This window comes from Actinomycetota bacterium (genome assembly GCA_019347675.1).
Classification (GTDB): Bacteria; Actinomycetota; Nitriliruptoria; order Nitriliruptorales; family JAHWKO01; genus JAHWKW01.
Genome location: JAHWKW010000004.1, coordinates 57,672 through 173,014 on the forward strand (window position 1 = coordinate 57,672; position 115,343 = coordinate 173,014).

The window sequence follows — 115,343 nt, forward strand, 5'->3', positions numbered from 1 at the left end:
GAGCCGTGGTCCACGCCCTGGCGCACGGAGCGCGTGATCTGCTGCTGGTCGGGTTCAGCATGGGCGGCACAGCGGTGCTGTCGTTCCTGCGGCGGTCGGCGCATGCGCAGGCGGTCAGCGGCGTCGTGCTCGAGGCGCCGGTGCTGCACTGGCCAGCGGTGCTGTGGCGCAGCGCGCAGCGTGCCGGCGTGCCGCGCCCGCTGCTGCCGGTCGTGGTACCCGCGACGATCGCGACCTTGAGGGTGCGGGCCGGGATCGACTGGAGCGACCTGGACCACGCCGGCCACGCTGGCGACCTGCGTCATCCCCTGCTGCTGGTGCACGGCGCCGCGGACGACCACGTCCCGGTGGGGGCGAGCGACGCCCTCGCGCGGCGACGCCCCGACCTGGTGCGCTACGTCCGCGTCCCCCACGCCGGCCACGTGCAGTGCTGGAACGTCGACACGGGAGGGGTGGAGGCCGAGCTCGCGGGGTTCGTCTCCGAGTTGTCCACCGGCCGACGTCGACGTGCCCGCCGCTGGCGGGTCAGAACGTGAGGACCCGGTCGTGGTCGGCGACCAGGCGCGCCACGTCCGGTGGGGACACCCAGGTGCCGTTGATCGCGGCGAGGTCGTCGTCGGTCACCGCACGGGCGACGCCGCACGCCTTTCAGACGTAGACGGGAACGTCGTGCTCGACGAGCTTGGCGAACAGGTCGCGCAGCGCCGGGACCGCGACACCCTGTAGCTCCTCGCGCGTCCCCGGCCGCGCGAGGTCGGTGGCGTCACCCGCGAGGACCACGGAGACCTGCTGGCCCTCCTCCAGCGATCCGTTGGCGGCCAGATGCAGCGGCACGGACGCCCCGGTGGGGTCGCCCACGCCACGGTTGACGATGTACAGCACGTTCACAGCTCATCCCTCCTGCAGTGCCTGCGCCAGCTCACCGGCCGCGTAGGTCAGGACCAGGTCCGCGCCGGCGCGGCGGATCCCCACGACCGCCTCGTGCATGGCCCGCGCCCCGTCGATCCAGCCGCGGTCGGCCGCGGCCTTGATCATCGCGTACTCACCGGACACGTGGTAGGCGGCGACCGGCAGGTCGTAGCGCCCGCGGACGTCCGCGACGACATCGAGGTAGGGCAGCGCGGGCTTGACCATCACCACGTCGGCGCCTTCGGCGACGTCGAGCGCGACCTCACGGCGAGCCTCTCGACGGTTGGCGGGCGGCTCCTGGTACGCGGAGCGGTCGCCGAACGCCGGGGCGCTCTCGGCGGCGTCGCGGAAGGGTCCGTAGAACGCTGACGCGAACTTCGCGGCGTACGCCACGATGCCCACACGGGCGTGCCCGGCCGCGTCGAGCCCGTCGCGGATCGCCGCGACCTGCCCGTCCATCATCCCCGACGGGGCGACGAGATCGGCGCCGGCATCGGCCTGGGTCACCGCCTGGCGGACGTACCCGGCGACCGCCGCGTCGTTGTCGACCTGCCCGTCGGCGGTGAGCGGGCCGCAGTGGCCGTGGTCGGTGTACTGGCACAGGCAGGTGTCGGCCCACAGCACGACCTCGTCGCCGAGGTCGTCGCGCAACGCCCGCAGCGCTGCGTGGACGGGCCCGTTGCGATCCCAGCCGCCGGAGCCTTGCGCATCCTTGGCGGCGGGGACACCGAACAGGATGAAGCTGGAGACACCCAACGCGTGCAGCCGTTTCGCCTCGGCCCTGACGCTGTCGCGGGAGTGCTGCACGACCCCGGGCATCGTGTCGACCTCGACGGGCTGGTCGATGCCGTCCTTGACGAACACCGGGGCGACCAGATCCGCCGGGTGCAGACGGGTTTCGGTGAAGGCCCGGCGCAGGCCCCGGGTACGACGCATCCGGCGCAGGCGGACCGCGGGGAAGCCGGGGGAGGTCATCGCCCCGAGTCTAACGACCCCGGAGGTGTCCTGGACCGACGAGCCGTCAGCTCACCGCGATCGTGACGAACGGACGGTCGTGGCCGCACGGATCAGCGCCTCGACCAGCCCGTCGATGTCGTGGCGATCGGCCTCCTCGGCGACCTCGATGCCGAGCTCGTGGCAGGTGGTCGACGTCACCGGCCCGATCGTGACGACGCGGGCGCGCCATGGCACGTCGCCTGCGAGCCGGACGAAGTTCCGCACGGTGGATGACGACGTGAACGCCAGCAGGTCGATGTCCGCCGCGGCGAGCCGGTCGGCCACCCCAGGCGTCAGACGTTCCGGCGGGGCGGTGGTGTACGCGTCGACCGTGACGGGCTCGTAACCCCGGGCGCTCAGCACCCGCGGGAGGGTGTCCGACGCGATGTCGGCGCGGGGCAGCAGCACCCGTCCGGTTCCGGCGGCGAAGGCCTCACCGAGCGCTTCGGTGGTCGACGTGTCGGGCACGAGATCGGGTTCGATGCCCAGCTGCTCGCGGAGCGCGGCGGCGGTGCCGGGTCCGACCGCGGCCACACGCACACCGGTCAGGACCCCGCGGCCCAGCCGTGCCTCCTCGATGACGGCGGCGACCGCGGCAACGCCGTTGGGTGAGGTGAAGCACACGGCGACGAAGCGTTGGGCACCCACCTGACGCAGCGCATCCAGCAGCGCGGTGCGGTCGCCTGGCCGGATCACGATCGTCGGGGCCTCCACCGGCTCACCACCCAACCCCCGGATCCGGGCCGACAGCTCACCGGCCTGCGCGGGTGCGCGCGTCACCAGGACCGACACGCCAGCCAGCGGTCCATCGCCGGTCATGGTCCGCCCATCGGCACACGGCGCCGGGCGGCTGCCAGCCGCGTCAGGACCGCATCACCGCCCCGGTCGCGCAACATGTCGGCCACGGCGGCGGCGAGCTCGTCGGCGGCGTCGCGCGCGGCGCGGTGGCTGGCGCGCAGCAGCGTCGTTCCCGTCGGATCGGCGAGCATGCCCAGCAGCTCCAGTCCGTCGGCGGTGAGCTCGGCATGCGCCCCGATCGGGGCGGTGCAGCCCCCGTCGAGTGCGGCCAGCAGAGCACGCTCCGCTCGGACGGCGAGCCGGGCGTCGTGGTCGTCGACGAGCGCCAGCGCGGCACGCGTGTCGGGGTCGTCGTCGCGACACTCGATCGCCAGCGCTCCCTGCGCCGGAGCGTGCAGACACTCGCCGTGCTCGAGCGCCACCGCCTGGACGTCGAGTTGGACCGGCCCGAGGCGACGCACGCCCGCGACGGCGACCACGACGGCGTCGAGGTCGCCGTCCGCGACGCGCCGCAGGCGCGTGTCGAGGTTGCCGCGGAGTGGCTGGACGATGACGTCTCGGCGGGCGCGCTGCACCTGTGCCTGCCGACGAGCGCTGGACGTCCCGACCGTGGCGCCGCGGCGGAGCGTTGACAGCCGCACCCCGCCCCGTGTGACCAGCAGGTCACGGGGGTCCTCACGTCGGGGCACCGCCGCGACCACCAGGCCGTGTGCGGTGGCGGTCGGCAGGTCCTTGTAGGAGTGCACCGCGCAATCGGCGTGTGCGTCGAGGACGGCCCGGCGGACCCCGTCGACGAACAGCCCCTTGGCGTCGAACGCCTCCACCGCCCGGTCGGGGTGCTCGTCGCCGGTGGTGGACAGGGCCACCAGCTCGGCGGGTCGGCCGGTGGCGGCGGCCAGCGCATCGGCGACCTGCTGCGCCTGGGCGCGGGCGAGGGCGCTGCGACGCGTCGCGATGCGCCACATCGGCGCGCTACTCGTCGAGGTCGAACAGCTCGCGCAACGCGATCGCGTAGTGCTCGGCACCGCCGCGATCAGCGAGCGCCTTCAAGCGGACGGTGGGATCGTGCAGCAACGTGTTGACGATGCCGTGGGTGAGCGCCTCCACGGCCTCACGCTGGCGCTCGTCGAGACCCGCGAGCCGGCTGGACAGCCGTCCGAGCTCGCCGTTGCGCACCTGCTCCGCCCGCTGGCGTAGCGCCCGGATGGTCGGTTCGATCCGCACAGCCTGGAGCCAGGCGCGGAAGCGGGCGGCCTCGTCGGAGACGATCGCGCTCGCTTCCAGGACGACGTCGCCGGTGACCGACCGGTCGGCCACCTCGCGGATCGTCTCCAGGTCGATCAGCGTCACCCCGGCCAGGTCACCGCAGAGCGGGTCGACGTTGCGTGGCATGGCCAGGTCGACGACGACCAGCGGGCGGTCACGGCCCTCGACCGCCGCGCCGACGAGGTCCGCGTCGAGCAGGTGCGCGGACGCACCGGTGCAGCACACGACGACGTCGGCCGCGGCGACCGCCTGGCGCAGGCCGCCATCGCCGACGACCTCGCCGCCGACGCGACGGGCGAGTCGGTCGGCGCGCTCGGCGGTGCGGTTGCGCACGAGGATGCAGCCCGCCCGGTCGCGGACGAGCCGTTCGGCGGTCAGCGACCCGATCGTCCCGGCACCGACCAGCAGGACCGTGCGGTCAGCGAGCGATCCTGCACAGTCGGCGGCCGCGTCGAGGCCGACGTCGACCAGCGACGACACGCCCTGGGTGATGTCGGTCTCGCCGCGGACCCGCCGCGACACGTACAGCGCCTGGTCGAACAAACGCTGCAGCACGCGTCGGGCCGCGCCCTCGTCCTTGGCGGCCTTGGCGGCCTCACGCACCTGGACGGCGATCTGCTGCTCGCCCACCACCAGTGAGTCCAGACCGGACGCGACCGCGAACAGGTGCTCGGCGGCCCGCTCGTCGTAGTGGCCGTAGTGGACGCCGTCGAGGTCGGTCATCGCCAGGTCGCCGCGGGCCGCGAGCCAGCTGAGCAGCTCCGCCAGGCCGTCGTGGAAGCGGCTGACGTGCGCGTACACCTCGACCCGGTTGCAGGTCGACAGCACGGTCGCTTCGACGACGTGCTCGAGGGCGGTCAGCGACCGCAGCGCCTTGGGGAGCTCGTCGGCTGGCACGGCGACACGCTCGAGCAGCCCGAAGTCGGTGCTGCGGTGGTTCATCCCGAGGACGAGGAGCGACACGGCATCCTTGACCGTCGCGGACGGGTCGCAGATCAGCCTACCGCGCCGCGGACGCGGGCTTGTCAGCCTGGCTGGCCGGCGCGGGGCGCGATGCAGAGGCCTGGCGGGCGCGCGGGTGTGCGGCGCTGCTGCTCGTGGTACGCGAGGATCTGCAGCTCGGTCGAGACGTCCACCTTCCGCACCCGCACCCCAGCGGGGACCTCGAGGCGGGTCGGGGCGAAGTTCAGGATCGAGGTGACGCCTGCGGCCGTGAGGCGGTCGGCGACCTCCTGGGCGTGCTCGCCGGGAACCGCGAGCACCGCGATGGCGACGCCCTGCCGGGCAACGATGAGCTCCAGGTCGTCGAGCGGTGCGACGCGGTGACCGGCGACCTCCCCGCCGACCTGTGCCGGGTCGGCATCGAACAGTGCGACGAACTCGAAGCCTCTTTCGGCGAACCCGCCGTAGCTGGCGAGCGCACGCCCGAGGTTGCCGACGCCCACGAGCACGACGGGCCAGTCCCGGTCGAGGCCGAGGACCTCTCCGATGTGGTCGAGGAGGTCACGGACCGGGTAGCCGACCCCGCGCGTGCCGTAGGTGCCCAGGAAGGACAGGTCCTTGCGGACCTGGGCGGACGTGACCCCGGCCGCCTGCGCCAACCCGTCGCTGGACACCGTCCGGGTGCCGGTGTCGGACAGCTCCAGGAGGATCGCCAGGTAGGTCGGCAGCCGGCTGACGGTCGCTTCGGGGACACGACGGTCGCCGTTCACGGTCGCTGCCGCCACCGGCTCGCCGCGAGCGCCGCCGCCCCCGCCGGTCCGCTGCCCTGGTGAGCGCTCACCGCGTCCGGTGTCACGCCCGTCGCCACTCGGCCCACCGGCCGCGGCGGGCGTGGCGGATGGCCTGGCGGACCACACCCGGCTCCAGGCGCCCCTCGGCCACCTCGCGGCCGTCGACCACCACGACGGGGACCCGGATGTCGTACCGGGCCTGCAGCTCAGGATCCTGGTCGATGTCGATCAGACGGACGATCGCGCCGCGGGCTTCCGCCGCGGCGCGATCCTCGGCCTCCTCGCACAACCGGCACCCCTCGCGGGTGTAGACCTCCACCGTGACGCGGCGGCGGCGCCTTCCCGATCCCAGCGTCAACGTCATCGCGTCGAACTCTCCACGGTCACGGCAGCTGCGCCTCGCCGGAGCGACTTCCGGTGACCGGCCGTGGCGGGGGGGCCGCCGCCGGCAGCGGGCGGGTGGTGCGGGCGAACCCCGCGTACATCACCGACACGCCGACCGCGAACGCCACGGCGTGACTCTCGGTGTCCCCCAGGAAAGCGAACGCGCCACCCGAGGCCGATACCAGCACCCCGAGCGCGATCAGCAGGTTCCCGACGACCAGGTGCGGGGTGCCCTGGCCACGTAGGCGCAGCGCGCTGGTGACGGACCCCACCACGACCAGGACCGCGCCGAGGGCGTTGCCGGCCACCGCGAAGCTGCGGACGCCGGCGGGGAACAGGTCGCTGCCCTCCGGGAGGCCGGTGGTGGGCACCGGACCGGCCAGAGCAGCCGCCAGGACGGCGAACCCGGCCACGGCGGTGAACGTCGCCACGATCGCGATCGATCCCGCGGGGGCGGCGTCGCGCCCGGCCGTCAGCAGCAGCAGGCCCCACAGCGCCGACACCACCACGCCCGTGGCGAACAACGTCGGCTCGGCGGCCACCACCAGTGGGACCACCATCACCACCGCGACGATCACGGCGGTGACCCCGAGGACCCGCAGGTTGACCCGGTCGCGGGCCGCGATCTGGACCGTGCCCACAGCCAGCCACGGCACGACGAGGACCCCACCGAACAGGTAGTAGACCCGGAACCATCCGCTGGACCATCCGGCTGCCTCGCCGTAGGCCAGGGCCGTGGCGGCCACGGCGAACATCGCGAGCGACAGCGCCCAGGTCAGCAACGCCGGGTTGGTCCGGCCTCGCGTGACGTAACGGCGCACCAGCGCCACGGCGAACAGCGCCGCGACCACCGCGGCGGCTGCGGACACCACAAAGCCCAGCTGCAGCGTCGCCTCCTTGCGGACCGGGGCGTGGAAAGGACCGTACCGCGTCGTGTGGCCGGCTCAGGGACGCTTCGAGGATCCGGGCCGCCGCCGAGCCAGGCGGCCGACCGTTCAGGCGTTGACGTGGCGCGACGCCGGCTCGCTGCGGAGCGCCGTGCGCCGGACCTTCCCGGTGGCGGTCTGCGGCAGCTGTGCCACGAACTCGACCGCCGCCGGGCACTTGAACCGGGCCAGGTGCTCCTGGGCCCATGCCACCACGTCGTCCTCGGTCAGCTCCGCCCCGGGTCGGCGCACCGCGTACGCCTTCACCGCCTCACCGGTGTACGGGTGGGCCACGCCGACCACCGCCGCGGCGAGGATGTCGGGGTGTCGGTGCAGGACGTCCTCGACCTCGCGCGGGTAGACGTTGAAGCCGGAGACGATGATCAGGTCCTTGAGGCGGTCGACGAGGCGCAGGTCACCGTCGGCGTCGAAGATGCCCACGTCGCCCGTGCGCAGCCACCCGTCGCCGGTGAGGGTCGCCGCCGTCTCGGCCGGGTCCTTCCAGTACCCGACGAAGACGTTGTCTCCGCGTACCCAGACCTCCCCGGGGTCGCCCGGCTCGACGTCGCGGCCGGCGTCGTCGACCAGGCGAAGCTCGACGCCGGGCAGCGGGGCGCCGACGCTCCCGGGTTTGGCGACCCCGCCCATGGCGGTGGTGGTCACCGCGGGTCCCGCCTCGGTCAACCCGTAGCCCTCCCAGATGGTGACCCCGACCTCGTCACGGAACCGCTCGAGCACGGGCGCGGGGAGCGGCGCCGCCCCCGAGACCGCCACCCGGACCGATGACCAGTCCGCCTCGCCCACCCGGGGAGTGTTCAGCCACGCGACGTACATGGGCGGGGCGCCGAGCACCACGGTGACGCCGTGACGGTCGATCAGGTCGAGGGTCGCAGAAGGGTCGAAGCGCTCGGTCAGCACGATCGTGGCCCCGATCCGCACTGCGCTGCCCAGCCCCACGTTGAGCGCGTAGATGTGGAACAGGGGGAGCACGGCCAGCACGACGTCGTCAGGCCGAACGGCGAGCGGGGTCGCCAGGACCTGGTCCTGGTTCGCCGCGAGGTTCCGCCGGGTCAGCATCGCACCCTTGGGCCGTCCCGTCGTCCCGCTGGTGTACACCAGCGCCGCGACGTCGTCGGGGCTGCGCTCGACCGGCGTGTACGGGTGCCCGGCGTTGACCAGGTCCCGCCACGTCGCGGTGCCCCGCGGCGCGCCGACGCTTCCTGCCACGACGACGTGGCGGAGGGCCGCGCCCGCGACGGCGCGGACGCGGTCGATCCCGCGCATCCCCGCCTCGCCGACGATCAGGGTGTGGGTGGCGCTGTCGGCCAGGATCGAGCCGACCTCCTCGCCGGTGAGCGCCGGGTTGAGGGGAACGACCGCCGCGCCGGCGCGGAGCGCACCGAGGAAGACCTCCACGAACGACGGCGTGTTGCCCAGCATGACCGCGACCCGGTCCGTGTGGCCGACCCCGAGCGACTGCAGGCCACCGGCGGCGTGGGTGACGAGACGGTCGAGTTCGCCGTAGGTCGTCGCCCGATCCTGCCAGCGCAGGGCCACCTGGTCCGGGCGCCGCTCCGCGGTCTCGCTCAGACGCGCCGCGAGATCGGGCCGGGGGTGGTGATCGCGCACGGCATGGAGGTCCCGGTCGGGGCGGGGCGAGCCTACCGACGACGGTGGTCACCCCGTCACGTTGGGTGTGGGTCCGCGGCCGTCCGCGCCGTCGGCCGGGCACGCCGCCGTTACGCTGGAGGCATGACCCCGACCATGCTGGCCTCGACGGGGCCGCTGTTCGCACGGCCTCTGGACTGGGCGATGGGGGTCATCCTCGAAGCCGGGTACGACGGCGTCGAGCTGATGGTCACCCAGGATCCCGCCACCCAGGAGCCCGACCGCGTGCTCGAGGTCGCGGCTCGGGAGGGCGCGCGGGTCCCGGTCGTCCACGGGCCGTTCCTGCTGCTGACCCGCCGCGTGTTCGGCGTCGACCCCACCGAGAAGGCCCGCCGCTCACTGGAGCTGGCCGCGGAGATCGACGCGGACCTGATGATCGTGCATCCGCCGTTGCGTTGGCAGACCGCCTTCCACGACTGGCTGGTGGAGGAGGCCGACGACGAGGCCGCCGAGCTCGGCACAGGGGTGGGCGTGGAGAACCTCTACCCCGTCCCGCTCCTCGGACGGCCGGTCCGCTTCCACCGCTACACCAAGCCAGAGCACTTGGAGGAGTTCCGTCACCTCGTCCTCGACACGAGCCACTTCGGGGTCACCGGCATCGACCTGGAGCGGGCATGGGAGCACCTGGGTCACGCGGCCGCGCACCTCCACGTGTCCGACAACCGCGGGCAGGGACGTGACAGCCACGCCCCGCTGGGACACGGCGTGCTCCCGATCGCGTCGTTCCTGACGGCCGCGCGCCGATCCGGGTACTCGGGACCGATCACGCTCGAGCTCGACTGCCGCCGCTACCTCGATGACCGTGCGGCGCTGGTCGGCTACCTGCAGCAGGAGCGCCAGAAATGCCTGGCTCTCCTGGACGGGGAGCCCCCCGAGGAGGTCCTGGGACGCCCCGACCGCCCGCCGCAGCCGGAGCACGAGGAAGGCGAGCCACCGACGGTCGCGGTCGTCCCACGCGACTGATGGGCCGGCGGCGCGCGACGCCACGGTTGGAGGTCGCCACCTGCTGTGCCGATACCACTCCTGGCTGCTTGAGTACGCCCCGGGGTGCCCGCCTGGGCGCCGGCAGGACTAGTCGCCGCGGGTACCCAAAACCGTCCGGTTGGAGGGCTTACAGGTTGCAGTCCGTGGCTTACTCTCCGTTGTCGTACGGTGTGCGGCCAGGGTACGGTGCCTGGCCGGAGCAGGAGAAGCGGTGCGGAACGGGACGGCGATCGCGCTGATCGCGCTGCTCGTGGTGATCGTCGCGGCGACCGTCGTTCAGCTGGTGATCAGCTCCTGACGCCGGTTCCGCGCCGGAAAACGTGGGGTGATGTGAAGCCGCTGGGAACGCTCGACCCGGAGGTGGTCGACCTCGTCAGCCGAGCCCAACAGGGCGACGGCGAGGCGTTCGCGCGACTGTACGACCGGTACGTCGACCAGATCTACGGGTTCCTGCTGCACAAGGTCCGCGATCGCCACCTCGCCGAGGATCTCACCTCCGACGTGTTCCTCCGCGCGCTGAAGGCCATCCCGCGCTTCCGTTGGCAGGGTGTGGACATCGGTGCGTGGCTCACCACGATCGCGCGGAACCGCGTCACCGATCACTTCAAATCGGCCCGGACGCGGCTGGTCCGTCCCGTCGACGAGGTCGGCGAGCGCCCCGGCAACAGGCCGGCAGACGACCCCGAGGCGGCGGCGATGGCCTCGGATCTGTCCACGCTGCTCGCCGCCGCCGTGGAGCTGTTGAAGGACGATCACCGCGAGGTGCTCTTCCTGCGCTTCACGCAGAACCTGTCGGTCTCGGAGACGGCACACGCGATGCAACGCTCCGACGGAGCGATCAAGGCCCTGCAGTACCGCGCGCTGCGGGCCCTGGCCGCGATCGTTCGCGAGGACCCTGCGTTCGTCGACGGAGTGCGTTGATCGTGCGTCACCACCACGGACCACACTCGTTGTCATGGAGGGCCTCGCACGAGGACCTCGATCCGACGCATCGCAACGGCGACCGGGAGGCTGCAGTGAGCGGCCACGAGCCAGCGGCCGTGGAGACGCTCGCCCACGCACTGGACCACGACGGCGGGGCGCCGCCCGACCTCGCCGAACTCCGCCGGCTCGCGACCGCGCTGCGTGACGTCCCCGTCGCGACACCCCGGCCGGAGTTCCGCCGCGCTCTGCGCTCGACGCTCGTCCGCGAGGCAGCCGCGCACGTCCCGGTCATCCGCACGCACGAACCGTTCGGCGCACGGCTGGGGCGGTGGCGCCGCTCCGTGGCCCTCGCGGTCGCCTCGGCGATGTCGGCGTTGACGATCGGGGGTGCGGGGCTCGCGGCGGCCGCCCAGCACGCCGGGCCCGACCAGGCGCTGTACCGGGTGAAGCTGTTCACCGAGTCCGTGCGGGTCGCGCTCGCAGACGGCCAGGTTCAGGCTGGTCAGCTGCACCTCACCTTCGCCGAGCGGCGCCTGGACGAGATCCGCGACGGCGCCCGCACGCTCGAGCCCGACACGCTCGTCGCCACCCTGGCGGCCATGGACGACGCCAGCCGCGCCGGTGCGGCGGCGCTTCTCGACGTCTACGACGGCAGCGGCGACAGCGCCGTGCTCCAGGCGGTCGTCGGCTTCACGGAGCGGCAGCGGACCAGGCTCACCGACGTGCTCGCGGAGCTCCCCGTCGAGGTGGTCCCGTTCGCGCGCGGCTCCCTGGAGGTGGTCCGGGGGATCGAGGTGGAGACCAGCGCGCTGGTGCTGAGCGGGTGCCTGCCGTGCACGGACGGTCCCGTCACGATGTTCGCGCCCGGCGAGGGCCCGCCCGTCCCCGCGGCCGGGTGCTGCACGCCGATGACGACCGGGACCGCTGGAGTCTCCGATGCCGGCGGCGCTGGGATCAAGGCCGTCGACGCGACGTCGTCGCCGAACACCACGGATCCCACGACGTCGGACCAGGGGCCGGACATGTCGGTGAGCGTCAGCGATCCGGCGCTGCCCGCGCAGGACCCGGCGCTGCCGTCCGACGACGACACGTCGCTCACGGACCAGCCGCCCGCGATCCCGGTCGCGCCGCCCTCCGTCCCGGTGGCGACCCCGAGCCCGCCGTTGGGCGTCCCGCAACTGCCGAGCGTCGATCACCTGCTGTTCGACTGAGTAGTGAGTCACGCGGGGCGGCGCCGCCGGGGCGGATGTGACGACCACGTTCGCGACGCCCGGGGCTGCGCCGGCTGCGCCGGGGATGTCCTCGCTGCCCGGCTGGCCGGGGTCGAGTGGCTCGGCAGCCAGACGTCACTCCACCGCCACGCACGGTGGCATGCGCTCACCGCACGCCGCGGGGTCTGCCGCGTGACCCTGCCCGCGATGCGTCGTTTCTCCGGCTGCGTTGGTCAGTGCAGGGACATGCCACAGGGGGCATGACTCCACCGACCGCCTGGCCGAGCTCCGGGAGGCCGGAGACACGCCACCGGGCGTCACACGAAGGAGCGATACGCATGCAGAAGGTCACGTGGCGCCGTGCCGCCACCACGATGGTCGCCGCAACCACGGCGATCGCACTCACTGCGCCCGGGGCTGGCGCGGCGGCCGTCGCACCGGGCGTCTTCTCCGGCTCCGCCGAAGCGCTGACGCTGGACCTGAGTATCACGGCCCCGTCGGCGCTGCTGGGCGCGCTCGGCGGTGGAGCCACCCTCGACACGCGGGTGTCGTCCACGATCTCACAGCTGAGCAACACCGTGGCGAACGCCACATCCACCCTGCTCAGGGGCACCCTGGGCAACGAGTCGATCAGTGACAGCAGCGGCAAGACCACCGACCGCAAGGTCCTCGCGGAGCAGAAGCTGGTGGGCGGAGTGGTGGACGTCGGCGTGGGGACGATGGAGTTCACCGCCGACGCCACCAACCAGGTGTCGAACGCCTACTCGGAGCTCGCCCACCTCAAGGTGTCGCTCGCGCCGCTGTTCGACGCCAGCTCGCCGGTCCCCGCCGAGGTCAAAGAAGACCTCCAGGGCGCCGTCCAGGACGCGACCGACACCGTCAACGGGCTGGTCGGCGACCTCAACACGCAGCTCGACGCGGTCGAGGAGGCGGTCAACGAAGCCCTGGAGCCCGTCGGTGGCAACCCCGTCAACATCGACCCGGTGCAGCAGCTGCTCACCGTCCCCGACGTCACGAGCGTCGACCTGGTCAGCGCCACGAAGCTGTGGAGCCGCTCGACCGTGGACACCGAGGACGGCAAGGTCGTGTCCCGCGCGGTCTCCGGGCTGGTCGACCTCGAGCTCCTCGGCGGCCTGGTCCAGGTCCCGATCTTCCAGTACAGCTCGGTGGCGGGGACCAACGGCCAGCCGGGCGGGGCGTTCGCCGACGCCGTCACCGAGGTGATCTCTGTGACGCTCGCCGACAACAGCGTGATCGAAGTGACCGGGGACACCCTCACGGTCAACCAGGAGATCATCGACCTCGGGGAGCTGGGACTCGACGCCAACACCCTGCTGTCGGGTGTGACGTCCACGCTGGGCGACATCCTCGCCTCGGCGGGCCTGAGCACCCTGGCCGGGAAGGGCACCACGCACGTCGCGGAGGACGGCTCGTCGGCCGAGGCGGCGACCTCGGCGTTCGGGATCAGCCTGCACCCGCTGAACGCTGCGGGTTCGGCCGGCAGCGGCCTGCTGGGGCTGGACCTGAACCTCCTGCCCACCCGGGTGAAGGCGGCCGCGGCCAACCCGGTCCAACAGGTGCAGGCGCCCGCACTGGACGCGCCCGCAGCGCCGGCGGCTCCGGTGAGCCTGCCGCGCACCGGTGGCGGGGCGCTGGCCATCCTGGTGGGTGTCTCCGCGATGGCCGCGGCGGTGGGCCTGCGCCACAAGCTGTCGAGCCACTGACGCCACACCGACGCGAAGGGGCGGGCATGATGCCCGCCCCTTCGGCGTCCTCACGGCTTCGGATCTAGAAGAAGATCGAGCGGCGCCCCATCAGGTTGCGGTACAGCATCTGCTGGATGGTGTCGCGCACGCGGTCGGTGAGGTCGAAGACCGCCATGGGGTCGTCGGCCGCATCGGGCCCGTAGTCACGGGTCGGGATCGGCTCGCCGTACTCGATGATCCACTTCGACGGCAGCGGGATCAGCCCGACCGGACCCAACCACGGGAACGTGGGGGTCACGGGGAAGTAGGGGAAGCCGAACAGCCGCGCGAGCGTCCGGAAGTTGTAGATCAGCGGGTAGATCTCCTCGCTGCCCACGACCGCGGTCGGCACGATCGGGGCCGAGGTCCGCAGCGCCACCTCGACGAAGCCGCCGCGGCCGAACCGCTGCAGCTTGTAGCGGTCGCGGTAGGCCTTGCCGATCCCCTTGAAGCCCTCCGGCCAGACCCCGACCAGCTGCCCGTCGTCGAGCAGCCGGGTGGCGTCCTCGTCGCACGCCATGGTGTTCCCCAACTTGCGGGCGAGCTCGCCGATCACCGGCAGCCGCCACGCCAGGTCCGCCGCCAGGGGGCGCAGGTGGCGTCCGGTCTCGTCGTAGATCCCGAGCTTCACCATCAGCGCGTCGACGGGGATGGTCCCCGCATGGTTGGCGACCACCAGCGCGGCGCCGTCGGGGATGCGCTCGTGGCCGATGCTGCGCACCCGCCAGTACCGCCGGTACAGCGGCCGGAGCAACGGCAGCAGGACGTGTTCGGTCAGGTCACGGTCGAACCCGAAGGGGTCGATCGGGTAGTCGCCGCTGAGCCGCCGCGTCAGGAAGTCGGTCACGGCCGTGACCTGATCGACCCAGCGGTCGCCGAGGACGTCGCGGAGGCCCTCGAGCAGTTCGACCCCGCCCTGGGGGGTTTGAGGGGCCGCTGGCAGGTCCTCGTGCGCCGCTGCGTGCACCCGGCACAGGTCGCCGCCCACGGCGTAGTTGCGGCACGCGCGACCGTCCGAGGTGGTCGCCCCGCACCGTGCGCGTTGCCCCGACGGTTGGCGTCCCGCCACCCGCGCGGCCCGCTCCTGCGCGATCGAGTAGACCTGGGCGTCGGTATCCGCCATCAGCGGTCCTCTCCGGTGCTGCCGGTCTGGTTCGCGCTGGCCGCAGCCGCGCGGCGCTGCAGGAAGTCGTACAGCTCGCGGTCCCAAGCCTGCGTCGGCGACGGCGCCACCTTCCGGATCCGTCGGTGGGCCAGGTAGTCCTGGAACGCCTCACGGGTGGAGTACCGCGGCACGGACCCGAAGTTGCGACGCAGCTTGGTGACGTCCACCGCCCGGCCGTACTGCAGGAACCGGAGCTGCTCCGGTGAGAAATCGAGCCGGCCGGTGCGCCGGACCAGGTTCCCGGCGATCGTGGCGAACGGGAGCAGGACCGGGGCGGGGACGCGCCCCGCCAGGCGGATCGCCTGCGACAGGTACAGCACGCCGGCGCCTGCGACGTTGTAGATGCCGGGCCGATCCTCGACCGTGGCACGCTCCATGACGGCCAGGGCGTCGTCACCGTGGCAGAACTGCAGCCGCGGGTCGTAGCCGGCGATGGTCGGGACCAGCGGGAGGGCGAAGTACCGGGCGAACAGCGAGTCGACCCCGCCCCCGATGAAGTTGGCGAACCGCAGGATGGTGACGGTCACGTCCGGGCGTCGACGGCCGAAGCTGCGGGCGTACCCCTCGACCTCGGTGACGTCCTTGGCGAACCCCGAACGTGGCGTGGCCCGCGGTGTCGCGCCCTCGGTGAACAGCGCCGGGTCGCTGTGGTCGCTCCCGTAGACGGCGGTGGACGACTTGATCACCACCGTCCGGAGCGCGTCGGCCTTCTGGCAGGCTGCCAGCAGCTGCATGGTCCCGATGACGTTGTGCTCCTTCATGCGTGCGCGGCCGCCGACCGAACCGGGGGCCGTTGCCACACCGGCGTGCACCACCGTGTCGACCCCCGTGGCGGTGATCACACGGGTGACGATGGGGTTGCGGATGTCGGCCCGGATGAACTCGGTGTGGCGCAGGTCGTCGTGCGGCGCGCGGACGTCGACTCCGGCGACGTACTCGACGTCGTCGCGCTGCTCGAGCGCGCGGGCCAGCTTCCCCGGGATCTGCTCGGAGATCCCGGTGATCAGGACGCGTCGGCCAGCCACATCACGATCCTCGCTCGTCAGTTCCCCGGTGCGCGTCCCGTCCGCCGTGCGGGGTCGTCGACGCCGGCGCGAGCGTCAACACGTCACCGCGGGCGGCGCCCGTCCGCGCCGCTGCGGACCCGCGGTTCACCGCGACCGCCAGAGCCCGGTCGCCGTCCTGGTGAACGAGCATGTCACCGGCCGCAACGTCCCCGAACGTCCGGGCCCAGCGAGCCGTCCACCAGCGCCCCCCGTGTGCGACGAAGACCTCGTCACCGAGCTCGGCTCCCAGGCTAGCCAGGTCGGCTGTGGAGGCCGCCAGCTGCAGGTTGCCGAAACGGTCGACCAGGGTCACCGACGCGCGCAGCCGACCACCGGCCACGGCCGCCGCCGGGACGGTCTGCACGTCGGTGAGGTCGGTGACCGCCGGGCCGAGGTTGCGTGGGTCGTGTCCGGCGGCGATCAGGCCCGCCGCCGGGGCGAACACGTCACGTCCGTGGAACGTGTCGGCCACCGGCTGCAGCCGGGCCTGGGGATCCGCCAGCTCGAAGGCGGCGACCACGCCACCGAGCGCCCGCGCCGCCGGGACCAGCAGGCCGTTGTCCGGCCCGACCAGGACATCCCCCCGGTCGGCCACCACGGCCACGCCCCGCCGTTCGGTGCCCACCCCGGGGTCGACCACCGCCAGGTGCACCGACACCGGCTGGTAGGTGGCGGCGCGCGCCAGCAGCACCGCGCCGGTCGCGACGTCGCCACGTGGCACGGCGTGGGTCAGGTCGATCACGCGGGCGTGCGCCGCGAAGCGGGCCAGCACCCCGTGGCAGACGCCCACGAAGATGTCGTCGAGGCCGAAATCGGAGAGGAAGGCGACCGCCGCGTACCGCGCCGGCGGGCCCGGATGGCGGCTCACCGCTCGTCGGCGACGGTCTCCGGCTCGACCACCTGCCCGGCGAGGTAGGTCTCGAGCTCGTCGCGACGGACCCGGTAGTTGCGGCCGACCCGGACCGCCGGGAGCTCCCCGCTGCGGATCAGGCGGTAGACGGTCATGGTGGAGACACGCAGCAGGTCCGCGACCTCGGCGACCGTGAGCAGTTCGTCCATCGCTGGGCAGTGTAACTGGCGGTCGACCGGCCGGGTCGGGCCGAACGTGGACCGAACGCCAGCCACGCGTCGACGACACCCGGGTCGGTCGAGGGTCCCGGCTCGCAACCGTCCGCGCCGGCGCGTCAGCCGGCGCCGTGGCGGGAAAGGACGTGCTCGCGGACGGAGCGCACGGCCTCCTCCGCGTCCTCGCGGGCACGGGCCCGGCTGTCGTCGGACATCCCGACGGGCCCGTCGTCGAAGCGGTCGGGCGGGTCCTGGCCGGTCCGCGAACGCGCGATGTCCTGCCAGTCTTCAGGGATCGCGTCCGGGAGGCTGGCACCGGCCATCTCCGCGAACCACACCGTCCAGGCTCGTGGGACCACGGTCACGATCTGGTACCCGCCGCCGCCGAACGCGACCCACCGCCCGCCGGCCGTCTCGTGCGCCAGGCGATGCACCCGCGTGGCGACCGCGGCGTAGTCGTCGACGGTCAGCGCCAGGTGCGCCAGCGGGTCGCTGACGTGGGTGTCACAACCCAGCTGGGTGACGAGCACATCGGGAGCGAACGCACGGACCAGCGGCTCCACGACCGCGTCGAACGCGTCCAGCCACACGTCACCGGGCGTCCGCGGCGCCAAGGGCACGTTGGCCGCCGTGCCTTCAGCTCCCGGCCCCCCGATGTCGGTCGGGAACCCGGTCCCCGGGAACAGGTACCGGCCGGATTCGTGCAGCGAGATGGTCAGCACGCGCGGGTCGTCCCAGAAGATCTGCTCCACGCCGTCACCGTGGTGGACGTCGACGTCGACGTAGGCGATGCGTTCGGTGCCGTTGCGCAGCAGCCAGTCGATCCCCACCGCCGGGTCGTTGTAGACGCAGAACCCCGACGCACGCCCCGGCATCGCGTGGTGCAGGCCACCGGCCGGGTTGAACGCGTGGAGGGCCTCCTGCTCGCCCACCAGCCGCGCGGCCTCCTTCGACGCCGCGCACACCTCCATGGATGCCTGGTGCATCCCCGGGAAGATCGGGTTGTCACCCGGCCCCAGCCCGTACTCGCGGGCGCCCCGCATGGACGGGTCGGCGCCCGCGCGCTTGACCACCTCGACGTAGTCGGCGGTGTGGATCCGCAGCAGCTCGTCCTCGTCGTACGGCCCCGAGCCGACCTCCACCGCACGGTCGGTGTCGCACAGGCCCAGCGCGCGGATCAGCTCGACGGTGAGCTCGACACGGACGGGCTTGAGCGGATGGGTCGCGCCGAAGTCGTACTCCAGCGGCCCGTCCCACACCAGCGCGACGCGTCCGTGGTCGCTTCCCTGGTCCGCCATACCGATTCCGTCTCGACTGCCGACGTGGTCCTCCGCACCGCCGAGCCTATCGAGCGTGCGCCGGTCACTCGTGGCGGAGGGCGGCCACCGGGTCGAGGCGGCCGGCACGGCGCGCCGGCCACACCCCGAACACGATCCCCACCGCCACCGACACGCCCACGGCCAGAGCCACCGACCAGCCGGTCACGACCGCCGGGAGCGGGGAGTAGCGGTCGGCGAGGCGGGCCAGACCGACGCCGAGCAGGATCCCGGCGATCCCCCCCGTGCCGGTCAGCACCACGGCCTCTATCAGGAACTGCAGCGTGATGTCGCGGGTGCGGGCCCCCAGCGCCTTGCGCAAGCCGATCTCACGGGTCCGTTCGGAGACCGACACCAGCATGATGTTGCTCACCCCGACCCCTCCCACCAGCAGGGAGATCCCCGCGATCGCGGCCAGCACCAGGGTGAGCAGCTCCAGGACCCGACCCACCACCCCGATCAGCTCCCGCTGGGTGATCACGCTGAACTCGTCCTCGCTGAACCGCCGGGTCAGGGCGTGGCGAACCCGGGCGGCGTCATCCTCGATCGCGGCGGTCGACGCCGACCGCACGAAGATCGCATCGATCCGATCGGTCCCGAACGCCCGCTGCGCCGCGGTGACCGGGACCAGGATCTGCGCATCCCGGTCCGGCCCGAAGCTCCCCCCGACCGGCTCGAGCACCCCGGTGACGCGGAAGCGCAGCCCCGCGACCGTGACCGTCTTGCCCAACGGGTCACCACCAGCGAACAGCTCGTCGGCGGCAGCCGCTCCGATGACGACCACCCGCCGACCGGTGGCCAGGTCCGACGCCGTGAAGAACGCGCCGCGGGACAGGCGTCGCGTCACCACCCTGGGGAAGGTCTCGGTGACCCCGAGCACGCTGACGAACGTGGACGCGTTCCCGGCGCGGATCACCTCCCCGGAGACCACGTGAGCAGCGACGCGCTCCGGGTCGCCCAGCGCCCGCGCCACCGCCTCGGCGTCGTGCAGGGTGAACCGCGACCGGGTCGGTGCCTGGCCGAAGTCGGCCTGGCCGGGGAAGACCAGGAGGAGGTTGGAGCCGAGGTCCTCGATCGTCGCGGTGACCTCCTGACGTGCCCCCTGTCCGACGGCGACCAGCAGGATGACGGCCAGCACCCCGATCACGACGCCGAGGGTGGTCAGGGCCGATCGCAGCCGGTTGGCGCGGACGGCGTCCAGCGCGGCGCGGGTCGCCGCGGCGACGTTCACGCCACCACCCCGTCGACGACCTCGATGCGGCGGGCCGCTCGTGCCGCGATGCGCGCGTCGTGGGTGACCACGACCAGGGAGGTGCCACGCTCGGTCTGCAGCCGGTCGAGCAGCGCCAGGATCTCCTCCCCCGTCGCCGTGTCGAGGTTCCCGGTCGGCTCGTCCGCGAGGACCAGGTCCGGCTCGCCGACGAGCGCCCGGGCGATCGCGACCCGTTGCTGCTGACCGCCCGACAGCTGGGTCGGTCGGTGGTCGAGCCGGTCGCCCAGCCCCACGGCAGCGAGGACGGCGGCGGCGCGGTCGTGCTGCTCACGGCGAGGGATGCCGCGGTACGCCAGAGGCAGCGCGACATTGGCCACGGCGGTCAGCCGCGGCAGGAGCTGGAACGACTGGAAGACGAAGCCGATGCGTCGGTTGCGCAACCGCGCGAGCTGGCTGTCGGGGAGGCTGGGCACGTCGCTCCCGGCGAACCGCACCGTCCCGGTGGTGGGGCGGTCGAGCAGCCCCAACAGGTTCAGCAGCGTCGACTTCCCGCTTCCCGACGGGCCGAGGACAGCCACGTACTCGCCGGCGCGGACGGCGAGCGACACACCGCGCAGGGCCTGCACCACCGCGGCGTCGCGCCCCCCTCCGAGCCGGTAGCTGCGGTGGGCATCGACGACCTCGACGAGCGCAGGGTCACCGTCGGTCAGCGGAGGGGAGCGGCTCACGGCAGTCGATCGCCGTCCTCGACCTGCTCGAAGCCGGCAACGACGACGTGTTCACCGGCTGTGACGTCACCGTCGACGGCGGCGAGGTCGTCGCTGACCGCGACCAGCCCCACGGGAACGGGACGCACCCGACGCGCCCCGTCCGCGTCGCGGACCACCAGGATGACGTCGCGCCCGTCGCGGCGGACCAGCGCGCTGGCCGGCACGACCGTGGCGCTGGCAACGCGCCGCACCTCGATCTCGACGGATGCGGTCATTCCGACCCGGGGGCGGACCTCGGAGGGCAGGTCGTCGAGGGCCACCTCGACCGGGTACACCACGCCAGCGGTGATGGCCTGCCCCGGACCGACCGCCACGCGCGTCACCGATCCCGCCAGGACATCGTCGGGGTAGGCGTCGAGGAAGACCCGGACCGGCTGGCCGGGCTCCACCTGGACGGCGTCGACCTCGTCCACCGCCGCGCGGAGGTGGAAGCCCGACAGGTCGTAGACGGTGAACAGCGCCTGTCCCACCCCCACCGGCGCGCCCACGGCCACGGGACCGCCCGTCCCCCCGCGCGTTCCGCCCAGCAGCCCGGCGACGTCCGCCGGCAGGTCCCCAGGGTCGTCGGCGATCCCGTCCGCGGTCGCGGCGACGCCGAACTCGACCACGCCGCCGATCGGGGCCACGACGATCAGCGCTGCGTCCTTGGCCTGTGCTGCCTCCAGCACCACGGCGGCCTGCCGCTGCTGCGCGGCGGCGACCGTGCGTTGGCTGGCGGTCGCCCGCCGGGCGCTGTCGGCGGCGCGAGCCTCGGCGCGGGCGAGTTCACGGGCGGCGCGCTGGTAGGCGGCGCGTGCGTCGGCCAGACGGACCAGCAGCGCAGCGCGGGCCTGGTCGTCGGGGACCGTGGCCGCCTGCTCCTCGAGGGTGTCGAGCAGGCCGGGCAGGACCGCGTCGAGCTGGTGGCGGACGCCGGCCATCAGCGGCGACAGGTCCACGGTCGGGACCACCCCCGCCAGCGCAGCCGCCGCGTCGACGCCTGCGCGGGCCTGCGCCAGTGCGGTGTCGACGCTGTCGGAGTCCAACCGCAGCACGGCACGGCCGGCTTCGACCACCTCGCCGTCGGCGACGAGCAGCTCGGCGACGTGGCCGCTCGCCGGGGCGGCGACCACGCGCCGGTCGGCGGGTTCGACGGTGGCCGGGGCGGCGACGGTCTGGTGCACCGTGCCGGAGGTGACCGCAGCCAGCTCCACCGCCGGGGCGCGACCAGCGGTGCAGGTCGTCAGCAACAGGACACAAGTGGCGACGGGGAGGATCCGGCGGCCGGCGGATCCCCTCCCCCGCGCGCGCGGCGGCGCGTTCACGATCGGGCGAGCTCCTCGCTGCGGTGCTTGGCCGCCTCGATCGCGTTGAGGAACGCGGCCCGGACGCGGGACTGCTCCAGTTGGCGGATCGCGGCGATGGTGGTCCCGCCGGGCGAGGTCACCATCTCGCGGAGCTCAACGGGGTGGCGGCCGGTGTCGCGGAGCATCTTGGCCGAGCCGACCATGGTCTGGATGATCAGCTCGGTGGCGACGTCGCGTGGCAACCCCAGGAGGATCCCCGCATCGATCATCGCTTCGGCCAACAGGAAGAAGTAGGCCGGCCCGGATCCGGACAGGGCCGTGACCGCATCGAGGTGCTCCTCGGGCAGGCGCAGCACCTTCCCGACGTGGCCCAGGATCTTCTCGGCGATCTCCAGGTCAGCGTCGGTGGCGTGCGCGCCCGGCGAGAGCACGCTCATGGCTTCGTCGACCTGCACCGGGACGTTGCTCATGACCCGCACGACCGGGACGTCGGCACCGATCGCCGCCTCGATGCGGCCGGTTGGGACACCCGCGATCACGCTGATGACGGTCTGGCCGGCCCGGAACGCGTGGCCGTCGCGCGCCAGGAGCGCCCCGACCGACTGTGGCTTCACCGCCAGGATGACGACGCCCGCGCCGCTGATCGCCTCCCGGTTGTCCACCGTGGCGTGGACGCCGTAGGCGCGGGCCAGCTCCGCGCAGCGTTCCTCACGGCGGGTGGTGCACACGATGCGGTCGGCCCCGATCCAACCCGAGCGCAGCAACCCCGACAGCAGCGCTTCGCCCATCCGCCCGGTCCCGACGATCGCGAGCGTGTCGTGCACCTGCCTCCGCTCCTGGTCGCGTCCGCGCGCAGTATCCCGCCCGCGGCCCCCTCCCGCGAACGCCGCCGCACGGGCGCGCTCAGCGGCGCCCGACCAGGGCGCGGAGGAAGAACGCGACGTTGGCGGGGCGCTCCGCCAGGCGGCGCATGAAGTACGGGTACCACTCGCCGCCGAACGGGAGGTAGATCCGCAGCCGCCAGCCGTCGGCCACGAGGGCCCGCTGCAGTGGTTCTCGGACCCCGTAGAGCATCTGGAACTCGAAGTCGTCCGCGGCCCGGCCGTAACGACGGGCCAGGTTCTTGGCACGGTGGATCAGCCGGTGATCGTGCGTCGCGATGCGCGGGTAGCGGGCGGTGCGCAGGAGCGTGTCGGCGATCCGCGCGAACGCGGCGTCGACGTCCGCCCGGTCCGGGTAGGCGATCGACGGCGGCTCGGCGTACGCACCCTTGCACAGCCGCAGTGACGCACCCGCGGCGACGAGCGTCGCGACGTCGTCGGGGGTGCGGTACAGGTAGCTCTGCACGGCACAGCCGACGTTGCCGTGGCCCGCGGCGCGCAGCTCCAGCACCAGGTCCACGGTCGCCTGGGTGTAGGCGCTGCTCTCCATGTCGACGGTGACGTCGGTGCCGTAGCCGTCGGCGTGGCGGCAGATCTCGGCGATCAGGTCGCGGCACAGCGACCGTGAGATCCCCAGGCCCAGCTGGGTCGGTTTGACCGACAGCGACCCGTCGAGGCCGGCGGCAGCGAGCCGGTCGAGCGCCCGCCGGTAGACGTCGGCCGCTCGACGGGCGGTGGCCGGCTCGTCGACCGCTTCGCCGAGGTAGTCCAGACTCACCGCCAAACCGCGTCGCTGCAGACTCGTCGCCGCGTGCAGCGCGTCGTCGAGGGTCTCTCCGGCCACGAACCGGGTCGCGACGGCCCGTGCGACCGGCAGCTGCTCCGCAGCCCGTCGCAGGGTCGCGCTCGCCGACGCGGCGATCAGTGCTCGCCGCAGCACCGCACCTGGCGATCCGCTCACCCGCCACCGACGGGGTTGGGCGGGAGGTCGTTGACCGCCCGCCAGCGCTGCTCCGCGGCGATGTAGCTGGCGAAGCCAAGCCGCAGGACGGCGTCGAAGACCTCGTCGGCGGTGGCCAGCACCGCCCCGAGCAGCTGATCGAAGCTGGTCGCCTCCAAGGTGGCCAAGGGGATCGCCCCGGTGAGGATGACATCGCCGTCGTCGCCGAGCGCGAAGTGGACCGGCAGGTGCTTGCGGTTGCGCTGCAACAGGTAGCGGTACACGCCGGCGTGGTTCTCATCCGGGCGGCCGCACAGCAACGCCTCGACGCGCAGTGATCGGTCGTCGACCGTCAGCACGAGCGGCAGGGTCCGCTTGCGTTCACCGCTCAGGACGGTCGTCCACGCATCCGGTGCGACCTGGTGGTGGGGCAGATCCGCGGCGTCCAACCCGGCGGTGACGACGTGCCGGGCGGCGTCCCGGGCGGTCACGCCCCGGCCCCCTGCACCCTGGCCGTGACCCCGGACACGTCCCGGTAGACGGCGAGGATCCCGTCGACGGTGCGATCCCAGGACGCCTCCCGCGCGGCGCGCACACCAGCGGCCGCGGCGTGGGCGCGACGCGCGCGATCACCCAGGTAGGTGACCACCGCCGCGGCGTGGTCGGACGGGTCGTGGCCGTCGACCAGCGTCCCACCGTCGCCGACCACCGCCTGTAGCCCTCCCACCCGGGCGGCGACGACCGGCGTGCCGCAGGCCTGTGCCTCCAGAGCCACCAGCCCGAAGCTCTCGCTGCGGCTGGGGACGACGACGACGTCGGCGGCGCGGTACAGGTGGGCGAGGTCGCTCTGGGGGCGGGCCGGGGCCACGGCGACGGCTGGGCCCACCCCGAGCCTGCGGGCCAGGGCGAGCAGCTCGTCGGGGCCGGTCCGGCCGTGACCGTTCCCCGAAGCCCCACCGACGACCAGCAGGCGTGCGCCGGGGACGTGATCGCGGACGCGGGCGAGCGTGCGGACCGCGACGTCGGGCGCCTTCAACGGCTGGAGCCGTCCGACGAACAGCAGCAACGGACCGTCGCCTTCCGGGGCTTCACCAGGTGCCACGGCCGGGGCGGGGTGGAACACGTCCAGGTCCACGCCAGGTGAGACCACCGCCAGGCGCGCGCCGGACGTGCCGTAGCTGCGGTGCAGCAGCCTCGCCTCGTCGCAGGCGGGGACGACGATGCGGTCGGCGTGGCCCACCACCTGCTCCTCGACGAGGAGGCGGACGCCGGGTTCGGGCGGTTCCCCGGGAGCGCGCGCGGCGTCCTTCACCCGGGCCAGCGTGTGGAACGTCTGCACCAGCGGCACCGCCCAGCGCTGCCGCAGCCGGCGGCCCACCCACCCCGACATCCAGTAGTGGCCGTGGATGACGTCGTAGCCGCCGCGGTCAACGACGGGCTCCGCCCGCTTCTCGACGCCCAACAGGAACGCGGACAGGTGGGCGTGCAGCGTCGACTTGGCGATCGGCCGGCGCGGGCCGGCCGTCACGTGATGGACGTGCAGCCCCTCGCCGAGCTCCACCACCGCGGGCAGGTTCGCGGCCGCCGCCCGGGTGAAGATGTCGACCGAGACGCCGCGGGTGGCGAGCCGGCGCGCCACCTCCAGCACGTAGACGTTCAGGCCGCCACCGTCGCCGGTCCCCGGTTGATCCAGGGGCGAGGTGTGCACGCTCAGGACGGCGAGCCGTCGGATCGCGTCGGTCACGCCGTCGCTCGCGGCCGGGCGGTGACCTTGCACACCCGCCGGTCGGTGGCCCCGTACCGGTACTTGTACGGCTCGTCGCCGCGGAGCAGGTCGAACACCGCGAAGCCCTCCTCCGCGGCGATGCGTACCAGCTCGCCGACCAGCACCATGCCGGGCGCGAGGCCCGCCAGGTGGCGGTCGAACGCCGAGTTGTACAGGCGCCACTCGCCGAGATCAGCGCCGCCGATCAGCGAGACGGTGAGCGCTGCGGGGCTGCCGTCGACGTCGAGGCGGTGCATCCGCAGGACGCGGTCGGGACCGAACTCCTGCACCAGGGCGAGGAAGAACGCCTGCATGCGCTCGTCGACGAAGAAGCGTCCCTTGTCACCGTCCAGCGACTGGTTCATCGCGATGAACGTGGTCATCGCTTCTTCGAGGTCGTCCGTGTCCACCGCCACCAGCTTCACGACGCCGCCTTCGCGGGCGAGCTTGCGGGCTTTGCGTCGGATCTCGTGGCGCTGCTTGGCGCTGATGCGCTGCAGGTAGGCGTCCCACCCGCCGGTGAGGTCGATCCGGGGACAGACCCCATCGACACCGGCGTCAACGACCTCCAACCCGGCGCGGGACGCGCGGTCACACAGCAGCTGCGCCCATCCGGCGTCCTCGGCGAGCCCTCCGGCGATCAGCTCGTCGAAGTCCGCTTCGTCGGCCAGCGACGCCAGCCAGGCGTCCACCACCGCGGCGCGGTGCTCCGCGCGACTTACCGGCCCGCGGTAGTCGGTGACGTGTTCGCCGCCGGCGAAGTGCGCCGTGCGGCGCCCATCGGCTGCGCGCTCGCGGACCTCGGGGACCACGCCGACGACCTGGGCTGCGTCCAGGACGAACCGCAGGCGCAGGTCACAGTCCCCCCGCAGGTGGTCGCACCACCGTCGCAGGAACCGTGCGCTGGAGAAGACGCTCGCGGCCGGGTCGACAGCGACCAGCCGCTCCCAGGCGGCGGCGAGGTCGCCTGTGGGGAAGCGGTCCTCGGTGCGGACGTCGAACAGGACAGGCTCCGAGTGAGGGTCGAACCGAGACTACCGGCGGCACTCCTGCCACCCGTGTGGTGGCTGTCGCCGGCTTCAGCCCGTGGCGGCCTCTTCGTCGCCCGACTCGTCCCCGGCGACGGCGGCGACCTCGTTCTCCCGCCGGAACGAGCGGTAGATCTCGATCAGCGCCGCCCGCTGGCGCTCGTTGAGCGACGCGTCGCGGAGGATCGCCACCTCCAGGTCTGGGACGTCGCCGCGTTCCTCGAGGATCCCGGCCTTGACGTACAGGGTCTCCGACGAGATCTGCAGCGCTTTGGCGATCGCCTGCAGGATCTCCGCGGAGGGCTTGCGCAGGCCCCGCTCGATCTGGCTGAGGTAGGGGTTGGACACGCCGGCCAGGCGCGCCAGGTGCCGCATGGAGTACTGGGCGCGGCTGCGTTGCTCGCGGATGTACTCCCCGAGCTCGGTCAGGCGCGCGGAGGCGACTGCGGCGCGGGAGCGATCACCACCGGTCGATGCCGCCTGCTCATCGGGCTGGTCGGCCACCTCACCGCTCCTGGTCGTGGACGCATCCGCCCAGCAGAACGGGCCGCGAGGCTACCAGCCACCCAGACGTCACCATGGGCGTCGGACAGCTCCCAACCGATCCGCGAACGCGCTCACCTGGTGGGTGGACCGCACCGACCCTGCGGGACGCCCGCCGCCGAGCACCGGCGGGGGCGTCCAGACTCCGTCGGGCACCACCTTCAACGCGGCGAGCAGCCCATGCAACGCCACCGCGGAGGCGCGGCGTGCGCCGTCCTCGGCCTTGACCGCCACCCCGTACCGCTGTCCGGACCGGTCGCGCCACGCCGCCCCGAACACGCCCTCCGCTCCCGGCTTGGCCACCACTCCCGCCGCCAGGAGAGCCGACTCCAGACGGCCGGTCCCCCCCATCAGCAGCGGGTGTGCCAACCCGGCCGCCACCACCGTCGTCCACCGTCCATCGGGATCAGCGAGCTGGCGGAACGCACGGGCCAGGCCGGCGAGCGGGACCGCCACCGCCGGTGCCCCGCACCCGTCGACGCCCACCCCGACCGGCGGGCCGACCGCCTCGCGCACGACCGCCAGGACGTGGCGTTGGACCGGTCCGTCGGGGTCCAGCAGCCGGTCGCGGGGACAGCCCGCCGCGCGCCCCGCGAGCGCGAACAGCGCGTGTTTCCCGGAGCAGTTGTGGCGGAGCGGATCGGGGACCCCAGCCGCAGCGTCGCCGTCCGCGGGTGGCGTGGTCAGGTCGGCGGGGTCGAGCCCGGCGAAAGCGAGCATGTCGCGGACCGCCGCCAGCTGCGCCGGCTCGGCGCGGTGTGACGCCCACCCGACCGCGACCAGGCGTGGCGACAGATCCTCGCCGATCAGCTCCAGTGACGCGGCAGCCTGGAAGGGTTTGACGGCCGAGCGCGGGAACGTGATCCGGTGGGGGTCGCCCAGTGACACGACCTCGTCGCGCGGGCCGACCACGACGATGTGGCCGGCGTGGCGAGACTCGACGAGCTCGCCGCCGTGGTGCAGCCAGCGGGTGGTCTCGGCGATCGGCGCCGGACCCCGCTGCACACCCGTCATCCCCGCCCGGGCAAGACCTCGCTGATGTCAGCGCGCCCATCACGGTAGCGGCGGGCCAGCTCCTCCTGAAGGGCGTCGAGCCGGTCCAGCAGCTGTCGGCGGAGCTTGGACAGCTCACTCTCCTTCTCCCCCAGCGTCTGCGCGAGCTCGGCGAGCTCATCGGGGGAGCGCTCCTCGAGCCCGGCCAACGAGCGCTCGCTCACCAGCCGTTCGACGTCGCGGCGGTGGTACTGGGCCGCCGGTGGGACCAGGAAGCGGCTGACGCGCGGGCGCAGCGGGGTGGCGGCCACATCGTCGGCGAGGATCGAGGGCAGCGCGTCCAGGATGGACCGGGGGGCGTCGTCGTCACCGTCGGCATGCTGGCGGCGCAGGGCCTCGGCCCGGATGATGTCGATCCTGCCCTGCAGCATCCGGCGGGCGAAGGACACCCCGCTCTCTTCCTCCTCGCACTCGTCGCGCATGCGGCGCAGCTCGTCGGTGCTCCGCCCCGCGAGGTCGTCCAGGTAGGCAGGGCCCAGGATCCGGTCGATGCGCCGTCGGGCGCGTCGTGGCTCGGTCGGTGATGCGTCCACGCTGGGATCCGTCCGTCGACGTCCCGTCAATCGTTCGCACGCCCGAAGGCGCGGTGAAGCATCAGCCTACAGCCAGCTCGCGACCACAGTTGGCATGACGCAGCGTGACTATACGCAACGCTGGGCGGCCGCGCGCCGGTAGGGCCCCCCGGTACGATGCGGCCATGCGTGGTGACCTCAGCGAGATCAGCCTCGCGGACCTGCTCCGCGGGCTGTCGAGCGCGAACGCCACCGGCGCACTGCACATCGAGGGCCGGACCGGCCCGGCGCGGATCTTCATCCGCGACGGCGCAGTGTACTGGGCGGCCTCCCCCGCTCCGCGGGCGCAGCTGGGCGCCCGGCTGGTTGGCGCGGGGTTCATCGCCGAGGACGAGCTCGAAGCTGTCCTCACCGAACAGCGGCGCGCGGGCCGACGGACCAAGCTCGGAGCGCTCCTCGTCGAGCGCGGCAGCGTCAGCCGTGACGTGATCCGCGTGTTCGTCCAGGAGCAGATCCTCGACGCCGTGTTCGACCTGGCGCGCTGGCATGGCGGACGCTACGAGTTCTTCCGCGGGGACGCCGCCCCAGAGGACCTCCCGGTCCAGATCCCGGTGCAGCCGCTGCTGGTGGAGTCGGCCCGGAGACTCGTGGAGTGGGAGCGGATCCTCGCGGTGATCCCGTCGCTGGACGCTGTCCCCGATTTCGTGCCCGACGCCGCGTCCACGCAGGTGTCGCTCGAGCCCGACGACTTCACCGTGCTGGCCAACGTCGACGGCCAGCGCTCGGTCCGCGAACTGGCGCAGGACCTGGGCTACAGCGAGTTCGAGGCCGCACGGCTGGTCTACGGCTTGACGCTGCTGGGCATCATCGGGGTGCACCACGACGGCGGAACACCTGCCGTGGCTCGGGCACCGGTCGCCGAGCCGGCGCGGACGGAGACCGGTCGGCCGCAGGCAGCGGCGCCGGCGGCGGAGCCACCGGCCCAGGCGGCGGAGCCACCGGCCCAGGACAACATCGACGTGGACGACATCGACGTGGGTGCGGCGCTGGACGAGGCGCTGACCCACCGCCTGCCGCACGAGGCGCCGGTGCAGGCACCGGACGAGGCGCCGGACGACTTCGACGTCGGTGCGGCGCTGGAGGCCGCGATGCACGGTCTCGGGCCGGACGTCGACGACGAACCGGCCGAGGACGGCTTCGACGTCGGGGCGGCCCTCGAAGAGGCGTTGAGCATCGACCTCGACGACGCCATGCAGGAGACGGTCGAAGAGCACACGGAGCTCGACACCGGCGGTGAGGACGTGACCTCGCGCGGCGTCGAACCCGAGGTGTGGCGCGTCGTGATCGGCGAAGACGACGTCATCGCCGAGCCCGCCCCCGAGGCTCGTCACGACCGCGAACGTCCCCGCACGCCCCAACGCCGGCAGGGACCGGTCGATCGGGCGGGCCCGGTGGCCGAACCGGTTCCCCCGCCCCGCCGGGAGCCGGCCGCCAACCAACCGCCCGACGCGGACGAACAACAGGTCGCCGACGAGCTGCGGTCGCTGGTGGCCGAGCTCGGGGAAGACGTCGCCGCTGACGACGAGGTCGAAGCCGGGGAACACGAGGCTCACGCCCAGGCCACCGGGGAAGAGCCCACGGCGGCGCCGACCCGCGCCTCCACGGACGACGATCGACAAGCGCCGGCCGAACCGGACGCGTCCGAGGAGGACCGTCCACCGTCGGAGCCACATCCCCGGCGCGCGGACATCTCCGAGCTGCTACGGGAACTCAGCCAGCTATCGGGCAGGGACGAGCGCGGCCGCGGCCCGGCGCCACCGGCCGGCTCGCCACCCGCCGACGACCGAGGCGACGAGTCGGAACACAAGCGCAAGGACGAGGACGACGAGCCGAAGCGGGGCGGTTTCCGGCGGCTGTTCGGCCCGCGCTGACGGTTCGGCGACGTCGATCTCCGGCACGGTCGTCGTTCGGCCAAACGTCACGCCTGCGCGGGGCGGCGTCAGGCGCCCTGGTGGCGTTCGCGCGACGCAGCGACCTCGCCGAGGGCCTCCTCGCGGCTGCCCCAGCCCTGGACGTCGACGAGCTTCTGCTCGAGGTCCTTGTAGATGGTGAAGAAGTGCTCGATTTCGGCCACCAGGTGTCCGGGGACGTCGTCGAGCGTGTTGATGTGTCGCCAGCGTGGATCGTTGTCCGGCACGGCCACGATCTTGGCGTCAGGTCCTTTCTCGTCGACCATGTGCATCACGCCCACGACGCGACCGCTGATGAGGCAACCGGGGAAGGTCGGTTCTCCGAGGATCACCAGCGCGTCGAGCGCATCGCCGTCCTCGGCGAGGGTCTCGGGGATGAAGCCGTAGTCGCCGGGGAAGTGCACGGCGCTGAACAGCATCCGGTCGAGGCGGAAGCGACCGGTGTCCTGTTCGTACTCGTACTTGTTCCGCGACCCCATCGGCACCTCGACGAGGACGTCGATCACGCTGGCCTCGCCGGACGCCGCGGCGTCTGGGGCGCTGCCCTGCTCTGGCGACGTGCGCTCGTCCACGGTTCCTCCATCCCCGTCCCGCCGAAGCGTAACTCCCCGTCCGGTGCGAGCCGGTGGCGTGACGGCGCCCGCGGGATACGTCGGGGGGCTGGCGCAGCCGCGGTCAGCCGGCGCCGACCGCGAATTCACGGCCGACCAGCACCTGCCCGCCGCGGCTGAGCTCGATGCGGTAGGTGGCCGGCTCGTCCACCAGTGATCGTGGCACGATCAGGTGCAGATCGTGCTCCCCCGGCGCCAGCAGCACGGTCGACGCCGGTTCGAGTTCCTCCCCGTCGCGGTGCACCACGAGGGTGACCGGGACGCCCTCGCTTGCTGGTAGGCGGTAGGTGAACCAGAACGCGACGTCCTCACCAACGCGGAAACGGTTCTTCGCCGGCTCGGGACGCCCCCCCAGGTCGACACCGGAGGTGACCCGGGCATCGGTGACCTGCAGCGATCCGTTGGGAGGCGATGACCCGCCCCGGGGCAGCAGCAGGGCAGCGGCCAACGCGATCCCGACGAGGAGCAGGACAGCGATGGTCAGCCGCGACGACCGCTCGCGCCGTTCGGAGAGCTCGACCACGGCGAGTGGCTCGTCGTCGGTGTCGTCGAAGACCAGGACCCGTGGGCGGGGTGGGCTGGGAAGCGGCACGTCGAGCTCGTCGGCGACCGCGTCGGCGGTCGCGAGCGCGTCCTCGACGGCGTCGGGCTCCACGCCGAGTGCCCGGGCGGTCTCGGGGATCGTCAGTCCGGCCTCGTGGACGAGGACCTCCGCCTCGACGTCTGTGGTGACCCGCGCCCGCTGGGACACCACCTCGTGAGCGGCGGCGAACACCGTCGCAGGGTCGTCATCGGGTCGGACGTGGTCGCTGACCGCAGCGACGGCCGAGTCGATCTCATCCGGCGGGAGGAGCGCAGCGAGGTAGGCGCGCAGTGGGCGCTGTACGTCGGCGGACGGTGAGGAGGTCATACGCCGCCAGATGCTAGTGGGCGGCCGCGCGGACGGTGTCCGACCGGGTGGATGAACGCTTTGGCTATCCGGCCCGACCGGGTGGATGACCGCTTCGGCTATCCGGCCCGACGATCACGGCGGCGGGCCACCGCGGGATCCTGGCCGGGCACCGGCAGTTCGGCGCCGACCAGGTCACGGACCACGACGGCGGCGTCGTCGTCGCCGTAGCGGTCCCCCGGCTGCGCCGTCGCTGGGACGTAGGCCAGCCCCACCCTGTCACCGTCGGGTGTCGTCGTCGCGCTGGTGACCTGCGCAGCTGCGCGCCCCGCTCCGGTCGTCCACCCGGCGTCGGCTTGGCCCTCCAGCCGGACCCGCGCCAACCGCCGGCGGGGACGGCCCAGCATCCACATCCGCGCCACCGCCTCCTGCCCCGGGTAGCAGCCCTTGTCGAGGTGCACGTGGGTGGGTAGTAGTCCCATCTCCTCGGGCAGGTGGGGGGCGACGATCTCCCGCGCCCACCCGGGGATGCCGTGCTGCACCCGCCACGCATCCACCGCGGCGGCGTCCGCCGGTTCAGCCCCGGCGGCGGTCAGACGCTGGCGGAGCGCCGTCACCGCGTCCGGTTGGCCGACCGCGTCGAGGCGTTGCTGCCCGGCAACGACCACCACGTCACCGACCTCGGCGGCGACGCTCGACGCCACCTCGACGCCGGCGTCGGCAGCGATGTCGTGGGTCCGCGGGCCGCGCACCGCCAGAGCCGCCACGTCCCGCGCCGCGAAGCGGGCGTCGGCGAGGAACGTTCGGCTCCCGAGCGTGTCGGCCAACTCCCGTGCGGCGTCGCTGTCCTGTGTCAGGAGCACGATCCGGTCGGTGAGGACCACCACGTCGACGACGGCGAGCGGCCGGCCGCGCGCATCCAGGTGCAGGGCACCAGCCCAGCGGCCGGGATCCAGCGCCTCGACATCCTGGGTGAGCACGGCGTGGAGGTAGCTGGCCCGGTCCTGGCCGGTCACGTCGATGGCGCCCCGCTCGACGGGTGCGACGATCGTGGCGGTCATGGTCATCTCCGGGGCGGCGGTGGCAGCTCCAGACGTTCCTCGCGGCGGGCGACGGACAGCAGCACCCAACCCGCGAGCGCCAGGCTGGCGGCGAGACCGAGGGTACGGCCCACCCCCGAACCCGTCCGAGCCAGGAACCCGTCCGGCCCGAACCCGCCCGGCCCGAACCCCATGAACGGCACCCCGCCGTCGCCCCCTTGGACGCCGATCAGCACGGCGTTGGACAGCAGGGCCGTCCCCGACGCCCGGTCGGTTGCGGTCGCGACGTTCTCCAGGAAGCCACCCGCCGCCGCGGCGGCCACGAGCGTGTCGAACGCGATGGTCCGGGTCGCGCCGGCGGGGAGAGGGCCGATCTGCAGCCCATCGCCCACCACCTCACCGTCGCCGTCCAGCCGGACCGCCCCCTCCACGACGGTCGAGCCGGGGACGTAGGACAGTCCAACCGGGAGCGCGTCGGTGACGACGACGTCGGTCGCGGTGGCTTGGCTGGCGTTGGTGACCTGGACGGTCCACGTGATGCGACTCCCCACCTCGGCGAAGCCTGGGATGCTCACACCCTTGGCGACCAGCAGGGAGGCGGCGTCGACCACCGTCACCGTCGCGGTCGTCGAGGGGAACATCGCCCCGTCGGTGTTCAGCAGCGCCACGTTGGTCAACTCGGTCCCGGCGACCACATCGGCGCTCACTGTGGCCTCGAAGGTCACCACGCGCTCTCCGCCAGCCGGGACCGGTCCGATGTCGACGCCGCCGACGCGATCGTCGAGGGGGTTGCCGTCGGCGCCGCCGGCGTCGGGGAACGCCGCACCGTCGACGCGGACGCTGCCGGGGACGTACACCGTCCCGGCGGGCGTGCGGTCGGTGACCACCACCGCCTCGGAGTCGGCGTTGCCGGAGTTGATCACGCGGATCGTGTACGTCAGATGCTGGCCGAGTGCTGCGGCGACCGGCGGATCGACGTCCTTCACCGCGTCCAGCACAGCAGCCACGACCCTGGTCACGTCGGTGACCACCACGGTCACGTTGGGGTCACCGAGGCTCGTGGCGCGGACGCTGAGCTCGTCCTCCAGGCCGCCGGGCGCGCCATCGGGGACCATCACGACCGCGATCAGCGCCACGGATCCCCCCGCCGCGAGCTGCAGCGGGTCGGTGACCTCGGGCTCGTCGGCGTCCAACGTCCCGTCCGCGTCGGCGTCGACGTGCAGGGTCGTGGGGTACCCGCTGGAGCTCAGCGTCTCCAGCACGACCTCGTCGGGCAGGTCGCCGGTGTTGGTCAGGACGTGTGCGTACGTCGCCTGACCCGACCGGACCACCGTGCCAACCCGCGGCGGGCCGAGGTCCAGCCCGTGGCGGACGCTGACGGGCTGGGTGGTCCCGGCCCGCACCGTGGGAGCATCGGCGGACGTCGCCGTGGCGACGTTGACGATGACCTCACGATCGGGGTCGGCGAGGGTGACCACATCGAACGCCACCGTCGTGGACGTGCCGGCAGCCAGGTTGCCCAGCAGGAGCCCCCCGGGCACGCCCAGCGGGTTGCCGTCCCCGCTGGTGACGTCACCGATCGGGGTGCCGTCACGACGGGTCGACCCGGTGACGTACCGGGTGCCGGCCGGGGTGGGATCAGACAGCCGCACGGTGTTGGCGGCGGCGTCGCCGGCGTTGCGCACCACGAGCTCGTAGGTGGCGCGGCTGCCGGGCGTGAGCGTCTGCGGGTTCGCGGTCTTGGTCAGCGTCAGGCGCGCAGCCACCACCGTGGTGCGGTCCACGGCGCTGTCCTGGACGGTCGGGTCGACCATCGACGTGGCGGTCAACGTCAGCTCGTCGACCGTTCCGGGGGTCGCCGACACAGGGACGGTGACGGTGACCGTGACCGGCAGGGACTCGCCGGGGCGCAGCTCCCCCGTGCGGGTCAGCTGCTGTGCCACCCCGTCACCGTCAGGATCGCCGCGGACGACCGCCGCCCAGCCGCGGGCGCTGACGGCGGCGAGCAGGTAGGCGTCGGACACGTCGCCGTCGTTGGTGATCGTGTGGGGGTACGTGGCGCTCCCGCCCGGCAGCGCGTTCTCGGCCGCGCCGGGTGACACGGCGACCTTGGGGTGGACGTCGACGTCGTGCTCGATGCTGGCGCGGGCGGTGGCGCCCTCGGCCGAGGTGGCGTCGGCGACGTTGACGATCACGTCGCCGTCCACGACCGGGTCGGCGACCGTCACGGCGGTGCCCAGCACCACCGGTTCGCCCCCGACGGGCAGGTCCCCGATCAGGTAGCCACCCCCGAACGGGTTATCGACGCCTGCGACTGCGACACCGTCGTGGGTGGCGCTGCCCGCGACGTACTCGGTGTGCAGGGGCGTCGCATCCGTGATGATCACCCCGGTCGCATCCTGTTGGCCGACGTTGCGGACCGTGATCGTGTAGCGCAGGACGTCGCCGACCGTGACCGGGCCCCGGGGCGCCGGGTCAGCCGTCTTGGTCAGGTGCAGCACCGGCCCCTCGGTCACGGTGTGGACGCGGACGTCGGTGGCGTCGGGCGTGTCGTCGGCCGTGGCCAAGGCCTGGTTGGTGATCAGCGTGTCGAGCCCCGCGTCGGCGTCGACCGTCACCTGGAACACCACCCGTGCGCTGTCTCCGGGCTGCAGGGTCCCCAGCGCGTGGCCGCCGTTGGCCGCCGAGAGGGGGTTGCCGTCGCCACCTTCGTCGGGCAGCGGCCCGCCATCGAGGACCGTGGAGCCGGCGACGTAGGTGGTGCCGGCCGGGGTCTCGTCGGTCAGCTGCGCGTCGGCGGCGGGGACCGTCCCGCGGTTGCGGACCGTCAGGGCGTAGGTGATCGTCTGGCCGGGGTTGACCTGGTCGCCGGACGGGTCGGAGGTCTTGACGAGCTCCAGGGCGGGGCCGACCACGCGGGTGCGGTCGACCACGGCCGCGCGGACCACCGGGTCGGTGACCGAGACCGCGGCCAGGGTGACGGTGTCGAGCGTGCCGGGGCTGATGTCCGCCGGGACGTGCAGCACCGCCAGGAGCGCCAGGCGCGTGCCGGGCGGGAGCGGACCGGTCGATGCCAGCGTCTCGGTCTCGGTGGTCGGGTCCCACGCGCCGTCACCATCGGCATCGCGGTAGACGGCGACACGCCAGCCGTTGGAGGACGATGCCTCCAGCTGGTACGTGTCGGTGACGTCCCCGGTGTTCTCCACGATGTGGGCGTACACCGCCTGCCCGGGCGAGTGCGCATCACCGGTGCGGTTGGGCGACAGCGCCACGCCAGGTGTCACGTCGACGGTGTGTCGGACCGGGGCCGACACCGCGGTCACACCCTCGGAGGCGGCGGCCGACGCGAAGTTCTCGATCGTCGCACCGTCGGCGATCGGATCGTCGACGCGGACCTGGAACCGCACGGTGCGGGCCGGCTCGCCCGGCAGGAGATCGCCGACGTCGACCCCTGCGCCGAGCGGGTTGGGGTCAGCCCCGCCGATGTCGGCTACGGGCGCACCGTCCAACGTGGTGCTCCCCGCCACGTACCGCGTCCCCAACGGGGTCGGGTCGGTCACGGTGACGCCGGTGGCGGCGCGGTCGCCGAGGTTGCGGACGGTCACGGTGTAGGTCACCAGCTGCGACGCCGTCAGCGGGCCCGGTGCGGGCGGGTCGGCGGTCTTCACCACGTCGAGGACCGGGCTGCTGGAGACGATCTGGCTGACGCTGTCCGACGCTGCCAGGCCCCCGTCGCCGGTGGCGTCGGCGACGTTCACGACCTGGGTGTTGTCCGGCAGGGGCGCGGCGACGGTGACCTCGAACGTGACGGTCACGGTCGCCCCGGCGCGCAGGTCACCGAGCGCCAGCCCGCCGGCTTCCGAGCTCAGCGGGTTGCGGTCGCCCGTGCTGGCGTCGGGGTACGGGACCCCGTCGAGAGTGGTGGTGCCCTGACGGTAGGTGGTGGCCTGCGGCGTGTCGTCGACCAGCACGACGCCGCGCGCCGGCGCCCCGCCGACGTTGGTGACCGCGACCGTGTAGGTCAGACGCTGCCCGGGGTTGACGACGGTGCTGGGGGGGCTGACCGACTTGGCGACCTGCAGCTGCCCGGTGACGACGGTGGTGGCGTCGAACGCCGAGGCGGTGACCGACGGGTCACTGGCCGAGGCGGCGGACACGGTCGTGGTGTCCACGGTGCCCGACGGGTGGCCGCTGGGCACGTCGATCACCGCGAGCAGGTTCACAGTGGCGGCGGGGGCGACCGGACCGACCCGGTCGATCTCCGGCTCGCCAGCGTCCAGGCTCCGGTCGCCGTCGACGTCGTGGTACAGCCGCACAGCCCAGCCGTGGTCGCTCCACGCACCGAGCGTGTAGCTGTCGGTGACGTCACCGTCGTTGCGGAGCTGGTGCGGGTAGACGACCGCCGTGGGGGCCTCCACGGTCTCGGCCCCGTCGGGGGTGAGCAGCACCCGGCGGTTGGCGTCCACCGCGTGGCTCGTCGTGGCGTACAGCGGCCCGAGGTTGCTCCCGGTCGCCGATGCGACGTTCACCAGGACCGCCCCGTCGGTGACGGGATCGGCGTTGCGGACCCGGAACTCCAGGACGACCGACCCGCCGGGGGGGAGGTCACCGACCGTGTACCCGGCCGCGAACGGGTTGGTCCCATCGGGCCCGTCGGCGACCGGGGTGCCGTTGGCGGTGGCGGAGCCGGTCACGTACGTGGTGCCGCTGGGCGCGTCGTCGGTCGCCACCACGTCACGCCAGTGGTCGGTCGCGGACGGTGCGTTGGCGACGGTCACCCGGTAGGTGATCTCCTCCCCGGCCTTGACCTCGCTCCCCGGGAGCGGGCGTGACGTCTTGGTCAGCTGGGGGACCGGCGCCGAGACGATCACGTCGACGGCCGTGGCGCTGTCGCTGCGTGGGTCGCCTTGCGGGTTGCCGGCGGTGGCGGTGGCGGTGTTGCGGACCTCGCTGCCGTTGGGCAGCGGCCGGGCGAGCAGCAGCGCCACGGTGACGGTCCGGACCTCACCCGGCTCGATCGACCCCAACGCCAGCGGGAAGCTGGTCGCGGGCGGCTGGGTCTGACCGTCGATGGTGAACGATGTGTCGACGAAGCTGCCGGCCGCGGGGGTCGGGTCGTCGAGGACCACGTCCACGGCGGTGGCGACGTTGGCGTCGACCGCACTGTTGGTGACCGTGATGGTGTAGGTGATGTGCCGCCCGGGGGTCGCGACCCCGCCCTCGGGGGCCGAGGTCAGCGTGACGTCGATCACCGGGGCGATCACCGTGGTGGTGTCACGGGCCTGGCCCAGGACGTCGGGGTCGATGCGGCTGCGGGCCGTGACCGTCGCCACGTCCTGCTGGCCGCGCGGCACGTCGGGCGGGACGGTCACCACGGCGAGGACCTGCACGCTCTGCCCGCGTGGGACGACCCCGGTGTCGCCGGCCGGTTCGGTCTCGTCGGGGTCGAGGGTCCCGTCGCCGTCGGCGTCGAGGTGGACGCTCACCGGCCAGCCGCGTCCGCTGACCGCCTCGAGGGTGTAGGAGTCGGCCACGTTGCCGAGGTTCGACACGGTGTGGCGGTAGGTCACCGTCCCCGGCGACTCGCTCCGCCCGGCCTGGTCGGGCGTGACCGTCACGGCCGGGGCGTACGCCTGGTACCCGAACGCCAGGTCGTCGCGGACGTCGCCGGGACCGACCACGACGGCGACCGGGTCGTTGCCGGTGGTCAGGATGAACCGATCCGGGTCGGCCGGGTCGACCACGTAGCTGCCAGGGGGCAGGCCGCCGACGCTGAACTTCCCGGTCTCGTCGGTGGCGGTCGTGGCCAGCGCGGCCCCGTCCGCGCGGCCATCGGCGTCGGTATCGGCGTAGAGGGTCACCTCCACCCCGGCGAACGGCGGCTCCGTGTCGCCGCGTCGACCGTCGCCGTCGACGTCCTCGTAGGCGATGCCGGCGATCGTCGCGGGGCGCCAGTACCCGAAGTCGACCCCGGTCAGCTCCTCACCGGCGGCGACGGTCACCCGCTGGGACGTGGCGGTGGTCGGCTCGTAGCCGGGAGGTGGGGCGCTGACGCGGACCTCGTAGGTCCCCGACCCCAGCCCCCCGAAGCGGTAGGTGCCGTCGTCGGCGGTCGTGGTGGTGGCCACCACCGTCGCGGCTTGGTCGGGGTCGGCGACCAGTTCGAGGCCGACGCCGGCGAGGCCGCCCTCAGCGGCGCCCCGCGCGCGGTCACCGTCACGGTCGTCCCACACCACACCGGCCACGGCGGCGGGTGGCTCGACCACGATCGTGGCGCTGGCCGAGTCGTTGCTGGCGTCCGGGTCGTGCTGGTCGACGGCGACCACCCCTGCGGTGTTGGTGATGCTGCCTCCCTCGGTGGGCACCACCGCCAGCGACAGCTGCGCCGACCCGCCCGCGAGCATCGTCCCGACCGTCCACAGGCCGGTGGTGGGGTCGTAGGTGCCGTCACCGGAGGCCGCCACCAGCCGCAGTCGCGGATCGATGACGTCCTCGACGACCACCCCGGTGGCTTCCTCCTCGCCGAGGTTGGTCACCGTCACGGTGAAGGTCACGGTGTCGCCGAACCGCGGGGCGGCCTGGTCGACCTCCTTGGCGACGGCCAGGTCGGCGTCGACCGCGTTCAGCGAGACCTGCCCGCGGGCGTCACCGGGCGCGGCGGGGAACGTCGAGTCGACGTCGTGCTGGTCGGCGTCCACCACCGCCGCCACGTTGGTCACCTGCCGTACCGCCGAGACCGTCGCGCGCACGCTCAACGACACGGTCTCGCCGGAGGCGATCGCCAGGCCGGTCCAGCGCACGACGGTGGTGCCGTCGGATCGCTCGTCCACCAGCGTCGGTGCGGGTGTCGCCCCCACGTAGGCCACACCAGCCGGGAGGGTGTCCTCGACCACGACGCCCGTGGCGGCATGGCCGGTGACGCCGGCGATGCCGGCGTCGTTGGTGACGGCGATCGTGAACGTCACGTCGTCGCCCGGCCGCGGTGCGGGGTCGTCGACGCTCTTGGTCACCGCCAGGTCGACCACCTGGGGGGTGACGGTGGCGGTGGCGCGGTCGGCACCGGCGACATCGAACTGGTCGACCGCGACGATCTCGGCCACGTTGGTCGCGCCGCCGATCGCGCCGACCCCGACCAGCGCCCGGAAGGTCAGGTCGACGCTGGCGCCGGTCCCGGGGACGCCACCGGGGCGCCACGTCAGGGTGGCCTCGTCGAAGCTGCCGGGGCCGGCGGCGGAGCCGGGGACGTAGGTCAGCCCGTCGGGGAGCGTGTCGCGGACCTCCACGCCGGTGGCGTCGGCGGGGCCGGCGTTGGTCAGTCGCAGCGTGAACGTCACCTCGTCACCGAGGTTGGGGTCGTCGACGTCGACCAGCTTGGCCAGCGCGAGGTCCACCGCGTTGGGCGTGACCGTGACCTCAGCCGTGTTGTTGGCGGTAACGGGGTCGTACTGCACGGACGCGGTGACCGCGGCGGTGTTGGTGACCGGGTCGGGGCGGTCGACCCGGGCCACGATGCTGAGGCTGCGCGACGCGCCGACGCCGAGATCACCGACGTCCCACACGCCGGTGGTGCGGTCGTAGGTCGTGCCCGACGCGGCCAGGTGGCTGACGTAGGTCAGCTCCGCGGGGATCTGGTCGGTGACCTGGACCCCGCTGGCCGCATCGGGCCCGTCGTTGGTGACGGTGACGACGAAGTTGATCGTCTGCCCGGCGTCGGGGGTGGAGTCGTCGACCTGCTTGGTGACGCGGAGGTCGGCCTGCACCGGCGTGACCGTGGCGGTGCCCTGGTTGTTGGCGGTGTCGATGTCGAGCGCGTCTGAGGTCGCGGTGGCCACGTTGTCGTCCACGGCCGGCCCGTCGACCCGGGCGACGATCGTGCCGGTGGCCGACGTCCCGGACGCCAGGTCCCCGACCGTCCACACCCACAGGCCGGTGTCGGCGTCGTAGACCCAACCGGTGGTGTCCACCGCGGTGACCTGGGCGGGCAGGTCGTCGGTGACCACCACGCCGGTGGCGGTGTCCGGGCCGGCGTTGGTGACGGTCACCGTGTAAGTGACGTCGCTCCCGACGTTGGGGTTGGTGGGCTCGGCCTTCTTGGTGACCTGGAGGTCGGCGACGGCGCGACGAACACCGAAGTGGTTGCCGTCTGCGATCTCCCCGGCCGCCACGCCGACGACGCGGCTGGTGACGGTGGTCGCGACCCACCCCGCGGGCACGGTAACCGCGACGGTGTACTCGCCGGCCAGCAGCCCGTCGAAGTCGTAGGAGCCGTCGGCGGCGGACGTCATGGTCTGCGTCGACCCGCCGGACGAGGGGGTCAGCGTCACCGTGACGCCCGACAGGCCGCTCTCGGTCCCGTTCAGCGACCCGTTCCTGTCCTCGTCGACGAAGACGAGGCCCCGGATGGCGGCCAGACGCCAGCCGAAGTCGTTCCCGGCTGTGGTGGTGCCGAAGCCGTCGACGGTGACCGGCCGCGTGTCCGACGGGCGCACCACCGCCCCGGTGGGGAGCGGGGGGCCGCGGTCCACCTGCACCAGGAACCGGCCGGTCGCCACGAGCACGAACGCGTACGCCCCGGCGGAGTCGGTCGTGGTGGTCGCCAGCAACGGGTCGCTGGTACCGAGCGTGCCGTCCACATCGGCGTCGCGGAACAGGCGGACCTTCGCACCTTGGGTGCCCGGCTCCCCGACGTCCCGCAGACCGTCGGCGTCGTCGTCGTGGTACACCGCTCCCGAGATCGTGTTGGGCGCGGCGCCGCAGGCGATCGCGGCGTGATCGCTCCCGGCCGTGATGTCTCCGACCCCGGTGAGGCTGGCAGTGGCAGGGTCGACCCGGTACAGCCGGTTGGGGCGGTTCGAGGAGCTGCCGGTGGTGGCGTAGAGCATCCCGTCTCGGGTGGAGCTCAGGCCCTTGACGTGCGAGATCCCCGAGGGGGCGTTGGCGCTGTGCAACGGCGCGATCCGCGTCGCCGCGCCGGTGGCGGGATCGATCGTGATCAGGTCGGGGCTGCCCCCGTCGTTGCTGGCGATGCCGTACAGCGTGCCCGCCGGGTGGAAGGCCAGGTCGTCGACCTGCTTGTGCACGTTCGCCCCGGTGATCTCCCCGTGGCTCGCGATGGCCGCGCCCGTGACCGGGTCGATGCGGAACAGCAGGTCGGGAACGGCGCTCCCGGTCCGGGCCGCCCCGTACAGGTCACCGGTGGACTGCTGGAAGGCGATCCCGTCCACGTCGGTGTAGCTCGGGCCGAAGGGACTCGGTCGGGCCGCGAACGCGCCGGTGGAGAGGTCGACGATCCCCAGCTGGCCGGCGTTGGCCGCGTACAGGGTCGTGCCCGCCGCGTCGAACGCCAGCGCGTCGACGTCGGTGACTTCGACGCCGAACGGGCCGACCTCCGCGGCGGCTGCAGTGTCGCGCTCCACGGCGATCAGCCGGTCGGTGCCGTTCGACGCCGTGTAGCACACGTCACCCGCCGCGGCGGCCGCGGGGGGGGCGAGCAGCGGTCCGGCCGGGACGGCCAAGAGCATGGCGAGCAGCGCAGCCAGGGCGCGTCCCACCCACCGGGGTCGCGCCCCGCCCCGTACCTGCTCGGCCACGTCGGCTCCTCGAGACGCAGGCCGGAGCCCCCAGCAGGGCCCGGACCTCGGGGAAGGTATCGGCCAGCGAGGCGGGGGGTCTGTAGTGGAGATGGATCATCACCACGATGCGGTGGATCCCCCGGGCAAATCGGTCGGGCCACGACCGCCTGCGGCGACATGAGTGGCTCGTCGGGCCACCCGGGTTCAGGTCAGCGCGCCGCGAGCGTCGTCGCCGGCAGGCTGGTCGACGACCCGTGCGATGTCGCGGACCGCGGGGACCCCACTGGTCCTGGCCAGCACACGGCCGTCGGCGTCGACCAGGAACAGGGTCGGGACGCGCAGGACGTGGTGGTGGCGGGCGAGCTCCAGATGGTGGGCGACGTCGACGGCCACCCACGCGAACCCCGCGCGGGCGTCGCCCACCTCGGTCAGCACGCGCTTGACCGTGCGGCACGGCGCGCAGGTCGGCGAGGTCAACAGCAACCCGCGCACCGCGACGGTGTCGTCCCCCAACCCGACCGCGCGCAGCTCCGCCGGGGAGAAGCCCGCGCCGGCGGGGCGGCGGACCTGCCCTTCGCGGCGCCGCCACCACGCCCCGACCAGTGCCACGCCGCCGAGGACGGCGACGACCACCGCCAGGCGCACGAGCAGATCCTCCACCTGCGGTCAGGCTCCCCGCGACCGCAGCCGCTGGCCGACGAGGTACAGCTCGCACCCCACGCAGATCCCCGTCAGCGCCAGCAGCGCCGACAGCGCCAGGACCACGCCGGTCAGGACCCACCCGACCGTCTGAGCCCCGACGGCGAACGCCGCCAGCGCTGCCAGCGTGAACACCAGGCCGCTGGCCTGCGCGAAGCGGGGCGGGCCCTCCGGCTCGGTCTCCGGGGGCGGCCCCAGGTCGAAGCGGCGCTTGACGGCCCGGAACAGGTTGCCGTACGGCGACCACCGCAGCCCGGCGATCGCGGCGACGGCGAACGCCGCGGTCTGCCAGGCGACCAGCGCCATCCCGACCGGCCCGCGGATGATCAGGGCCAACGCCAGCACGGTCATCGTGATGGCCGCCGAGAAGCGGGGGCCACGGACGTCGATCTGCTGTTGCTCACGGCGGGGAACGGTCTCACTCATGTCAAGCTCCACGTGAGGGTTACATCCTGCTCGGTCAGGAGAGGGGCCAGCGCCGCTTCGGGCACGGTCTCGATGCCCTCCACGAGATCGGCGGCCCCCAGCCCCCGGGCGGCGAGGTCCTCTTCGACCGCCAAGACGCGGACACCGCTGGCGAGCAACGCCCGCAGGTCGTCCTCCGCGGTCGCGGCCGGGACGTCCAGGCCCCCGATCGTGGCCGGCCGGACGTGCGCCCCGGCCAACCCCAGCTCCACCCCGGCGGCCTTCAGCACGAGCGTGAGCTCGACGTCCTCGGCCAGCGCGTAGGCGTTGAGGTCGATCACCGGGTCCGCCGCGCGGGGCGCGCCGGGATCGGCGTTGCGCAGCACCGACAGCACACGGGTCACCATCGCACCACCCCCCTCACCGACCGACCCCGAGGACCACGTCCCCGTCCCGGACGAACCGCCACAGGTCGCCACCGTCGCCGGGCAGCACCCCCGGAACCTGGTTCTGCGCCGCCCCGTCGGCGAGGTGGCCCTGGTCAGCGACCCAGCTCAGCAGCCCGCCGTGGAGGCCCTGTCGGAGCAGCGCCGCCACGTGCGCCGCGGAGGTCGAGCCGGCGGCGCTGGTGCGCACCCCGTCGCCGTAGGCGTACACCGCCACGCGGTGACCGCGGCCGATGGCTTGCTCGGCCAGCTGCAGAGCCGCGACCGTGGCGCCGTCGTCGGGGCCGGTGCCCAGCACCAGCGTCAGCGTGCGGCCGGTCGGCCGCGTCATGAGCGCCCTGCCTGCGTCACAGCCACGCCCTCCGATCCGACCAGTCGACGAGGAGGTCGACCGTGTCGCCGAGCGAGATCGGCTTCACGCCCTCGACCAGACGGTGCACGGCGCGGCGGGATAGCGCCTCCTGTTCCGCCACGATCCGGACCCCGGCCGCGTGCGCCGCCGCGAGCGCGTCGCTCCACGTGTGTCCGGCCCGGGCCAGCGTGACCGCGTCCTCGACCAGCACCAGCACGACGTCGTCACCGCCACCGCTCAGCTGGCGCGCCAGGCGCACCGGATGGGCGACGTCGGCGGCCTGCAGCGGGTCGCGGGCGGTCAGCAGGACGACGTTCACCGGCGGACCTCCGGGGCGCGCCGCACGAGCAACCGCACAGCCTTGTTGCCCTTGAGGTCGCGGACGCGGGCCACATCGATCACCTGATGGCCGGCGCGGTCGGCCCACCGCGCGAACGCCGCCGGGGCCCCCTGCATGTCGGTGAGGACCTCGAGGCATTCGCCGGCCTGCACCTCCATGATCCGCCGCATCGTGGCGACCACCCCGGCCTGGTAGGTCTTCCCGCGGGCATCCACCGTCGCCACCGGCACGGGGGCAGCGACGCCGGTGACGTCGGGAACCGCCCGCACGATGCCCTCGCTGGAGGTGACCGTCGCGACAGCACCGGCCGCGGCCAGCGCCCCGTCGAGCAGGCCCCGCGCGAGCGCGTCGCCGACCGCGCCGTCGGCCTCACCGACCAGGCGCAGCCCGACCTCCAGCCCCTCGACCTGGACGGCGTCGGCGTCGCGGGCGACCATGCGCACCTCCGGGAAGGCCCCACGCAGCGCCTCGACGGCAACGACCGCAGCAGCCTGGAAGTCGCGCTGACCGGCCTTCCCCGCCACTGCCGAGACGAGTCGCCGACCGTGCTCCCGGGCCAGACGCTCGGCACGATCCTCGCCGTCCGCCAGGTCACGGACGACCTCGGTGAGGATCCCCACCGCGAGCTGGCTCCCGGGCGGGATGGCGTCGGGGCGCCCGCCGTCTGCCTGCTCGCGTGCGACGTAGACCTTGGCGGGGCGGCCGCCGCCGGGCTGCTTGCGCCGGCCGGTGACGACCAACCCGGCCTCTGCCAGCGTGTCGAGGTGCGTGCGGGCCACGTTGGGGTGCAACCCGAACATCTCGGCCGCCTCGCGAGCGCTGACCGGCTGGCCCTCCGTCCGCAGCCGCCGGTAGATCCCGGCGCGGGTCGGGACCGCCAACGCATGCGCCACCGAGATCCCCTCTTCCTCGGTGGCCGCGTCGGCCACGGTCTGCGACGCCACCGTCGCCCTCCTGACACAACGGTTCGCACTGAATGCAACCCACCGAACACCGAGGCGCCCAGCCCGGCAGTGACAACAGTGAGAACCTACCGAGGCGGCAACGTTCACACCAAGGACCATCCCGGCGCCCCACGCCGTTGCACCCCGCCGCACCGGTAGCCTGCCACGGGTACCGAAGGAGACCAGCGTGCACCTGCTGGTGCTCACCCAACGCGCCGGCGGCGGGAAGTCGCTGCTGCCCTCGCTGGAGTACCTCGACCACACCCTCCAGGACGCACGGCTGGACCCCTCGGCGCTGACCGGCGTCGGCGAGTGTGACGTGATCGTCATCGACGCCACCGCCGACCTGCGGGAGGCTGCCGCCACCTGCCGGTCGGCGGCCGTGAACATCTTCGACACGCCGGTGCTGGTCGTGATCTCCGAAGGGGGGCTGGCGGCTCTGAAGTCGACCTGGGGCTTCCACGACTGGCTCCTGCCGCACGCGTCACCTGGCGAGGTCGAGACGCGCCTGCGGCTCGTCGCCGACCGTGCGGAGACGGCCCGCGCCAACCGCAAGGCCGAGGTCGGTGACCTGGTGGTCGACGAGGACAGCTACCAGGTTCGCCTCCGCGGCGAACCACTCGACCTGACCTACAAGGAGTTCGAGCTGCTGAAGACGCTGGCGGGGAGCCCCGGCCGGGTGTTCACCCGCGAGATGCTCCTGCAGGAGGTGTGGGGGTACGACTACTTCGGCGGGACCCGGACGGTGGACGTGCACATCCGGCGGGTGCGCGCCAAGCTCGGCCCCGAACACGAGTCGATGGTCGCGACCGTCCGCGGCGTCGGGTACAAGATGGTCCCGCCCGGCGAGCGGGCGTGATCAGCCGCTGCCGTCGCTGACGTCGATCACGACCAACGATCCTGGCTCCACCTCGGTCCCGGCCGAGGGCCGCTGCTCGACCACCGTGCCGGCGGCCGCCCGGCGGGAGGCGGGGCGGAGCCGCACCCGGAGGCCGTGTCGCTGCAGGACCTCGACGGCCGCGTCCTGCGACGTGCCGACGACCTTGGGGACGGTCGCGTGCGCGACGGGGCCCGGATCGGGGAAGCCACGCACCGGCAGCTCCCGGACGGCCAGCGCCATGTAGTCGGCCCACATGTGCGCCGGGATGCTGCCCCCCGTGACGCGGCGCCACGTTGTCCCGGCCGCCTCGACGCTGAGCATCCGACCACAACCCACCCTCTGTCCCGGCGGGCAGGTCGGCAGTTCGTAGCCCACCCACGCCGCGGTCGCGTACTGCGGGACGAAGCCCACGAACCACGCGTCGCGCCAGTCGCTGGTCGTGCCGGTCTTGCCTGCCACGGGGCGGCCCAGGGTGCGCCCCACCACCGGTGCGGTCCCGGCCGAGCTCGGCGGGCCCTGCAGGATGTCGGTCAGACGCTGGGCGACGCTGGGATCGATGGCCTGCTCGCAGTCGGGCTCGTGCTCGTAGATCGCCGCGCCGTCCCGGTCCTCGACCCGGGCGATCACATACGGGCGGCAGCGGACGCCGTCGTTGGCGATCGTGGCATAGGCGGCTGCCATCTCCAGCGGGTAGACGTTGGCCGTGCCCAGCGCGATCGAGCACGAGTTGTCGCCGAACTGGTCGAGGTTCGGGGAGTGTTCGATCCCCACACGCCGTGCCATGTCGCGCACCTGCGAGACGCCGACCGCCCTGGCGAGCTTGACGAAGTAGACGTTCACCGACGCCTGGGTCGCCGAGTACATGTCGCGCGGGCCACGATCGCTGCGCGAGTAGTTGTGCGGCGCGTACGGCTCGCGCTCGGTCCCGCAACCGGGGACCGGCTCGCCCGACTCGGTGGTCGTCTCCCACCCGGGCGGGGCACCCTGCGACAGCGCTGCCGCCGCGACGAACGGCTTGAACGCCGATCCGGGTTGGCGGCCCAGCCGGCCGCCGCCGCCGGGCACCAGCGGGTAGACCTTGGTGACCTCGCACACCCGCTGCTCGGGTGGGCAGTCACCGAACCGTTTCGGGCCCACCGCCATCGCACGGATCGCCCCGTCGGAGGGCTCGATCGTGACCACACCGCCCAGGGGATCGGAGATCGGGTCGGTCAGCCATGCGTCGAGCGTGTTGTCGGCGTGGCGGTCCAGGACCGGGTCGAGGGTCGTCACCAGCGTCACGCCGCCCTCCAGCACCCGTCGCAGTCGCTCCTCGGGGTCCGCGCCCAGCGCGGCCTGCAGCTTCGGCTGCAGGTCGATGGCCGGGTCGTAGGCGACGCGCTTGACCCACTCGACGAAGAAGGGCTCGACGGGCCCGGGCTCCTGGCGGATCGTCAGCTGCAGCTCGCGGGTGCGGGTCTCTCGGCCCTGCTCGGCGGTGATGAACCCGTTGGCGACCATCTGTGACAGCACGATGTCGCGCCGGGTGCGGGCCGCATCGGGTTGGCGCAGCGGGTTGTACCGCTCCGGTCCGCGGAGCAGGCCGGCCAGCAGCGCCGACTCCACCAGGCCGAGGTCGGAGATCTGCTTGGAGAAGTAGAAGCCGGCGGCGGTCCCGATGCCGTACACACCGTTCCCGAAGTACGCCGTGTTCAGGTACCGCTCGAGGATGTCGTCCTTGGTCAGCTGCCGTTCGAGCTGCACCGCCCACACCGCCTCGGTGATCTTGCGTTCGAGCGTCTGCTCGCGGCTGAGCAGGATGGCGCGGACGTACTGCTGGGTGATGGTGGAGGCCCCCTCCTCGATCTCGCCGGCGCGGTAGTTGGTGATCGCCGCTCGGACGATCGCCCGGTGATCGACACCGCGATGCTCGTAGAAGCTGGCGTCCTCGGTGGCGATCACGGCCTGGCGGGTGATCGCGGGGATGTCGGACAGCCCGACCCGCACCCGGTGGACCGGCCCGTGCAGCTCGGCGAGGAAGGTGCCGTCGGCCGCGACCATGTACGAGGTCAGCGCCAGCGGTGGGTGGTCTCCAGGCGGCGGCAGCGGCGGGACGTCGAGGATCGTCTCGTCGACCAGCGCCACGGCGCGGTCGGCGAAGAGGGGGACCGGGAGCAGGATGGTCGAGACCAGCAGCGCGCTGGCCGCCAGGACCGCGGTCAACTGCAGCAGCCGGACCGCGATCCGCGCTGCACGTGTCAAGTCGCGACCCTCACGCTGTCTTCACTCAGCGTGGGGTCATCTAGACGTAGCGTTCAGTGCGCCGGCCCGCCCGTTCGGGCAGTCATGTCAGCGACGAACGCCACATCGGTCCAGCGCCGCGTGAAGCCCTCGTCGCGGTACAGGCCGACGCCGGCCTCGTTCGCCTGGTCGACCCACAGGATCGCCTCGCCGCAGCCGCGGTCCGCCAGGTGGGCCAGGCCGGCCCGCAGCAGTGCCCGGCCCAACCCCGAACCATGCACGTCGGGATGCACGGCCAGGTTGTAGACCTCCCCCCTGCCGTCCGGTCGCACCTTGGTCCAGTGCAGGCCGACCAGCTGACCCGAGGGATCCTCTGCGACCAGCAGGTCGCTCGGATCGAACCACGAGTATGCGGCTCGCTCGTCGAGGCGTTGACGATCCCACCCGGACTCGGCCGTCCCGGCGTAGGCCGCAGCGAGCACGTCGACGAGTTCGTCGTCGTCCTGGCCTGGGCGGAAGGCGCGCACCTCGACGCCGTCGGGGAGCTCCACGGGTCCGACACGATCGAGCGACCGACCCAGCACGGCCAAACGTCGGTCCACCGAGAGACCGGCGGTCTCCGCGCAGCGGCGGTCACCAGCGCGGGCGTGGCGGACCCAGATCCGTAGCCGTGCCGCGCCGTGACGCGCGGCGACCCCGAGCGTCGCCTGCAGCAGCGCGACCGTCGCGTCGTCGCAGGCGGGCCGGTCGCGGTCCACGGCGAGGTCACCGCCAGCGGCCCCGCCATCGTCGCCGGCAGCGTCATCAGCGGCGGGCACCACCACGCCGGCGTACCCGACGGCGCTGCCGTGCGCGCGCGCCAGCATCGGGATCCAGCGCCGCGGCTGGTCACCTGTCTCCGCCAGCGCCTGCAGGCGGGCACGTTCGGACTCGTCGATCAGCGGGGCATCGACGCGCGCCTCGAGCGTCTCGATCAGGCGCAACGCCGTCGGGCTGTCGGCGGCGTCGACCAGGTCGACGGTCACGTCGCCGCGGGTGGCCAACCGCTCTTCCGCGTCCCCGCGCACCCGCCCTCCTCGGCACGCTTCCGGTCGACCTCGTCGCTCGCAGCACCACCCGTCGCCAGGCTAACGGTGCTGGACGGCGTCCTTCGGCGCCTCGGCGCAGATGGGGTGCGGGGAAGGTCGGCGGCCGGCGAGTGGTTGGCAGGGGTGGTCGCCGCCGGTAGCATCGGCGCGCTGCGGTGGCGCCGCCGAGCGGGCCGCTAGCTCAACTGGCAGAGCAACGGACTTTTAATCCGCTGGTTGCAGGTTCGAGTCCTGCGCGGCCCACCGCGTACGTGATGCACCGGGAGCTGTGGAGCAGTTTGGAGTGCTCGTCACCCTGTCAAGGTGAAGGTCGCGGGTTCAAATCCCGTCAGCTCCGCTCAGAACGGCCGTGATCGGCGGTTCTGCAACCCGGGTCGGGTAGCTCAGTAGGTAGAGCACGCGACTGAAAATCGCGGTGTCGGCAGTTCGATTCTGCCCCCGACCACCACTCAAACAGCCGCTAACGACGCCGACGGGCTGTCCCCTTCAGGGGTCCCCCGTGCGGGCCAAGAAGCACCGCCCCCGTCGCCAGCGCGAACAGCAGCCGGTCCTCGAGCGGGCTCAGGCGAGGAACGCGCTCAACGAGCTCCGAGGCTGGCAGCGCGATACCCACTGCTGCAGCTCAGCCTCGGCGTGCGCTTCGGCGACATCGCCGGACTGACACCGCAGGACGTGGACCTCTCCCGCGGGGTGGTTCACATCCGTCGCTGCTATTCGGCCCACAGCAACACCATCCGCGCGACCAAGAACCACCGGCGCCGCACCCTCGAGCTCCCCCGGCTCGTCCGCCCGACCTTGGAGCGACTCACGCTCGCCGCCTGTGACCCTGCCCCGCTGCCTGACCTCGCTGACAGCGAGCTGGACGCGAGCCCCTTCATCAAGCGCTGGCTCACCAGACCAGCACCGGCCGGCCACCCTCCCTGACGTCGTTCAATCGGGCGACCGTTCGGCCGGAGGTGTGCGGACCACCCGACGCCCCCCGCGTGACGGCGACGCCCGCCACGTCGCGGCGGGTCCGTGACCCGCGGCAGCTGCGCCTGTTCGACCCGTTCCGGCCGATCCCCCACGCCAACTTCCCCTCGTGCTCGACCTGGCGGCGGACCACGCGGCCCACGGTTGGAGCCCGGCCACCACCAAGAAGGTCCGTCGAGCGATCAACGAGGTTCTCGCGGACCTGCCCGCAGGCCGCACCATCCATGCCAGCCAGGTCACCGCGGCGCTCAACGCCAGCGACCTCCCGGCCGGGCACACCTTGCGCATGCTCGACCAGGTCGCGCCGCTCGAGGACGACCGCACCCCGGCCCTGGTCGCGTGGTTCGACCGGCAGATCGCGGGGCTGCCTGCCCGCATGGCTGACGAGCTGCGGTTGTGGTTCACCGTGCTGCACCAGGGCCACACCACCCCGCCATGCACCCGGCCGCGTTCGCCGACCACGATCAAGACCCGCCTCCGCTGGGCCATGCCGACCCTGCGCGGCTGGGCCGCCGCCGGCCACACGTCGCTGCGCGAGATCAGCCGCGCCGACATCGCCGCCGCCCTGCCGCCCTCGGGCAACCCCCGCGCCACCCTGGGGGTGGCGCTGCGGTCGATCTTCGCGACCCTCAAGGCTCACAAGGTGATCTTCACCAACCCGGTCACCCGCACCGACATCGGCCAGTTCGAACGACGCCAGCCCCTGCCGGCCGACCTCGACCAGATCCGCGACGCGCTCGGCTCCGCCGACCCTGCCCGCGCCGCGATCGCCGCGCTCGTGGCCTTCCATGGGCTGCGCTCCGCCGAGCTGTGCCGACTGCACCTGACCGACAGCCTCGACCGGCGGCTGCACCTCGACCAACGAACCATCCCGCTCGCCGCCCCGGTCACCGTGCGCGTGGCGGCCTACCTCGATCACCGCAACCGCCGCTGGCCCAACACCGCAAACCCGCACCTGTTCGTCACGTCCCGCTCCGCGCTGGGCACCGGCCCCGCCGGCCCAACTGGATCTGGCGCACCCTGGGCATGTCCCCCATGCGCTGCGCCAGGAGCGCATCCTCGACGTGGCCGTCGCTACCCGCGGCGACGTGCGCCGGCTCGCCGACCTGTTCAACGTCACCATGCGCACCGCCAGCCGCTACGCCGACGTCGCCATCGACCATCCCGACCTCAGCGGATAGAAACCACTCCGACCATCGGGAAGGACTCAACACTTGCCGTGGTGGTCCTGGCTGCTCATCGCGGTCTCGGCTGTCGGCGCCATGCTCGCGGTGGCTGCACGCGCCGCCAGCCGAGACCAAGACGCCCTGCGGAAACTGCTCCGGCTGGTGCCCGACTGCCTGGCGCTCTTCCGTGACCTCCTGCGCGACCCTGACACTCCGCGCCGCGCCAAGCTCGTCGCCGGCGCCACCGTCGCCTACCTCGCCCTGCCCATCGACCTCATCCCCGACTTCATCCCTGGGCTCGGTCACCTCGACGACGTTCTCATCGTGGCCTGGGCCATCCGCCACATCATCGCCACCGCCGGACGCGACCGGGTCGCCGCCCACTGGCAGGGCGACCCCGCCACCCTCGAGCGGATCCTGCGGCTCGCTCACGTCACGTGACAACCGTTCGCCGGCCACAGTTCCTGAATCCAAGGTCGCGCCACTCATCATGGGCCACCCCCCGACCCCTGAGTTCCCGCCCGTGAACCCTTCAGAAATCCCGAACCGCTCGCTTTCGCGGATGAATGCCTCGAACGCCGCGCGCGGTCCATCCTGGCCATCGGACCGTTCGCACGACCCGGCCGCCGAGCGCTTCAGCGCGCTCCTCATGTGGCAGGGTCGTCTATGTCGCTGGGGCGTGTGGTGAAGGGTAGGTCGCCCGGTTCTCGGACGTGGATGCCGAAGCGTATGAGATCTTCGAGCAGCTGCGTGTCGTCGTGCAGGGTGCTGGCCGTGTGGGGCCAGCTCTGCCCGAAGGTGGGAGGGTGCTCGCTCTGGTGGTCGAACAGCGTGTGACCGCGAAGCTGTCCTGACGGGTCGTGCTGGATCCCGCCGTAGAGGGCCCACCAGCCGTCACGTCGGAACGCGGCCGCCCACGCCTGCGACCTCGACCGGTCGGTGCCGGCCCACAGGGCAGCCGTCACCCCGTAGCGCCCCGCCGCGACCTGCGCCGTCAGCTTCGCGGCGGCGGGGGCGTCGGGTGGCGTGGCGATCGTCGCCAGCCGGCGCACGCGCAGCTCCTGCGTTGGGAGGTTGGTGAGTAGGGCCTGCAGCGCCTCGAGGACGGCTCCGACGGGGCGGGTCGCCGTGTAGCAGGCCCCCATCGGCTCGGGCAGGTCGTAGCGTCCCCCCTCGTCGGGCTCATCGGGGAGGCTGGCGAACCACCAGGGGCTGTCGCGGATCGTGGCGTCGGAGAGCCGGTAGCGCCACACGCGGTAGACGGTGCGGCTGCGTGTCGGTTCGGCGGGGAAGCGCGCCAGGCTGCCGGCTTGCTGTGATGGCCAGCCCAGCCGCATCAGGCAGCCAGGGTCCGCGCCACCCGCCGGGACGCGGCCAACACCTCCTCGATCCGGCCCGCGCGCAGCTGGTCCAGCGGCCGGGCGCCGTCCCACGACGGCTGTGGCGAGCTCAGCCAGGACGCGATCGTCCACGACGTCGCAACCGATGGCGTCAGGGTTTCGACGACCTCTCGGACCCCGGGAAGGACCCGCCGACCGTCGAACTGGAACACCGGGTAGCCGACCTGGCCGCTGCGCAGCTCGAGCTTCAGCAGCCCTTGGTCCGCCGACACCGCCTGCTTGGACTTGCCGAGCAGGTCAGCGACGTCGCGCTGTCGGTAGACCGGCCCCAGCTGCTCCGCCCAGGCCCGGTCGTCGGCGTCCTGGGCGAGCAGCCGATCGACCTGCCGCCGGGTCTCTTCGGAGGCGTCCTGGTATCGCTGGAGCAGTGCCGGCATCCGCATTGCGTTCACCTCGTCAACGTCAAGACATTCTGCCGCATTGACATTGTTGATGCAATGGCGGGACCGATCCGGCCGACGCCGCGCTGGCCGCGGGGTGATGCTCGGGTGATACTGGCGCCTATGCCGTGTGCCACATTCACCACCACGTTCCGTGACACACCGTCGACCTTCGCGCGTCGAAGATCTGCGGTTCAGCCCGCACTCGCGTCCGTCGCGTTGGATCCGTCGCAGGGATAACTGGCGCCATGGGGAAGAGAACGACTCCGATCAGGGAGACGAGCGGATGTGGCGAGGGTTATCTGGCGGGTTACCGCGCCCACGCTGTCATGCTTTCGAGTATCCAGAAGCCCACGCTGAGTCCGAGCACAGCGGCCAAGGCCCCGACCATCCGCCCGTAGCCGGGTCGGCGGATGCGAAAGCAGCCGTCCAGAAACGCCTTGTCACGCTTGTCGCGTGCCCAATCGTGCCCACCGCAAGGGGACTGGAGCTTTGAAAACGCCGTAGGTTGCCAGCTTTTTCCCTAGTCGAGTGTGGGGTGCAACTGAAAATCACCGTGTCGGCAGTTCGATTCCGCCCCCGACCACCACTCCACCGGCTATCGCCGCGGCGTCTCGGACACGGTTCGGATACGGGTCTCGTCGGTCAGGATCCACCGAGAGCATCGTCGGCGTGCTCGGCGGATCAGCGGAAGCGCCTCGTTGCTCGCCACGGACAGCTGCAGCAGCATCTGGAGTGATGCCCACCCGCCCGAGCGAGCGGTCGGCGACCCCGGCGTCGAGCTTGGCGTTCGGCGGCCTCGAGCGCGCCGGCTTTCCTCCTCCGCCGCTTCCAGAGATCCCGTCCGGGCGCCATCCTCCGGTGTTGCCCTGCCCCAGATCCCCCCTTGGGATTCGGTCGGTGGCGGTTCCGCCGTGCGGTGGCGCCGACGCCGACGTCATCCGAGAACTTGTGCGGGTGCGCGACGGCCGCCATTGACAGTCGGCGGGTGTGATGCTGCGATCGCCCCGACCGTGGGGCCCCGACGAGCACGGTGGAGTGGTTCACTCGCCCGCAGCAAGTCTGGACAGTGCCCGGGGTCGCCACTCACCGAGGAACAGGAACGGGGATGCCGAACACGCTGGACCAGACCTTCCGCGTCGACCAGCCGCGACCGAATGACCTGGTCGGTGAGCCGCTACTCCTCGCCGGGATGGGAGGCGGGTTCGAGGCCACAATCGACATCCGCGTCCGCGACGCCGAAGGCAGGGTCCTGGTCGAAACCCACACGATGAGCACGAACCTCACGTCTCCCTGGCAGGCGTCCATCGACCTGCCGAGCCCGCCGCCGACGACGCGAGGGGTGGTTGAGGTCGGTCCCAGCACCGGCGCGGATGAGCACCCGGGCGTGGTCTCCATACCGGTGTTCTTCGGCACGGCGATCACCCCAGGTTTCCGCAGCTTCTTTCACTACACCGTCCAGCCCGGGGACACGTTGTCGGGGATCGCGGCCGATCAGGCGCCGCTCTACATCGGCAGCGGCTGGCAACCGATCTTCGAGGCCAACCGCCACATCATCAGCGATCCGGATCTGATCCACCCCGGCATGATCCTGCGGCTGCCGTCGGACTTCTGACGAACGGCGTTGGGCGGGAGGGCGGAGCGCGAGTCACCAGTGACAGCGCCGCGGCGATTTCGCCTCGCGGCGCTTTCACCGAAAGCCTCCCCATGGGCGTCCCGCCGTCATCCTCAGGTCGGACGGCGCCGCCTGCATCGGAGTGGGGCGCCGAGGACACTGAGGCTTGAGCTGGGGCCCGGCGTAACGCAGAGACCGGACGCAAGTGGAAAACGGGCGCCGGACTTGACATCAGCGCTGGACCTCGCCGTAGCCCGCGTCGCGCGCTCGCGCGACTGCCGCGGCGCGGTCGGTCACGTGCAGCTTCGTGAAGATGTTCGAGACGTGGTTGCGGACGGTCTTCTCTGACAGGAAGAGCCGCGAGGCGATTGCGGGGTTCGTGAGCCCGCGAGCGACCAGGTCGAGGACCTCACGTTCCCGCTGCGTCAGGAGGGGGAAGGCCTGTGGATCGGGCATCCGGCGCTCGTCCGTCCGGCGTCCGGCCGAAGAGAGAACCCGCCGTGCGATGGAACCGTCGAGTACGGCCTGGCCCGCAGACACCGCATGGATCGCCCCCGCGAGCTCCGCCCGGCCCGATTCTTTGAGGAGGTAGCCATGAGCGCCCGCCTCGAGTGCGGCGAAGACCGATCGGTCGTCTTCGAGCATGGTCAGGACGAGCACGGCGATGTGAGGCCACCCCGCGGTGATGCGTCTCGTCGCCTCGACGCCATTCATTCCCGGCATGTGGAGGTCCATCAGCACGATGTCCGGCTGGAGCTCTTCTACCGCCGAGATGGCTTCTGTGCCGTCGGAGGCGCTGCCGACAACAACAACGTCCGGCAGCGACGCAAGGATCGCGGCCAGTCCTTCGCGGAAGAGCGCGTGGTCGTCGACCACCAGCACACGCCGGGGACTCATCTGCTCGCCATGGGCAGAGCGGCCGTGACGCGCAGGCCTCCGCCTGGATCGGCGGACAGGCGGACCTCTCCTCCGAGTTCTGCGGCGCGTTCTCGCATGGAGCGGAGACCGACACCTGGTGGAGGGTGCCCGCGGATGCCCGCGCCGTCGTCCTCGACGACGACCCGCAGGGCGTCCTCACGGACCTCCAGCTGGACGCGGCAGGAGGAGGCGCGTGCGTGACGGACCCTTGGTGAGGGCCTCCGCGACGATCCGGTAGGCAGCGACCTCCACCGCAGCCGGCAGATGGTCCAGGTTCCCCTCGGGTTCGACGCGGACTCTCAGCTCCGGTGTCGTGAGTTGCCGGGCCAGTTCCTCCACTGCGCGGAGGAGCCCCAGCTCGTCGAGGGCCGCTGGACGGAGCCCTTCGACCAGCGTGCGTATGACCCGCACAGTGTCGCGCACCCGGCGCGTCACCTCGTCGAGACGTGCTCGCAGGACCTCGGCGTCGTCTGCCTCCAGGCTTGCCTGTTCGACCCGCAGCGCGATGGCGGCGAGCGTGGGACCGAGCTCGTCGTGAAGGTCACGCCGGATGCGACGGCGCTCCTCCTCCCGGGCGGTCAACAACCGGGCACGGGAGGCCAGCAGCTCGTCGTGGAGGCGGTCCGCGTGCAGCGCGACCGCGACATGGCGCGCAAGGTCCTCCAGCAGCCGCTCCTCGGACGGATGGAGATGATCGCCTTCTCGCAGGGCCACACGGAGGCTGCCGACCGGTTCGCCGCGGAACGCGAGCGGGATGTCGCGCCCGGGGCCGGTCAGCTCACCGACCCCGACCAGGTCCCGCCCGTCCACCCGGATCGAGGCGCCCGCGAGCCGCAGCGCCTGCACGACCGCTTCGGTGACGCCCTCCAGCAGGCGGTCACGTTCGCCTGCCGCCGCGAGATGCTCGCCGAGGCGGGACAGCGTCGTGTAGGGGTCTTCCCGTTCGCCGTAGAGCAGCCGGTTCGTGAGGCGCTGCGCCCGCTCCCGCAGCGGTTGAACGGCCAAGGCCACCAGCCCGGCGGCGATGAGTGGCGCGCCTGCGGTCCCCCCGAGAACGCCGCCGAGCGCCGCAACGGTCCCCACGTACACGACCAGGATCATCACCGTCGTGAGGCTGTAGACGAGCGACCGCCTGATGACCAGATCAACGTCCCACAGGCGGTGGCGCACGATCGCCACACCGACGGACGCGGGCAGCAGGCCCACACCGAGCGACGCCGGCAGCGCGCTTTCGGGCCCGAGCGCCACGGAGGACCCGATAACCAGGACCATTGCGCAGGTTCCGAGCAGGGCCCACTTGAGCTGCGCGCGCTCGACGCCGTTGGAGCGGGCGAAGCGCCACGCGAACGACGACAGGCTGGCGACGAGCGCCGCCAGCGCCAGCGCGAAACCGACGTCGTACACGCGCCGTCCGCCCACGACCGCGAGCGGGTTCGTGACGTCGGCCGACGGCTCGACGTTGATCTGCCCGTAGGGCGTCAACGCCCAGCCCACGACAAGGACCACAAGCGCGAGCCCGGTCCACAGCTCGACGATCCGCCACCGCGGCCCGTGGAGGCGACCGTTCGGGAACCGGAGCACCAGCCACGTTGGGATAGCCCAGAGAGCAGGGACCCAGACCCACGTCGAGATCCAGATCGCCCACTCGGGCAACGGCCATCCCCTGGGGAGCCCCAGGTTGCCGTAGGCCTCGAGCGCGTAGGAGAGGGTGAAGCCCCACGCGATGCCGGCAGCCACGCGGGCGACGGCATTGCCCGGTTGGTGCCGGGCCACCACCACCGCCACCGCCGAGAACGACACGGCGGCGATCACGGCGAACAGATCGAACTGAGCCACGAAGCCCTGGAAGCCCGCCCGCCCCTCGAGCAGGGCGACGACGATCAGTGCTGCCGTCAGCAGCAGCACCGGAGCGGCTGCGAACGCCGGGAGCAGCCGGCCCGGCGGCCAGGCGGGCGCACTCAGGCCGTCTGGGGGCGCAGGTGCGGTGAGGTTCACCGGCGAAGGATCCCTCGCCGCACGCGACGGAGCACGTTTCGCGACGTCCCGTCCCGCAACCGGCATCAGGACGTGACCTCCACCAGACCGCGCATCCCGGCATGCAGTGAGCATGCGTCGCGATACACGCCCGGCCTGTCGAAGCGGTGCGCCACCAGACCTTCGACCTGCATCGGGGCGGAGAACCCCGCACCGATGAGGTCATGACGGTGCCGGCCTTCCCAGCGCCACGTCACCGTGCTTCCGACCGGCACGACGATCGCGTCCGGCTCGAAATCGTCGTTCGTGACACGGTGGTCACCCCGCGCACACGGGGACCCGCCGCGATCTGCACTGAAACCAGCCACCATCCCGCGACGACCGCGGCCGCAACGAGGACACGGCAGCGGCAAAGCGGCCGGGACGGGTCACGGGCGCGACGTCACGTAGCGGCGGGTCGGCGGCACGTTCAGGGAAACCAGGATGATCACCTGCACGGCGGCGAACACGAACGCCTCCTGTTCGCCCTCGATGATGATCTTCTGCACCGATCCCCACAGGAAGTGCACCGCCAGGATGACGTTCGCCAGCAACCAGCCCCGACGCGGGCTGCGCGACAGCAAGATCGCCGCAGCCGCGTACCCGAGGCCAGCGGTGACGAGGGCGATGCCCAGCGCGACCGTGCCCGGCGCGCCCGGCATCAGGTTGAAGATCATCCCGCCGACGGCTGTGAAGAAAGCCAGCGGCACAAGCAGCGCCTGCGCGACCCGGACGGCGGCCGGCACCCGGGCCGGGCGGGTCCCCTGCGTCGCCTCGCGCGTGGTGAGCGGAGCCATGTGGTCCTCCTCGAGTTCGTGGCCGAGCGGTTCCGCCCGGCGGGAAGGACGATGCCCCACGCTCGCCGGGCAGTCATGAGTTCCGTGTCCCGAATATGTGTGGGACAGGCTGTCCCGAACCACCTCGACCGAGATGTTGAGGGTCCCCGTCCCCGAGCGGGTTCGCTCCGGTCCCGCCGCCCCCGTGAGGGCTCTCCTCCCGACGCCCGTGGCATCCGCATCCTGGCCGGCGTCAGCCTGCTGTTGGCGGGGATCCTCAACGGTCTGCCGCAGTACGTCACCCATCTCATGGACGGTGATCTCATGTTTCCCGAGTAGGTGAGGTACGGAGCAGCAGGCACGCCGGTGTCGTTCAGGCCGAACAACTCGCCTAATGCCAGCATGCTGTTCGTTCCGCTCGGCTGCTCGGCGTGGGACTTCTTCCTCGCCCCCGTCGGCCCCTCGAGCCGAACCTGCTGCTGATCGTGGCGTGGGGATGGATGGGCGCCCACCTCATCCGGATGCCCGAGGCCGTCTGGCGCGGCGAGCGAACCCTCCCTGACGCTTCTTGACGCGTGACGAGCCGCCCCGGTCTCTTCATCGCTGGCCTCTCCTCCGAGTTTGACACGCACGGTGCGAGCGCCGGTACGGACGATCACCCGGCGGGCACCTGGCGTGATGACCCCGGCCGAGCCGTTGGTCGTTCCTCGAGTGAAACGCCGCAACGGAAAATGGAGGATCCTGCTACTGCCGTTCGGAGCAGTAGCGATCACTCGCCGTAGAGCTCGAGTCGGATGTCCTCGAGAGGGGAGAAGTCGCGCGGTTGCGCGTGAAGAGCGGAAGTCCATTCGCGAGGGCGACCGCCGCGATGAGAAGGTCGATCGCCCGCGCGCCGCGGCGTACGGTCGCTTGAGCCGTCGCGACGTACACACGCCCGTACGCGCGGGCTGCCTCGTTGTCGAAGGGCAGGGGGTCGAGCAACGCCTCCACGCGCTCGAGCCGGTCTTGCCGCCGTGCACGTTCGGCAGCATCGTCGGTGGCGTGGGCCCCGCAGCGAGTTCGGCCAGCGTCAACGCGGAGGTCGCTGGTTCGAGCCGGGGCGTGTCCGCCTCGATGCTGCCCGGAACGGCGACGCCCCCGGCGAACCGGGGGCGCGTGGCCGTACGCGGTGATCAGGCTGGCTGGACGTTGCTGGCCTGCGGGCCTTTCTGACCCTGGGTCACCTCGTAGGTCACCTTCTGGCCCTCGTTCAGGCTCTTGTAGCCTGGCACCTGGATGGCGGAGAAGTGTACGAACAGGTCCTCCCCGCCCTCGTCAGGCTGGATGAACCCGTAGCCCTTGTCCGCGTTGAACCACTTGACAGTTCCCTGAGGCATGCATCTTGCCCTTCGTGTTCTCGCGCCGTTCCGATGCCCGCACAGGCCGTCGACGTGCGCTGTGGCTGGTGTTGCGCGAGGGACGGTAACACGCAGCCGCGCTCCGCGCCGGAGGCGGCTCCCGGCGTGACGGGCGGGGGGTCCGTGCGGCTCTCCGCGCCCGCTCCGCGCCGGAGGCGGCTCCCGGCGTGACGGGCGGGGGGTCCCTGCGGCTCTCCGCGCCCGCTCCGCGCCGGAGGCGGCTCCCGGCGCGAGCCGTCCGCCCCCTGCGACGCACCCCCCGGTTACCCTGCGGCGTCGACGACGCGGGAGCCTGGGAACGTGGACGACGCTGTGGTGGGCCGGGTGATCGGGACCGAGGACGCCACCCCGCTGGAGTTCTGGGTCGCGATCGCCGACGGCAGGTTCCTGCAGCTCGACGACGTGGTGGCGTTGGCGCGGACGCCACCGGGCCGCGATCCGGTCCGCATCTACGGGATCGTGACGCAGGTCCGCGCCCGGCACGAGGGGGCCCGCTTCGACAGCGACGTGTTCCTGATCGAGGACGGGGTGTTGCCGGCGGAGGTCTGCGAGGCCGCGCAGATCCTGGCGACCCGCTTCGAACCGGAGGTGTTCGTCCCGCCGCTGCCCGGCCAGCCGGTCCGCCGTGCCGAGGGTGTCGAACGCCACGAGGCGCTGTTCTTCGACGGGATGGTCCGCCGGCTCCCGGCCGGCCTGTCCCGCGACGACGAGCCGGTGTACATCAACCTGGAGTTCCTCGACGGTACCCGCGGCGCGCACGTCAACATCAGCGGCGTGTCGGGGGTGGCCACCAAGACCAGCTACGCCACCTTCCTGCTGCACAGCCTGTTCACGTCGGGGGTGCTCGGCGGGGCGGTGAACACCAAGGCGCTGGTGTTCAACGTCAAGGGTGAGGACCTGCTGTTCCTGGATCGGCCGAACCTCAAGCTCGACGAGGAGCAGCGCGACCGGTACCGCCGCCTGGGTCTGGAAGCCACACCGTTCGGCTCGGTGGAGCTGTGGGCGCCGCCACGGCGCGGGGCGACGACCGCAGCGGCCGACACCGGTGCCCGCAGCGAAGGCGTGCGGGCGTTCTTCTGGACGATCGAGGAGTTCTGCGCCGACGGGCTGCTTGAGTTCCTCTTCGCTGACGCCCAGGACGACCGCCAGCAGTACACCATGGTGGTCCACAACGTGATGGCGCGTCTGAAGGAGGCCGCTCCGACCGGCGACGGCGGCGTCACCATCGACGGGGTGACGGTGCGCACGTTCCGGGCGCTGGTGGACGTGATCCGCGACCGGGCCGAGGACGACGACCCGGTCGTCCGTGAGCGCTGGGCGGGACGCGCCATCGGGCAGGGCACGGTGCACGCGTTCGTCCGCCGACTGTACGCGACGCAGCGTCACGTCGAGCACCTGATCCGCGGTGACGTCGCTCACCCCGAGCGTCACCGCATCACACGCCACGCGCAGGTGACGGTGGTGGACATCCACAACCTCAACGACCGGGCGAAGCGCTTCGTGGTCGGCGTGACGCTGCGGCGGGCGTTCGATGACAAGGAACGGTCTGGTCAGGCCGATCCGCTGCTGTTCGTTGTCCTCGATGAGCTGAACAAGTACGCCCCGCGGGACGGTTCCAGCCCGATCAAGGAGCTGCTGCTGGACGTCGCCGAGCGGGGCCGGTCCCTGGGGATCATCCTGATCGGCGCGCAGCAGACCGCCAGCGAGGTGGAGCGGCGCGTGATCGCCAACTCCGCGGTCCGGGTGGTGGGCCGCCTCGACAGCGCCGAGGCATCCCGCGAGGAGTACGGGTTCCTCCCCACTGCCCACCGTCAGCGCGCCACCATCGTCAAGCCCGGGACCATGATCCTGGCCCAGCCGGAGCTGCCGGTCCCGCTGATGCTGGAGTTCCCCTTCCCGGCGTGGGCGACCCGCGCGGTCGAAGCCGGCGCTGACCCCCAACCTGGCGACCACCCGGCCGACCCCTTCGAGGGGCTCACCGCCGACATCGACACGGGCCTGCCGTTCTAGTCCCGCCGCGGGAGCCGGTTATCGTCGCAGCATGCACGTCGTGGTCCTCGCCGATACCCACATCAAGCGGGGCTCGTCACGTCGGCTCCCGCCGACAGCGCGGGCCGCGGTCGAGGAGGCAGACCGCATCCTGCACGCCGGGGACATCGTCATCGGCGAGGTCCTCGACGAGCTGGGCGGGTACGCACCCGTCCACGCGGTCCTCGGGAACAACGACCGCGAACTCGTCGGCGACCTCCCGGAGACGCTCCAGATCGATCTCGACGGGCTGCAGGTGGCGATGGTCCACGACAGCGGACCCCGACCCGGCCGGGCTGGGCGGCTACGGCGGCGGTTCCCCGACGCCGGCCTGGTCGTGTTCGGCCACAGCCATCAGCCGGTGAACGAGCCGGGCATCGACGGGCAGTGGCTGCTCAACCCCGGCTCACCGACCGAACGTCGCCGCCAGCCGCACCACACCATCGCGATGTTCGACGTCGACGACGGCGTCCTGGTCGACCCACGCATCGTGGTGGTCTGAGAAACGCCGGGCCACGTGCTCGCGGTGGCGCCTGCGTCCGCGTGTCGCAGCCGCCGCGTAGCCTGCCGTCCTCGCCGGGAGGACAGCCGTGAGGATCCTGCACACCTCCGACTGGCACGTCGGGCGCACCATTCGGGGACGCAGCCGCGCGGACGAACACCGCGCCGCACTGTCGGAGATCACACGGATCGCCGCCGACGAGGGCGTCGACCTGGTCGTGGTCGCCGGGGACCTGTTCGACACCGCCGCGCCGACCGCCGAGGCCGAGCGCATCGTGTACCGCGCGCTGCTGGAGCTGGCCGCCACCGGGGCCGACGTCGTGGTCGTCGCCGGCAACCACGACCACCCACGGCGCCTCGAGGCGGTCGCGCCACTGCTGAACCTGGCCCGTGTCCACACCCGGGCACGGCTGGCCCGCCCCGACGAGGGCGGCGTGGTGGACGTCACCGCCCGGGGTGGCGAGGTCGCCCGGATCGCGCTCCTGCCGTTCCTGTCGCAGCGGTCGATCGTGACCGCCGACGACCTGATGGCCCTCGACGCCGACCAGCACGCCGGGCGGTACGCCGAACGCTGCCGACAGATCGTCGCTGCGCTCACGACCGGGTTCACCACCGACACGGTCAACATCGTCGTGGCCCACCTGACGGTCGTGGGTGGTGTGCTGGGCGGAGGCGAGCGGCAGGCTCACAGCATCTTCGACTACGTCGTCCCCACGCAGGTGTTCCCGGCCACCTCCCACTACGTCGCGCTGGGCCACCTGCACCGTCCCCAGACCATCCCCGGGCCGTGCCCGATCCGCTACAGCGGTTCCCCTCTGCAGCTGGACTTCGGCGAGGCGCGCGGTGACAAGGTCGTCACGATCGTCGACGCGACCCCCGGCGCGCCGGCGCAGATCCGCAACGTGCGGTTGCGTGCCGGACGGCGGCTGCGCACCGTCAGCGGCACGCTCGAGGAGCTGGCCGAGGCCGACTTCGGCGACGACTACCTGCGGATCGTGCTGGAGGAACCCGCCCGCCCGGGCCTCGCCGACGAGGCCCGGGCGCGCTTCCCCCACGCGGTCGACGTCACGGTCGCCGCCGCGGAACTGCGCGACGACCCCGGTGACTGGTCGATCGCCGGTTTCCAGCGGTCACCTTCAGACCTGTTCAGCGAGTACCTGACCGAGATCGGTCACGACGATCCCGCGCTCGGCACCCTGTTCCGCCAACTGCTGGAGGAGGCTCATGCGTCCGACCCGGCTTGAGGTGGCAGGGTTCGCGTCCTTCCGTGAGCCGGCGGCCGTCGACCTCGACGGGGTCGACCTGTTCGCGTTCACCGGCCCCACCGGGAGCGGCAAGACCAGCCTGCTCGACGCGATCACCTTCGCCCTGTACGGGTCGGTGGCCCGCTACGACGACCGTCGCCTGGTCGCGCCGGTCATCAGCCAGGGCAGGGTGGAGGCGCGGGTCCGCCTCGATTTCCGGGTCGGCGACCGGCCGTACACGGCGGTTCGGGTGGTGCGCCGCACATCCAGCGGTGGCGCGTCGACGCGTGAAGCTCGTCTCGAGAGCGCCGGCACGACGCTGGCCGGGAACGAGCGTGAGCTGACCGCCACGGTCGAGGGCCTGTTGGGCCTGACGTTCGAGCACTTCATCCGCTGCGTCGTCCTGCCCCAGGGCGACTTCCAGCGGTTCCTGCACGCCAAGCCCGGGGAGCGCCAGGATCTGCTGATCCGGCTGTTGGACCTTGGGATCTACCGGCGGCTGGCCAGCCACGCCCGCGACCGGGCCGCACGCCGCGAGCAGGAGGAGCAGCTGCTCGCCCAGCGGCTCGAGACGGATCTGGCCGGCGCCACACCGAAGGCGCGCGCAGCCGCCCAGGCGCGTGTGCGCCAGCTCGACGAGCTGCTCGCGACGGTCGAGGCCGCCCGACCCGACCTGGATGCGCTGGCCGGTGAGGGGATGCGAGCCCGCGCGACAGCGGACGAGGCGGGGCGCCGCGCCGAGGCGCTGACCGGGGTGGCGGTCCCAGCCGACGTCGCCGCTCTGGCGGGGCGGTTGGCCGCCGCCAGCGGTGAGCTCCAGGCAGCCGAGGCGGCCGCGACCGCCGCAGCCGGCGACCTGGACGCCGCCGAGGACGCACGCGCTCAGCACCCGGACGTGGCTGCGCTGCAGTCTGCAGCCGGGGCCCTGCGCCGCCGGGGCGACCTCGTCACGGAACTCGACCGGGCCCGCAGCGACCATGCCACCGTGACAGCCGCGGCGGCGGCGATCGCCGCCCACGCGCAGCAGGCCGGACGGACAGTGCGCGACGCCCGCGCGACGCTCGAGCAGCGCCGGCGCGACCACGCCGCGCACACCCTGAGCGCTGAGCTCCGTGCCGGACAGCCCTGTCCGGTGTGCCGGCAGGTGGTCGATACCGTGCCCACGGCGGATCTTCCCGGCGACCTCGTCGCGGCCCGCGACGCGCTGGCGGCGGCCGAGGATGCCGCTGCCCACGCCGAGGCGCAGCGGCGTCGGGCCGAGGCCGACGTCGGCATGGCCACGAGCCGCATCCAGAGCCTGGAACGCCAACTGGCCGACGTCGACGGCGATCTGCGGGTCGCGGCGGACGTCGTCGGTGGCGACGTCACCGCCGACGCGGTGCAGACAGCTCTGCGTGACGTCGCGGACGCCGACGCCGCCGTGGCGGCGGCCCGCGACGCCGAGCGCAGCGCCCGGCGACGCCGTGCGGACGCCACCCAGGCGCTGCAGGATCTGACCGGAGCGATCGACGCGGCGTGGCAGGCCTTCGACGGGATCCGCGACGATCTCGCCGGTCTGGGACTGCAGCCGCCGACGGCCGACCGTGCCGACCTGGCCGGCAGCTGGGCAACGCTGGCAACGTGGGCGGCCCAGCACGCCCCCAACCAGCGCGAGGCCGCCGCAGCGGCCCGAGCCACGCTCGAGCGCTGTGAGCGGCGCTACCGCGCCCGGCTCGGTGAGCTCCGCACCGCCTGTGCCGGCGCCGGGGTCGACACCGACGGCGAGCCGCGGGACGCGATCGTGGCGGCGCGCGCGGCCGCGCGAGCCGCCCTCGACCGTCTCGAGCGCGACCTGGCCGAAGCGGCTCGGGTCCGCCGGCGGCGCCGCGCCGCCGCCGAGGCGACCACGGTCGCACGCACGCTCGGCCGGCACCTCGACGCACGCAACTTCGAGCGGTGGCTGCTGGCGCGGGCGCTCCGTCGGCTGCTGGCCGGGGCGTCGACGATCCTGCGTGACCTGTCGGACGGGGCGTACTCGCTCACCCTCGACGACGGCGGCGCCTTCCAGGTCGTCGACCATCGCAACGCCGACGAACGCCGGCCGGCGCGGACGCTGTCGGGCGGCGAGACGTTCCTGGCGTCGCTGGCGCTGGCTCTCTCGCTCGCCGAGCACCTGGCGGACCTGGCCGCGCACGGTTCGGCCCGCCTCGACGCCCTGTTCCTCGACGAAGGCTTCGGGACCCTGGACGCCGACACGCTCGACACGGTCGCCGCCGCCATCGAGGAGCTCGGGGCGCGCGGGCGGATGGTCGGGCTGGTCACCCACGTCCGCGAGCTGGCCGAACGCGTCCCCGTGCGCTACGAGGTCCGCAAGGTCGCCAGCAGCTCGACCGTCGACAAGGTGCCGGCGTGAGGCGCATCGCGGTCGAGTCGTGGTCGCCCGGGTACGGCAGCCCGTTCGACGCCGACGCCGCCTCAGCGTCCGACGCCGTCGTCGACGAACAGGTCGAGCTGCCCGCGGCCAAGTGGCGACCGCTTGAACCCGACCCGTCTGTGTCGGCCGCCGCCCAGGTCCGCTTCGTCGACGGCATCCGCCGCGTCGATGCGCAGGTGTGGCTGACGGCCGAGGATGGCACCACCCGCGCGGGGCTGTGTGCGTCGTTCGCCGCCGGGGTGGCCCGTTGCGACACCGACGCCAGGATCGAAGGCGTCGAGGTTCGCCGCGGTCTCATAACCACGGCCGGCGCCGAGCCGCTGGAGACACCGGCCGGCACCTACGCCCCCCTGGCCGTCGCCGACGACGACCCGGCACAGCTCGACGCGGGCCTGCAGCAACGCATGCGCGACCTGGAGATCGCCGTTGCGCGGCAGGCGCCACGATCCGACCTGGTCGTGATCGATGGGCCCTTGCGCGAGCGTCAGGACGTACACGCCGCGATCGGCTACGTCAAGACCCACCACGTGCGGTACCTCTCGCCGCGCGCCAACCAGGTGGTTGCGCGCCTGCCCGCCGGGCAGCGCACCCCTTTGTTCGTCACCCAGACCACGTGGAGCCGGTACTGCTGGTACCTGCGGCTGCCCGGAGGAACCGGACACCCCTGGGCCGGCGTGGTGCGCTGTGAGGCTGCCGCCGACCTGCCGTTGGCGGCGGCGCGCACACTGGCGGACCGCACATGCGTGACGTTGCCTCGCTTCGCGTCCGAGGCGCACAAGGAGCCGCGCGCCCCTCAGAACCTCTACCCGGTGGCGGCCCTGGAACGTGAGCTTCGGCGTCGGCTCGGCGACGCGGCCTACTTGGAACGGTTGCTGCGCGCGACGGTGTCACGCGCGTGAGCTCACCGCCACTGGGCCCCGTCGCCGTCATCCTCGCGGCGGGGCTCCACGCTCTGCTCGAGCAGGGCCTCGACCTCCGACGCCCGGTAGCGGCGGTGACCGCCGAGCGTTCGGATCGCCGTGAGCTTCCCGGCGTCCGCCCACCGCGTGATGGTCTTGGGATTCACCCCGAACCGCTTGGCCACCTGTCCCGGCGTCAGCAGTTCCTGTTCGTCGTCACCTCGGCGCTGCACTGTCAGACCTCTCTCTAGACGTTGCGTCGCCTAGGGAGTCGGTCACGCGACGCTCGGGCGCTATGCCTGGTTGGTGCCATCTTTCCGTGGCCGCAACGGACTAGCTCTCGAGAGGGGTGAGCGCCGAAGAGCCCTCGAGGGTTACGACCAGCGACAATGACCGTACTCGTCGTGTTCGCGCTGTCGTAGTGTCAGTTGGTTCGGCACCGGATCCGCAAAAGCTGCCAACGACCCTGCAGAGCCTCGTACCCGCTGACGGCCAGGTACGCGTGGCCGCGTTCGAGGTTGTCGATGGTCGCCCACAGGTCCTCGCACGATAGGTCGGTGGCCAAGTCGGCTGCGGGGATCGTCGTTGCCAGACCGCCGTAATCGAGCTCCAACAAGCTGTCGTCGTGGAAGTTGGCGAGCCAGTCCACCAGCTCGGTCAGGGCCGCCCCGATCCCGCCCCCGTCGTCGACCCTGGCTTCCACCACGCTGATCGCCCGGTCGAGCCGGTCGAGGGCGGCCTCGACGGTGGTCAGGTACGCCAAGCGTGCCGACCGGCCAGCGGACGGTCCACGGAAGCGCCGCTCCGCGGCGTCGAATGCCGCGAACCACTGCAGCGGCACCTCCCAGCTGGCCTCGCGGATGTGCGGCGGACGCATCAGCCGGTCCACGGTCGCCGCCGCCGCCCACATCTCCTCTCGTGAGAAGAACTGGTCGGCTGCCGGGTCGGGGACCTGCTGCCGGAACGCCAGCAGCGCAGCGGCGTGCCGTTCCGCCAGCTGCAGCGGGCACACGTGCACCTGATCCGCGACCCTGCGGACCAGCGCCGTGGGCGGCTCGGTCGGTGCCCGCCCGGTCACCAGCCGGGTCGAGGCTGCGGTCGCTTCCTGGTGTTGCGCCGACGAGGTCGGGACACCGTTGTCCGCGGCGACGTAGCGTCTCCAGCGCTCCCGCTCGGATGGCGGGAAAGCGTCGAGAGGCTCGAACACCCGCAAGTACGCACATGGCACCATGGCGCGGTACGCGGCCCGGGCACGGGCGGCTCGGCGCGCGCGTACGCTCCCAGCCTACGCCTGCAGCAGCCCCGCGGTGGCGAAGAGTGGCGTCACCACCGCTGGCGCCACGGACGGGACCGAGGACCCAGGAGGGCGGGAGGTGGACGGGCCGTTCTCGCTGCTCGAGGGCCACGAGCAGGTGGTGTACACCTCCAACGAGGACGCGGGTCTGCGCTGCATCATCGCGATCCACTCGACGGCGCTCGGACCGTCGCTGGGCGGAACGCGGTTCTTCCCGTACCCGGACGAAGAGGCGGCGCTGGTCGACGTCCTGCGTCTCAGCCAGGCGATGACGTACAAGGCGGCCTGCGCAGGACTGACCCTCGGCGGGGGCAAGGCAGCCATCATCGGCGACCCGGAGACCGACAAGACCGAGCCGCTCCTGCGTGCCTACGGCCGCGCGATCGAGTCGCTCAACGGCCGCTACATCACCGCCTGCGACGTCGGCACGTACCCGGACGACATGGCGGTCGTCGCCGAAGAGACCCGGTGGGCGACGGGGATGGATCGGGCCCACGGCGGGTCCGGAGACAGCGGGGTCACCACCGCCTACGGCGTCTTCGTCGCGGTCAGAGCGGTCGCGGAGCACCTGTGGGGCTCGGATCAGCTCGATGGGCGCCACGTCGCTATCCAGGGACTAGGGAAGGTCGGCGGACGTCTGGCTCGCCACCTCGCCGAGGCCGGGGCGAAGCTGACCGTCGCCGACATCGACGCCGACGCGGTCGACCGCGTGGTCGCGCGCACCGGCGCGGAGGTGGTGGATCCGGTCGACATCCTGGAGGTGGACGCTGACATCTTGTCCCCCAACGCGCTCGGCGCGGTGCTGAGCGAGCAGACCATCGACCGGCTCGGAGTGGCCGCGATCTGCGGTGGGGCGAACAACCAGCTCGCGACCGTCGAGGACGCCGGGCGCCTCCAGGACCGTGGCATCCTCTACGCCCCCGACTACGTGGTGAACGCCGGTGGACTGATCCAAGTCTCCGACGAGCTGCGGCCCGGCGGGTACTCGGAGGAGCGAGCCTTCCGCTGCGCCAAACGGATCGGTCAGACCCTGCGGGACATCTTCGACCTCGCCCACGAACTGGACGTCACCACCGAGTTGGCGGCCGAGCTCGTCGCCGAAAGGCGCATCGCCGCGGTCGGTCGCCTGCGCAGCTTCTACCTCCGCAGCCGGAGCCGGTGACCGCACTTGGACCGTTGCGCCCCACGTCATGTCACGTGATGGCGATCCCGCCAGCCGGTCGGACCTCGCCCACGACCCAGGCGGGCACACCACGCCCCGCCAGCAGGTTGACCGCGTCGTCGGCCGCCGCCGGGGCCACCACCGCCACCATCCCGATGCCCTGGTTGAACGTCGCCCACATCTCCTCGTCGGGGATGCGTCCCAGACGCTGAACAAGGCCGAACACGGCGGGTCGCTCCCACGTCGCGGTGTCGATCCGTGCGCCGAGGCCCTCGGGCAGGATGCGAGCCAGGTTGCCGGGGAGGCCACCTCCGGTGATGTGGCAGAACGTCCGCACGGGCAGCGCCGCGGCAAGTGCCAGACAGTCCCGCGCGTAGATGCGGGTCGGGGTGAGCAGCTCCTGGCCGAGCGACCGCGGCAGGCCGTGGCTGGCGAACAGATCGGCGTCCGCGACCGCTCGTCGGACGAGGCTGTAGCCGTTCGCGTGCAGTCCGCTGGCTGCCATGGCGATCAGTGCGTCGCCGACCTGGACGCGGTGGGGGCCCAGCAGGGCTTCGCGCTCGACGATCCCGACACCGAAGCCCGACAGGTCGAAGGCGTCGTCGTCCATGCTGCCGGGATGCTCGGCCGTCTCGCCGCCGACCAGAGCACACCCGGCGACGCGGCACCCCTCGGCGACGCCGGCGACGATCCGCTCGACACGGTCGGGGTCGAGCCGGCCGACCGCCAGGTAATCGAGAAGGAACAGCGGTTCGGCGCCGGTCACGACCAGGTCGTCGGCCACCATGGCGACCAGGTCCTGTCCGACCGTCTCGAGCACGTCCAGCTGGCGCGCCAGTTCCACCTTGGTGCCGACCCCGTCGGCGGAGCTGGCCAGGACCGGTGCGCGCCACCGTCGGGTATCCAGGGCGAACAGGCCAGCGAAGCCACCGATCCCGCTCAGCACCTCCGGGCGGCGGGCCTTGTCCAACAGCGGTCCGAGCCGCTCGATCGCGGCGTCGGCCGCCGCCCGATCCACTCCGGCGGCGGCGTACGAGAGCGGGTCGTCGCTGGCCATGGCATCCCCGGCGTCGTGTCGTCGCGGCGCATCCTCCCACGCCGATCAGCGACGCGCGGATCACCGCGGTGGTTAGCCTGGTGCGGTGACCAGTGACCTGCGCCCACTGAGCGTCGACGACGCCGAGGCGGCGTTCGCCTTGCGCGCCCAGGCGTTCAACATCCCTGCGGGCGACCGTGATCGGTACCTCACCCGCTTCCGTCCCGACCACCACCTGGGCGCCTTCGTCGACGACCGGCTGATCGCGTCGCTGGCGGTCCTGCCGTTGGGGCAGTGGTTCGGCGGGCGGTCGGTGCCCATGGGCGGCCTGGCGAGCGTCGCGGTGGCGCCCGAGCACCGCAGCACCGGGGTGGCGTCGCGACTGATGCGCCTGGCCCTGTCGCTGATGCGTGACCGTGGCCAGGTGATCAGCACGCTGTACCCGGCGACCAACGTCCCCTACCGACGCCTGGGGTGGGAGCTGGCCGGGGCACGGGTGCGCCGACGCCTGCCCCTGCGCACGCTGGCCGATCTGCCCCGCCCCGCGGTGCAGGTCGTGGCGGTGGACCTGGACGCCGACCTCGACCGGGTCCAAGGCGTCTACGACCGCGTGGCGACGATGACCGATGGGTTCATCGACCGTACCGGCGACCGCTGGCAGACCATCCTGGACCACCTCACCCGCCACGACCACACCTACGTGTACGCGGCGCTCGAGGACGACGGTGAGCTGGACGGGTACGTCGCGTACCGCCACGAGGAGCCCCCACCCGACGCCGACGAGTTCTACCGGCTGCGGGTCATCGAGCTGGTCGCGGGTCGTGGCGCCGCGGCCACGGCGCTGTGGCGGCTGCTGGCCGCCAACCGGGGAGTGAGCGCCACCGTCAGCTGGTACGGGGGCCTGCACGAGCCGCTGTCGTTCGTCGTCGACGAGCAGGACGCCCGCATCGAGGACGATTGGCACTGGATGACACGGCTGGTCGACGTGGCCGGTGCGGTGGCTGCCCGCGGCTACCCCACCGACGCCGACGTCACCGTGCAGTTGGCGCTGGTCGACGAGGTCGCCCCGTGGAACGGTGGCCGGTGGGTGCTCGACGTCCGTGATGGTAAGGGGGTGCTGACGCCGGGCGGTGCCGGGACGGTGCGCACGACGGTCGGCGCGCTCGCACCCCTGTACACCGGCCTGACGTCACCGTGGGCGCTGGCGCGCGTGGGTCTGCTGGAGGCAGCGACCGGCGACGACCTGCGCGCCCTGGGGCGGGCGTTCGCCGGTCCCTCGCCGTGGATGCTCGACTTCTTCTAAAGCCGCAAGCAGGCCGGACGCGCTCGATCCGGCGAACGCACGCCAGGAGGACCCTTGGGGGCGCTGGTGAACGAGGTCACCGACCTCCTACAGCACCTGATCCGCAACGCCTGCGTGAACGACGGGACGGTCGGGTCGGGCCAGGAGGTCCGCAACGTCGACCTGCTCCGCAGCTACCTGGAAGGCACCGGTGTCGACCTGGAGGTCCACGAGCCCAAGCCCGGACGCCAGAGCCTGATCGCCCGCATCGACGGCCGCGACCCCGAGGCGCCGTCGCTGATGCTGATGGGCCACACCGACGTGGTCCCGGCCACCGCCGACAACTGGCGGCGCGACCCGTTCGGCGGTGAGCTGGTGGACGGCGTGGTGTGGGGACGGGGCGCCATCGACATGCTCAACCTCACTGCGTCCATGGCGGTCGCGGTGCGTCGCCTGGCCGACGAGGGGTTCTCACCGCGCGGCACGCTGGTGTACCTGGCCGTCGCCGACGAGGAGGCAGGCGGCACCTGGGGCGCGAAATGGCTCGTCGAGGAGCATCCCGACGTCGTCAGCACGGACTACGTGGTGACCGAGCTGGGCGGGGCCCGGATGGGACTCACCGACGCGACCGGACCGAAACTCCCCGTCGCGGTCGCCGAGAAGGGAGCCTTCTGGGCAGGCATGCGCGTCGCCGGGGTCCCCGGGCACGGTTCGATGCCGCTGCGCACCGACAACGCACTGGCCACCGGGGCCGAGGTCGTCCGTCGCCTGGCCGCCTACCGACCGCCACCGCAGATCGGCGAGATCTGGGAGCGGTTCGTGACCGGGCTGCAACTGCCTGGACAGCTCAGCCGTGAGCTCGTCGACGCCCGTGGGCTGGATGCGTACATCGACGGCCTCGACGACGCCGGCATGGCCCGCTTCGTGCACGCCTGCACCCACACCACGATCGCCCCGACAGTGATGCACGCCGGCGTCAAGGTCAACGTGATCCCCGACCGGACGGAGCTGGAGGTCGACATCCGTGCCCTGCCCGGACTCGGCCGAGAGGATGTGCTCCAGTTGATCTCCGACGCGCTCGGCGACGTCGCCGACCGTGTTGCGATCGAGCTGCGTCACGCCGACCCGGCCAGCGCATCGGCGCTCGACACGCCGCTGTGGGACAGCCTCCAGCGCCACGCGGAGCGGCTCATCCCCGGGGCGCGGAACGTCCCCTACATCCTTCCCGGGGCCACCGACGCGCGTTTCCTTCGCCGGCTGGGTGCGACCTGCTACGGCTACGGCGCGTACAGCGACGCGATCCCGTTCGGGGAGTACCTGCGGATGTTCCACGGTGACGACGAACGCGTCGATCAGGAGTCGCTGCGTCTGTCGACCGAGCTGTGGCTCGCGGTGACCCGCGACCTACTGGCCTGAAGGAGACACCGTGGACAACCCGACGCTGCAGACCGCGCTGGGCGTCACCCGCGTCGCCATCGGCACCGGGTTGCTGCTGGCCCCACGACTGGCCGCACGACCGTGGATCGGAGCGGACGCAGCCCGTCCGGGGACCAAGGCGATGACCCGTGCGGCCGGAGCGCGGGACATGGCGATCGGCGTCGGCACCTTGTTGGCGCGCCGCCACGGCGCAAGTGCCAGAGGGTGGCTCGAGGCCGCCGCGCTGGTGGACGCGGCCGACGCCGCGGCGACGCTTTTGGCGTGGAGGCATCTGCCGCGAGCCGGCCGGTGGACGACGCTGGTCATGGCGGCCACCGCCACCGTCCTCGACCTTCGGGCGGCCGGGGCGGTCCCGACGCGTCGAAACGATGGCAGGATGACAACGTGACCGACCGGCCAGACACCGACCGGCCCGACGACGACACCGCCGACCGATCCGCTGACACCTCCCAGGGATCGCAGCGCCCGTCTGCCGAGGGCGGGTCCTTGTCGACCGCGGACGACCCTGGGCCGACCGGACACGGCGAGCCCGGCGAGGACCCTCTCGCGACGCTCCTCGAGCAGCGTCGCGGAGTCCTCGCGCCTGAGGCCACCGCCGACGGGACGCCACCCACCCAGCACCTGGTCCGTGAGGAACCCTGGCCGGGGCGATTCGGTGCCCGGCAGCTGGTGCTGATCAACATCCTGTTCACCGCGGCGTACGTCGGCTGGTGGTCGGTGTCCGGGCACATCGGCCAGCCGGTGCTGTTCTGGCTCCTGGCCGCCGCCGAGACCTTCACCATCACCCACCTGGTGGGGCTGTGGCAGTCGATCTGGATGGGTGGGGTGGAGCTGCCGCCCGCCGGGCGAACCAGTTTCTCCGTCGACGTGTTCATCCCCACATACGGTGAGCCGCTCGAGGTCCTGCGTCGAACCATCACCGCGGTGGTCGCGATGGATGGAACCCACCGCACCTACGTGCTCGACGACGCTGTCCGCGACGAGGTCCGCGAGCTCGCCCACGAACTCGGCGCGGACTACATCCCGCGCGAGTCGTCGGAGGGCGCCAAGGCCGGGAACCTCAACCACGCCCTGGCACGCACCGACGGCGATCTGATCCTTGTGCTCGACGCCGACCACGTCGCCCGCCGCGACCTGCTCACGCACCTCGTCGGGTACTTCGAGGACGCCGACGTCGCCATCGCGCAGAGCCCGCAGTTCTACGGCAACGCGCACGGCAACCGTGTGGCGCTCAGGGCGTGGTACCAGCAGGCGGTGTTCTACGGCCCGATCAAGCGCGGCAAGCACGGCCTGGGCGCGGCGTTCCTGTGCGGCACGAACGCGGTCATCCGCCGCTCCGCGCTGGAGCAGGTCGGCGGCTTCGACCAGTCGACGGTCACCGAGGACATCGCCACGAGCGTCGAGCTGCACCGCCGCGGGTGGAAGACGGTCTACTTCCCGTTCGTGCTCGCCGAGGGACAGGGCCCCCACAACCTGCGCGCGTACTTCGAGCAGCAGCTGCGGTGGGCGCACGGGTCGATCTCGACGTTCCTGCACGGCGGTCCGTTGAAGAGCGGTCTGCGGCCCTTGCAGCGCCTGCAGTACCTGTTCAGCACCACGTACTACTTCAACGGTTTCGTGACGCTGATCTACCTCACCCTGCCGTGGTTCGCGCTGTTGTGGCGGATGGGGCCGTTCGCGAGCGGCGCGACCACGTTCTTCGTCTTCTTCATCCCGCACGTCACCGTGACCCTGATCAACCTGCGCCGTGAACTGCAGGGCGAGTTCGGACTCCGCCACATGCAGTTCACGGTGGGATCGTTCCCGGTGTACATCAAGGCCGCGGTGGCCGCGGTGGCGGGGCGAGAGACGGGGTTCGAGGCAACCGGTGCGGGCGACGAAGCCGGCCGTCCGCCGCTGATCGCCTGGTTCACGGTGGCGACGTTCGCGATCACGCTCGTGGCCCTGGTGTCGGCCCCCTTCGTCGGATCGCTGGATGCGTGGAGCGGGGTGGCGATGTTCTGGGCGGTGGTGAACCTGATCCTGCTGTGGGCGGTCACGCGTGCGACCGTGGTCGAGACCCTCTTCGGCCCCAAGGCCGCCGTGGAGCCGTTGGGGGATGTCGCCGGCGCACCGGCCGAGCCCGCCGCGCCGACCTACATCCTGGGCCACTTCGACAAGCCGCCGCTCCCCGAGAGCGTGCTGACCGAGTACGAAGCGGCCGAGAAGGCACTGGCCCGTGCCGAGGAGTGAGCGGCTCCGCTCGGGCGGCTCGGCGGTCGACCCAGGACCTTGTCACGTGGTGGGGGTCGGGGTTCCCGTCCGGGTCGGCGTGGGGGTCGTCGTCTGCTCGGCCTGAGCCTCCGCCGTCTCGGTCGCGGTGGGACTCGTGGTGACCGTCGGGGTCGGGCTCGCCGTCTCGGTCGCGGTCGGCGTGGGACTCGTCGGCTCGGTCGCGGTCGGCGTCGCCGTCGCGGTGTCCGTCGGCGTTGGCGTGGGGCTGGCGGTGTCGGTGCCAGCCGGTTCGGGTTCCTGATCGGTGTCGGGCGTCGATGCCTCGGGTGGCGGTCGGCCCGGCGGCTCGCGGAAGACGCGGTCGGGGACGCCGACCGCTTCGCCGCCCCGTTCGATCGTGATGTGCAGCCAGCCGGACAGCTCGAGCCAGCGCCCGCCGAGGAAGCCCCCCAGCGCCACGACGGTGATCAGCGGGTAGACGAAGAGTCGGTGCATACCAACACCATAAGCGCTCCCGGATCAGCGCCGCGGGCGGCCGTCCATCGGCGATCTCAGGCGCCGTCGCGGGCCCTCGCGAGCGCGGCGACGTTGAACTCAGCCTGCGCGAGTTGCTCGTGCTCGTCGGGGACCGGGATCGGGTAGCGGCCATCGAAGCAGGCACGGCACAGCTGATCCGCGCTGTCGGGCACCGCGTCAACGAGCCCGTCGAGGGTGAGGTAGTGCAGCGAATCCGCACCGACGAACGCGGCGACCTCCTCGACCGTCATGCCGGCGGCGATCAGCTGCGCCCGGTCGGCCATGTCGATGCCGTAGTAGCAGGGGTGGGTGATCGGCGGCGAGGTGATCCGCAGGTGCACCTCGGCGGCGCCGGCTTCGCGGAGCATGCGGACCAGCTCGCGGGAGGTGTTGCCGCGCACGATCGAGTCGTCGACGACCACCAGCCGCTGACCCTCGATCACCGAACGCAGCGGGTTGAGCTTCAGTCGGATGCCCAGCTGCCGCAGCGACTGCGACGGCTCGATGAACGTGCGCCCCACGTACCGGTTCTTCACCAGCCCCTCGGCGTAGGGCAGCCCGGACCCCTCGGCGTAACCGGCCGCGGCTGCGGTGCCCGAGTCGGGCACCGGGATGACCAGGTCAGCAGCGGCGGGAGCCTCCCGCGCGAGGATGCGCCCCATCTGGCGTCGCGCCGCGTAGACGCTGGTGCCGCTCCTGCGGTGGTCGGGGCGGGCCAGGTACACCCACTCGAACAGGCAGAACCGGACGGTGGGCTCGGCGAAACGACGCGACCGCACCCCGTGCGCGTCGATGATCACTACCTCTCCCGGCTCGACCTCGCGGAGCTCGTGCGCACCGACGATGTCGAGCGCGGCACTCTCGGAGGCGACGACGTAGCCGGTGGGAAGACGGCCGAGCAGCAGGGGACGGACGCCCCACGGGTCGCGGACCGCGAACAGGGTGTGCTCGTCCATGACGACCAGCGAGAACGCCCCCGACAGCTTGGGCATGGTGGACACGATGGCTTCTTCGAGCGACACGTCCTGATCCGCGGCCAGCAGTGACGCCATCAGGCTGCTGTCGTTGGCCGGTGCGACGCCAGGCCCCAGCATCCGGGCGACGTCGGCGGTGTTGCACAGGTTGCCGTTGTGGCACAGCGCAAGCTGTCCCCCCGCGGGGGTCTCGCGGAACTGCGGCTGGGCGTTCGGCCACGACGACGACCCGGTCGTGGAGTAGCGCACGTGGCCGACCGCGAGGTGACCTTCCAGCGCCGCCAGCTGAGACTCGTTGAACACCTGGCTGACCAGGCCCATGTCCTTGGTGACCGTGATGTGGGCGCCGTCGGAGACGGCCATGCCGGCCGATTCCTGGCCGCGGTGCTGCAGGGCGAACAGCCCGTAGTAGGTCAGCTTCGCGACGTCCTCGCCGGGGGCATACACCGCGAAGACGCCGCACTCCTCACGCGGGCCCTCCCCCAGCCGTGCGAGGTCGTCCGCGCCGTCGGGGCGGGGCGCGGCCAGCGGGAGTCTGCGGCCGGGCAGGGCGAACGCCACACGGGCTCCTTGGAAAGGGAAGTGGCGCGAGTGTACGGCCCTGACGCTCTCGCGGCCGGTCCCGTGAGGCGACACGCCCGCACGTGGCCGCCCCGTACCGTACACTTGTAGCGCACGTTCCACTTCTGCCGGGAGAGTCGCCGTGAGCCAGCAGCCGAAGGTCACCGAGCAAGAGGCCCGCGAGGTCGCCGAGGCGGCGCGCGAGGTCGCCTGGGACAAGCCCAGCTTCGGGAAGCAGCTGTTCCTCGGCAGCTTCGACCTCGAGCTGATCCACCCTCACCCGCGGCCCCGCCCCGCGAGCGTCGAGAAGGGTGAACGGTTCCTGCGCGAGCTCGAGGCTTTCCTGCGCGAGAACGTCGATCCGCTACAGATCGAACGCGAGGAACGGATCACCGACGATGTGATCCGCGGCCTGATCGAGCTGGGCGCGCTGGGCATGAAGATCGACGAGGAGTACGGCGGCCTGGGACTGTCGCAGGTGTACTACAACCGGGCGCTGGCGCTGGCGGGCTCCGCTCACCCGTCGCTGGCCACGTTGCTGTCCGCCCACCAATCGATCGGCGTGCCGCAGCCGCTGAAGCTGTTCGGCACCGACGAGCAGAAGCGCAAGTGGCTGCCGCGGTGCACCCGTGAGATCAGCGCGTTCCTGCTGACCGAACCCGACGTCGGCAGCGACCCAGCGCGGATGGGGGCGACCGCCGTCCCGACCGCCGACGGCGACGCCTACCTCATCAACGGCCTGAAGCTGTGGACCACCAACGGTGTGATCGCCGACCTGCTGGTGGTGATGGCCGTGGTCCCGCCGAGCGACGGTCACCGCGGCGGCATCAGTGCGTTCGTCGTGGAGATGGACACGCCCGGGATCACGGTCGTCAACCGCAACCGGTTCATGGGTCTGCGCGGGATCGAGAACGGCGTCACCCGCTTCGACAACGTGCGGGTCCCCAAGGAGAACCTGATCGCCAAGGAGGGCATGGGTCTCAAGATCGCGCTCACCACCCTCAACACGGGCCGGCTCTCGCTCCCCGCGATCTGCGCGGCCGCCGCGAAGTGGTCGCTGAAGATCGCACGCGAGTGGGCCAGCGAGCGCGTGCAGTGGGGGCGCCCGATCGGTCAGCACGAAGCCGTCGCGGAGCACATCTCGTTCATCGCCGCGGTGGCCTTCGGGCTCGAGGCGGTGGTGGAGCTGGCCAGCACCATGGCTGACGAGGGCGCCAAGGACATCCGCATCGAGGCCGCCATCGCCAAGCTGTACGGCTCGGAGATGGCGTGGCTCGCCGTCGACCGGCTGGTGCAGGTCCGGGGCGGCCGCGGGTACGAGACCGCCGATTCGCTGGCGGCACGCGGCGAGAAGCCCATCCCCGCCGAGCAGGTCCTGCGCGACATGCGCATCAACCGCATCTTCGAAGGATCGTCGGAGATCATGCGACTGCTGATCGCCCGCGAGGCGGTCGACCAGCACCTGGCGGTCGCAGGCGGGATCATCGACCCGGACAAGGAACTGAGCGAGAAGGCGCGGGTCGGCCTGGAGGCGGCCGGCTTCTACGCCCGGTGGCTGCCCACCCTGGCGGTCGGCGCCGGCCAGATGCCCAACAGCTACGAGGAGTTCGGGCCCCTGGCCGAACACCTGCGCTTCGTCGAACGGAACGCACGGAAGCTGGCCCGCTCCACGTTCTACGCGATGTCGCGGTGGCAGGGGAAGCTCGAACGCAAGCAGATGTTCCTCGGCCGGATCGTGGACATCGGCTGCGAGCTGTTCGCGATCAGCGCCGCCTGCTCCCGGGCGCAGATGATCCTCGAGAACCACGGCGTCGAGCGGGGTCGTGCAGCCCAGGAGCTGGCCGACCTGTTCTGCCGCGGCGCTCGGCGGCGGTCCGAGCGGCTGTTCCACGAGCTGTGGCACAACGACGACGACGTGGTCTACACCGCCGCACAGCGGGCCCTCAACGGCCGCTACACGTGGCTGGAGGAAGGGGTGCTGGACCTGTCGGGCGACCGCCCGATGGTCCGCGAACCGGCACCGATCGCGGTCACCGAGAACATGCACCGCAAGATCAGCGCCGACGTCACGCTGCGTGCGGGTGCGACAGGGTAAGGACACCGACCGCACCCCAAGTGCGGCCCTGGCTGGCGAACGACAGGCTGACGTGCCGGTACGGTCGGGCCGACCACGAGAGGGGCGCCCGTGATCGACCAGTCGTTCGCTGTCGACGCCCGTCGGGACGTCCAGCCGTACGGCAAGGTCTTCGATGACGGGCCGCTGGGGATGTGCCTGGTGGGTTCCGACCTGCGGTACGTCGACGCCAACGAGGCCTACTGCCGCATCACCGGGTACACGCTGAACGAGCTGCGTCAACGCACGTTCCGCGACATCACCCACCCCGAGGACGTCGACGGCGAGACGCAGCTCGCCACCCGGCTGTTCGAGGGCAGCGTCCGCAGCTACCAGATCGAGAAGCGCTACCTGCACCGCCGGGGGGGCGTGGTCTGGGCCAACCTGCACGTGTCGACCGTCGCCGACGACGACGGCCGGCGCCTCGCGCTCGCCATGATCGAGGACATCTCGGAGCGCAAGCGCGCCCAAGTGCAACTCGAACGGACGAACGCCGAACTGCAACGGGCCAACCAGCGCCTGCAACGCCGCACCGAGATGGATGGCCAACTCGCCGAGGCCGCGCGGGCGGTGAGCACCGCCCGCGACGTCCGGACTGCGTTCGCCTCCTTCACTCGGGTGCTGAGCGACGTGGTGCCCTTCGACTGGGCGGCGCTGGCCGTCCCGGACAGCGACCGGCGGGTGCGCGTCGCACTGGTCACCGGCGACGCGGCCGACGCGCTCCCGGCCGGGTCGCTGATCGACGCCGGGAAACCGGACCTGCGGGCGGCGTTGGAAGCCGGTCGCGCGTATCTCCGCCGCGACCTGCAGGCCGGTGAGCCCTCGCCGGTCGACGAGCAGCTTCTGGCGCGCGGCCTGCACGCCTACGTCGCGGTCCCGATCCGCGTGGGAGGCGAGGTGACCGGGGCGGTGATGTTGGCGTGGGCCGATCCGGTCGGTTGCGACCTCGACGACGTTCCCCTGCTGGAGGCGTTCGTCCGCGAGGCCGCCGGAGCGCTGAGCACGCTGCTGCTGTTGGAGCAGGAGCGCACGATCGCCCAGAGCCTGCGCGAACTGGATCGGCTGAAGAACGACTTCGTCGGGGTGGTCGTGCACGACCTGCGCGGGCCGTTGGCCCTGGTCGCGGGGTACGCCGACCTGCTCCGCGATGACTGGGGAACGCTCGACGAGGCCGCGAAGCTGCACTACCTCGACCGCATCAGGCGGACCGCGCACGACATCAGCGAACGCGTCGGCGAGATCCTGATGGTCGCGCGGATCGACTCCGGGGAGATCCCCTGCGAGCCGTCGCGGTTGGATCTGGCCGGGGTCGTCGACCGGGCCGTCGCGGACGCGTGCACCGAGCATCCCGACCGTCGCTGCGTCGTGGACCTGGAGCCAGGGCTCGAACCGGCGCACGCCGATCGGTCGCACACCCGTCGGATCCTGCGCAACCTGCTGGCCAACGCGCTGAAGTTCTCACCGGCGGACAGCAACGTGCGGGTCTCGGTGCGGCGGTCCGGCGACGAGATCGTCGTCTCGGTCCGTGACCAGGGGATGGGGATCGCCCCCCAAGACGCCGACAAGCTGTTCCGGAAGTTCTCGCGTCTGGGCGGTGGAGGCCGCCCCGACGGCACCGGGCTCGGCCTGTACGTGTGCAAGGCGCTGGCCGAGGCGCAACGCGGACGTATCTGGTTCGACAGCGTCCCGGGCCAGGGCAGCACCTTCAGCTTCACCGTCCCGGTGGCCTGAACAGGCTCTGCGGCCCAGGGTCAGGCCAGCCGGTCAGCCTCCAGCGCCCGCGGCAACCCGCCCTCGTACGCGGCGCGCGCCCCGTCCAGCGGCAGGTCGACGACGCCGACCACCTCGATGCGGTCTCCGCCGACGGTTCCCGCGCGCCGCAGCCACACCTCGTGCTCGCGGCACGCCGCCTCGAAGTCGGTCACCCGCTCGCACGGCACGCTCACCACGACACGGGTGGGCGCCTCGGAGAACAGCGCCTGCACAGGGTCCACGCCGGCGTCGGGTTCGAAGCGGACCCCGACCTCGCCGGCCAGCGCGGATTCCGTGAGGGCGGCCAGCAGGCCACCGTCGGAGATGTCGTGGGCGCTGGCGACGACACCGTCGCGGGCCACCGCGGCCAGCAGCCGGTGCAGCCGACGTTCGGCGTCGAGGTCGATGGGTTCCAGACGCCCGCCCAGCGGAGCGCCCAGCAGCTTCTGTAGCTGGCTGCCGGCCAGGCCGGGGCGGGTCGGCGCCCCGACCTGGTACACGCGGTGGCCGGCCGCTTGGAAGCCGATCCCGATCGCTCGGGTCACGTCGTCGAGGACCCCGACTACACCGACCACCGGGGTGGGGTGGATGGCCCGCCCGGCGGTCTCGTTGTAGAAGCTGACGTTCCCGCCGGTGATCGGTGTCCCCAGCGCCTCGCAGGCGTCGCCGAGCCCGGCCACCGCCTGGGCGAACTGCCACATCACCTCGGGACGTTCGGGGCTGCCGAAGTTCAGGCAGTTGGTGGCAGCCACGGGCCGGGCTCCGGCGCAGGCGACGTTGCGGGCCGCCTCGGCCACCACGCGGCGGGTGCCCTCACGCGGGTCGAGCTCGCACCAGCGGCCGTGCCCGTCGGTGGCCACGGCGATGCCGTGACGGGCGCCCATCAGGCGGAGCACGGCGGCGTCCCCGCCCGGTCCGGCGACTGTCGTCGAGCCCACCAGCTGGTCGTACTGCTGGTACACCCACCGCTTGCTTGCGACGTTGGGGCTGGCGAGCAGGTCCAGGGCCACCGACGACAGGTCGGCGCCGACGTCGAGGGCCTCGGCGTCGACGTGGGCGTAGCGGTCGAGCCAGTCGGGGCGTCGGGCGGGGCGGTCGTACAGGGGGGCTTCGTGCGCGAGCGACCGGGCAGGCACGTCGGCGACCACCTCACCGTCGCGGACGACCTCCAGCCGGTCTCCGTCGGTGACCTCGCCGATCACCGTCGCCGGGACCTCCCAGCGGTTGCAGACGGCGACGACCTCGTCGAGGCGGTCGGGCGGGACCAGGGCGAGCATCCGCTCTTGCGACTCGGAGCACAGGATCTCCCACGACTCCATGGACGGTTCGCGCAGGTGGACCGCGGACAGCTCCACCCGCATCCCGACGTCCGACCTCGACGCCATCTCCGATGTCGAGGAGGTGATCCCCGCGGCGCCCATGTCCTGGATCCCGGCGACCAGCTCACGCTCGTAGAGCTCCAGGCAGCACTCGATCAGGAGCTTCTCGGCGAACGGATCGCCGACCTGCACGTTGGGGCGCTTGTCGGCGCTGGCCGCGTCGAACCCGGCGGATGCGAGCACGGACGCCCCGCCGATGCCGTCGCGTCCGGTGGCGGATCCGATCAGGACGGCCAGGTCCCCGACACGCTGGGCGCGGGCCAACTGCAACCGGTCGGCGGGGAGCACCCCGACGCACAGGACGTTCACCAGCGGGTTGCCGGCGTAGCTGTCGTCGAACACGGTCTCACCACCGACGGTGGGCACACCCACACAGTTGCCGTACCCGCCCACGCCCCGCACGACCCCGTCGATCAGGTGGCGTTGGAAGGCGTCTCCGGGGTTACCGAAGCGGAGCGGATCGAGCAGCGCGACGGGGCGCGCCCCCATCGTCAGGATGTCGCGGATGATCCCGCCGACCCCGGTGGCCGCGCCCTGGTAGGGCTCCACGAAGGACGGATGGTTGTGGGACTCGATCTTGAAGGTCACGGCCAACCCGTCGCCCACGTCGACCACGCCCGCGTTCTCACCGGGTCCCACCAGGACGTGCGGACCTTCGGTCGGCAGACCGCGGAGATGCAACCGGCTCGACTTGTACGAGCAGTGTTCCGACCACATCACCGAGTACATGCCGAGCTCCGACTTCGACGGGACGCGACCCAGCGTGGCCACGATCCGTTCGTACTCCTCTGTGGTGAGGCCGAGCTCATCGGCGAGCCGCCGCGCGTCGGCGTCGCCGAGTTCCTCCCCGACCGGGAAGATCGGGCTCTCGCCCGGCACGCCCCGCGCCGTCTCGACCGTGGGAGGTTCGGGCATCACATCGCTCCGTCGGGACGTCGGTGCAGGCTACGCGTGGGCGCAGGTCAGTCCACGGGTGCCTGGCGCAGGTGGGCGAGCACGCTGGCGAAGATGCGTCGCCCGTCGGTGCCGAACGCCAGCGACGGGTCGGTGGCGTGCTCGGGGTGGGGCATCAGACCCGCGACGTTGCGGCCAGCGTTGACCACGCCCGCGATGTCGCGAACCGAGCCGTTGGGGTTGTGCCCAGCGGCGTACCGCATCAGCACCCCACCCTCAGCTTCGAGTCGGTCGAGGGTGGCGGGTTCGGCGTGGTAGCGGCCCTCGCCGTGCTTGACGGGCAGACGCAGCCGGGTCCCGGGGGGCAGGTCCGCCGTCCAGGCGCAGGTGGCTTCCAGGACCACCTCGACCTCGCGGCACACGAACCGCAGTCCCTCGTTCATCAGCAGCGCGCCGGGGAGGAGGTCCGCCTCGCACAGGATCTGGAACCCGTTGCAGATGCCGAGGACGGGACCGCCCGCAGCGGCGAAGTCCTTGACCGCCGCCATGATCGGTGCCAGGTGCGCGACCGCGCCGGTGCGCAGGTAGTCGCCGTAGGAGAACCCCCCGGGCAGGACCACGGCGTCGACGCCCTTGAGGTCGCGGTCGGCGTGCCACAGCTCGACCGCGTCTGCACCGGCCAGCTCGCAAGCCGCGCGCGCGTCGCGGTCGTCGAGCGACCCGGGGAAGGTGATCACGCCGATCTGCAACGTCGCTACTCCCGTGGGTAACCGGCCCGTCGGATGCTGTGGAGCGGGTCGGGCTCGGTGAGGAGCTCTCGGACGTCGCTGCAGCCACGGGGCGGGTTGTCCCCCAGCGCCAACCGTTCGCACCCCAGGTGTTGCGCCTGGACGGCGGCGAGCTCGTCGCGGGCGGTGACGGGACGGCCCGGGAAGCCCTGGCCGAGGTGGACGAGCTCGTGGATGATCGCGGGGGCGGCTCGGGCGCCGGGCTCGAACTGGAACTTGGCGTTGATCTCGACGACGGTGGCGCCGTCTTCGACGCGGGCGCTCGACTCCACGCCGGTCAGCTCGAACACCGCGATCCGCAGCATCCCGTTGGACGCTGCCCACCGCTCGAGGCCCGTGCGCGCCACCCCCAGGTCGGGTCGCTGCAGCAGCTGGCACACGGCGCTGAGCGCCCGACGGCTGGTGGCGCGGGCCGATTCGTCACCGACCAGGGTGATCCCCGCGGCGCAGTCGGGGCCGGGCTCGGCGGTGCGGATCCGGTTGAGGGTGGCGTCACCGCGCTCGTGCGTGACGGTGGCGTTCCCCGGCGGGCGGCGGGCGGCCGGGTCGATCTGCGGACGCGAGATCGAAAGGAACGCCCAGATCACCACGCCGACGCCGACCGGGATCAGGACCACCACCGCGATGGCGAACCAGCGGTGCAGCAGCGGGGCGCCGGTGGGATCGCTCGGCAGGCCGTCATCGACTCCGCCCGGTCCGGAACGGGTGCGGGAGCGCAGGCTCGTCACAGGTCTACTCCAGCACCCGCCAGGTGTAGGTCTCGATGACCGGGTTGGTGAGGAAGTCCGCGCAGAGACGGTCGACGTGGGCAGGCAGTTCGTCGGTGGCGGCGTCGATCTCCAGCTCCAGGTGCTTCCCGACCCGCACACGGCTGACGTCGCCGTAGCCGAGCCCTGGCAGCGCGCGCTCCACCGCCCGACCCTGGGGATCGAGGATCTCGGGTTTGAGCATGACGTCGATCGCGACGCGCGGCATCGGACCTCCGCTGGCGATGGCGGCAGCGTACCAGCGCGGCGGGTCGCCCCTCACCGACGGCGCAACACGGTATAACACTGCATGAAGCTTGACGACGGTGTCCTCCGCGGCGTAGCGTGCGGCCATGGAGCGGATCGGGGTCCCCGCACTCGTCGTGGCCGAGGTCGCCGCGGTACTGGGCCTGCACCGGCTGGGCCACCTCCCGTGGCTGGCGATCCAGTGGGGTGACCTCCCGCTGTGGCTCGCCACCGTCCGACCTGAGGACGCGGTGGCCGCCACCGCGCGTGTCGTTGCGCTCGCGTGCGCGTACTGGCTGCTGGCGACCACGCTGGCGTACGTCGCGACACGACGATCGCGCTCGACGGCGGCACGACTCACCCGCCGCCTCACCCCGGCTGCCGTCCGTCGCCTGGCCGACCGCGCCGTCGTCTTCGGCCTCGCTGGCGCGCTGAGCGGGCTGCCGGCCGCGGCCGGCGCCGCGGACGGCCCGCCGCCGGTCGTCGTCCTCGACGACGGTCGGCTGGTGGTCGCCCCACCGGGGCCACCGCCTCGACCGGCGACCGACGCCGACGCCGCTCGTACCGACGAGACCTGGCCACCACCTCGACCGGCGACCGACGCCGACGCCCCTCGTACCGACGAGACCTGGCCACCACCTCGACCGGCGACCGACGCCGACGCCCCTCGTGCCGACGAGACCTGGCCACCACCACCGTCGGTCATGCCCCCCGACCGCCCCGACCGCGCACCGCGGCCCCAGCCTCCGCCTGCAGGCACCGACGACGAGGCCGCTGCGGATCACGACCCGGTGCTCCATGCGCGGCCCGGGGGAACCTCGGAGGTTCGCGTGCCGAGCACGACGGCGGACACGACCGTGTACACCGTCCGGTCGGAAGACAACCTGTGGTCGATCTCTGCCCGGACGCTCGCCGCCGCGCGCGGCCGACCGGTGCGGCAGCTGTCCGACGGCGAGGTCGCCCGATACTGGGTGCGGGTCATCGACGCCAACCGAGCGACGCTGCGGTCCGGCGATCCGGACCTGATCCACCCCGGCGAACAGGTGGTGCTGCCGTCACCGGGCGAGGATCCGCGATGAGCGGGACCGTCGCCGATCCCGCCGGCGTCGCGGGCACCGTCCGTCCCCGCCCGGCGACCGCGCCGGCGCCCGCAGCCCGGCGGCGGGGCGTGACTGCGATCAACGCCGCCGCGATCCTGGCGTGGCTGGTGGTGGCGGCGTTCGCGGTCGCCGGCCGCGGCCCGTTCGCCGCGCCAACCGCGCCTGCAGCCTCGACGGACGCCGTTCCAGGCGTCGCCGGCTTCGCCGAGCTCTTCGTCGTGGTGTGGCTCGGCGAGGCGGGCGAAGGATCCGAACAGGCGCTCGCTCCCTTCTACGGTGGTGACGTCGACCTGCGCGGCGTCGTCCCCGGCCGCCGCTACGTCAGCCGGGCGGCGGCGGTGGAGATCCGTCCGGACACCGCTGGGTGGGCGGTGACGGTGGTCGCCGACGTGCTGCAGGCCACAGACGACGGGTGGCGCGACGGCGGACGGCGCTACTACCGGGTCGGGGTGCTGGACGACGGTGGCCGCCTGGCGGCCGCGGCGCTCCCCGCGGAAGTGCCCCCGCCGAGGGCATCCGCGACGCCCGCAGCGCCTGCACTGACCGAGCCCACCGCCGGACCGGTGACGGACGCGGTCGCCAGGGTGGTGCGCGCCGTCCTCACCGGCGACGGGGACGTCACTGATCTGTTGGCGCCGGGCGCGGCTCTGCCGACCTTCGACGCGCCGCCCTACCACCGAGTCAGCCTCCGCGGCGTCCACACCGACACCCGACGCGGTGTGGCCGTGGCGGAGGTCGCGGCCACGGACGTGCGCGGGAACGTCACCGTCCTGCACTACGCCGTCAGAGTCCGTATCGACGATGGCGTCACGGTGTCCGGACTGGCGCCTGTGACACCCGACGTCGCACGGATGGCGGGAGGGTGAAACCGTGACGCTGCTGCTGCGGTACGTGCTGGAAGCCGAGATCGGCCGGAGCGCCAACGGAGTGGTCTACCGCGCACGGCAGCGCGGCGGCGATGGCCGGACCGTCGCGGTCAAGCGCCTGCACCACGCTGGTTGCGTCGACGTGGCCACGGCCGTGCGCGAGGCCGAGGTGCTCGGGGCGCTTGGGCACCCCAACATCGTGCCCCTGCTGGAGGTGGCTCCCGAGGACCAGGGCGTGGCGCTGGTGTTCGCCTACGCCGCGGGCGGGTCGCTCGCCGATGAGCTCGGTCGGGCCGGGCGGTTGACCCAGGAGCGGCTCGCCACGGTGATTCTGGCGATCGCTTCGGCTCTGCAGGCCGCCCACGCCCTCGGCGTCGTCCACGGCGAGGTCAAGCCCGCCAACGTCGTGTTCTCCGGCAGCGGCGAGCCGCTCCTGGCCGACTTCGGGGCCGCCCGGTGGCGGTCCGCCGGCGGCGATCAGCCGACCGTCGGGGCGGCGACCTACCTCGACCCGGCGCTGCTCGACCATCCCCAGCCCCATCCGACCAACGACCTGTACGGGCTGGCGGTCACCTGCTTCGAGGCACTGGCCGGTGTCCCGCCGCTAAAGGGAGCCACGGCGCACGAGGTGGTCGACCGCGCCGATCGCGGTGACCACGCCGACCTGCGCAGCCTGGCCCCGCAGGTCCGTCCACAGGTGGCGGCGGTGGTGCAACGGGCGCTGGCCCGCCATCCCCGCGACCGGTACCAGGGCGTCGCGGCGTTCGCCGCGGCACTGCGGGAGGCGTTGGATGAGCCGCCAGCGGGGCGCGGTCCCGTGGCCGCCGAGACGTCACCGGCCGCGACGTTCGGTGTCCCGCCCATCCGGGTGTTGCCGACCCCGGCCGGCGATCGTTTCCGTGCAGCTGCGCCGATCGCCACCGCGCCCGTCGCTCCAGCCGACGGCGAGCGCGGTCGGGGCGACGGCAGCGCCCCGACCCGCCGCGGCCGCGTGGGGCACACCGACGCCGTGACGCGACGCCGAACCGGTGGGCGGCGGTGGCCACCGTCGCGGGTCGGCGCTGCCGCCCTGGCGCCGGTCGCCGTGACTGTCCTCCTCGCCGAGCTGGTCTTGCTGGAGCCTGCTGCTGCCCGGCTCGCCGTCGCGCTGCAGGCCCCGCCGGCGCTGCTGGTGTTGGGTTGCGTCAGCCGCCGTTGGAGCTCACGGGCTCGGCCAACCAGTCGTGGCGTCGACGGTCCTCACGGCGCCGCTCGATCCGGATGCCCTCGAGTACCCGAGGACCGGCCGCCTCCAGGACCGCGATGATGTCGTCGCCGATCAGCTCGTCACGGTCGAGCAGCGCGTCGCGGAGCGCCTCGACGAGATGGCGGTTGGCGTCCAGTAACGCTCGGACCTTGGCCTTGGACTGGGCGAGCATGCGCTCCACCTGCGGGCGAGTGACCGGGTCGGCGATGACCCGTCCCACCAGGTTGGTGTCGTTGAACGAGCTGTTCTCGACCGCAGCCAACGACACCAGCGACGATCCCATCCCCACCGACCCGACGATCTCGCAGGCGACGCGGGTGGCGAAGACCAGGTCGCCGCCGGGGCCGGTGCTGACGTCTCCCAGCCACAGCTCCTCGGCGCACATCCCGCCCATGGCGATGTCGACGAGCGCCTCCATCTCGCTGCGTGACCGCGTGTACTCCTCGTCGAGGTCGCCGTGGGCCAGCAGCCCGAGGGATTCGCGCCGCTTGACGATGGACAGGACCTCCAGCCGCCGGGTGCCGCTGAGGTACGCCACGGTGGCGTGCCCGGCCTCGTGCGTGGCGACCCGGCGGCGTTCACGTTCGGTGTACTCCACCGGGTTCTTCAGGCCGATCTCCTCGGTCAGGCGTGCCTCCTGCACGTCGTTCCAACCCAGGCCGTCGCGGCCATCCTTGATCGCGAGGACCAGCGCCTCGTCCAGGAGGTGCTCGATCATCACCGGCGTGTAACCGAACGTCTGCCCGGCGAGCTGTTCGCGGAGTCGCTCGTCGTCGAGCTCGGCGGCGTGGGACTTGCGACCCAGGAAGTAGTCGATCAGCTCTCGGCGAGCCTGCTTGGCGGGCAGCTCGAAGGTCAGACGCCGGTCGAACCGCCCGGGGCGCACCAGCGCCGGGTCGAGGTTGTCGGCGCGGTTGGTCGCGGCGATCAGCAGCATGTTGGTGTAGCCCGGCTTGCGTTTGCTGATCTGGCGGTGGGCGGGGAGGAAGGCGTTGAGTGCCGCGGCGAGCCCGTTCCACATCCGGTCGCCGGCCGGCGGGGCGTCGAACGACTGCAGTTGGACCAGGAGCTCGTTCACGACCCCGCCGGTGCCCTCGCTGACGACCGGGCTGACCTGGAGCCGGGGGTGGGCGTCACCGGCCGTGGCGCCGGTGCGGGCCACGTCCGCCAGTGGGGTGGCGTTCAGCCCGCTGCGGGTCGCGCCGATCGCATCGATCTCCTCGATGAAGCCGATCGCGCCACCCTCGCGACGTGCCACCTTCCGAAGCTGCCGGAAGTAGCTGCGGAGCTTCCGGGCGGTCGCCCCGTACCACATCGACTGGAAGCTGGTGGCGGACACGAACAGGAACGGCACACCCGCATGGCGGGCCATCGCCTTGGCGAGGTGGGTCTTGCCGGTCCCTGGTGGGCCCTCGAACAGCAGCCCTCGCCGTGGGTTGCCGCCGAGCCGGTCCCGGTACATGGCGTAGCCCAGGAAGGTGTTGAGGGTCTTGACGACCTCGTCGACGATCGTGTCCAGGCCCTTGACGTCGTCGAACGTGACGTCGATCTGCTCGGGGCGGTAGAGAACGTGCGGGGACCGCCCCGACAGGACCGGCATCGCGATGACCGCGGTGAGGGCCACGATCAACAGCAGTGGGATGAGGTAGATCACCCAGTCGTCGGGGAGCTGCGGGGTCCGGAAGAAGTTGACCGGGTCGCCGCGCAGGATGCGTGCCCACAGGTACACGGTGGGCGCGCCCACGACGAGGGCCAACGCCGTGAGCCGCCGCTGCCGGGCCCTTTCGCGGGCCGCGCCGACGTCCGCCGCGCGCGCGTCGATGAGTGCGCCCCCGAGGCGGGATGCGACCGAATCCTGGCGTTCCATCGTGACTCCTGCCGTCCCGCATCGTCACCGGGGACGTCGGTACAGGTTACGCTGCGTAACCGCGGGGCGGGTCCGGATCACCGATCCACCGGCCGTGTCAACGGTTGTTCCCGCGGGCGAGAACAACCAGACATCGGACTGTCAACAGCCGCGACGTCCGCGCGTCACCGACCACGTTGGCTGTGCCGTTGCCCGCGCTGACGCGCGCGGTAGGCGGCGACACTCGCCCGGTTGCCGCAGGTGGCTGGGCTGCAGAAGCGACGCGAACGGCTCCGGGACGTGTCGATGTAGACGTCATCACACTTCTCGCCGGCGCAGACGTCGAGCCGGTGGAACTCGCCGGCCGCGATGACCGTGGCCTGTGCCATGGCCGTGTCAGCCGACAGGCGTTGTGCGAGGGCCAGCCGGCTCGGTGACAGCTCTATCTGAGGTCCTCGTCGCGTACCGACCGAAGCCGTCGGTGCGGGCCTGGCGACCGTGCTGGCGAACCTGCAGGTCGCCGTGGTCGCGCCGCACTCACCTCCATGGTGCTGCTGATCCAACCCGCCGATGCGCTCTCATCGCCACGACGGCGCTGGAGGAGCACCCCTTCCCCTCCACCTGGCCGGCACCGGCCTCGTACTCGCTCTTGTCGTGATGCCACCACCCCACGCGCGCGCGGACAGAGTCCGTACGGGTTGCAGCGCGGAGCTGTTGACGCTGTGAGGCGGTTCGCCCTCACGAGGATGGGACCAGCTGCTCGTCAACTGTTTCACCGGATCAGCACGCTGCGGATCGAAGCCACGTGGTAGGGGCGCTCGGACCGCCACGCGCGAGTACCCAGTGTCCCGTCCACCGCTGGCAGGTCGTGACCGGTCATGGAGAACGAGCCCTCCCACACCGTCTCCAGGCCCACCACGTAGTCTCCGGAGCGCTCGAAGATGTGGCGAACCGCGGGACGCTCCTCGCTGCCCGGCTCCGAGCGTTCGTAGGTGCGCCCCTCAACGTGCCATACGTACCCCACGGGGCAGGCCGTGGCCGCAACCGTGTAGCCGTTCAACGTGACCGTCGCGGTCACCGGCTCCTGGGGCTCGACCCACAGCCATGTCTCCAGCCCGGTCAACCCATCCACGCGCGGATTGACCCCGATCGACGGGGCGACGATCGGAACCCGCTCCCACACCTCGCGGTACGTGGGCGGCTCCGGATCGCCGGCAGGCGGAGGCTCCGACGGCCCAAAGCAAACCTCGCCCGTGTATTGTCTCCGGCCGGTGGTCGTATCAAGGCGGACGCGGAAATACAGTTCTTCGTCCTCCTTGCACGGCCAGACGTATCCGAGGGGGGCGATCTGATAGACGATGGGGCCGTCGTACTCGTAGCGGTACCGCTGCGGCAGTGGCCGGTTGTGGTCGATCCCTGAAGTTCCCCCGCGTACGCCCACGGAAACACCGAAATCACTGAGTACGGCGTCGCCGGCGGCCAGCTTCCCATCTCCCCACACTGGCGCGGGCGAGAAAGCGGCAGTCGCCGCAAGCATCAACACCCCGACAATCAGAAGTGCTGACCTGCGGCTCATCGTGCGGAGTTTTCCTCTGCAGGGCCCCCCAGCGCCACATGTACGACTCGCCATCGACCATCGGCTCCGCGGACGAGCGTGTACATCTCCTGGCGTGTCTCCCATCCCACACCGGTTTCGACGACCTGCCCTTCCGAGTCGACGACGCGCTGCATACCGTGGCTGGTGACAACCTCGAGTAACACCATGTAGTCGTCTACTCGGTGCGCGACCGCGATGGAATGGACCTGTGTGCCCGCATCGTCGTAGCGCGCGTCATGTCCACTCAACGCTTGTAGCTGAGTTGTGAATAGGTCGTAGCAGTCGCATCCCGGGTCGTAGATCAAAGAGGCCAGCTCCGGGTGGGGGTTGCGGTAGAGCCAGGTCCGGAAAGCGGCGATCTCTCGGAAGATCCGCTCGAAGTCGTCCTCGGAGGTCGCCTCCCCGGTGTTCGCCGGCGTCGGGTAGTCACCTTCCGGGACGCTCGCCACCTCCACCGACGGTGTCGGCGACGGGCTGAGCTGCGCCGAGGGGCGCCGCTCGGCGGAAGTCTGCGAACCCCGCACCAGGACGACAACCAGCGCGGCCGCAAGCACGGCGATGAAACCCCCCGCGGCCACAAGCCGCACACGGCTCACCTCAACTCCTCCTCGGTTCGACGTGGGCAGCGACGTCGATGGTCAGCGGCGGCTGACCGGGCATGAGGATGCGCATCAGTGTGAGGTCGACCTGGCGGGACGCCGCCACCTCGATGACGCTGGCTGTGGCGCGCACGCCCCCGCACCCGGGGAACGGGTCAGCGTGCGTCGCCAGGTAACGGCACGCACGCTCCTCGGCGGCGGCAGGATCCAGCCGTGCCGTGGCGGTCGCTCGGTACACGTCCACGTCGATCGCTGACGCGCCGGCCACGGCCGCCCCGTCCACCCACCCGGCCAGGTCCCGACGGGCGGTGAAGACACGCCACAGGTCCAGGTTGATGCCGCCCAAGAACAGCACGACCACACACAGGCCCAGCATCCACAGGGTGATGCTGCCGCCTTCGCCGCCACGGGAAGGCGCGGCGCCCGTCACGGTCCGACCTCGCCGAAGCCGCGGTAGGTGTCGACCTGCTCGGTGTGCCGCACCGTGTAGTTCACGGCGCCCACGGCCGTGCGCAGGCCCGGGAACGGCAGCGTCGGCAACCTCACTGTCACGTGGGCGGTGACGGCGGCGCCGCGCGGCAGCCCCGTCAACCCCGTACACGCGCCAGGGGGCGATCCGACCGCGTGGACGGAGAAGCAGACACGGACGTCGTCGGCCGCGACCTGGTGGTTGGCGGCCGACCGAGCGACCAGCGCCACCGCCGACGCCGCCGCGGTCCGGGGATCCTCGGCGAGGACGGCGGCACGGGCCGCCTCTTGCGCAGCGACCTGCGCCATCGACTGGCGTTCGACCCAGACGGGGAACGACAGAGCCAGGATCGCAACCGGGAACAGCAGCAGTCCCGCTCCCAGCGCCAGCTCGAGCGGCGCGGAGCCCGCGTCCGACGAGGTCGGCGCATCCGCGTGGGACGTCGGTCGCCGGGCGATCACGGGCTGCCCTCCTTGACCGCCGTTGCTTCGACGTGGAAAACCCAGTCGGCCACACCCGGTGCGAACGCCGGGAAGATGACGTCGGCCACCGCCTGGACCTGGCCGCCCTGTTGCGCGCAGCTGGTCCGCACCCCCCGCCGCAGCGTCCCGTCCAGCCCATCGCTCAAGACGTCGGCGATGCGTGCTTGGCACTCCTGGACGGTGGCTGGCGCCCGCGACCCGACCCTGACTCCTTCGTCGAGGGCAGCTCGCACCACTCCCCGCCCGTACTGGAACACCGCAAGGTTGGCGATCATGGTCAGCAGTACGAGCGACAGGCCCACCGCCAGGACGTACTGCAACGTCACGAAGCCAGCGTGGCCGCCGACGTCGCTCCGCCACCGGCCGTGGGACGCGGCCGCAGGTGGGCGCCGTCCCTGCCGGACAACGATCACGGCGGTCACCGGCGGGTCAACGTGCGCGTCCATCAGTCAGGGTCCGACCACCAAGCCGGGCTCCGACCCCAGCAGCCAGGCTCCGACCACCAAGCCGGGATCGACCCCAGCAGCCAGGCTCCGACCTCACCAGCAGGGGTCAACGTCCGACCTGGCCACCACCACCGCTGGTGATCTGGCTGGTGATCCACTCGATGATGCTCACGCCGGCGGCTTGCAGGGCGCCCCAGATGACGAGAAGCGCAAGGATCCCGATGGCCGCGTTCCCCAGAAGTTCCGCCGTGCTGAAGCCGTCCTCCCGCTCACGGAACTGTGTCGCCAACCCCGTCAGGCGGAGTCGCAACGCCGTGATCAGCTGCTGCATGTTGCATCCCTTCTCTCGAGTTCTTGACCTGTTGTGCCCTGCATCAGCGGACCCCGAAGATCAGTGACGGCAGGGGCGCGGCGATGAACAGCAGCATCACCGGCGCGAGGATCGCGATGATCGGGAGGAGCATCGCGGCGCGGCGGCGGGTCGCCGTCCGCTTGAGCGCTTCTCGGCGGGCGTCGCGGATGTCCTCCGACAAGCTCAGCAGCGCGTCGGCGAGGTCGGCGCCGAACTCGGCGCCAGCCGCGAGCAGCCGGTAGGTCCGTGCGGCGTTGGGCTCCGGCGTCAGACGCGCCATGCGCGCGAACGCCTCCGGGGCGCGCAGTCCGGTGCTGTGGGCCCGCAGGACCTCGGCGAGCTCGTCGACCACCGCGCCGTTGCCGCGCGCGACCACCCGCTGCACCGCCTGGATGACTCCCCCACCGATGCGCACGTTCATCGCCAGCAGCTGGTTGATCGTGTACAGCTCGATCCGCATGCGGTTGCGGCGCTCGTCGATACAGCGGTCCAACCGCCCCCGCCAACGCGTCACTCCCACCACGAAACCCAACGCCCCGGCCACCAGGACCTCCGACGGGGACCCGCCGATCACCAGGCCGACCGCCACCCCGATCGCCGCCCCCGCGGCGGCGTTGCCAAGCTGCCGCACCCGGTAATCCTGCACTCGCCGCTCGACGGGCACGTCGACGAGGAGGCCGGCCTGGCGGAGCTTCAACAACAGCCGTTCCTCGCCGGACGCGTCGACAACACGACCCAGTCGGTCCGCCAGCGCCTGCACCGGCGGGCCGAACAACCGCCGGATGGTGCCGCCTGACAGAGCCGCGTCCGGCGTTGCGACCGAGAGCACGTCTGCGCTACGCCCCAGGCTCGTGCGGCTGGCGACCGTGTAGGGACGCACTCGTGCCGCGAGCCGGCGGGTCGGACGGACCAGCAGCGATGTGGCCAATGCCACGGCGGTGCCGGACACGACCGCGGCGAACAGCGCCCATCCCAGCGGGGCGGTCACGTCTGCCCCTCCGGAAGCTGGCGCGAGACGGTCGCCCCGCCGCCGAACACCCGGTCCTCGCCTTGATCGCGGCCGAGGCGCCCCACGATCCACAGGCCCAGCAGGCTCAGCAGACCACCGATCAGAACGACCATGACCCCGGCTGGCGACCGATAGAAATCCCGGAAGTGGCCGGCCTGCGCGGTCAACAGCAGCAGCACGAGCCAGGGCAGCACGAACACGGCGCGCGCGTTGATGCGTTGCTCGAGGCTCTGCGTGGTGATCTCCTCCAACGCGCGCACATCCTTGGTGGTGGCCTCAGCCAGGTCACGCAGGATCTCGGTGAGGATGTGACCGCCACGTTCGTGCGCCAGGATCAGCACCTCGATCACCCGGTCGGAGGTGGGATCGGCGAGCTCCTCTTTGACCAGCTCGAGAGCTGGGACAACGCCGAGCAGGCGCGACAGCACCGGGTAGCGAACGAACGCCTGCCGCAGCGGTTCCGGTCCCCCGATCGTCAAGGCCGTGACCGCCTGGTTGAGCGACAACCCGGCCGAGATGCTGGCGAGGAGCTCGCGGATGCCGTCCGGCCAGGCTTCCTGCACCTCCCGCAGGCGCGTGGTGCGACGCCGGGCGAAGTACGTGTGCGGAAGCATCCCGGTGGCCACGGCCGGCACGATCGCGACCGCCGGTGCTCCAGTGATGGTCATGACCACCACGAACGTCACAAGACCGGCGGCCACCGAACCGACCGCGAACTGGCGTGGGGTGAGGTCCGCCCCGGCCTGGATCAACCACAGCTGGCGGCGGCTGACCTGGGTCGGCGTCCGGCCGCGGCCGAGGTCGAAGTGAGGCAGGCTGCCGGTCACGGCCCCGACGGCCAGCGACACGAACAGGCCGGTGATGGCCGCGGCCAGCAACGTCACCGCGGCCCTCCTGGTGCCGTTGTCCCGCTCATAGCGGCGAGCTCCGACCCTCGAGGATCGCCCGTAACGTGAACCCCTCCGGGAGCGCCCGCTCCATGCGCTCCGCAGCGGGCGGGACGGCACCCGTCCACACCAGCGGCTTGCCGAGTTCCTGGCGCACGAAGATCGGTTCAGTGCTGAAGTCGGCGTGCAGCGAGGGCACGAGCGCGAGGATCTCCATCACCTGCCGCCGGATGCCGTGACGGGGATCGGCTCGGTTGATGTCGTCCCGGTCGAGGTGCACCACCACGTCGATCGCCGACGCGAACACCTTCCTCACGATCGTTTCCGTCACGTTCTCTCCGGCCATGATCGCGGCGTTGACCAGCGCGTTGAGCGCGTCACGCGCCCCGTTGGCGTGCACGGTCACCGCGAACCCACAGCCGGCGTTGACCGCTCTGGTGAGCTCGAAGGCTTCGGCTCCGCGAACCTCACCCACAACGATGTGGTCTGGGCGCATCGACAGGGCGGTGCGTAACCGACCCCGCGCGAGAGTCCCCGCTTCGGGCGGTTACCGCTCCCCGTCGGACGGCCGGGAACGCGCGAAACCGCCGTCGTCACGTGTCCGTCACGGAGCACAGCTCACGAGGCCTCGGTCAGGTCGGTCGTCTTCGTTCGAGCGCTGGAGCGATGTGCGCGAACGGGCTGGGTTGTATCCAGGTGGGGAACGCCTTTTGCAGGTCCGTTGGCCCTTGTGCGTGGAAGCGTCCCGAGCTCACCATCTGTTGGAACGTGGTGCGTCGGAGGTTCCACTGCGCGAGCGTCTCGGCGTCGGTTGTGACGATCATGTCCTCGGTCCGTCCCGGATGTGATGTGCACAGCTCAGCGCGGGGGCGGTGGAGGACCATCCAGAAGCGCCGCACGGGCTCACCTTGCAAGTCGAAGCGCACCACAACCCCGCGCCGCGGAACCTTGTCGAGATCGACGAGTTGGCTCGTAGCCCACAGGACGTAGGCGGGGTCGAGGTGGTGTGGCTGCAGTTCGAGCCACCGCGACCCCCACGCTCCCATGGCGTCGCACACGGCCTTCAATTCCCAGCCGCTCTCTGTCAACGTGTACACGGATCCCCGCCCGTCCTCCTTGCGGCTGCTGACGACGACGCCGTGCCGCTCAAGCAGCCTGAGACGTTCCGCGAGAAGGGCCTTCGGGATCCCCGGCGCCCCGTCCCGCAACTCCGTGAAGGTGCGACACCCGGCCGCGAGGTTGCGCACGATGATCGGGGTCCACCGCTCCGCGAACAGTTCGGACGTCCGCGCGATCGGGCAGTACTGACCGTAACTCTTCATGGGCACAGTCTCGGCGGTCTCGATCAACCAGGCAAGTTCAGATTTTGGGATTGACCGGACGGCACGGCCTGCAGGACGCTCCCTCTGGATCGAGACGGACTTGAAGGAGTCCCAGAAGGGAGCAGGCTGAGGTGGACGGTTACTTCCTGGAAGACGGCCGCGGCGAGTCCGCGGATCTCGGCATCGTCTGTATGCGGGTCATCGTCTCGAAGGCACGAACGAACGGAACGTTCGGGATCGCTGAGTTCCGCGGATCCGAAGGCGCATGGACAGTCCCCCACGTCCACCGGCACATGGAGGAGTCCTTCTACGTACTCGAAGGCACCTTCGACTTCGCTTGCGGAGAACGCAGGTTCCAGGCCGACAAGGGCGCCTTCCTTATGGTTCCCCGGGACACGCCCCACGTCATGGCGGCAGGGCCAGGCGGTGGCACGCTGCTCGTAGTGTTCACTCCCGGGGGACTCGAGGACATGTTCCTGCAACTCGGCCGACTCCAGAGAACAGCATCACTGACCCAGGGATCAGAGCCGAGATCGCCAGCCGGTACGACTCGATCCCGGTCTGAGGAAGCCGTCGCGTTGGCGCCGACACGCGCCGACAACCGAACCGGGGCCGAATCATGCGCGCCTCGCCATCTCGGAGAGGCGCGCATATCCACGGCTTCGATCACGGCCTACGGGCGTTATCCCGATACGGCGTTGCCATCTCGAACCCCACCTACCGCTTTCCCCCTGCGGCACACACGTTCGCGAGCTCGTCTCCGCACCTACGCCATTCGCAGACACGGTCTGGTCATGAGGTACGCGGGACCGCCGGCCGCGCTCCGACGGCACCGAGGATGTGGAGTCCGACGATGCCCCACGCGAGCCCGAATACCACGGAGACGCCGAAGGCCACTGCGCCGGGAAGGACGTCGAGCGCGTTCACCATGATGCGTGCGACGAGGAACGAGCAGACCGATCCCACCGGCGATCCCTAGCAGGGTCCCCAGTCGCTGAGTGTCGCCCTCACGGCGCAGGACGCCTCCCGCAACGACCGCAGCGATACTGATAAGCAGCCGGCCGAAGTTCATCCCCGCCTCGAAGGGCGGCTCGACAAGCACCGCAACGCCCACCACGGCACCTATCGCCAGGACCGCAGCGACGCCTGCCAGCCACGTCGCGACCGTCCGGCGCCATCCGGGTCCCCCTCGGCGCACCATTGATGGCAGCTGCGCTCGCGCTGACCAACCCCGCGGTAGCGGGCGCTGGGACCGGTGCCGAGGCGGAACTGGCCGAGGTGCGGCGAGCCACGGCCCGCTACCACGACATCGAGCGTGCGGTCGCGGACGGCTACGTGCGCCGTTCCGACTGCGTCCCGCACATGGGGTACCACTACGTCCGCTCGGTCGCGGGGGACGCGAGCGAGCTCCAACCCACGGTCCCAAACATCCTCGTGTACGCCCGCCGGGGCAATGGGTCCCTGCGCCTCGTCGCCGTGGAGTACGCGAGCATGAAGCCCGCCACCTTGTTCGGCCGGGCCTTCGATCCTCCCCACCCGGGCGGACCGCCGTTCCACACCCTCCACACGTGGATCTGGCAGGCGAACCCCGACGGCACGTTCGCGGCTCTGAACCGCAACATCTCATGCACGTGAACTGTCAGCGGCGGCAGCGATGATCCAACCCATCACGACCAGGGTGCGGCGGCCCCGAACGGCCGCCGCCCCGTCGCGGGCAGCGGCACCTCGGCGAGTGCTCATGGCAACGCCGTGAAGCGTCCGCGCGAGGTTGCCGTTCGCTCTGATCGTCTGAACGCCCACCCTGTGATAGGCGTGACGCGGTCATGGTCTCATGCTCGTTGTGCTCCGGTGGCCGCATCCTGGCCCCGCGCACAACCACTGGGTTCTGAGCACGTTGTCTCGGGCGGGGCAGCCCGGCTACACGAGTCCCGGGAAACTGCGGTAGTTGGCGCATGACGTTCGACGCGGAACACGGCATAAGCGCCACACTCCCGGACCCGCGGTGGCCGAAGCCGGGACGGGCCGTAGCGGCGTTTGTTTTGCGAGCCGCTCGGACTACCGCATTCAGGAGCCGTGCAGCTGGACGCGAACCGCGCGACATTCCCCGTTGCGGGCGGCTGGTACGGCGACGTCCGCAGGCCCAGAGCGCACGTAACTGATTGCCGCCGTCCGTCACATAGTACTCCGCCAACGGGGCTATCTGGTTGTCATCGGCGGCAGGCTGATCGGCTCCAGGCGACACAACGACCGGAGAGTGTCTGTGAAGCCGAGCCGTCAGACACCCAATGACCATAGGAGGAGCCGTAGGAATCGATCATGAAGCCCCCTGAGTCTTCACCTCTCCCGATAGTGGCGGCATCAGCGCATCCTGCTGGGCGCCGAGCTGCTCCACCCGTCGTCGCGGTGGGTTATGAGCCCTTCTCGACCAAGACTGGACCACTGCTCCAGTGAGCGATATGAACGTCGACTCTATTGAGTCCAAACTTCATCGAGGTGCGCGCATCGATACTAAGGGCCGTTTCACCGACTGTCTTGACGATTCGCTGAGTGAGAGACGCATCAATTGGTATAGGCGCCCCCAAGGGAAGGTCGGCCCCCGTTCGCGACAGGAACCGTCGGTTAATCAGGCCTAGATTGTGGACGAGCAGGTTCCTTACCTCGATGAAATACATCATCTCGCGAACCGCATCCTCATCGGGCACCAGCGTAAAACCCAAAGCGCGTTCCAAGTCGGCCTGCAAGTCGTAAAAACCCTTATATGTAAGGGTGACGACCCGTTCTTCAGCGAGCCAGTCGATGAGTTCCGAAAGGTCGTCGTACTCGAGTACCTGGTCAATGCGCACCGTCTGACCCGAGCGCAAAGTCTCTGGACGGGCACGAAAAATCTCCCCAAGTAGTTGACCGATATACGCCAAAAATGAGTCGACCGAATTACTTATCAATGACTCCAATATGACGCCGCGATTGCGCTTCACCGCCTCCAAATGACGAGTCGATTTCGCTAGGCTTTCAAGACGCTCACTTGACATCGCGTCGCCCTCATCAATTAAGGCCAAAAGCTTGACGTTGGCTCGTTCTTGCTCGTCAGCCCACGCTGCCAGGTTTGCCATGTCTGAGTAGAACTGAATCATCTGCGAGTGGCGACGGAGAAACCTCGCGGCCGATTGCGTGAGCGGTATCGATTCAATCCGGGACTCGCCCGCTGTCTCCTGTGGGTCCATGCCGATGAGCGTATGGTGCAAGCTCGGGGGCGTCACCAATCATCATCCACCAAGTCGAGGCGGTTCACTATCAGGGACTAAGGACTGCGCCAATGGGTGCGTGAAGAAAGCCGGTCTAGGGTAGCGGTTGGGCGCTGTCAGGTCGGTGTGGTGTCGTCCAGGAGCTGTTCGGCGGCTTCGCGTGACACGTCTTCCATGGCCGTGATGATCTCGTCGAGGTGACGTCGGTTGGCGATCCACTGTTCGTACAGCTGGGCCTGGCGGGGAGTGAGACGGCGGGTGACGGTCTTGCCGGCAACTTTTCGGGCTCCTGGTAGTAGGGCCCGGGACGTTGCGGCGGGTCGGCGTGGCAGCGGCATGAGGGCGTGCTGCAGGTGGTGAACCGTCGGGTGACGCTGCCCTGGCTGATGAAGCCCGGTTCGCTGATCTGGGCGGCGAGGTCGAGGTAGCGGCGCCGGGCCGCGGGTCGGTCGCCGGGGTCGATGCCAGGGTCGGTCACAGGATGCTCCTTGCGGGTCAGGGTAGGCGGGCCGGGTGCTTGCCTCCCGGGTGGGATGCGGGCGCTGGCACCGGGGGGTCGTCGACGCCGTGTGGGCGGCCGTGCAACCGCTGCTGCCGTCCAGGCCGTCCGATGCGCATCCGCTGGGCTGTCACCAGCCCCGCATCGCCGACCGTGACCGCTTCGAGGCGCTCCTGGTGCGGCTGGTCACCGGCTGCTCGTGGCGGACCACCGCGGCGCTGAGCGGGATGAGCGGGACCACGCTGCGGCGCCGACGCGACGAGTGGGTGACCGCCGGGGGTGTTCGAGACGCTGGCCGATGAGGCCATCGCCGCCTACGACCGCATCGTGGGGCTCGACCTGTCCGAGGTCGTGGTCGACGGGTCGATCCACAAGGCCCACTTTGGTGCTCGAGCATCCCAGCGATCCTGCCGTCCGCTAGAACCAGAACGCCGGCGATTATGAGCCATCCGCGCTCCGAGGCGTTCCCGCCCAGAACCACTGCGATGCCGTACGCCAGCGCGTTGGGGCACTACTACAACACCGACGCCGAGGTCGACCGGTTCTGCTACCTCCCACCTCCTCCTACCTGCCGCCTGGCCTGACAGCCTTGTGGTAGTAGAGACATGGCCGGCCGGTGCCCTCACAGCGGTCGTAGACGCCCTGCGAGCGCGACCGCATCGGGAACACCCGCAGGAACAGGTCCAGCGTCTCGCGGATCGCGTAGGCGTGGGTGTAGGGCCCGAAGCGCCGATCGGCCCGCGACCTCGGGTTGCGCATGACGCGTGCCCGCGGCACCTCCTCCGAGGTCGTCAGCACCAGGTACAGGTTACCTCTTGTCGTGGCGGTAGCGGACGTTGTACCGCGGCCGGTGTTCCTTTGATGAGGTTGTACTCGAGGTGGAGCGCCTCGACCTCGCCACCCACCACGATCCACTCGACCGACCGTGCCGCCTCGAGCATCGCCTGCGTGCGCGGCGGGATCAGGTGCCAGCCCTGGAAGTAGTTCGCCAACCGTTGCTTGAGCGATTTCGCCTTGCCGACGTAGACGACGCGTCCGTAGCGGTCACGCCACGGGTAGCACCCAGGCGCGTCGGGGACGGCACCGGGTCCTGGACGGAAGGCGAGCGCGGGGTTCTCCACGCCGCCATGGTACGGCCGGTGTCTCCACCGCTGTGGGGCGCCGGAGCGATCCACCGCGCCGAGCCGGTGCGATGGTCAGGGCGACCACGACGCCCAGCGCTCGACGGTGACGGCGATCACGGGCCCGCGGGGGGCAGTGTCCCGGTACGGCGGGTACTTCTCGACCAGCCGCTCGATCGCTTGCTCGCGAGCCGCTCCCGCCTCCACGATCCGTGCGGTGCCGTCCGCCCGGACCCACCACAAGCGTGACCAGTCGTCTTCGTAGTGGTCCACGATGACGCTGGCGACCGGGCGCGCCGCGATGTTCTTCAGCCGCTGGAGAGCGGTGGTCGTTTTCGGCTTGTGGTCGATCGCCGTGACGATCGTGCCGCGGCCGACGGCGAAGGTGATCGGCACGATGTGCGGACGCCCATCGGGCCGGACAGTGGCGAGCCGGGCAACCCGCGCTTGCGTCACCCGCCGCCGCAACTCCGGGTCGAGGTCCTGCTCCATGCCCCCACCGTAGACGTCAAACCGCCTCCGCAGAGCGGGTCATGTGCCCACGGCTCGGCCCACCAGCACCTGCTGCCGCGTCTAGGCTGCTGGGGCCGTTGTCCAGTCGACTGGTCGCCGTACCGTGGCGCGCGGCGGCGGTCAGCGAGGTCAAGCCGGGCTGAGGAGAGAGCAGTGGACATCGGAATCGGTATCCCGAACACCGTCCCGGGCGCTACCGGCGCACAGTTGCTCGACTGGGCCCGTCGCGCCGAGGAGGCAGGTTTCTCGAGCCTCGCCACGATCGGAGTCGTGTCCTATCCGGGATACGAGGAGCTGACCGTCCTCGCGGCCGCGGGGGCGGTGACCGAACGCATCCGGTTGCTGTCCAACATCCTGATTGCCCCGGCGCGCAGCACCGCCGAACTGGCCAAACAGGCAGCCAGCGTCGATCAGCTCACCGGCGGGCGGCTCACGCTGGGCGTGGCTATCGGCTGGCGCGCGACCGACTACGAGCTCACCGGCCGGGACTTCGACAACCGCGGGCCGCGGTTCGACCAGCAGCTCCGCGAACTCCAGACCGCGTGGGCCGGGGAGCCGCTAGCGGAAGGGACGAGGCCGGTTGGGCCTGCTCCGGTGCAGCAGCCCGGCGTGCCGCTGCTCATCGGGGGAACAGCCGACGCGACCATCCAGCGAGTGGTCGAGTTCGGTATCGGGTGGACCGCCGGTGGCATGCCGCCAGACGCCGTGGGCGCCACGGCCGAGAAGGTGCGGTCGGCATGGAACGAAGCGGGCCGAGACGGGCAAGCCAGGATCGTGGCCCTTGCCTACTTCTCGTTGGGCGACACCGTCGAGGAGTCGCGCCGCAACCTGCTCGATTACTACGAGCCGATGGGCAGTGACACGGCCGAGATGATCGCCGACAGCGCACTGCGTTCCGCAGAGGCCATCACCGGTGCGATCGACGCCTACGCACGAGCGGGGGTGAACGAGCTCATCCTCGACCCGACGGTCTCGCAGCCTGAGCAGGTCGATCTGCTGGCCGAGACGGTGCTCTAGAGCCTACTGTTCACGGGTGGTGTTGCTTACACGAACGTAAGTAGTCGGCTACTTCAACTGAGGTGGCCACGGCGTGAACGCTCTGGTCGTCCATCGTGCAGCATTCATCGCGTCTCGCAGCCGTGTGGCTGGCGTTGGACCGGCACACGCCAGGACGACAGCGTCCTGGACATGGCCGGTGTGATCGTCTGCGGCGTTCGCGCCGGGCGCATCGCCTGGGGTCGGCTCTACATCGAGCCGGTGAAGGCTACGGACAGCGGTGCGGAACATGACGAGCGGACCGTCAGACGGGGCGTGAAGCGCGGCACTTCGCACACCGCTGACCACGTCTGACTGCGGCAGTCGCGCCAGAGTGCCGTACGAGAAACGAAGCCAACATCAGGGCGCTACAAGCTGCTCGTTTGCCGAGTGCCGTGCGAGAGAGCTTGTAGGGTCGCCGCGGCTCGTCTCGCTCGCGACAGAGCCAAGGGCCGGAGGTGGAGCGGTGGGTGACTACACCCTTGCCCTCGACGAGGTCGAGCTCACCCGGTACCGGGACATGGCCGAGGTTGCCCGGGCCCAAGAGGGTGACGCGTGGACGCGCGCGGGGATCGTGCCAGGCGCCGTCGTGGCGGACGTGGGATGCGGCCCGGCGGCGGTCACCGTCGCCATGGCCGACGTGGTCGGCGAGGACGGGCGTGTGATCGGCGTCGAGCGGGAGCCCGACACGCTGGCCGTCGCACAGCGGGTCGTCGCCAACGCCGGTGCCCGGAACGTCGAGCTGCGACAGGGCCAGGCCACGGCGACCGGTCTCGAGCCCGGCTCGCTGGATGTCGCAGTGATGCGTCACGTCCTCGCCCACAACGGCGGGCAGGAGCAGGCGATCGTCGACCACCTCGCGTCGCTGGTGCGACCTGGCGGTTCCGTCTACGTCATCGACGTCGATCTCACGGCGATCCGGATCCTCGACGCCGATCCGGACCTCGACGACCTCATCGACAAGTACGTCGAGTTCCACCGACGGCGCGGCAACGATCCCTGGATCGGGCTGCGGCTCGGCAAGCTTGCGACCGCGGCGGGCCTGACCTCCGTCGAGCATCGCGGCTGGTACGCGATCGTGCAGTTCGTGCCGGGCATGCGTCCGCCGGCGTGGGCCGCACGCGACGCCATGATGACCGACGGGATCATCGACGAGGACGACGCTGCGCGTTGGGACGCAGCGTTCGCCCGGACCGACGCGGCGACGGTGCCACCGACGCTCTTAGCGCCGCTTTTCTCAGTGGTGGGTCGGCGTCCGGCTTGACGGGGGCGACTAGGCCTCGTCGATCTCGCCAGCCGTTCGCGCAGCTCTCGGATGCGGGCGTCGATCTCCCCTCGTCCTCTCGCTTCACAGGCGAGCTCCTGGAAGTAGGCGATCGAACTGCTGTCGCCCCCGGGGCTTCCTTCCGCCGCTGGCCGCAACGACTCCCGCGTGGCTGCGGCAGTTCGCGCGCCGCCGACCAATGAACAACGCGGCAGTCGCGTCAGAGGGCCGGCATGAGGCGGTGAATCCTGTGGATGTCAGATCTACAGGAGGCGCACGGCCATGATCCATGACGTCACTCAGTCCGGCGTCCGCTGTGCGCGCTCGTCGACGATCTCGCGGATCGTGGGTGGTACGTGGTGCGAAGCCAAAGCGGTTCGCAGCCCAGACGCCACGTGACGAGGCGTGGGGACGCTGTTTCTCGCTCGCCACTCGGCGGCACGCGCTGGCCCTGGCCTGATCGCCAGGGTCAGCCGCCGTGGACTTCTCCACGCCACACGGTCTCGGCGGCGGGCGGGTGGAACCACGAGGGGCCCGGTCGCCCGGGCCCCTCGCGCTCCGACGCGTGTCGTCAGTTGCTGCGCGCCGTATCCCGGAAGATCCACAGCCCGCTGTCGCGGTCGCTGCCGAGGATCAGCGTCTCCCCGTTCTTGACGAACGTCTCCACGCCCCAGAAGTCGTTGCCCTCGAGGTCGAGGTAGCCGCCGGTCTCAACGAGCTCGCAGGTGCTGGTGTCCGCCCGGTCGCTGCACCGGATCTCCAGCGCGCGGATCCCTGCCGAGTAGTACGACAGGTAGGCCGCGTCCGCGTCTACGACGTGCGTGGCCACCTCGTGGACCGTGAGGTCCCCGAACCCGAAAGCGAACGCTGGGTCGTGCGCTTCGGCGACGGCGTAGGTGTCGAGCTCGGCGAGCGTCTTCGCGTCGAACAGGTGAACGTAACCCCAGCCGTCGAAGACAGGCTCGAACTTCACGTGCTCGCCGACGTCGCCGATGGCCGGGTCGGACTCGGGATAGGTGTAGGTCACCTCGCTGGCGAAGAGCAGGTGGAAGGCGCGGTGGCCGATGCACACCGCGGGGATCCGCTCGTCGAAGTCGTGACCCTGCCCGCCGCAGATCTGCGCGTCGGGCGCGTCGCCCCCCTGCGCACCGCTGTGGTGGTTGGCGATAATCACGCCGTCGTACCCGGCGTCCTGGGCATTCTCGACTTTCGTCGAGAAGAAGCACGCCCCGTAGGATGCACTCGAGTCGCCGACGGGCCCGCGCTGGAGCACGACGATCCGCTCCTCTCCCGGGCCCACGTAGGGGTCGAGGACGGAGGCCGGCGGGATCGCGGTCGACTCGTCGCAGCCGTACCCGCCGTATATCGTCGGTCCGTTGAGCTTGCCGTCAGGCAGGGACTGGACCGGCGGGGTCCAGCCGAACTCGCCGGCGGGATACTCCCCGGCGAAGCTCCCCGTCTCGATGGTGAAGATCGATCGGTACGGCGCGAAGTCCTCGTCCGTGCCGATGAAGAAGCGGTTGTCCGCGGTGAACTCGGCCTGGTGGGCGTTGCCCTCGGGCGGCAGGGCGATGCCGGCCGACTCGAGCAGCTCGGGATCCGGGTTGTTGAACTCGGTGTCACCGAGGTAGACGGCGGCGGCCGGGTCGGTGACATCGAGCACCACGTAGCCGCCGTCCCAGTAGGACAGCAGCAGCAGGAACGCCGTGTCGATCTGCTTGACGACCATGTCGTGCAGAGACGACTGGCTCAGCCCGATCTCGGGCTGGTCCACACCACCCGGGATGTACCGGTTGAGGTTGTACTCGGCGATTAGCCTCGGTCGGTACGGGTTGGTGATGTCGAGGATGTCCACGTCGGTGGTCTCGAAGTTGTCGACGATCACGACGTAGGCCCGGTCGCCGGCGTCCCAGGCGAACGCGCTGTGGATGTCGTTGGTGTCCGCGAACCCGCGGTCGCCGAAGTGCATCGACAACCGGAACGGCTTGCGCGGGTCGCTGACGTCCCACAGGACGACGCCGCCCTTGCCGTTCTTGCCGCACTGCTCGCTGTTCATCACGAGCATCTGACCGTCGAAGAACTTGGTCGTGACCTCGACGACCTGCATCCCCTCGCCGGGACGGCTGTCCTGGTGGTGGGGGATGAACCCGGCCTGCGTTGGGTTGGCCGGATCGGAGATGTCGACGACGTACGCACCGGCGTCAGGGTTGTTGATGCCCCCCGCCTCGGAGTTGGCGGCGCAATCGGGGCGGCCCCAGTTCGCCAGGTAGGCCCAGTTGCCGTCGGGCGAGACGGCGACATCGGCGATGAGGTCGTCGATGTTCGTGAGGTCGAGCGTGCTGAGCAGTTCGATATTGCCCCAGGCCCCGCTGCCCGCGAGGTGACCGTCGAGGGCACCATGCTGGTGGGGGTGAGCGGTGGCGATGGTGCCGAGCGGCACCACCAGAAGCATCAGCGCTGTCGCGACTGCGACCAGCGCGCGCCGAAGTTGCATACGTGCGCGATCCTGCATGGAACGCCTCCTGTCGAGTCTGAGCCGCTACGGGGACGCCCACCGACCTCATCAGCCCGTCGCGGGGGATTCCGCCTTCGCGAGACGATCGCGAGCGCTGCATTATGTCTCAAATGCACTAGTTCCGCTACTCGGATCGGGTGTGGCCGGCTCGACCGTAACCGGTCCGACTGGCGCAGCCCCCGCCGCTGGGGAGAGGTCTTTCGGCGACGCCACCGTCGCCGCCGCGATGATCGACCGGCTCCTCCACCACGCCGAGGTCATCTCCCTGAAGGGCGACAGCTACCGCCTCAAGGACCGAGACCTCGGACAAGTCCCAAACGACGACGCAGCGTGACCGCCAACCGCGACCCAGGGGTCAACTTTCGACCGCCGACAGGGATCAGTTTTAAGCCGTTGACGATAAGGCGCAGCGACCGCGCTGCGCTGGACGTCACGGGATTCCGTCGTCAACGGGTGTCCGAGGTAACCGCCGGCCAAGAACGTGACAACGAACTCCACCGGCGGTCGCGTTTTGATGACCCTTATCGAGGCCCGATCGGGGATCTTCGGTGCTGGTCGGGGAGATCGACGCGTTGGCCCACCGACTGTCGGGGATGGGTAGCGCGGTGATGGACTACGAGTTCGCGGTCTCGTCCTCAGGTCGACCTTGAGAGCAGGGCGCGCCTACTTGTAACCGCCGATACGTACCCGCCTACGATCACGGCAGAAACGACCGTCCACCGCGCCGTGTTGCTCAACTGTCGCGGAGAAGGCCCACGAGAACGGTCGATGCAGCCACGGAGAGGTTGCTGGGCGTGACCAGCGACGCGTAGCCGGCGGTGACCTGCGGCGTCCCTATGTGTCAGGCTGAGGCTGAGACACCTGGTGTAGTGCACATCACTCCCAGGGCGAGAAGGATCACCTGACCGATGACGATGACCCCAGCGGTGCTGGCGACGCGCGACACTTGCCTCGTGGACCGGCACGAGAACGAGCACGACCCGGCGGCGCGTCGGCGCCGGCGGATGTTCCCCGCGGAGAAGAAGCTCGCCCTGCTGGCCGAGTACGACGCGGCCGATCGCGAGGGCAAGGGTGCGCTGCTGCGGGCGCCTCCGAGGATGCCGGCGCTACCTGGCGCAAGGACTTCGACCTGATCTTCGAGCGAACCGGTCGCTGACGATCAATCACGAAGCGATGCAGACCAGGCGAATTCCGCGAGCGCCAGCTGCGCGGATGATGTCGGCAAGGGGCACGACCAGAACCACGGCTCTCGCGTCGGCAATCCTGGGGCGATGAGATCGAGTCGCGTGCTTGGTCCACGCTTGTGCCGAAGGAAGGACGGATGTGAGCAACGCCGACATCGTGCGGGCCTGCTTCGAAAGCTACGTCCGCCAAGACAGGGACCACGCCGAACGCCTCATCGGTGACCCCTTTGTATTTACCAGTCCCCAGGACGACCACATCGATCGCGCCGCCTACTTCGAGCGATGCTTCCCGACGATGAACCGACTGAGACGGCATGAGCTCCTGCACGTGACGCCGACCGACGGCGACGACGTGTTCGTGCTGTACGAGTACGAGCTGACGACCGGCGAGGTCTTTCGCAACACCGAGGTGCTCACCGTACGGAACGGCCAGATCGTCGAGGCACAAGTCTTCTTCGGCGGTCGCGTCGACGCCTAAGCGCCGTCGACCGCTTTGTGCGGATCTGCCCTGCCGCGGCCGCGCCCGAAGCCACGGCTTCCAGGTGCGTACACAAGAACAGCCGAGTGCAGCTGGTATCCGACAGACGTCCGTCGTGTAGCTCTCAGGGGTCGCATGGTGCCCCGTGCGTTCGGTAGCGCCGGCTCTGAGCAGGTATCGGCACCCCCACTCTGCTCGGGGACCGTCAGGCAGCGGGTGCGCGCCGCATGGCCCACAGTGTCGGTCCGTCCGGCACGATGAGTTCGCGGGTCACCTCGAAACCGTTGCGTTCGTACAGACGGATGTTCCGTGGCGACGTCGCTTCGAGGTACGCCGGCAACCCGACGGCGTCGCAGCGCTCGAGAACTGGCCGGAGCAGGGCCGAGCCGATACCCCTTCCCTGGTGTTCGGGACGTGTGCCCACCACCGGCAGGTAGTAGTGGCCCTCATGCGGGTGATGTTCGTTCAGGACCTCGAAGAGTTCGAGCATCGATTCGCTGAACTCCGCGGTGGCATGGACGATCTCGGCGGCGAAGGCCTCTGTGTCTTCATCGGGCATATCGAGAGCGTCGGGAGGCACCCACAGTGCAGCACCGTCGCAGTCCGCGGTCGTGTAGACCTCGTCGTGTTCGTGGCTTGCGGCAGCCATCAGTTCGAAGAAGCCAGGCATGATCTGCCGCCGTCGGATGGGGTCGGGCACCACCCAAGAGATGACAGGGTCGTCTTGGAAGGCGGCAGCGAGCGTGTCGGCGACCGCGGGTAACTGGCTGTCTCTCGCCTTTCGGATGCTGTTGACGGGCGGTTGCGGCTGGGCGATGGTCATGGATCCCTCCTGTGGGTCGGCTCGCAACTCACGATGTGCGGGTCAGGCGTCGGTTCCGGCGTGGAAGCGCACGGCCACTTCGGTGGGGTTGTTCAGCGCGAGGTAGATCGGGCACCGCTGCTGCCATACGCGGGCGATTTCGCTGATCCCGTCCTCGCCCGCGGGTGTGGCGACGGCCACTTGGAGGTCGAGGCCTCGGAGATCCGGGACGGCACCATCGAGGCCGAGAAGCCCGCGAGCGTCCGCGTCACAGCGGACGGTGGCCGAGACGCTGTCGATCGGGATGCCGAGCTGCGGCCCGAGGGTGTCGCGAACGAACACGACGGCGCAGCCGGCGAGAGCGCCCAGCAGCAGTGCGGTCGGGCTCGGGGCCTGGTTTGTGCCACCCAGCGGTTCCGGCAGGTCAGCTCGCCAGGTGAACGGTCCGGCCGCGATGATCGCCTGACCGTTCTCGCTGCGTGCGGTCACGGTAGGAGTGCTGCGCGCCTTCTCGGGATCCGTCTCCCACGCTTCAACCGTCCTGTTGATGGTCTCGCTGTCCATCCGATGCCTCCTTGGTCGCGGGGACGAGCACGGCCCGACCGACGGTAAGAAGAAACCATCTGGGCAGCAGCGGCAGGATCACCGTGTTCTCGAAGGGCGCCTGCCGTATTCGCGGCAGCACACGGACGTGCCCCGCCGTTCAGTCGGCCCAGACGCGGCTGTCAGCGATGCGATACCGGTGGTCGAGCCACCGCGGCGAGCCCGAGTTCGGCGGCCCGACGGACCGCTTCCGTGCGCGTTCGACAGGCGAGCTTGGCGAGCAGGTTGCGCACGTGCATGTCCACCGTACGGGTACTCACGTACAACTCCTGGCCGATCTCCCGGTTGGTCTGTCCCCGGGCTATCAGCCGCAGCACCTCTAACTCGCGGCGCGTCAGGCCGTGGTTTTGGAGGTCCGTCGCGGCTCGCCGCCCGAGCCTGCGCGTGACGTCTTCGCCCAGAGCGGCCAGCTCGCGGGCGGCCGCCAGCGCCAGCGGTCGCGCTCGCAGGTTGCGTGCGGTGTGGTAGCAGCCGACGAGCCGCTCGACCGACTGGTCGTGCGCGCCCGCCGCAGCCAACGTGACGCCGCAGCGCAAGCCAACCTCGGCCTCCTCAGGCGGCAGGTCGAGCGGGGCGAGCAGCTCGAAGGCTCGTTGGTGACCGTCGGCGGCGCGTCGAGCGTCTCCGTCCAGCAGCGCAGTCTCGGCCAGCGCCGACGCCAGGGCGGCGAGCGCCTCGGGGGCACCGGTGGCGCCCGCGATGCACGCCAGCACGTCGGTGCACGCCGCCAGCTCCGCCCGTAGGCCCTGTTGCGCGAAGAAAGATGCAGCCCACCGCAGTGGTGCGACGGCGAAGTGGCGTTCCTCACGTTCGGCGCAGCGGCTCACCAACCGGTTCAGCTGCTCCGCGGCGGCGGACGCGTTCCCGTCGGCCTCGTGCAACCGGGCCAGTCCCCAGACCGTCTCGATCTCCACCCCGAACAGGCCCAACGTCCCGGCGAAGGCGGACGCGGTGGTGAGGTGGCCACGTGCCGGGTTCGCCTCACCCCGGGCCGCAAGGATGAGCCCGAGCTCGCCGTGCGCGACTGCCCGTGCCGGGTCGGGGGCGCCAGACGTCGCGATGACGTCACGGCAGACCTCGATGGCCTGCTGCCAGCGACCGGTTCGCCGCAGCGACGGTGCCAGACAGGCCAGGCACAGCTGCGCGGTTCCGTCGAGCCCGCGCGACCGGCAGTACTCGAACGCGGCGGAGTATGCGTCCAGCGTCTCCGGGTAGCGACAGGCGTATTCGAGTGACACGGCCCACAGGTACTGGGCCTCGGCCGAAGCCTCGTCCGATCCCGAAGCCAGCGCCAGGTCCAGACCATCGCGGGCCAGAGCGACCCCACGATCGAGCTCGCCGAGGCCGGCCCGCACGACACCCTCCAGTCCGAACGCCCGCGCACGCAGCGGTACGTCATCCGGCGGGATCTGTTCCGCTGCCGTCCGCACGAGCAGAAGAGCCTCAGAGAGATGCCCGGCACCGTCCAGATGCTCGGCCAACAGCAGCCTCTCCGCGCCCGCGTCACGCAGCCTGCCCGCTCGTTCGAACGCCTCGATGGCAGCACCGCGCGCGGCCAACGCCCCCGGCAAGTCACCTCGCAGCTCTTGCACCCCCGCAAGACGCCGTTCGGCCTCACCAGCCGCAGCGTCGTCACCAGAGGCACGCTGCCTCTTGGCGATCGCTTGCAGTGCGGTGGCGGCATCGTCGAGCTCGCCGCTCCGCTGGGCACAGACGGCCCACAAATCCAGCGCCTCGAGGTACCCGTCGGGCTCATCTCCGGCACGCCACGACTCCAGCGCCGTGCGGATGGCAGCTGCGGCGTCCTGGTAGGCATGCAGCCCGCAGGCGGCCTTGGCCGCCGCGACGAGCCACGGACGTGCCCGCTCGGTGTCGCCGGCCGCCAGCCACTGTGCCGCGACCGCCTGAGGTGCGCCGCCGCTGGCTTCCAGCACCTCCCCCAAGCGGCGGTGATGACCGCGACGCCGCGACCAGGGTGTCGCCGCGCACAACGCCTCAGGCACGAGCGCGTGCCGGAAGACCACTTCGACCCGCCCGGAGGGATCCGTCACCTCCACGAGGAAGCCGCTGTCGCACAGCTCCTCAAGCGTGGCCGCGTTGGCGATTTCGGTGGCGAGCTCGGCCGGCAGCGGCATCCCCGCGGCTGCCACAACCTCCGCCAGCTCAGCCGCAGCCGGGCTGAGTGCGTCGAGCCAGAACAGAACGGCGTCGCGGATGCGTTCCGGGATGACCGCCGCTGCGGCGTCCAGATCGACGCCGCCGGGGGTCCATCCCGGTTGGCTGGCCAGCGTGTCGGTCAGCGCTTCGACGTAGAAGGGCACACCCTGCGAGCGCTCGTGGATCAGCGCGGCGAGCTCAGGCGACGGCGCCTCCCCGAGCCGTCTGGCGATGACCAACGCCGTGCCGGCCTCCTCCAGTGGCGTCAACCGGATCTCGATGAGCCCCCGCCCGCGGCGCAGCTGGGTACGCAACCGGCGGAGCGGATGGCGGCGCGCCAGCCCATCGCTGCGGTAAGCGCCGATCATCAACACCGGAGTGTTCACGAGTGTTGGCGTCCACCGCTCCAGCACCCCCAGAGTCCCGGAATCCGCCCAGTGGAGATCATCGAGGAACACCACGGTCGGTTCCTCGCCTGTGGCCCGCCGCAGGGCAGCGAGCACGGCCGTTCTCACATGGGCAGGGGTATCCACCGCCTCCACAAGAGAGCCGATGGAGACTGGCCTCGACTTGGCCACTTCAGCATCCCGGGACCACACTCCAGACTCGCGAAGCAGGGCGTCAAGGGGCTCGTACGGGGCCGTGGGACCGGGATAGCCGGCGCCACGCAAGACGCGAACCGTCGCCGTGGCCAACACCGTTTCCACCAGCGCCGTCTTCCCCACACCCGGCTCGCCCGACAGCAGGACGACGCCACCCCCCACCGTTCCGAGCCGCGCCAGCGTTGCCGTCAGCAGTTCGACCTCACGATCGCGATCGATCAAGATGCCGTCACGCGACACGGTCGCACCCTCCATCGCCGTCGACCCGACGACCGACCACAGAAACCTCCCCTCGACCTGACCATTGTGACGCGACAAACGACCGCTCGGTAGCGGTCAAACCACAACGCAACGCACTGGTGTCGAACGGTGAGACGGCACACGCACCCAGCCAGACTTGCCTATCGCGATGTGGTGCCACCAATGAGCGATCCACCCCCGGGCCACGCCAAACCCGACTCGCGCGCGGTTCCGAAGGCTTCGACATGCCACGTGTCATGAGCTGCCCGTCAGCTCCCGCGAGCGCGCCCCACGGTTACCGTGAGCGTCGCTCATCAGTTCCAACGTGCCCAGCGACGCCACCGAACGCGCTCGGCCCGGCTGCCTAGAACCCAGCCGACGACCAGACAGATCGCGGGCAGGGTAAGAGCGATGATCTCGGCCAAGGTCATGCGGCCTGCACTGACTGGTACGGAAAGTCAAAGTTCGCCAGGGCGGTCCGCTCCTGACCGCTTGACCCAGTCGTCCGCCCGCCAGCGTCAAAGAATCCCCTGATGGGCGCGGTCGACAGTGGCTTCCGGAGCTGAGAAGCGCGCGTAACCAGTCGCCATCGACACCTGTCCCCATGTGTAGCGTAGGCGGATCGGCCCCTGCGACCCGGTCAGCGAAACGGCGCCGTCCGGGGCTGGGTCGCGCAATATCTCGGACCTGCCTGTCCTCAACCAGCTTTCATCCCATCGTCAGCACCAACCCAGAATCGGACCGCGCGGGTAGGCCGATAGCGAATTAAGGCCCACGGAGGAACTCCCGAAGAGCGGCGTGATCTGCGTACTCCGCGTGGTGCTTCCAGCCGCGGTTGTACTGCACTGCGAGGTAGCCGGTCGCTAGGGCACCGATCACAGCCATTCCGAGGAGCGCGACTCCGAGCACGGCTAGATCATCGACAACGACGGCGCCGACGATGGCGTTCGCAAGGAAGGCCCCGGGAAGGAAACGCATGGAGCGCAATCCTGCTTCCGCGACGTGCTCAGCCGCGGCGGCCAGCATGGGATCGTCTAGTCGTTGCGTGCTTCGCGCCGCACGCTGAACGCACTTCCACCGATCGGAGCCCAACCGGTGCTCCATTGCGCTGAGTTCGTGATTCTCTAGCTGGCGTCCGAAGCGATTCCCTCCCATCCTTCTCGAACCG

The 115,343-nt window shown here is 71.5% G+C and carries 107 protein-coding genes, 3 tRNA genes and 1 pseudogene (1 of these 111 only partly in view); 37 read left to right on the forward strand and 74 right to left on the reverse strand.

Features of this window, described 5'->3' with window-relative positions; genetic code table 11:
• Positions 1-536: the final stretch of a lysophospholipase gene (locus KY462_03605; GenBank protein ID MBW3576823.1), read on the forward strand. It extends 652 nt beyond the left edge of the window; the window shows 536 of its 1,188 coding nt (coding positions 653-1,188); the start codon falls outside the window, past its left edge; it ends in the stop codon at positions 534-536.
• 112 nt (positions 537-648) lie between these two features.
• Here KY462_03605 and KY462_03610 read toward each other — a convergent pair whose 3' ends face one another.
• The 9 genes from KY462_03610 to KY462_03650 form a co-directional block, all read right to left on the reverse strand.
• Positions 649-888, reverse strand: coding sequence for a DsrE family protein (locus tag KY462_03610; protein MBW3576824.1), 240 nt, complete (start codon positions 886-888; stop codon positions 649-651).
• Between the two features lie 3 nt (positions 889-891).
• Positions 892-1,884 carry a porphobilinogen synthase gene (hemB, locus tag KY462_03615; protein ID MBW3576825.1) on the reverse strand — a complete coding sequence of 331 codons (993 nt, stop codon included), beginning with the start codon at positions 1,882-1,884 and terminating at the stop codon, positions 892-894.
• 51 nt (positions 1,885-1,935) lie between these two features.
• Positions 1,936-2,724 (reverse strand): uroporphyrinogen-III synthase, encoded by a 789-nt coding sequence (locus tag KY462_03620; protein MBW3576826.1) that lies wholly within the window; start codon positions 2,722-2,724, stop codon positions 1,936-1,938.
• Positions 2,721-3,668, reverse strand: coding sequence for a hydroxymethylbilane synthase (gene hemC, locus KY462_03625; GenBank protein MBW3576827.1), 948 nt, complete (start codon positions 3,666-3,668; stop codon positions 2,721-2,723). Before hemC ends, KY462_03620 begins: the two co-directional genes overlap by 4 nt.
• A gap of 7 nt (positions 3,669-3,675) precedes the next feature.
• Complete coding sequence (locus tag KY462_03630; protein MBW3576828.1) at positions 3,676-4,932, reverse strand: glutamyl-tRNA reductase; 1,257 nt, start codon at positions 4,930-4,932, stop codon at positions 3,676-3,678.
• Positions 4,933-4,994: 62 nt separating this feature from the next.
• The gene (locus KY462_03635; GenBank protein ID MBW3576829.1) at positions 4,995-5,696 is read right to left on the reverse strand and encodes a redox-sensing transcriptional repressor Rex; all 702 of its coding nucleotides are present in this window, start codon (positions 5,694-5,696) and stop codon (positions 4,995-4,997) included.
• Between the two features lie 67 nt (positions 5,697-5,763).
• Complete coding sequence (locus KY462_03640) at positions 5,764-6,066, reverse strand: glutaredoxin family protein (protein ID MBW3576830.1); 303 nt, start codon at positions 6,064-6,066, stop codon at positions 5,764-5,766.
• A 19-nt stretch (positions 6,067-6,085) separates the two neighbouring features.
• Positions 6,086-6,958 carry a hypothetical protein gene (locus KY462_03645; GenBank protein ID MBW3576831.1) on the reverse strand — a complete coding sequence of 291 codons (873 nt, stop codon included), beginning with the start codon at positions 6,956-6,958 and terminating at the stop codon, positions 6,086-6,088.
• Positions 6,959-7,081: 123 nt separating this feature from the next.
• Positions 7,082-8,641: a long-chain fatty acid--CoA ligase gene (locus KY462_03650; GenBank protein ID MBW3576832.1), complete on the reverse strand. Its 1,560-nt coding sequence runs from the start codon at positions 8,639-8,641 to the stop codon at positions 7,082-7,084.
• A 123-nt stretch (positions 8,642-8,764) separates the two neighbouring features.
• Here KY462_03650 and KY462_03655 point away from each other — a divergent pair, with 123 nt between their 5' ends.
• The 4 genes from KY462_03655 (at position 8,765) to KY462_03670 (ending at position 13,523) form a co-directional block, all read left to right on the forward strand.
• On the forward strand, positions 8,765-9,643 hold the full coding sequence (locus tag KY462_03655) for a sugar phosphate isomerase/epimerase (protein MBW3576833.1): 879 nt from the start codon (positions 8,765-8,767) through the stop codon (positions 9,641-9,643).
• 351 nt (positions 9,644-9,994) lie between these two features.
• Positions 9,995-10,585 carry a sigma-70 family RNA polymerase sigma factor gene (locus KY462_03660; GenBank protein MBW3576834.1) on the forward strand — a complete coding sequence of 197 codons (591 nt, stop codon included), beginning with the start codon at positions 9,995-9,997 and terminating at the stop codon, positions 10,583-10,585.
• Positions 10,586-10,680: 95 nt separating this feature from the next.
• Positions 10,681-11,799, forward strand: coding sequence for a hypothetical protein (locus KY462_03665; GenBank protein ID MBW3576835.1), 1,119 nt, complete (start codon positions 10,681-10,683; stop codon positions 11,797-11,799).
• Positions 11,800-12,137: 338 nt separating this feature from the next.
• The gene (locus KY462_03670) at positions 12,138-13,523 is read left to right on the forward strand and encodes a hypothetical protein (GenBank protein MBW3576836.1); all 1,386 of its coding nucleotides are present in this window, start codon (positions 12,138-12,140) and stop codon (positions 13,521-13,523) included.
• Positions 13,524-13,587: 64 nt separating this feature from the next.
• Here KY462_03670 and KY462_03675 read toward each other — a convergent pair whose 3' ends face one another.
• The 16 genes from KY462_03675 to KY462_03750 all read right to left on the reverse strand — a co-directional run bounded on the left by KY462_03675 (position 13,588) and on the right by KY462_03750 (position 28,148).
• Positions 13,588-14,667 carry an acyltransferase family protein gene (locus KY462_03675; protein MBW3576837.1) on the reverse strand — a complete coding sequence of 360 codons (1,080 nt, stop codon included), beginning with the start codon at positions 14,665-14,667 and terminating at the stop codon, positions 13,588-13,590.
• Positions 14,667-15,734, reverse strand: a complete 1,068-nt coding sequence (locus KY462_03680; protein ID MBW3576838.1) for an NAD-dependent epimerase/dehydratase family protein — start codon at positions 15,732-15,734, stop codon at positions 14,667-14,669. The genes KY462_03675 and KY462_03680 overlap by 1 nt, the downstream gene beginning before the upstream one ends.
• A gap of 1 nt (position 15,735) precedes the next feature.
• Positions 15,736-16,623 carry an SAM-dependent chlorinase/fluorinase gene (locus KY462_03685; GenBank protein MBW3576839.1) on the reverse strand — a complete coding sequence of 296 codons (888 nt, stop codon included), beginning with the start codon at positions 16,621-16,623 and terminating at the stop codon, positions 15,736-15,738.
• Positions 16,620-16,814 (reverse strand): helix-turn-helix domain-containing protein, encoded by a 195-nt coding sequence (locus tag KY462_03690; GenBank protein MBW3576840.1) that lies wholly within the window; start codon positions 16,812-16,814, stop codon positions 16,620-16,622. Before KY462_03690 ends, KY462_03685 begins: the two co-directional genes overlap by 4 nt.
• Before the next feature lie 125 nt (positions 16,815-16,939).
• Positions 16,940-18,118, reverse strand: a complete 1,179-nt coding sequence (locus KY462_03695; protein ID MBW3576841.1) for an acetoin utilization protein AcuC — start codon at positions 18,116-18,118, stop codon at positions 16,940-16,942.
• A gap of 64 nt (positions 18,119-18,182) precedes the next feature.
• Entirely contained in the window at positions 18,183-19,367 is a 1,185-nt protein-coding gene (locus KY462_03700) for an ABC transporter permease (protein MBW3576842.1), read from the reverse strand.
• A complete protein-coding gene (locus KY462_03705) occupies positions 19,364-20,059 on the reverse strand; it encodes an ABC transporter ATP-binding protein (GenBank protein ID MBW3576843.1) in 696 nt (231 codons plus the stop codon). The genes KY462_03700 and KY462_03705 overlap by 4 nt, the downstream gene beginning before the upstream one ends.
• Positions 20,060-20,073: 14 nt before the next feature.
• The gene (locus KY462_03710) at positions 20,074-21,423 is read right to left on the reverse strand and encodes an HlyD family efflux transporter periplasmic adaptor subunit (protein MBW3576844.1); all 1,350 of its coding nucleotides are present in this window, start codon (positions 21,421-21,423) and stop codon (positions 20,074-20,076) included.
• Entirely contained in the window at positions 21,420-22,193 is a 774-nt protein-coding gene (gene proC / locus KY462_03715) for a pyrroline-5-carboxylate reductase (protein ID MBW3576845.1), read from the reverse strand. Before proC ends, KY462_03710 begins: the two co-directional genes overlap by 4 nt.
• 115 nt (positions 22,194-22,308) lie before the next feature.
• A complete protein-coding gene (locus KY462_03720) occupies positions 22,309-23,226 on the reverse strand; it encodes a proline dehydrogenase family protein (protein ID MBW3576846.1) in 918 nt (305 codons plus the stop codon).
• Positions 23,227-23,243: 17 nt separating this feature from the next.
• A complete protein-coding gene (locus KY462_03725) occupies positions 23,244-23,717 on the reverse strand; it encodes a YbjN domain-containing protein (protein MBW3576847.1) in 474 nt (157 codons plus the stop codon).
• A complete protein-coding gene (locus KY462_03730) occupies positions 23,714-24,970 on the reverse strand; it encodes a glycosyltransferase (GenBank protein ID MBW3576848.1) in 1,257 nt (418 codons plus the stop codon). The genes KY462_03725 and KY462_03730 overlap by 4 nt, the downstream gene beginning before the upstream one ends.
• On the reverse strand, positions 24,967-25,803 hold the full coding sequence (locus tag KY462_03735; GenBank protein ID MBW3576849.1) for a GNAT family N-acetyltransferase: 837 nt from the start codon (positions 25,801-25,803) through the stop codon (positions 24,967-24,969). The genes KY462_03730 and KY462_03735 overlap by 4 nt, the downstream gene beginning before the upstream one ends.
• Positions 25,804-26,070: 267 nt before the next feature.
• Positions 26,071-26,523 carry a helix-turn-helix domain-containing protein gene (locus tag KY462_03740; protein MBW3576850.1) on the reverse strand — a complete coding sequence of 151 codons (453 nt, stop codon included), beginning with the start codon at positions 26,521-26,523 and terminating at the stop codon, positions 26,071-26,073.
• Between the two features lie 69 nt (positions 26,524-26,592).
• On the reverse strand, positions 26,593-27,567 hold the full coding sequence (locus KY462_03745; protein MBW3576851.1) for an asparaginase: 975 nt from the start codon (positions 27,565-27,567) through the stop codon (positions 26,593-26,595).
• 5 nt (positions 27,568-27,572) lie between these two features.
• Positions 27,573-28,148 carry an aerial mycelium formation protein gene (locus KY462_03750; protein MBW3576852.1) on the reverse strand — a complete coding sequence of 192 codons (576 nt, stop codon included), beginning with the start codon at positions 28,146-28,148 and terminating at the stop codon, positions 27,573-27,575.
• 164 nt (positions 28,149-28,312) lie between these two features.
• On the opposite strand from KY462_03750, the gene KY462_03755 reads away from it, so the two are divergent.
• A complete protein-coding gene (locus KY462_03755) occupies positions 28,313-30,058 on the forward strand; it encodes a DUF4388 domain-containing protein (protein ID MBW3576853.1) in 1,746 nt (581 codons plus the stop codon).
• A 68-nt stretch (positions 30,059-30,126) separates the two neighbouring features.
• Here KY462_03755 and KY462_03760 read toward each other — a convergent pair whose 3' ends face one another.
• From KY462_03760 to KY462_03805, 10 genes are all read right to left on the reverse strand, one after another.
• On the reverse strand, positions 30,127-30,576 hold the full coding sequence (locus KY462_03760; GenBank protein MBW3576854.1) for an inorganic diphosphatase: 450 nt from the start codon (positions 30,574-30,576) through the stop codon (positions 30,127-30,129).
• A 196-nt stretch (positions 30,577-30,772) separates the two neighbouring features.
• On the reverse strand, positions 30,773-31,618 hold the full coding sequence (locus KY462_03765; GenBank protein ID MBW3576855.1) for a hypothetical protein: 846 nt from the start codon (positions 31,616-31,618) through the stop codon (positions 30,773-30,775).
• A 98-nt stretch (positions 31,619-31,716) separates the two neighbouring features.
• Positions 31,717-32,658 (reverse strand): hypothetical protein, encoded by a 942-nt coding sequence (locus tag KY462_03770; GenBank protein ID MBW3576856.1) that lies wholly within the window; start codon positions 32,656-32,658, stop codon positions 31,717-31,719.
• A 2-nt stretch (positions 32,659-32,660) separates the two neighbouring features.
• Complete coding sequence (locus KY462_03775) at positions 32,661-42,227, reverse strand: DUF11 domain-containing protein (GenBank protein MBW3576857.1); 9,567 nt, start codon at positions 42,225-42,227, stop codon at positions 32,661-32,663.
• 186 nt (positions 42,228-42,413) lie between these two features.
• The gene (locus tag KY462_03780; protein ID MBW3576858.1) at positions 42,414-42,869 is read right to left on the reverse strand and encodes a thioredoxin family protein; all 456 of its coding nucleotides are present in this window, start codon (positions 42,867-42,869) and stop codon (positions 42,414-42,416) included.
• A gap of 6 nt (positions 42,870-42,875) precedes the next feature.
• Positions 42,876-43,334: a DUF4395 domain-containing protein gene (locus KY462_03785; protein MBW3576859.1), complete on the reverse strand. Its 459-nt coding sequence runs from the start codon at positions 43,332-43,334 to the stop codon at positions 42,876-42,878.
• Positions 43,331-43,720, reverse strand: a complete 390-nt coding sequence (locus tag KY462_03790) for a DsrE family protein (GenBank protein ID MBW3576860.1) — start codon at positions 43,718-43,720, stop codon at positions 43,331-43,333. Before KY462_03790 ends, KY462_03785 begins: the two co-directional genes overlap by 4 nt.
• Positions 43,721-43,733: 13 nt before the next feature.
• Entirely contained in the window at positions 43,734-44,090 is a 357-nt protein-coding gene (locus KY462_03795) for a hypothetical protein (protein ID MBW3576861.1), read from the reverse strand.
• 16 nt (positions 44,091-44,106) lie between these two features.
• Entirely contained in the window at positions 44,107-44,430 is a 324-nt protein-coding gene (locus KY462_03800) for a DsrE family protein (protein ID MBW3576862.1), read from the reverse strand.
• Positions 44,427-45,395 (reverse strand): helix-turn-helix domain-containing protein, encoded by a 969-nt coding sequence (locus KY462_03805; protein MBW3576863.1) that lies wholly within the window; start codon positions 45,393-45,395, stop codon positions 44,427-44,429. Before KY462_03805 ends, KY462_03800 begins: the two co-directional genes overlap by 4 nt.
• Before the next feature lie 187 nt (positions 45,396-45,582).
• Here KY462_03805 and KY462_03810 point away from each other — a divergent pair, with 187 nt between their 5' ends.
• Positions 45,583-46,254 (forward strand): response regulator transcription factor, encoded by a 672-nt coding sequence (locus tag KY462_03810; protein ID MBW3576864.1) that lies wholly within the window; start codon positions 45,583-45,585, stop codon positions 46,252-46,254.
• Here KY462_03810 and KY462_03815 read toward each other — a convergent pair whose 3' ends face one another.
• Together KY462_03815 and KY462_03820 are read right to left on the reverse strand one after the other, a co-directional pair.
• A complete protein-coding gene (locus tag KY462_03815) occupies positions 46,255-48,516 on the reverse strand; it encodes a transglycosylase domain-containing protein (GenBank protein ID MBW3576865.1) in 2,262 nt (753 codons plus the stop codon).
• A gap of 53 nt (positions 48,517-48,569) precedes the next feature.
• Positions 48,570-49,562: a GNAT family N-acetyltransferase gene (locus KY462_03820; GenBank protein ID MBW3576866.1), complete on the reverse strand. Its 993-nt coding sequence runs from the start codon at positions 49,560-49,562 to the stop codon at positions 48,570-48,572.
• Positions 49,563-49,753: 191 nt separating this feature from the next.
• Between KY462_03820 and KY462_03825 the strand changes: the two genes are divergently transcribed.
• The 6 genes from KY462_03825 (at position 49,754) to KY462_03850 (ending at position 52,162) form a co-directional block, all read left to right on the forward strand.
• Positions 49,754-49,826 (forward strand) — tRNA-Lys (locus KY462_03825).
• Positions 49,827-49,845: 19 nt separating this feature from the next.
• A tRNA-Asp gene (locus tag KY462_03830) sits at positions 49,846-49,920 on the forward strand.
• 35 nt (positions 49,921-49,955) lie between these two features.
• Positions 49,956-50,031: transfer RNA gene (locus KY462_03835), tRNA-Phe, on the forward strand.
• Positions 50,032-50,216: 185 nt separating this feature from the next.
• The gene (locus KY462_03840; protein MBW3576867.1) at positions 50,217-50,507 is read left to right on the forward strand and encodes a hypothetical protein; all 291 of its coding nucleotides are present in this window, start codon (positions 50,217-50,219) and stop codon (positions 50,505-50,507) included.
• Positions 50,508-50,664: 157 nt separating this feature from the next.
• Complete coding sequence (locus tag KY462_03845) at positions 50,665-51,912, forward strand: hypothetical protein (GenBank protein MBW3576868.1); 1,248 nt, start codon at positions 50,665-50,667, stop codon at positions 51,910-51,912.
• Positions 51,884-52,162, forward strand: coding sequence for a DUF1232 domain-containing protein (locus tag KY462_03850; GenBank protein ID MBW3576869.1), 279 nt, complete (start codon positions 51,884-51,886; stop codon positions 52,160-52,162). Before KY462_03845 ends, KY462_03850 begins: the two co-directional genes overlap by 29 nt.
• Before the next feature lie 206 nt (positions 52,163-52,368).
• On the opposite strand, the gene KY462_03855 is transcribed toward KY462_03850, so the two are convergent.
• A complete protein-coding gene (locus KY462_03855; protein MBW3576870.1) occupies positions 52,369-53,058 on the reverse strand; it encodes an RES domain-containing protein in 690 nt (229 codons plus the stop codon).
• Positions 53,058-53,498 carry a DUF2384 domain-containing protein gene (locus KY462_03860; GenBank protein ID MBW3576871.1) on the reverse strand — a complete coding sequence of 147 codons (441 nt, stop codon included), beginning with the start codon at positions 53,496-53,498 and terminating at the stop codon, positions 53,058-53,060. Before KY462_03860 ends, KY462_03855 begins: the two co-directional genes overlap by 1 nt.
• 1,273 nt (positions 53,499-54,771) lie before the next feature.
• On the opposite strand from KY462_03860, the gene KY462_03865 reads away from it, so the two are divergent.
• Positions 54,772-55,116, forward strand: coding sequence for a LysM peptidoglycan-binding domain-containing protein (locus KY462_03865; GenBank protein ID MBW3576872.1), 345 nt, complete (start codon positions 54,772-54,774; stop codon positions 55,114-55,116).
• Between the two features lie 231 nt (positions 55,117-55,347).
• Here the strand turns inward: KY462_03865 and KY462_03870 are convergent, their stop codons facing one another.
• The 4 genes from KY462_03870 to KY462_03885 form a co-directional block, all read right to left on the reverse strand.
• Positions 55,348-56,013, reverse strand: a complete 666-nt coding sequence (locus tag KY462_03870) for a response regulator transcription factor (protein ID MBW3576873.1) — start codon at positions 56,011-56,013, stop codon at positions 55,348-55,350.
• 177 nt (positions 56,014-56,190) lie between these two features.
• The gene (locus KY462_03875) at positions 56,191-58,029 is read right to left on the reverse strand and encodes a hypothetical protein (protein ID MBW3576874.1); all 1,839 of its coding nucleotides are present in this window, start codon (positions 58,027-58,029) and stop codon (positions 56,191-56,193) included.
• Between the two features lie 65 nt (positions 58,030-58,094).
• Complete coding sequence (locus KY462_03880; GenBank protein MBW3576875.1) at positions 58,095-58,283, reverse strand: hypothetical protein; 189 nt, start codon at positions 58,281-58,283, stop codon at positions 58,095-58,097.
• A 153-nt stretch (positions 58,284-58,436) separates the two neighbouring features.
• Positions 58,437-58,844 (reverse strand): hypothetical protein, encoded by a 408-nt coding sequence (locus tag KY462_03885; GenBank protein ID MBW3576876.1) that lies wholly within the window; start codon positions 58,842-58,844, stop codon positions 58,437-58,439.
• Positions 58,845-58,943: 99 nt separating this feature from the next.
• Here KY462_03885 and KY462_03890 point away from each other — a divergent pair, with 99 nt between their 5' ends.
• Positions 58,944-59,162 carry a hypothetical protein gene (locus tag KY462_03890; protein MBW3576877.1) on the forward strand — a complete coding sequence of 73 codons (219 nt, stop codon included), beginning with the start codon at positions 58,944-58,946 and terminating at the stop codon, positions 59,160-59,162.
• 833 nt (positions 59,163-59,995) lie between these two features.
• Here the strand turns inward: KY462_03890 and KY462_03895 are convergent.
• Positions 59,996-60,199 (reverse strand): cold-shock protein, encoded by a 204-nt coding sequence (locus KY462_03895; protein ID MBW3576878.1) that lies wholly within the window; start codon positions 60,197-60,199, stop codon positions 59,996-59,998.
• 336 nt (positions 60,200-60,535) lie between these two features.
• On the opposite strand from KY462_03895, the gene KY462_03900 reads away from it, so the two are divergent.
• The 5 genes from KY462_03900 to KY462_03920 all read left to right on the forward strand — a co-directional run bounded on the left by KY462_03900 (position 60,536) and on the right by KY462_03920 (position 67,305).
• Positions 60,536-62,230 (forward strand): ATP-binding protein, encoded by a 1,695-nt coding sequence (locus KY462_03900; GenBank protein MBW3576879.1) that lies wholly within the window; start codon positions 60,536-60,538, stop codon positions 62,228-62,230.
• Between the two features lie 31 nt (positions 62,231-62,261).
• Entirely contained in the window at positions 62,262-62,750 is a 489-nt protein-coding gene (locus tag KY462_03905; protein ID MBW3576880.1) for a metallophosphatase family protein, read from the forward strand.
• Between the two features lie 88 nt (positions 62,751-62,838).
• The gene (locus tag KY462_03910) at positions 62,839-63,993 is read left to right on the forward strand and encodes an exonuclease SbcCD subunit D (protein MBW3576881.1); all 1,155 of its coding nucleotides are present in this window, start codon (positions 62,839-62,841) and stop codon (positions 63,991-63,993) included.
• Positions 63,974-66,385 carry an SMC family ATPase gene (locus tag KY462_03915; GenBank protein ID MBW3576882.1) on the forward strand — a complete coding sequence of 804 codons (2,412 nt, stop codon included), beginning with the start codon at positions 63,974-63,976 and terminating at the stop codon, positions 66,383-66,385. Before KY462_03910 ends, KY462_03915 begins: the two co-directional genes overlap by 20 nt.
• Positions 66,382-67,305, forward strand: coding sequence for a hypothetical protein (locus KY462_03920; GenBank protein MBW3576883.1), 924 nt, complete (start codon positions 66,382-66,384; stop codon positions 67,303-67,305). The genes KY462_03915 and KY462_03920 overlap by 4 nt, the downstream gene beginning before the upstream one ends.
• A gap of 2 nt (positions 67,306-67,307) precedes the next feature.
• Here KY462_03920 and KY462_03925 read toward each other — a convergent pair whose 3' ends face one another.
• Together KY462_03925 and KY462_03930 are read right to left on the reverse strand one after the other, a co-directional pair.
• On the reverse strand, positions 67,308-67,538 hold the full coding sequence (locus tag KY462_03925; GenBank protein ID MBW3576884.1) for a BldC family transcriptional regulator: 231 nt from the start codon (positions 67,536-67,538) through the stop codon (positions 67,308-67,310).
• 191 nt (positions 67,539-67,729) lie between these two features.
• Positions 67,730-68,518: a hypothetical protein gene (locus KY462_03930; protein ID MBW3576885.1), complete on the reverse strand. Its 789-nt coding sequence runs from the start codon at positions 68,516-68,518 to the stop codon at positions 67,730-67,732.
• 16 nt (positions 68,519-68,534) lie between these two features.
• On the opposite strand from KY462_03930, the gene KY462_03935 reads away from it, so the two are divergent.
• Positions 68,535-69,761: a valine dehydrogenase gene (locus KY462_03935; GenBank protein MBW3576886.1), complete on the forward strand. Its 1,227-nt coding sequence runs from the start codon at positions 68,535-68,537 to the stop codon at positions 69,759-69,761.
• 31 nt (positions 69,762-69,792) lie between these two features.
• On the opposite strand, the gene purM is transcribed toward KY462_03935, so the two are convergent.
• The gene (gene purM, locus KY462_03940; GenBank protein MBW3576887.1) at positions 69,793-70,818 is read right to left on the reverse strand and encodes a phosphoribosylformylglycinamidine cyclo-ligase; all 1,026 of its coding nucleotides are present in this window, start codon (positions 70,816-70,818) and stop codon (positions 69,793-69,795) included.
• Between the two features lie 85 nt (positions 70,819-70,903).
• On the opposite strand from purM, the gene KY462_03945 reads away from it, so the two are divergent.
• Genes KY462_03945 through KY462_03960 form a run of 4 tightly spaced genes read left to right on the forward strand, consistent with a single transcriptional unit; the run spans position 70,904 to position 75,748 of the window.
• The gene (locus tag KY462_03945; GenBank protein ID MBW3576888.1) at positions 70,904-72,100 is read left to right on the forward strand and encodes a GNAT family N-acetyltransferase; all 1,197 of its coding nucleotides are present in this window, start codon (positions 70,904-70,906) and stop codon (positions 72,098-72,100) included.
• 54 nt (positions 72,101-72,154) lie between these two features.
• Positions 72,155-73,495, forward strand: a complete 1,341-nt coding sequence (locus tag KY462_03950; GenBank protein ID MBW3576889.1) for a M20/M25/M40 family metallo-hydrolase — start codon at positions 72,155-72,157, stop codon at positions 73,493-73,495.
• Between the two features lie 10 nt (positions 73,496-73,505).
• Positions 73,506-73,904, forward strand: coding sequence for a hypothetical protein (locus tag KY462_03955; protein MBW3576890.1), 399 nt, complete (start codon positions 73,506-73,508; stop codon positions 73,902-73,904).
• The gene (locus KY462_03960; protein MBW3576891.1) at positions 73,901-75,748 is read left to right on the forward strand and encodes a glycosyltransferase; all 1,848 of its coding nucleotides are present in this window, start codon (positions 73,901-73,903) and stop codon (positions 75,746-75,748) included. Before KY462_03955 ends, KY462_03960 begins: the two co-directional genes overlap by 4 nt.
• Positions 75,749-75,790: 42 nt before the next feature.
• Here the strand turns inward: KY462_03960 and KY462_03965 are convergent, their stop codons facing one another.
• Both KY462_03965 and purF read right to left on the reverse strand, forming a co-directional pair.
• Positions 75,791-76,225, reverse strand: coding sequence for a hypothetical protein (locus KY462_03965; protein MBW3576892.1), 435 nt, complete (start codon positions 76,223-76,225; stop codon positions 75,791-75,793).
• Between the two features lie 56 nt (positions 76,226-76,281).
• Positions 76,282-77,748, reverse strand: a complete 1,467-nt coding sequence (gene purF, locus KY462_03970) for an amidophosphoribosyltransferase (protein MBW3576893.1) — start codon at positions 77,746-77,748, stop codon at positions 76,282-76,284.
• A 175-nt stretch (positions 77,749-77,923) separates the two neighbouring features.
• On the opposite strand from purF, the gene KY462_03975 reads away from it, so the two are divergent.
• Positions 77,924-79,876: an acyl-CoA dehydrogenase family protein gene (locus tag KY462_03975; GenBank protein MBW3576894.1), complete on the forward strand. Its 1,953-nt coding sequence runs from the start codon at positions 77,924-77,926 to the stop codon at positions 79,874-79,876.
• Between the two features lie 90 nt (positions 79,877-79,966).
• Complete coding sequence (locus KY462_03980) at positions 79,967-81,625, forward strand: PAS domain S-box protein (protein ID MBW3576895.1); 1,659 nt, start codon at positions 79,967-79,969, stop codon at positions 81,623-81,625.
• A gap of 20 nt (positions 81,626-81,645) precedes the next feature.
• Here the strand turns inward: KY462_03980 and purL are convergent, their stop codons facing one another.
• The 4 genes from purL to purS are packed head-to-tail and all read right to left on the reverse strand — an operon-like array spanning position 81,646 to position 85,682.
• A complete protein-coding gene (gene purL, locus KY462_03985; protein MBW3576896.1) occupies positions 81,646-83,940 on the reverse strand; it encodes a phosphoribosylformylglycinamidine synthase subunit PurL in 2,295 nt (764 codons plus the stop codon).
• 47 nt (positions 83,941-83,987) lie between these two features.
• Complete coding sequence (gene purQ, locus KY462_03990) at positions 83,988-84,668, reverse strand: phosphoribosylformylglycinamidine synthase subunit PurQ (protein MBW3576897.1); 681 nt, start codon at positions 84,666-84,668, stop codon at positions 83,988-83,990.
• Positions 84,669-84,673: 5 nt separating this feature from the next.
• A complete protein-coding gene (locus tag KY462_03995) occupies positions 84,674-85,435 on the reverse strand; it encodes a hypothetical protein (GenBank protein MBW3576898.1) in 762 nt (253 codons plus the stop codon).
• 4 nt (positions 85,436-85,439) lie between these two features.
• A complete protein-coding gene (purS, locus tag KY462_04000) occupies positions 85,440-85,682 on the reverse strand; it encodes a phosphoribosylformylglycinamidine synthase subunit PurS (GenBank protein MBW3576899.1) in 243 nt (80 codons plus the stop codon).
• 124 nt (positions 85,683-85,806) lie between these two features.
• Here purS and KY462_04005 point away from each other — a divergent pair, with 124 nt between their 5' ends.
• Entirely contained in the window at positions 85,807-86,778 is a 972-nt protein-coding gene (locus KY462_04005; protein ID MBW3576900.1) for a hypothetical protein, read from the forward strand.
• Complete coding sequence (locus KY462_04010; GenBank protein MBW3576901.1) at positions 86,775-87,665, forward strand: conjugal transfer protein; 891 nt, start codon at positions 86,775-86,777, stop codon at positions 87,663-87,665. The genes KY462_04005 and KY462_04010 overlap by 4 nt, the downstream gene beginning before the upstream one ends.
• 1,184 nt (positions 87,666-88,849) lie before the next feature.
• On the opposite strand, the gene KY462_04015 is transcribed toward KY462_04010, so the two are convergent.
• The 12 genes from KY462_04015 to KY462_04070 form a co-directional block, all read right to left on the reverse strand.
• Positions 88,850-90,778 (reverse strand): AAA family ATPase, encoded by a 1,929-nt coding sequence (locus KY462_04015; protein MBW3576902.1) that lies wholly within the window; start codon positions 90,776-90,778, stop codon positions 88,850-88,852.
• A gap of 164 nt (positions 90,779-90,942) precedes the next feature.
• The gene (locus KY462_04020) at positions 90,943-91,146 is read right to left on the reverse strand and encodes a CGNR zinc finger domain-containing protein (GenBank protein MBW3576903.1); all 204 of its coding nucleotides are present in this window, start codon (positions 91,144-91,146) and stop codon (positions 90,943-90,945) included.
• A 383-nt stretch (positions 91,147-91,529) separates the two neighbouring features.
• Positions 91,530-92,198, reverse strand: a complete 669-nt coding sequence (locus KY462_04025; protein ID MBW3576904.1) for a hypothetical protein — start codon at positions 92,196-92,198, stop codon at positions 91,530-91,532.
• A gap of 131 nt (positions 92,199-92,329) precedes the next feature.
• Entirely contained in the window at positions 92,330-92,950 is a 621-nt protein-coding gene (locus KY462_04030; protein MBW3576905.1) for a hypothetical protein, read from the reverse strand.
• A 1-nt stretch (position 92,951) separates the two neighbouring features.
• Entirely contained in the window at positions 92,952-93,383 is a 432-nt protein-coding gene (locus KY462_04035) for a Tad domain-containing protein (protein ID MBW3576906.1), read from the reverse strand.
• The gene (locus tag KY462_04040) at positions 93,380-93,883 is read right to left on the reverse strand and encodes a hypothetical protein (GenBank protein ID MBW3576907.1); all 504 of its coding nucleotides are present in this window, start codon (positions 93,881-93,883) and stop codon (positions 93,380-93,382) included. Before KY462_04040 ends, KY462_04035 begins: the two co-directional genes overlap by 4 nt.
• The gene (locus KY462_04045) at positions 93,880-94,350 is read right to left on the reverse strand and encodes a hypothetical protein (protein ID MBW3576908.1); all 471 of its coding nucleotides are present in this window, start codon (positions 94,348-94,350) and stop codon (positions 93,880-93,882) included. The genes KY462_04040 and KY462_04045 overlap by 4 nt, the downstream gene beginning before the upstream one ends.
• 106 nt (positions 94,351-94,456) lie before the next feature.
• Complete coding sequence (locus KY462_04050; GenBank protein MBW3576909.1) at positions 94,457-94,681, reverse strand: hypothetical protein; 225 nt, start codon at positions 94,679-94,681, stop codon at positions 94,457-94,459.
• A 43-nt stretch (positions 94,682-94,724) separates the two neighbouring features.
• Entirely contained in the window at positions 94,725-95,690 is a 966-nt protein-coding gene (locus KY462_04055) for a type II secretion system F family protein (GenBank protein MBW3576910.1), read from the reverse strand.
• Positions 95,687-96,595 carry a type II secretion system F family protein gene (locus KY462_04060; protein MBW3576911.1) on the reverse strand — a complete coding sequence of 303 codons (909 nt, stop codon included), beginning with the start codon at positions 96,593-96,595 and terminating at the stop codon, positions 95,687-95,689. The genes KY462_04055 and KY462_04060 overlap by 4 nt, the downstream gene beginning before the upstream one ends.
• A 28-nt stretch (positions 96,596-96,623) precedes the next feature.
• A complete protein-coding gene (locus tag KY462_04065; protein ID MBW3576912.1) occupies positions 96,624-97,094 on the reverse strand; it encodes a CpaF/VirB11 family protein in 471 nt (156 codons plus the stop codon).
• Between the two features lie 136 nt (positions 97,095-97,230).
• The gene (locus KY462_04070) at positions 97,231-97,920 is read right to left on the reverse strand and encodes a winged helix-turn-helix transcriptional regulator (protein MBW3576913.1); all 690 of its coding nucleotides are present in this window, start codon (positions 97,918-97,920) and stop codon (positions 97,231-97,233) included.
• 131 nt (positions 97,921-98,051) lie between these two features.
• Here KY462_04070 and KY462_04075 point away from each other — a divergent pair, with 131 nt between their 5' ends.
• A complete protein-coding gene (locus KY462_04075) occupies positions 98,052-98,852 on the forward strand; it encodes a cupin domain-containing protein (GenBank protein MBW3576914.1) in 801 nt (266 codons plus the stop codon).
• Positions 98,853-99,123: 271 nt separating this feature from the next.
• Positions 99,124-99,555 (forward strand): hypothetical protein, encoded by a 432-nt coding sequence (locus KY462_04080; GenBank protein MBW3576915.1) that lies wholly within the window; start codon positions 99,124-99,126, stop codon positions 99,553-99,555.
• A gap of 773 nt (positions 99,556-100,328) precedes the next feature.
• Here the strand turns inward: KY462_04080 and KY462_04085 are convergent.
• Both KY462_04085 and KY462_04090 read right to left on the reverse strand, forming a co-directional pair.
• Positions 100,329-101,177: a hypothetical protein gene (locus KY462_04085; GenBank protein MBW3576916.1), complete on the reverse strand. Its 849-nt coding sequence runs from the start codon at positions 101,175-101,177 to the stop codon at positions 100,329-100,331.
• Between the two features lie 101 nt (positions 101,178-101,278).
• A complete protein-coding gene (locus tag KY462_04090; GenBank protein ID MBW3576917.1) occupies positions 101,279-101,500 on the reverse strand; it encodes a hypothetical protein in 222 nt (73 codons plus the stop codon).
• 175 nt (positions 101,501-101,675) lie between these two features.
• Here KY462_04090 and KY462_04095 point away from each other — a divergent pair, with 175 nt between their 5' ends.
• On the forward strand, positions 101,676-101,963 hold the full coding sequence (locus KY462_04095; GenBank protein MBW3576918.1) for a transposase: 288 nt from the start codon (positions 101,676-101,678) through the stop codon (positions 101,961-101,963).
• 262 nt (positions 101,964-102,225) lie between these two features.
• Here the strand turns inward: KY462_04095 and KY462_04100 are convergent.
• Together KY462_04100 and KY462_04105 are read right to left on the reverse strand one after the other, a co-directional pair.
• Positions 102,226-102,782 (reverse strand): annotated as a pseudogene (locus KY462_04100) (GIY-YIG nuclease family protein).
• 75 nt (positions 102,783-102,857) lie between these two features.
• Positions 102,858-103,274: a TIGR03668 family PPOX class F420-dependent oxidoreductase gene (locus tag KY462_04105; protein MBW3576919.1), complete on the reverse strand. Its 417-nt coding sequence runs from the start codon at positions 103,272-103,274 to the stop codon at positions 102,858-102,860.
• Between the two features lie 174 nt (positions 103,275-103,448).
• Between KY462_04105 and KY462_04110 the strand changes: the two genes are divergently transcribed.
• Both KY462_04110 and KY462_04115 read left to right on the forward strand, forming a co-directional pair.
• On the forward strand, positions 103,449-104,312 hold the full coding sequence (locus tag KY462_04110; GenBank protein ID MBW3576920.1) for an LLM class flavin-dependent oxidoreductase: 864 nt from the start codon (positions 103,449-103,451) through the stop codon (positions 104,310-104,312).
• 538 nt (positions 104,313-104,850) lie between these two features.
• A complete protein-coding gene (locus KY462_04115; GenBank protein ID MBW3576921.1) occupies positions 104,851-105,594 on the forward strand; it encodes a methyltransferase domain-containing protein in 744 nt (247 codons plus the stop codon).
• A 571-nt stretch (positions 105,595-106,165) separates the two neighbouring features.
• On the opposite strand, the gene KY462_04120 is transcribed toward KY462_04115, so the two are convergent.
• Positions 106,166-108,106 carry a hypothetical protein gene (locus KY462_04120; GenBank protein ID MBW3576922.1) on the reverse strand — a complete coding sequence of 647 codons (1,941 nt, stop codon included), beginning with the start codon at positions 108,104-108,106 and terminating at the stop codon, positions 106,166-106,168.
• A gap of 142 nt (positions 108,107-108,248) precedes the next feature.
• Here KY462_04120 and KY462_04125 point away from each other — a divergent pair, with 142 nt between their 5' ends.
• The 3 genes from KY462_04125 to KY462_04135 all read left to right on the forward strand — a co-directional run bounded on the left by KY462_04125 (position 108,249) and on the right by KY462_04135 (position 109,771).
• Complete coding sequence (locus KY462_04125; GenBank protein ID MBW3576923.1) at positions 108,249-108,443, forward strand: hypothetical protein; 195 nt, start codon at positions 108,249-108,251, stop codon at positions 108,441-108,443.
• Positions 108,444-109,017: 574 nt separating this feature from the next.
• Positions 109,018-109,242, forward strand: coding sequence for a hypothetical protein (locus tag KY462_04130; GenBank protein ID MBW3576924.1), 225 nt, complete (start codon positions 109,018-109,020; stop codon positions 109,240-109,242).
• 190 nt (positions 109,243-109,432) lie between these two features.
• Complete coding sequence (locus tag KY462_04135; GenBank protein MBW3576925.1) at positions 109,433-109,771, forward strand: nuclear transport factor 2 family protein; 339 nt, start codon at positions 109,433-109,435, stop codon at positions 109,769-109,771.
• A 205-nt stretch (positions 109,772-109,976) separates the two neighbouring features.
• On the opposite strand, the gene KY462_04140 is transcribed toward KY462_04135, so the two are convergent.
• From KY462_04140 to KY462_04155, 4 genes are all read right to left on the reverse strand, one after another.
• The gene (locus tag KY462_04140) at positions 109,977-110,594 is read right to left on the reverse strand and encodes a GNAT family N-acetyltransferase (protein MBW3576926.1); all 618 of its coding nucleotides are present in this window, start codon (positions 110,592-110,594) and stop codon (positions 109,977-109,979) included.
• 42 nt (positions 110,595-110,636) lie between these two features.
• Positions 110,637-111,137: an OsmC family protein gene (locus KY462_04145; protein MBW3576927.1), complete on the reverse strand. Its 501-nt coding sequence runs from the start codon at positions 111,135-111,137 to the stop codon at positions 110,637-110,639.
• Positions 111,138-111,298: 161 nt separating this feature from the next.
• The gene (locus tag KY462_04150) at positions 111,299-114,175 is read right to left on the reverse strand and encodes a LuxR C-terminal-related transcriptional regulator (GenBank protein ID MBW3576928.1); all 2,877 of its coding nucleotides are present in this window, start codon (positions 114,173-114,175) and stop codon (positions 111,299-111,301) included.
• Between the two features lie 765 nt (positions 114,176-114,940).
• Positions 114,941-115,201 carry a hypothetical protein gene (locus KY462_04155; GenBank protein ID MBW3576929.1) on the reverse strand — a complete coding sequence of 87 codons (261 nt, stop codon included), beginning with the start codon at positions 115,199-115,201 and terminating at the stop codon, positions 114,941-114,943.
• Positions 115,202-115,343 lie beyond the last annotated feature (142 nt).

What these genes read in the sequence shown, in the direction of transcription:
- hemB (MBW3576825.1), bottom strand. Translation starts at nt 1,884, where the DNA reads ATGACCTCCCCCGGCTTCCCCGCGGTCCGCCTGCGCCGGATGCGTCGT.
- KY462_03620 (MBW3576826.1), bottom strand. Translation starts at nt 2,724, where the DNA reads ATGACCGGCGATGGACCGCTGGCTGGCGTGTCGGTCCTGGTGACGCGC.
- hemC (MBW3576827.1), bottom strand. Translation starts at nt 3,668, where the DNA reads ATGTGGCGCATCGCGACGCGTCGCAGCGCCCTCGCCCGCGCCCAGGCG.
- KY462_03640 (MBW3576830.1), bottom strand. Translation starts at nt 6,066, where the DNA reads ATGACGTTGACGCTGGGATCGGGAAGGCGCCGCCGCCGCGTCACGGTG.
- KY462_03655 (MBW3576833.1), top strand. Translation starts at nt 8,765, where the DNA reads ATGACCCCGACCATGCTGGCCTCGACGGGGCCGCTGTTCGCACGGCCT.
- KY462_03670 (MBW3576836.1), top strand. Translation starts at nt 12,138, where the DNA reads ATGCAGAAGGTCACGTGGCGCCGTGCCGCCACCACGATGGTCGCCGCA.
- KY462_03675 (MBW3576837.1), bottom strand. Translation starts at nt 14,667, where the DNA reads ATGGCGGATACCGACGCCCAGGTCTACTCGATCGCGCAGGAGCGGGCC.
- KY462_03690 (MBW3576840.1), bottom strand. Translation starts at nt 16,814, where the DNA reads ATGGACGAACTGCTCACGGTCGCCGAGGTCGCGGACCTGCTGCGTGTC.
- KY462_03695 (MBW3576841.1), bottom strand. Translation starts at nt 18,118, where the DNA reads ATGGCGGACCAGGGAAGCGACCACGGACGCGTCGCGCTGGTGTGGGAC.
- proC (MBW3576845.1), bottom strand. Translation starts at nt 22,193, where the DNA reads ATGGGCGAAGCGCTGCTGTCGGGGTTGCTGCGCTCGGGTTGGATCGGG.
- KY462_03755 (MBW3576853.1), top strand. Translation starts at nt 28,313, where the DNA reads ATGCGTGGTGACCTCAGCGAGATCAGCCTCGCGGACCTGCTCCGCGGG.
- KY462_03760 (MBW3576854.1), bottom strand. Translation starts at nt 30,576, where the DNA reads ATGGGGTCGCGGAACAAGTACGAGTACGAACAGGACACCGGTCGCTTC.
- KY462_03765 (MBW3576855.1), bottom strand. Translation starts at nt 31,618, where the DNA reads ATGACCTCCTCACCGTCCGCCGACGTACAGCGCCCACTGCGCGCCTAC.
- KY462_03770 (MBW3576856.1), bottom strand. Translation starts at nt 32,658, where the DNA reads ATGACCGCCACGATCGTCGCACCCGTCGAGCGGGGCGCCATCGACGTG.
- KY462_03785 (MBW3576859.1), bottom strand. Translation starts at nt 43,334, where the DNA reads ATGAGTGAGACCGTTCCCCGCCGTGAGCAACAGCAGATCGACGTCCGT.
- KY462_03790 (MBW3576860.1), bottom strand. Translation starts at nt 43,720, where the DNA reads ATGGTGACCCGTGTGCTGTCGGTGCTGCGCAACGCCGATCCCGGCGCG.
- KY462_03795 (MBW3576861.1), bottom strand. Translation starts at nt 44,090, where the DNA reads ATGACGCGGCCGACCGGCCGCACGCTGACGCTGGTGCTGGGCACCGGC.
- KY462_03855 (MBW3576870.1), bottom strand. Translation starts at nt 53,058, where the DNA reads ATGCGGCTGGGCTGGCCATCACAGCAAGCCGGCAGCCTGGCGCGCTTC.
- KY462_03860 (MBW3576871.1), bottom strand. Translation starts at nt 53,498, where the DNA reads ATGCCGGCACTGCTCCAGCGATACCAGGACGCCTCCGAAGAGACCCGG.
- KY462_03865 (MBW3576872.1), top strand. Translation starts at nt 54,772, where the DNA reads ATGAGCACGAACCTCACGTCTCCCTGGCAGGCGTCCATCGACCTGCCG.
- KY462_03870 (MBW3576873.1), bottom strand. Translation starts at nt 56,013, where the DNA reads ATGAGTCCCCGGCGTGTGCTGGTGGTCGACGACCACGCGCTCTTCCGC.
- KY462_03885 (MBW3576876.1), bottom strand. Translation starts at nt 58,844, where the DNA reads ATGGCTCCGCTCACCACGCGCGAGGCGACGCAGGGGACCCGCCCGGCC.
- KY462_03895 (MBW3576878.1), bottom strand. Translation starts at nt 60,199, where the DNA reads ATGCCTCAGGGAACTGTCAAGTGGTTCAACGCGGACAAGGGCTACGGG.
- KY462_03905 (MBW3576880.1), top strand. Translation starts at nt 62,262, where the DNA reads ATGCACGTCGTGGTCCTCGCCGATACCCACATCAAGCGGGGCTCGTCA.
- KY462_03915 (MBW3576882.1), top strand. Translation starts at nt 63,974, where the DNA reads ATGCGTCCGACCCGGCTTGAGGTGGCAGGGTTCGCGTCCTTCCGTGAG.
- KY462_03935 (MBW3576886.1), top strand. Translation starts at nt 68,535, where the DNA reads ATGGCGCGGTACGCGGCCCGGGCACGGGCGGCTCGGCGCGCGCGTACG.
- purM (MBW3576887.1), bottom strand. Translation starts at nt 70,818, where the DNA reads ATGGCCAGCGACGACCCGCTCTCGTACGCCGCCGCCGGAGTGGATCGG.
- KY462_03965 (MBW3576892.1), bottom strand. Translation starts at nt 76,225, where the DNA reads ATGCACCGACTCTTCGTCTACCCGCTGATCACCGTCGTGGCGCTGGGG.
- purL (MBW3576896.1), bottom strand. Translation starts at nt 83,940, where the DNA reads ATGCCCGAACCTCCCACGGTCGAGACGGCGCGGGGCGTGCCGGGCGAG.
- purS (MBW3576899.1), bottom strand. Translation starts at nt 85,682, where the DNA reads ATGCCGCGCGTCGCGATCGACGTCATGCTCAAACCCGAGATCCTCGAT.
- KY462_04005 (MBW3576900.1), top strand. Translation starts at nt 85,807, where the DNA reads ATGGAGCGGATCGGGGTCCCCGCACTCGTCGTGGCCGAGGTCGCCGCG.
- KY462_04010 (MBW3576901.1), top strand. Translation starts at nt 86,775, where the DNA reads ATGAGCGGGACCGTCGCCGATCCCGCCGGCGTCGCGGGCACCGTCCGT.
- KY462_04015 (MBW3576902.1), bottom strand. Translation starts at nt 90,778, where the DNA reads ATGGAACGCCAGGATTCGGTCGCATCCCGCCTCGGGGGCGCACTCATC.
- KY462_04020 (MBW3576903.1), bottom strand. Translation starts at nt 91,146, where the DNA reads ATGGCACAGGCCACGGTCATCGCGGCCGGCGAGTTCCACCGGCTCGAC.
- KY462_04045 (MBW3576908.1), bottom strand. Translation starts at nt 94,350, where the DNA reads ATGGACGCGCACGTTGACCCGCCGGTGACCGCCGTGATCGTTGTCCGG.
- KY462_04050 (MBW3576909.1), bottom strand. Translation starts at nt 94,681, where the DNA reads ATGCAGCAGCTGATCACGGCGTTGCGACTCCGCCTGACGGGGTTGGCG.
- KY462_04065 (MBW3576912.1), bottom strand. Translation starts at nt 97,094, where the DNA reads ATGCGCCCAGACCACATCGTTGTGGGTGAGGTTCGCGGAGCCGAAGCC.
- KY462_04070 (MBW3576913.1), bottom strand. Translation starts at nt 97,920, where the DNA reads ATGAAGAGTTACGGTCAGTACTGCCCGATCGCGCGGACGTCCGAACTG.
- KY462_04080 (MBW3576915.1), top strand. Translation starts at nt 99,124, where the DNA reads ATGGCAGCTGCGCTCGCGCTGACCAACCCCGCGGTAGCGGGCGCTGGG.
- KY462_04090 (MBW3576917.1), bottom strand. Translation starts at nt 101,500, where the DNA reads ATGCCGCTGCCACGCCGACCCGCCGCAACGTCCCGGGCCCTACTACCA.
- KY462_04105 (MBW3576919.1), bottom strand. Translation starts at nt 103,274, where the DNA reads ATGGAGCAGGACCTCGACCCGGAGTTGCGGCGGCGGGTGACGCAAGCG.
- KY462_04115 (MBW3576921.1), top strand. Translation starts at nt 104,851, where the DNA reads ATGGCCGAGGTTGCCCGGGCCCAAGAGGGTGACGCGTGGACGCGCGCG.
- KY462_04120 (MBW3576922.1), bottom strand. Translation starts at nt 108,106, where the DNA reads ATGCAGGATCGCGCACGTATGCAACTTCGGCGCGCGCTGGTCGCAGTC.
- KY462_04130 (MBW3576924.1), top strand. Translation starts at nt 109,018, where the DNA reads ATGACGATGACCCCAGCGGTGCTGGCGACGCGCGACACTTGCCTCGTG.
- KY462_04140 (MBW3576926.1), bottom strand. Translation starts at nt 110,594, where the DNA reads ATGACCATCGCCCAGCCGCAACCGCCCGTCAACAGCATCCGAAAGGCG.
- KY462_04145 (MBW3576927.1), bottom strand. Translation starts at nt 111,137, where the DNA reads ATGGACAGCGAGACCATCAACAGGACGGTTGAAGCGTGGGAGACGGAT.
- KY462_04155 (MBW3576929.1), bottom strand. Translation starts at nt 115,201, where the DNA reads ATGCTGGCCGCCGCGGCTGAGCACGTCGCGGAAGCAGGATTGCGCTCC.